At 63.7% G+C, this 112,697-nt stretch carries 104 protein-coding genes, 2 tRNA genes and 1 riboswitch (1 of these 107 running past the window's edge); of the genes, 68 read left to right on the top strand and 38 right to left on the bottom strand.

What is annotated here, in order from left to right; all coding sequences use genetic code 11:
- A protein-coding gene (locus tag ACFVSJ_RS05080; protein ID WP_387434931.1) for a TMEM175 family protein crosses the window boundary here: on the bottom strand, positions 1-285 show its 5' portion. 354 nt of this gene lie to the left of the window's left edge; the window shows 285 of its 639 coding nt (coding positions 1-285); the start codon lies at positions 283-285; its stop codon lies off the left edge, out of view.
- A gap of 28 nt (positions 286-313) precedes the next feature.
- Complete coding sequence (locus tag ACFVSJ_RS05075) at positions 314-1,543, bottom strand: MFS transporter (RefSeq protein WP_387434929.1); 1,230 nt, start codon at positions 1,541-1,543, stop codon at positions 314-316.
- A 92-nt stretch (positions 1,544-1,635) separates the two neighbouring features.
- Between ACFVSJ_RS05075 and ACFVSJ_RS05070 the strand changes: the two genes are divergently transcribed.
- Entirely contained in the window at positions 1,636-2,610 is a 975-nt protein-coding gene (locus ACFVSJ_RS05070) for a LysR substrate-binding domain-containing protein (RefSeq protein ID WP_387435211.1), read from the top strand.
- Here ACFVSJ_RS05070 and ACFVSJ_RS05065 read toward each other — a convergent pair.
- Positions 2,585-3,622 (bottom strand): nitronate monooxygenase, encoded by a 1,038-nt coding sequence (locus ACFVSJ_RS05065; protein ID WP_387434927.1) that lies wholly within the window; start codon positions 3,620-3,622, stop codon positions 2,585-2,587. The two genes, ACFVSJ_RS05070 and ACFVSJ_RS05065, sit on opposite strands and share 26 nt — an antisense overlap.
- Positions 3,623-3,661: 39 nt before the next feature.
- Between ACFVSJ_RS05065 and ACFVSJ_RS05060 the strand changes: the two genes are divergently transcribed.
- Positions 3,662-4,606: an N-acetylglucosamine kinase gene (locus tag ACFVSJ_RS05060; protein ID WP_387434926.1), complete on the top strand. Its 945-nt coding sequence runs from the start codon at positions 3,662-3,664 to the stop codon at positions 4,604-4,606.
- Between the two features lie 18 nt (positions 4,607-4,624).
- On the opposite strand, the gene ACFVSJ_RS05055 is transcribed toward ACFVSJ_RS05060, so the two are convergent.
- Positions 4,625-5,635, bottom strand: coding sequence for a pirin family protein (locus ACFVSJ_RS05055; RefSeq protein WP_387434925.1), 1,011 nt, complete (start codon positions 5,633-5,635; stop codon positions 4,625-4,627).
- A 49-nt stretch (positions 5,636-5,684) separates the two neighbouring features.
- On the opposite strand from ACFVSJ_RS05055, the gene ACFVSJ_RS05050 reads away from it, so the two are divergent.
- The 9 genes from ACFVSJ_RS05050 to ACFVSJ_RS05010 all read left to right on the top strand — a co-directional run bounded on the left by ACFVSJ_RS05050 (position 5,685) and on the right by ACFVSJ_RS05010 (position 15,274).
- Positions 5,685-7,481 carry a beta-galactosidase family protein gene (locus ACFVSJ_RS05050; RefSeq protein ID WP_387434924.1) on the top strand — a complete coding sequence of 599 codons (1,797 nt, stop codon included), beginning with the start codon at positions 5,685-5,687 and terminating at the stop codon, positions 7,479-7,481.
- 36 nt (positions 7,482-7,517) lie between these two features.
- Positions 7,518-7,982 (top strand): NUDIX hydrolase, encoded by a 465-nt coding sequence (locus tag ACFVSJ_RS05045; protein ID WP_387434922.1) that lies wholly within the window; start codon positions 7,518-7,520, stop codon positions 7,980-7,982.
- Between the two features lie 215 nt (positions 7,983-8,197).
- Positions 8,198-9,352 carry a ribosome small subunit-dependent GTPase A gene (gene rsgA / locus ACFVSJ_RS05040; protein ID WP_387435210.1) on the top strand — a complete coding sequence of 385 codons (1,155 nt, stop codon included), beginning with the start codon at positions 8,198-8,200 and terminating at the stop codon, positions 9,350-9,352.
- A gap of 158 nt (positions 9,353-9,510) precedes the next feature.
- Positions 9,511-10,605 carry an ABC transporter ATP-binding protein gene (locus ACFVSJ_RS05035; protein WP_387434921.1) on the top strand — a complete coding sequence of 365 codons (1,095 nt, stop codon included), beginning with the start codon at positions 9,511-9,513 and terminating at the stop codon, positions 10,603-10,605.
- Positions 10,605-11,339: an ABC transporter permease gene (locus ACFVSJ_RS05030; protein WP_387434920.1), complete on the top strand. Its 735-nt coding sequence runs from the start codon at positions 10,605-10,607 to the stop codon at positions 11,337-11,339. The genes ACFVSJ_RS05035 and ACFVSJ_RS05030 overlap by 1 nt, the downstream gene beginning before the upstream one ends.
- Positions 11,336-12,082 carry an ABC transporter permease gene (locus tag ACFVSJ_RS05025; RefSeq protein WP_387434918.1) on the top strand — a complete coding sequence of 249 codons (747 nt, stop codon included), beginning with the start codon at positions 11,336-11,338 and terminating at the stop codon, positions 12,080-12,082. Before ACFVSJ_RS05030 ends, ACFVSJ_RS05025 begins: the two co-directional genes overlap by 4 nt.
- Positions 12,079-13,032, top strand: coding sequence for an ABC transporter substrate-binding protein (locus tag ACFVSJ_RS05020; RefSeq protein WP_387434917.1), 954 nt, complete (start codon positions 12,079-12,081; stop codon positions 13,030-13,032). The genes ACFVSJ_RS05025 and ACFVSJ_RS05020 overlap by 4 nt, the downstream gene beginning before the upstream one ends.
- A gap of 119 nt (positions 13,033-13,151) precedes the next feature.
- The gene (locus tag ACFVSJ_RS05015; protein WP_387434915.1) at positions 13,152-14,372 is read left to right on the top strand and encodes a pyridoxal phosphate-dependent aminotransferase; all 1,221 of its coding nucleotides are present in this window, start codon (positions 13,152-13,154) and stop codon (positions 14,370-14,372) included.
- 50 nt (positions 14,373-14,422) lie between these two features.
- Positions 14,423-15,274 carry a polyphosphate kinase 2 family protein gene (locus ACFVSJ_RS05010; protein ID WP_387434914.1) on the top strand — a complete coding sequence of 284 codons (852 nt, stop codon included), beginning with the start codon at positions 14,423-14,425 and terminating at the stop codon, positions 15,272-15,274.
- A 78-nt stretch (positions 15,275-15,352) separates the two neighbouring features.
- On the opposite strand, the gene ACFVSJ_RS05005 is transcribed toward ACFVSJ_RS05010, so the two are convergent.
- Both ACFVSJ_RS05005 and xseA read right to left on the bottom strand, forming a co-directional pair.
- Positions 15,353-15,595, bottom strand: coding sequence for an exodeoxyribonuclease VII small subunit (locus tag ACFVSJ_RS05005; protein WP_387434913.1), 243 nt, complete (start codon positions 15,593-15,595; stop codon positions 15,353-15,355).
- 74 nt (positions 15,596-15,669) lie between these two features.
- A complete protein-coding gene (gene xseA / locus ACFVSJ_RS05000; protein ID WP_387434912.1) occupies positions 15,670-16,947 on the bottom strand; it encodes an exodeoxyribonuclease VII large subunit in 1,278 nt (425 codons plus the stop codon).
- A gap of 171 nt (positions 16,948-17,118) precedes the next feature.
- On the opposite strand from xseA, the gene ACFVSJ_RS04995 reads away from it, so the two are divergent.
- Together ACFVSJ_RS04995 and ACFVSJ_RS04990 are read left to right on the top strand one after the other, a co-directional pair.
- A complete protein-coding gene (locus tag ACFVSJ_RS04995) occupies positions 17,119-17,985 on the top strand; it encodes a hypothetical protein (RefSeq protein ID WP_387434911.1) in 867 nt (288 codons plus the stop codon).
- A 9-nt stretch (positions 17,986-17,994) separates the two neighbouring features.
- Positions 17,995-19,080: a 4-hydroxy-3-methylbut-2-enyl diphosphate reductase gene (locus ACFVSJ_RS04990; protein ID WP_387434910.1), complete on the top strand. Its 1,086-nt coding sequence runs from the start codon at positions 17,995-17,997 to the stop codon at positions 19,078-19,080.
- 131 nt (positions 19,081-19,211) lie between these two features.
- On the opposite strand, the gene ACFVSJ_RS04985 is transcribed toward ACFVSJ_RS04990, so the two are convergent.
- On the bottom strand, positions 19,212-20,480 hold the full coding sequence (locus tag ACFVSJ_RS04985; RefSeq protein WP_387434909.1) for a DNA recombination protein RmuC: 1,269 nt from the start codon (positions 20,478-20,480) through the stop codon (positions 19,212-19,214).
- Positions 20,481-20,592: 112 nt separating this feature from the next.
- Between ACFVSJ_RS04985 and ychF the strand changes: the two genes are divergently transcribed.
- The 8 genes from ychF to ACFVSJ_RS04945 all read left to right on the top strand — a co-directional run bounded on the left by ychF (position 20,593) and on the right by ACFVSJ_RS04945 (position 28,866).
- Entirely contained in the window at positions 20,593-21,678 is a 1,086-nt protein-coding gene (ychF, locus tag ACFVSJ_RS04980; protein WP_387434908.1) for a redox-regulated ATPase YchF, read from the top strand.
- 160 nt (positions 21,679-21,838) lie between these two features.
- Complete coding sequence (locus tag ACFVSJ_RS04975) at positions 21,839-22,351, top strand: hypothetical protein (RefSeq protein ID WP_387434907.1); 513 nt, start codon at positions 21,839-21,841, stop codon at positions 22,349-22,351.
- Between the two features lie 36 nt (positions 22,352-22,387).
- Positions 22,388-22,831, top strand: a complete 444-nt coding sequence (locus tag ACFVSJ_RS04970; protein ID WP_387434906.1) for a helix-turn-helix domain-containing protein — start codon at positions 22,388-22,390, stop codon at positions 22,829-22,831.
- Entirely contained in the window at positions 22,828-23,166 is a 339-nt protein-coding gene (locus ACFVSJ_RS04965) for a DUF86 domain-containing protein (RefSeq protein WP_387434904.1), read from the top strand. Before ACFVSJ_RS04970 ends, ACFVSJ_RS04965 begins: the two co-directional genes overlap by 4 nt.
- Before the next feature lie 307 nt (positions 23,167-23,473).
- On the top strand, positions 23,474-25,156 hold the full coding sequence (locus ACFVSJ_RS04960) for an ABC transporter substrate-binding protein (protein ID WP_387434903.1): 1,683 nt from the start codon (positions 23,474-23,476) through the stop codon (positions 25,154-25,156).
- A gap of 126 nt (positions 25,157-25,282) precedes the next feature.
- Positions 25,283-26,212, top strand: a complete 930-nt coding sequence (locus ACFVSJ_RS04955) for an ABC transporter permease (RefSeq protein ID WP_347107971.1) — start codon at positions 25,283-25,285, stop codon at positions 26,210-26,212.
- The gene (locus ACFVSJ_RS04950; protein ID WP_387434901.1) at positions 26,202-27,146 is read left to right on the top strand and encodes an ABC transporter permease; all 945 of its coding nucleotides are present in this window, start codon (positions 26,202-26,204) and stop codon (positions 27,144-27,146) included. Before ACFVSJ_RS04955 ends, ACFVSJ_RS04950 begins: the two co-directional genes overlap by 11 nt.
- A 10-nt stretch (positions 27,147-27,156) precedes the next feature.
- Positions 27,157-28,866, top strand: coding sequence for a dipeptide ABC transporter ATP-binding protein (locus ACFVSJ_RS04945; protein WP_387434900.1), 1,710 nt, complete (start codon positions 27,157-27,159; stop codon positions 28,864-28,866).
- 154 nt (positions 28,867-29,020) lie between these two features.
- On the opposite strand, the gene ACFVSJ_RS04940 is transcribed toward ACFVSJ_RS04945, so the two are convergent.
- Entirely contained in the window at positions 29,021-29,851 is an 831-nt protein-coding gene (locus tag ACFVSJ_RS04940; protein ID WP_387434899.1) for an SGNH/GDSL hydrolase family protein, read from the bottom strand.
- Between the two features lie 303 nt (positions 29,852-30,154).
- Between ACFVSJ_RS04940 and typA the strand changes: the two genes are divergently transcribed.
- Both typA and ACFVSJ_RS04930 read left to right on the top strand, forming a co-directional pair.
- The gene (typA, locus tag ACFVSJ_RS04935; RefSeq protein WP_387434898.1) at positions 30,155-32,071 is read left to right on the top strand and encodes a translational GTPase TypA; all 1,917 of its coding nucleotides are present in this window, start codon (positions 30,155-30,157) and stop codon (positions 32,069-32,071) included.
- Positions 32,072-32,095: 24 nt separating this feature from the next.
- Positions 32,096-32,491: a hypothetical protein gene (locus tag ACFVSJ_RS04930; RefSeq protein WP_387434897.1), complete on the top strand. Its 396-nt coding sequence runs from the start codon at positions 32,096-32,098 to the stop codon at positions 32,489-32,491.
- Here ACFVSJ_RS04930 and ACFVSJ_RS04925 read toward each other — a convergent pair.
- Positions 32,478-32,723, bottom strand: coding sequence for a hypothetical protein (locus tag ACFVSJ_RS04925; RefSeq protein WP_387434895.1), 246 nt, complete (start codon positions 32,721-32,723; stop codon positions 32,478-32,480). The genes ACFVSJ_RS04930 and ACFVSJ_RS04925 overlap by 14 nt on opposite strands.
- A 134-nt stretch (positions 32,724-32,857) precedes the next feature.
- Between ACFVSJ_RS04925 and fdxA the strand changes: the two genes are divergently transcribed.
- The 4 genes from fdxA (at position 32,858) to ACFVSJ_RS04905 (ending at position 37,383) form a co-directional block, all read left to right on the top strand.
- On the top strand, positions 32,858-33,184 hold the full coding sequence (fdxA, locus tag ACFVSJ_RS04920; protein WP_018776555.1) for a ferredoxin: 327 nt from the start codon (positions 32,858-32,860) through the stop codon (positions 33,182-33,184).
- 14 nt (positions 33,185-33,198) lie between these two features.
- Complete coding sequence (gene dapC / locus ACFVSJ_RS04915; RefSeq protein ID WP_387434893.1) at positions 33,199-34,347, top strand: succinyldiaminopimelate transaminase; 1,149 nt, start codon at positions 33,199-33,201, stop codon at positions 34,345-34,347.
- A gap of 232 nt (positions 34,348-34,579) precedes the next feature.
- The gene (locus ACFVSJ_RS04910) at positions 34,580-35,863 is read left to right on the top strand and encodes a citrate synthase (RefSeq protein WP_387434892.1); all 1,284 of its coding nucleotides are present in this window, start codon (positions 34,580-34,582) and stop codon (positions 35,861-35,863) included.
- 320 nt (positions 35,864-36,183) lie between these two features.
- Complete coding sequence (locus ACFVSJ_RS04905) at positions 36,184-37,383, top strand: IS30 family transposase (RefSeq protein ID WP_387435209.1); 1,200 nt, start codon at positions 36,184-36,186, stop codon at positions 37,381-37,383.
- Between the two features lie 149 nt (positions 37,384-37,532).
- On the opposite strand, the gene galE is transcribed toward ACFVSJ_RS04905, so the two are convergent.
- The gene (gene galE, locus ACFVSJ_RS04900; protein WP_387434891.1) at positions 37,533-38,549 is read right to left on the bottom strand and encodes a UDP-glucose 4-epimerase GalE; all 1,017 of its coding nucleotides are present in this window, start codon (positions 38,547-38,549) and stop codon (positions 37,533-37,535) included.
- A gap of 80 nt (positions 38,550-38,629) precedes the next feature.
- Here galE and ACFVSJ_RS04895 point away from each other — a divergent pair, with 80 nt between their 5' ends.
- Together ACFVSJ_RS04895 and ACFVSJ_RS04890 are read left to right on the top strand one after the other, a co-directional pair.
- Positions 38,630-39,256, top strand: coding sequence for a TetR/AcrR family transcriptional regulator (locus ACFVSJ_RS04895; protein ID WP_387434889.1), 627 nt, complete (start codon positions 38,630-38,632; stop codon positions 39,254-39,256).
- Between the two features lie 93 nt (positions 39,257-39,349).
- On the top strand, positions 39,350-39,961 hold the full coding sequence (locus ACFVSJ_RS04890) for a hypothetical protein (protein ID WP_387434888.1): 612 nt from the start codon (positions 39,350-39,352) through the stop codon (positions 39,959-39,961).
- Between the two features lie 7 nt (positions 39,962-39,968).
- Here the strand turns inward: ACFVSJ_RS04890 and ACFVSJ_RS04885 are convergent, their stop codons facing one another.
- Together ACFVSJ_RS04885 and dapD are read right to left on the bottom strand one after the other, a co-directional pair.
- Entirely contained in the window at positions 39,969-40,811 is an 843-nt protein-coding gene (locus ACFVSJ_RS04885) for a hypothetical protein (RefSeq protein ID WP_387434886.1), read from the bottom strand.
- A 13-nt stretch (positions 40,812-40,824) separates the two neighbouring features.
- A complete protein-coding gene (gene dapD, locus ACFVSJ_RS04880; RefSeq protein ID WP_387434884.1) occupies positions 40,825-41,850 on the bottom strand; it encodes a 2,3,4,5-tetrahydropyridine-2,6-dicarboxylate N-succinyltransferase in 1,026 nt (341 codons plus the stop codon).
- Positions 41,851-41,957: 107 nt separating this feature from the next.
- Between dapD and dapE the strand changes: the two genes are divergently transcribed.
- Positions 41,958-43,082 (top strand): succinyl-diaminopimelate desuccinylase, encoded by a 1,125-nt coding sequence (dapE, locus tag ACFVSJ_RS04875; protein ID WP_387434883.1) that lies wholly within the window; start codon positions 41,958-41,960, stop codon positions 43,080-43,082.
- A gap of 69 nt (positions 43,083-43,151) precedes the next feature.
- Here the strand turns inward: dapE and ACFVSJ_RS04870 are convergent, their stop codons facing one another.
- The 4 genes from ACFVSJ_RS04870 to ACFVSJ_RS04855 form a co-directional block, all read right to left on the bottom strand.
- Positions 43,152-44,000, bottom strand: coding sequence for an amino acid ABC transporter permease (locus ACFVSJ_RS04870; protein ID WP_387434881.1), 849 nt, complete (start codon positions 43,998-44,000; stop codon positions 43,152-43,154).
- On the bottom strand, positions 43,997-44,647 hold the full coding sequence (locus ACFVSJ_RS04865) for an amino acid ABC transporter permease (RefSeq protein WP_387434880.1): 651 nt from the start codon (positions 44,645-44,647) through the stop codon (positions 43,997-43,999). The genes ACFVSJ_RS04870 and ACFVSJ_RS04865 overlap by 4 nt, the downstream gene beginning before the upstream one ends.
- A 96-nt stretch (positions 44,648-44,743) precedes the next feature.
- Positions 44,744-45,622, bottom strand: a complete 879-nt coding sequence (locus ACFVSJ_RS04860) for a glutamate ABC transporter substrate-binding protein (protein ID WP_387434878.1) — start codon at positions 45,620-45,622, stop codon at positions 44,744-44,746.
- A 74-nt stretch (positions 45,623-45,696) separates the two neighbouring features.
- Positions 45,697-46,452, bottom strand: a complete 756-nt coding sequence (locus ACFVSJ_RS04855) for an amino acid ABC transporter ATP-binding protein (protein ID WP_387434876.1) — start codon at positions 46,450-46,452, stop codon at positions 45,697-45,699.
- A 163-nt stretch (positions 46,453-46,615) separates the two neighbouring features.
- Here ACFVSJ_RS04855 and ACFVSJ_RS04850 point away from each other — a divergent pair, with 163 nt between their 5' ends.
- The 4 genes from ACFVSJ_RS04850 (at position 46,616) to ACFVSJ_RS04835 (ending at position 49,419) form a co-directional block, all read left to right on the top strand.
- Positions 46,616-47,449, top strand: coding sequence for a TIGR00730 family Rossman fold protein (locus ACFVSJ_RS04850; RefSeq protein WP_387434874.1), 834 nt, complete (start codon positions 46,616-46,618; stop codon positions 47,447-47,449).
- An 18-nt stretch (positions 47,450-47,467) separates the two neighbouring features.
- Positions 47,468-47,809, top strand: a complete 342-nt coding sequence (locus ACFVSJ_RS04845) for a DivIVA domain-containing protein (protein WP_387434873.1) — start codon at positions 47,468-47,470, stop codon at positions 47,807-47,809.
- Between the two features lie 47 nt (positions 47,810-47,856).
- Positions 47,857-49,068: a hypothetical protein gene (locus ACFVSJ_RS04840; RefSeq protein WP_387435207.1), complete on the top strand. Its 1,212-nt coding sequence runs from the start codon at positions 47,857-47,859 to the stop codon at positions 49,066-49,068.
- Between the two features lie 183 nt (positions 49,069-49,251).
- Positions 49,252-49,419 carry a DUF3117 domain-containing protein gene (locus ACFVSJ_RS04835; protein ID WP_064721643.1) on the top strand — a complete coding sequence of 56 codons (168 nt, stop codon included), beginning with the start codon at positions 49,252-49,254 and terminating at the stop codon, positions 49,417-49,419.
- A 101-nt stretch (positions 49,420-49,520) separates the two neighbouring features.
- Here ACFVSJ_RS04835 and ACFVSJ_RS04830 read toward each other — a convergent pair whose 3' ends face one another.
- Positions 49,521-50,153 (bottom strand): O-methyltransferase, encoded by a 633-nt coding sequence (locus ACFVSJ_RS04830; RefSeq protein ID WP_387434872.1) that lies wholly within the window; start codon positions 50,151-50,153, stop codon positions 49,521-49,523.
- A gap of 249 nt (positions 50,154-50,402) precedes the next feature.
- On the opposite strand from ACFVSJ_RS04830, the gene sigE reads away from it, so the two are divergent.
- The 3 genes from sigE to ACFVSJ_RS04815 are packed head-to-tail and all read left to right on the top strand — an operon-like array spanning position 50,403 to position 52,369.
- Positions 50,403-51,026: an RNA polymerase sigma factor SigE gene (sigE, locus tag ACFVSJ_RS04825; protein ID WP_387434871.1), complete on the top strand. Its 624-nt coding sequence runs from the start codon at positions 50,403-50,405 to the stop codon at positions 51,024-51,026.
- 7 nt (positions 51,027-51,033) lie between these two features.
- Positions 51,034-51,939: a hypothetical protein gene (locus ACFVSJ_RS04820; protein ID WP_387434869.1), complete on the top strand. Its 906-nt coding sequence runs from the start codon at positions 51,034-51,036 to the stop codon at positions 51,937-51,939.
- 31 nt (positions 51,940-51,970) lie between these two features.
- Positions 51,971-52,369, top strand: coding sequence for a Sec-independent protein translocase TatB (locus tag ACFVSJ_RS04815; protein ID WP_387434867.1), 399 nt, complete (start codon positions 51,971-51,973; stop codon positions 52,367-52,369).
- A 12-nt stretch (positions 52,370-52,381) separates the two neighbouring features.
- Here ACFVSJ_RS04815 and ACFVSJ_RS04810 read toward each other — a convergent pair whose 3' ends face one another.
- From ACFVSJ_RS04810 to ACFVSJ_RS04800, 3 genes are read right to left on the bottom strand one after another with little or no spacing between them, the layout of a single operon-like run.
- Entirely contained in the window at positions 52,382-53,509 is a 1,128-nt protein-coding gene (locus tag ACFVSJ_RS04810) for an Mrp/NBP35 family ATP-binding protein (RefSeq protein WP_387434865.1), read from the bottom strand.
- Between the two features lie 4 nt (positions 53,510-53,513).
- Positions 53,514-54,242: a DUF1003 domain-containing protein gene (locus ACFVSJ_RS04805; RefSeq protein ID WP_387434863.1), complete on the bottom strand. Its 729-nt coding sequence runs from the start codon at positions 54,240-54,242 to the stop codon at positions 53,514-53,516.
- Positions 54,223-55,506, bottom strand: a complete 1,284-nt coding sequence (locus ACFVSJ_RS04800) for a magnesium transporter MgtE N-terminal domain-containing protein (RefSeq protein ID WP_026539974.1) — start codon at positions 55,504-55,506, stop codon at positions 54,223-54,225. The genes ACFVSJ_RS04805 and ACFVSJ_RS04800 overlap by 20 nt, the downstream gene beginning before the upstream one ends.
- A 76-nt stretch (positions 55,507-55,582) precedes the next feature.
- Here ACFVSJ_RS04800 and ACFVSJ_RS04795 point away from each other — a divergent pair, with 76 nt between their 5' ends.
- Positions 55,583-56,374 carry a general stress protein gene (locus tag ACFVSJ_RS04795; protein ID WP_387434861.1) on the top strand — a complete coding sequence of 264 codons (792 nt, stop codon included), beginning with the start codon at positions 55,583-55,585 and terminating at the stop codon, positions 56,372-56,374.
- 61 nt (positions 56,375-56,435) lie between these two features.
- Here ACFVSJ_RS04795 and ACFVSJ_RS04790 read toward each other — a convergent pair whose 3' ends face one another.
- Positions 56,436-58,010 (bottom strand): aminopeptidase P family protein, encoded by a 1,575-nt coding sequence (locus ACFVSJ_RS04790; RefSeq protein WP_387434859.1) that lies wholly within the window; start codon positions 58,008-58,010, stop codon positions 56,436-56,438.
- 80 nt (positions 58,011-58,090) lie between these two features.
- On the opposite strand from ACFVSJ_RS04790, the gene ACFVSJ_RS04785 reads away from it, so the two are divergent.
- Positions 58,091-58,936, top strand: coding sequence for a PHP domain-containing protein (locus tag ACFVSJ_RS04785; RefSeq protein WP_387434857.1), 846 nt, complete (start codon positions 58,091-58,093; stop codon positions 58,934-58,936).
- A complete protein-coding gene (locus ACFVSJ_RS04780; RefSeq protein ID WP_387434856.1) occupies positions 58,936-59,544 on the top strand; it encodes a MarC family protein in 609 nt (202 codons plus the stop codon). Before ACFVSJ_RS04785 ends, ACFVSJ_RS04780 begins: the two co-directional genes overlap by 1 nt.
- Here the strand turns inward: ACFVSJ_RS04780 and ACFVSJ_RS04775 are convergent.
- The 3 genes from ACFVSJ_RS04775 to ACFVSJ_RS04765 all read right to left on the bottom strand — a co-directional run bounded on the left by ACFVSJ_RS04775 (position 59,482) and on the right by ACFVSJ_RS04765 (position 63,838).
- A complete protein-coding gene (locus ACFVSJ_RS04775) occupies positions 59,482-60,405 on the bottom strand; it encodes a DNA-methyltransferase (protein ID WP_387434854.1) in 924 nt (307 codons plus the stop codon). The two genes, ACFVSJ_RS04780 and ACFVSJ_RS04775, sit on opposite strands and share 63 nt — an antisense overlap.
- A gap of 8 nt (positions 60,406-60,413) precedes the next feature.
- The gene (locus ACFVSJ_RS04770) at positions 60,414-62,105 is read right to left on the bottom strand and encodes a DEAD/DEAH box helicase (protein ID WP_387434853.1); all 1,692 of its coding nucleotides are present in this window, start codon (positions 62,103-62,105) and stop codon (positions 60,414-60,416) included.
- Between the two features lie 266 nt (positions 62,106-62,371).
- A complete protein-coding gene (locus tag ACFVSJ_RS04765; RefSeq protein WP_387434852.1) occupies positions 62,372-63,838 on the bottom strand; it encodes an RNB domain-containing ribonuclease in 1,467 nt (488 codons plus the stop codon).
- Between the two features lie 41 nt (positions 63,839-63,879).
- Here ACFVSJ_RS04765 and ACFVSJ_RS04760 point away from each other — a divergent pair, with 41 nt between their 5' ends.
- Positions 63,880-64,548, top strand: a complete 669-nt coding sequence (locus ACFVSJ_RS04760; RefSeq protein WP_387434851.1) for a ferritin-like fold-containing protein — start codon at positions 63,880-63,882, stop codon at positions 64,546-64,548.
- Here ACFVSJ_RS04760 and thiE read toward each other — a convergent pair.
- The gene (thiE, locus tag ACFVSJ_RS04755) at positions 64,545-65,210 is read right to left on the bottom strand and encodes a thiamine phosphate synthase (protein ID WP_387434849.1); all 666 of its coding nucleotides are present in this window, start codon (positions 65,208-65,210) and stop codon (positions 64,545-64,547) included. The two genes, ACFVSJ_RS04760 and thiE, sit on opposite strands and share 4 nt — an antisense overlap.
- 27 nt (positions 65,211-65,237) lie before the next feature.
- A riboswitch (TPP riboswitch) is annotated at positions 65,238-65,357 on the top strand.
- Here thiE and thiO point away from each other — a divergent pair.
- The 3 genes from thiO to ACFVSJ_RS04740 all read left to right on the top strand — a co-directional run bounded on the left by thiO (position 65,350) and on the right by ACFVSJ_RS04740 (position 67,640).
- On the top strand, positions 65,350-66,606 hold the full coding sequence (gene thiO, locus ACFVSJ_RS04750; RefSeq protein WP_387434848.1) for a glycine oxidase ThiO: 1,257 nt from the start codon (positions 65,350-65,352) through the stop codon (positions 66,604-66,606). Its footprint overlaps the riboswitch before it by 8 nt.
- Complete coding sequence (gene thiS, locus ACFVSJ_RS04745) at positions 66,603-66,839, top strand: sulfur carrier protein ThiS (RefSeq protein WP_387434846.1); 237 nt, start codon at positions 66,603-66,605, stop codon at positions 66,837-66,839. Before thiO ends, thiS begins: the two co-directional genes overlap by 4 nt.
- Before the next feature lie 3 nt (positions 66,840-66,842).
- On the top strand, positions 66,843-67,640 hold the full coding sequence (locus tag ACFVSJ_RS04740) for a thiazole synthase (protein ID WP_387434844.1): 798 nt from the start codon (positions 66,843-66,845) through the stop codon (positions 67,638-67,640).
- A 79-nt stretch (positions 67,641-67,719) separates the two neighbouring features.
- Here ACFVSJ_RS04740 and ACFVSJ_RS04735 read toward each other — a convergent pair whose 3' ends face one another.
- From ACFVSJ_RS04735 to ACFVSJ_RS04725, 3 genes are read right to left on the bottom strand one after another with little or no spacing between them, the layout of a single operon-like run.
- Positions 67,720-68,022 (bottom strand): hypothetical protein, encoded by a 303-nt coding sequence (locus ACFVSJ_RS04735; protein WP_387434843.1) that lies wholly within the window; start codon positions 68,020-68,022, stop codon positions 67,720-67,722.
- Positions 68,023-68,057: 35 nt separating this feature from the next.
- Positions 68,058-68,282, bottom strand: a complete 225-nt coding sequence (locus tag ACFVSJ_RS04730; protein WP_387434841.1) for a DUF3107 domain-containing protein — start codon at positions 68,280-68,282, stop codon at positions 68,058-68,060.
- 50 nt (positions 68,283-68,332) lie between these two features.
- A complete protein-coding gene (locus ACFVSJ_RS04725) occupies positions 68,333-68,989 on the bottom strand; it encodes a TetR/AcrR family transcriptional regulator (protein WP_387434839.1) in 657 nt (218 codons plus the stop codon).
- Between the two features lie 84 nt (positions 68,990-69,073).
- Between ACFVSJ_RS04725 and moeB the strand changes: the two genes are divergently transcribed.
- Together moeB and ACFVSJ_RS04715 are read left to right on the top strand one after the other, a co-directional pair.
- Entirely contained in the window at positions 69,074-70,273 is a 1,200-nt protein-coding gene (gene moeB, locus ACFVSJ_RS04720) for a molybdopterin-synthase adenylyltransferase MoeB (protein WP_387434837.1), read from the top strand.
- 38 nt (positions 70,274-70,311) lie between these two features.
- A complete protein-coding gene (locus ACFVSJ_RS04715; protein WP_387434836.1) occupies positions 70,312-71,298 on the top strand; it encodes an SDR family NAD(P)-dependent oxidoreductase in 987 nt (328 codons plus the stop codon).
- A 40-nt stretch (positions 71,299-71,338) separates the two neighbouring features.
- Here ACFVSJ_RS04715 and ACFVSJ_RS04710 read toward each other — a convergent pair whose 3' ends face one another.
- Positions 71,339-72,661, bottom strand: a complete 1,323-nt coding sequence (locus tag ACFVSJ_RS04710) for a glutamyl-tRNA reductase (protein WP_387434834.1) — start codon at positions 72,659-72,661, stop codon at positions 71,339-71,341.
- Positions 72,662-72,819: 158 nt separating this feature from the next.
- Here ACFVSJ_RS04710 and hemE point away from each other — a divergent pair, with 158 nt between their 5' ends.
- The 9 genes from hemE to hemL all read left to right on the top strand — a co-directional run bounded on the left by hemE (position 72,820) and on the right by hemL (position 82,701).
- A complete protein-coding gene (gene hemE, locus ACFVSJ_RS04705) occupies positions 72,820-73,935 on the top strand; it encodes a uroporphyrinogen decarboxylase (protein WP_387434833.1) in 1,116 nt (371 codons plus the stop codon).
- Between the two features lie 5 nt (positions 73,936-73,940).
- On the top strand, positions 73,941-75,395 hold the full coding sequence (gene hemG, locus ACFVSJ_RS04700) for a protoporphyrinogen oxidase (RefSeq protein WP_387434832.1): 1,455 nt from the start codon (positions 73,941-73,943) through the stop codon (positions 75,393-75,395).
- A gap of 72 nt (positions 75,396-75,467) precedes the next feature.
- Complete coding sequence (hemQ, locus tag ACFVSJ_RS04695; protein ID WP_387434830.1) at positions 75,468-76,169, top strand: hydrogen peroxide-dependent heme synthase; 702 nt, start codon at positions 75,468-75,470, stop codon at positions 76,167-76,169.
- Complete coding sequence (locus ACFVSJ_RS04690) at positions 76,166-77,389, top strand: ferrochelatase (protein WP_387434828.1); 1,224 nt, start codon at positions 76,166-76,168, stop codon at positions 77,387-77,389. Before hemQ ends, ACFVSJ_RS04690 begins: the two co-directional genes overlap by 4 nt.
- A complete protein-coding gene (hemC, locus tag ACFVSJ_RS04685; RefSeq protein WP_387434826.1) occupies positions 77,386-78,384 on the top strand; it encodes a hydroxymethylbilane synthase in 999 nt (332 codons plus the stop codon). The genes ACFVSJ_RS04690 and hemC overlap by 4 nt, the downstream gene beginning before the upstream one ends.
- 4 nt (positions 78,385-78,388) lie before the next feature.
- Complete coding sequence (locus ACFVSJ_RS04680) at positions 78,389-79,249, top strand: uroporphyrinogen-III synthase (protein WP_387434825.1); 861 nt, start codon at positions 78,389-78,391, stop codon at positions 79,247-79,249.
- Complete coding sequence (hemB, locus tag ACFVSJ_RS04675; RefSeq protein WP_387434822.1) at positions 79,246-80,226, top strand: porphobilinogen synthase; 981 nt, start codon at positions 79,246-79,248, stop codon at positions 80,224-80,226. Before ACFVSJ_RS04680 ends, hemB begins: the two co-directional genes overlap by 4 nt.
- The gene (locus ACFVSJ_RS04670) at positions 80,226-81,317 is read left to right on the top strand and encodes an LLM class flavin-dependent oxidoreductase (RefSeq protein ID WP_387434821.1); all 1,092 of its coding nucleotides are present in this window, start codon (positions 80,226-80,228) and stop codon (positions 81,315-81,317) included. The genes hemB and ACFVSJ_RS04670 overlap by 1 nt, the downstream gene beginning before the upstream one ends.
- A 64-nt stretch (positions 81,318-81,381) precedes the next feature.
- On the top strand, positions 81,382-82,701 hold the full coding sequence (gene hemL / locus ACFVSJ_RS04665; protein WP_387434819.1) for a glutamate-1-semialdehyde 2,1-aminomutase: 1,320 nt from the start codon (positions 81,382-81,384) through the stop codon (positions 82,699-82,701).
- 101 nt (positions 82,702-82,802) lie between these two features.
- Here hemL and ACFVSJ_RS04660 read toward each other — a convergent pair whose 3' ends face one another.
- Entirely contained in the window at positions 82,803-83,021 is a 219-nt protein-coding gene (locus tag ACFVSJ_RS04660) for a hypothetical protein (RefSeq protein WP_387434818.1), read from the bottom strand.
- 10 nt (positions 83,022-83,031) lie between these two features.
- Between ACFVSJ_RS04660 and ACFVSJ_RS04655 the strand changes: the two genes are divergently transcribed.
- Positions 83,032-84,093, top strand: coding sequence for a glycoside hydrolase family 3 N-terminal domain-containing protein (locus ACFVSJ_RS04655; protein WP_387434817.1), 1,062 nt, complete (start codon positions 83,032-83,034; stop codon positions 84,091-84,093).
- A 79-nt stretch (positions 84,094-84,172) separates the two neighbouring features.
- Here ACFVSJ_RS04655 and ACFVSJ_RS04650 read toward each other — a convergent pair whose 3' ends face one another.
- The 4 genes from ACFVSJ_RS04650 to ACFVSJ_RS04635 all read right to left on the bottom strand — a co-directional run bounded on the left by ACFVSJ_RS04650 (position 84,173) and on the right by ACFVSJ_RS04635 (position 87,673).
- The gene (locus ACFVSJ_RS04650) at positions 84,173-84,910 is read right to left on the bottom strand and encodes an amino acid ABC transporter ATP-binding protein (protein WP_387434816.1); all 738 of its coding nucleotides are present in this window, start codon (positions 84,908-84,910) and stop codon (positions 84,173-84,175) included.
- The gene (locus tag ACFVSJ_RS04645) at positions 84,907-85,671 is read right to left on the bottom strand and encodes an amino acid ABC transporter permease (protein ID WP_387434815.1); all 765 of its coding nucleotides are present in this window, start codon (positions 85,669-85,671) and stop codon (positions 84,907-84,909) included. The genes ACFVSJ_RS04650 and ACFVSJ_RS04645 overlap by 4 nt, the downstream gene beginning before the upstream one ends.
- 12 nt (positions 85,672-85,683) lie before the next feature.
- Positions 85,684-86,637 carry a substrate-binding periplasmic protein gene (locus ACFVSJ_RS04640; RefSeq protein WP_387435206.1) on the bottom strand — a complete coding sequence of 318 codons (954 nt, stop codon included), beginning with the start codon at positions 86,635-86,637 and terminating at the stop codon, positions 85,684-85,686.
- A 325-nt stretch (positions 86,638-86,962) separates the two neighbouring features.
- On the bottom strand, positions 86,963-87,673 hold the full coding sequence (locus ACFVSJ_RS04635) for a 3'-5' exonuclease (protein WP_387434814.1): 711 nt from the start codon (positions 87,671-87,673) through the stop codon (positions 86,963-86,965).
- Positions 87,674-87,738: 65 nt separating this feature from the next.
- Between ACFVSJ_RS04635 and ACFVSJ_RS04630 the strand changes: the two genes are divergently transcribed.
- From ACFVSJ_RS04630 to ACFVSJ_RS04620, 3 genes are read left to right on the top strand one after another with little or no spacing between them, the layout of a single operon-like run.
- Positions 87,739-88,155 (top strand): MGMT family protein, encoded by a 417-nt coding sequence (locus tag ACFVSJ_RS04630; RefSeq protein ID WP_387434813.1) that lies wholly within the window; start codon positions 87,739-87,741, stop codon positions 88,153-88,155.
- Positions 88,152-91,460 carry an ATP-dependent helicase gene (locus ACFVSJ_RS04625; protein ID WP_387434811.1) on the top strand — a complete coding sequence of 1,103 codons (3,309 nt, stop codon included), beginning with the start codon at positions 88,152-88,154 and terminating at the stop codon, positions 91,458-91,460. The genes ACFVSJ_RS04630 and ACFVSJ_RS04625 overlap by 4 nt, the downstream gene beginning before the upstream one ends.
- The gene (locus ACFVSJ_RS04620; RefSeq protein WP_387434810.1) at positions 91,457-94,963 is read left to right on the top strand and encodes an ATP-dependent helicase; all 3,507 of its coding nucleotides are present in this window, start codon (positions 91,457-91,459) and stop codon (positions 94,961-94,963) included. The genes ACFVSJ_RS04625 and ACFVSJ_RS04620 overlap by 4 nt, the downstream gene beginning before the upstream one ends.
- Positions 94,964-95,023: 60 nt before the next feature.
- Here ACFVSJ_RS04620 and ACFVSJ_RS04615 read toward each other — a convergent pair whose 3' ends face one another.
- The gene (locus ACFVSJ_RS04615) at positions 95,024-96,226 is read right to left on the bottom strand and encodes a macrolide 2'-phosphotransferase (protein ID WP_387434808.1); all 1,203 of its coding nucleotides are present in this window, start codon (positions 96,224-96,226) and stop codon (positions 95,024-95,026) included.
- A 168-nt stretch (positions 96,227-96,394) separates the two neighbouring features.
- Between ACFVSJ_RS04615 and nudC the strand changes: the two genes are divergently transcribed.
- The 3 genes from nudC to ACFVSJ_RS04600 are packed head-to-tail and all read left to right on the top strand — an operon-like array spanning position 96,395 to position 100,097.
- Positions 96,395-97,384, top strand: a complete 990-nt coding sequence (gene nudC, locus ACFVSJ_RS04610; RefSeq protein ID WP_387434807.1) for an NAD(+) diphosphatase — start codon at positions 96,395-96,397, stop codon at positions 97,382-97,384.
- 8 nt (positions 97,385-97,392) lie between these two features.
- Positions 97,393-99,513 carry an ATP-dependent DNA helicase UvrD2 gene (locus ACFVSJ_RS04605; RefSeq protein WP_387435204.1) on the top strand — a complete coding sequence of 707 codons (2,121 nt, stop codon included), beginning with the start codon at positions 97,393-97,395 and terminating at the stop codon, positions 99,511-99,513.
- Entirely contained in the window at positions 99,513-100,097 is a 585-nt protein-coding gene (locus tag ACFVSJ_RS04600) for a M48 family metallopeptidase (protein ID WP_387434805.1), read from the top strand. The genes ACFVSJ_RS04605 and ACFVSJ_RS04600 overlap by 1 nt, the downstream gene beginning before the upstream one ends.
- 51 nt (positions 100,098-100,148) lie before the next feature.
- Here ACFVSJ_RS04600 and ACFVSJ_RS04595 read toward each other — a convergent pair whose 3' ends face one another.
- Positions 100,149-101,576 (bottom strand): zinc-dependent metalloprotease, encoded by a 1,428-nt coding sequence (locus ACFVSJ_RS04595; RefSeq protein ID WP_387434804.1) that lies wholly within the window; start codon positions 101,574-101,576, stop codon positions 100,149-100,151.
- Between the two features lie 211 nt (positions 101,577-101,787).
- Between ACFVSJ_RS04595 and ACFVSJ_RS04590 the strand changes: the two genes are divergently transcribed.
- The 5 genes from ACFVSJ_RS04590 to ACFVSJ_RS04570 all read left to right on the top strand — a co-directional run bounded on the left by ACFVSJ_RS04590 (position 101,788) and on the right by ACFVSJ_RS04570 (position 107,415).
- Positions 101,788-102,924 carry a PDZ domain-containing protein gene (locus ACFVSJ_RS04590; protein WP_387434802.1) on the top strand — a complete coding sequence of 379 codons (1,137 nt, stop codon included), beginning with the start codon at positions 101,788-101,790 and terminating at the stop codon, positions 102,922-102,924.
- 131 nt (positions 102,925-103,055) lie between these two features.
- Positions 103,056-106,052, top strand: a complete 2,997-nt coding sequence (locus ACFVSJ_RS04585) for a UPF0182 family protein (protein WP_387434800.1) — start codon at positions 103,056-103,058, stop codon at positions 106,050-106,052.
- Between the two features lie 131 nt (positions 106,053-106,183).
- Positions 106,184-106,257 (top strand) — tRNA-Met (locus ACFVSJ_RS04580).
- A gap of 163 nt (positions 106,258-106,420) precedes the next feature.
- Positions 106,421-106,494: transfer RNA gene (locus ACFVSJ_RS04575), tRNA-Met, on the top strand.
- Positions 106,495-106,617: 123 nt separating this feature from the next.
- Positions 106,618-107,415, top strand: a complete 798-nt coding sequence (locus ACFVSJ_RS04570) for a GntR family transcriptional regulator (RefSeq protein WP_387434799.1) — start codon at positions 106,618-106,620, stop codon at positions 107,413-107,415.
- A gap of 92 nt (positions 107,416-107,507) precedes the next feature.
- On the opposite strand, the gene ACFVSJ_RS04565 is transcribed toward ACFVSJ_RS04570, so the two are convergent.
- Together ACFVSJ_RS04565 and ACFVSJ_RS04560 are read right to left on the bottom strand one after the other, a co-directional pair.
- Entirely contained in the window at positions 107,508-108,296 is a 789-nt protein-coding gene (locus tag ACFVSJ_RS04565; protein WP_387434798.1) for a PspA/IM30 family protein, read from the bottom strand.
- A 120-nt stretch (positions 108,297-108,416) separates the two neighbouring features.
- On the bottom strand, positions 108,417-110,468 hold the full coding sequence (locus ACFVSJ_RS04560) for a TPM domain-containing protein (protein WP_387434797.1): 2,052 nt from the start codon (positions 110,466-110,468) through the stop codon (positions 108,417-108,419).
- Between the two features lie 334 nt (positions 110,469-110,802).
- Here ACFVSJ_RS04560 and ACFVSJ_RS04555 point away from each other — a divergent pair, with 334 nt between their 5' ends.
- A complete protein-coding gene (locus ACFVSJ_RS04555) occupies positions 110,803-112,521 on the top strand; it encodes a trypsin-like peptidase domain-containing protein (RefSeq protein ID WP_387434796.1) in 1,719 nt (572 codons plus the stop codon).
- The last annotated feature ends 176 nt before the right edge of the window (positions 112,522-112,697 follow it).

Raw genomic sequence — 112,697 nt, 5'->3', positions numbered from 1 at the left:
TGTCCACCACAGCAAGCCGGAATCGATCCGGCGCACACTCCTGAATAGCCGGTGGTGGTGCACCCAGAACACGGCGATGAGGAGGAAGCTCAGTGCGAAACCGAGCAGCGAGTAGCGTTCATGCTCAAACCAAGCGGCCGTGGTGCCTTCCTCATCCGCAAGTTCTCCCACGCTTTCCATGAGCGGCAGGATCAAGAGCGTCAGGGCGATGGCCACCACGGCATCCGTGAACGCCTGGAGCCTTTCGGGCGAGGACAGTTCCCGGGGTCTTGTGACCTGTGCCATGCCTCTGATTGTAGGGGGTGTGCAGCTGTTATCGGCCCGTTGGGACAGGCCTGCCGTGGATCGCAGCGGTGACTGCCGCCGTCGTGATTCCCAGGGCGATGACTCCCAGCGCCAAAGCCGGCCAGCCGAGCGCCTGGAAGGCCAGCCCACCGGCCCAGCCGATCACGCTGGAACCCAAGTAGTAGGACAGGTTGTAGAGCGACGCCGCCTGTGCCCGTCCCGTGGTGGCGATGGCACCGGTCCATCCTGATCCGACGCTGTGGGCCGCGAAGAATCCGCCGGTAAACACCACCAGGCCCGCGAGCGTGGCTGCCAGGTTGTCCAGCAAGGTCAGGGCGAGGCCGGCCGACATGACGGCTATTCCTGAGAGGAGGACGTTCCGGCGTCCAAAGCGGGTGGTCAGCCCGGCTGCCCAGCGCGAACTCACCGTCCCGGACAGGTATGCGAGGAAGATCAGGCTCACCAAGGTGGCAGGGAGGCCGAACGGCTCTGCATGGAGCCTGAAGCCGAGGTAGTTGTATACGGCCACGAATCCGCCCATGAGGAGGAACGCCTGCAAGTAGAGGGCAAAGAGCAGGGGGTTCACGGCATGGCCGCGGAGAGTGCGCAAAGCGCCGCGGAAGCCTTGGACCGGGGCCGGCCTGAACCGTCGCTGTTTCGGGACGAGCACCAGGAACAGTACGGCGGATGCGGTTGCGAGTACGGAGACGGCCAGGGCCGCGGCCCGCCATCCCCATGCTTCGCCGACCGGCCCGGCCACGAGGCGCCCTGCCAGTCCGCCCAGCGTGGTGCCTGCCACGTAGCTGCCTGCAGCAAGCGCCGTGTGGATCTTGGTGACTTCCTCGTTGAGGTAGGCGATGGCAATGGCAGGTATCCCGCCAAGTGCCATGCCTTCAAGGGCCCGCAGGCCCAGCAGGACGGGAACCGTCGGAGCCAAGGGAACCAGCAGGCCCAAGGCCGTGGCGGCGCCAATCCCGAATGCCATGGCGCGGACCCGCCCGATCCGGTCTGCGACGAAAGACCACGGCAGCACGGTGACGGCGAGGCCGATGGTGGCAAGGGAGATGCTCAGGGCAGCCTCGGCGGCAGAGATGTGAAGGTCCGCCGCCATGAGGGGGAGGACGGCCTGGGTGGAGTAGAGCTGCGCGAAGGTGGCCACGCCGGCCAGGGCGAGGGCGGCCAGGACCCGGCGATAGCCGCTGGATCCTTTCGCGTGTCCGTTCCAAGTGTCTGGCAAAGCTGCCGCTGCATTAGTCACCCGGCCAGATTAGGCTTGGCCCAACTACGTATTCCAATGCATGATTTCTTGGTAACCCATGCATTGTTGCATCAATAGCCGTGAGGGAAACCATGGAGCCGGACCACCAGCAACTCATCCAACTGCTCCCGCTGTTGCCCGTGTTGGCAGAGTTGGGTCGCACGGAGCACATGACAGAGACTGCGGAACTCCTGGGCGTCCCGCAATCGACGGTGAGCAGGGCGGTGGCGCGGGCCAGTGCGATTGTCGGGATGGACCTGCTGGTCCGCGACGGCCGGGGAATCCGTCTGACGCCCGCCGCCAAAACGCTGCTTCCCTACATCGAAGCTGCCCTCGAGGATTTCCAGGCCGGTTTGGACCGGGTGCGGCATGAGTCCGACGTGGTGCGCGGCAAGATCGGGGTGTCGTTCCAGCACACCTTCGGGGAGGCCACCTTGCCGCTCCTCATCAGTGCATTCCGGGCGGAGCACCCGAACACGGTTTTTGAGTTGCGGCAGGGCCCGCGGGACGACTGCCTCCAGGAACTGGCCAGGGGTGATGCCGATTTTGCCCTCACAGCACCGATTGCGCCGGAGGGACGGGGCATCCGCTCCTTTGCCCTCTACCGCGAACCCTTGAGGGTGGTGCTCCATTACCGCCACCCCTTGGCAGGACGGGCGAGCCTCCACCTTTCCGAGCTTCGCCACGAGCCCTATGTCACCCTTCCCGAGGGCGTCGGCCTGCGGGCACTCGGCGAGGCCCTGGTGCGGGAGGCGGGTTACCGGCCCCGGATCGCCTTCGAAGTGCAGGAGTCCACCAGTGTCCGCGGGCTGGTTTCGGCGGGTTTGGGATACAGCATCCTGCCTCCCGCCGGACCGGGCTACGGTACGGGGCAGTTCCTGCCCAAGGCGGAATTGGGCCTTGTGGAGGTGCCCATCGAATCCGACCTGGCTTTCCGGCAAATCGGCTTGGCCTGGCGGGAACGGAGTTTCGAACCGGAGGCCGTGCGGCGATTCCGGGAACTGGTGGTCAACAGGGGCGGCGAGTTGTTGGCCGAACTGGTCAGAGCCCGCTCAGGAACTCCTTGACCACAGCGGCAGCCGATCCGGTGCGGGCTGACTGCCATCCGGTACCCGCCCACAGATTGATTCGGTGCGGATCGCCCGCGGCGGACGCAGCGGCCCGGATGGGGGACGTCAGGTGGTGGATGGCGGGGTAACCCTCGGGAGCATCCTGATGGTCACGGACAAAATCATTGACCAATGAGCGGGCCCACCGTCCCGTAAACGCCCTGGTCATGACCGTTTCGGTGAAGCCCGGATCACCCAGCGCGTCCTTGTGCACCTGCCTGGCCCCGCTTTCATCGGTGCGGACCAAGGCTGTGCCCACCTGCGCGGCGGCGGCTCCGGCCGCGATCACTTCACGCAGCGCAGCGCCGTCACTGATGGCGCCCGCCGCGATCAGCGGACGTCCGACGGCGGCACGCACCTGGGCGAGCAGGGCCGCCGTCGTGCTTTGCTCGCTGGCTCCTGCCGCCACCGGGCCACCGGGGAGGAACGCCGCCGTGTGTCCGCCTGCCGTGCGGTGCTGAACCGCGATTGCGTCCGGGCCTTCTTCCGCGGCCGCACGTGCCTCGTCAACGCTCGTGACGCTGGAAATTACCGCCGTCCCGGCTTTCTGCAGGGCCTTGACGACGGCCGTGCCGGGCAGTCCGAAGGCGAAGCTGACGAACTCCACGGGATCTGCCAGGAGGGCGTCCATCTTGTCCTGCCAGGCATCGTCGTCATCGAGGCGGAGGGGAGGCACGGACACGCCGTAGCGCACGGCGTCGGCCTCGAGCGCGGCCCGATAGTCCTCCAGTCGTGCCCTCGACCCAGGGCTTGGTGGGAGCTGGCCGGGATCCGGCACAAAGACGTTCATCCCGAAACGCAAGCCTGCACTGCGTGCGGCGGCAATTTCTGCCGTCATGGCCTCAACGCTCTTGTAACCCGCGGCAAGGAAGCCCAGGCCCCCGCCGTCCTGGACTGCCTGCACCAACGCCACTGTGGACGTTCCACCGGCCATCGGTGCAGCGATGAACGGGGTATCGAACAGGGACATGCGGTTTCTCCTCCGGACGCTCCAAGCTAGTCTTTCACGGTGAACAATCTTGACTCGGCCAAGCATTCCCCGTCTTCGCCCGAAGCTGCCGGACCCCTGGCCGGAACCGTGATCGGTCTTGACATCGGCGGCACCAAGACGCGCGGCGTGCGTTTCGAAGATGGTGTGCCTGTCCGTGACGGGAGCGCAGGCAGTTCCAATGTCCAGAACGTGACCCGTGAACAGGCCAAGGCCAATCTCGCAGAGCTCTTTGGCTTGATCGGTGGTGGCTCCATTGCCGAGGTCTACGCCGGCTCCGGCGGCATTGACACCGACGAAGACGCACAGGCGCTCGCAGACCTCATTGCCCCCCATGTACCGGGCGCCCGTATCACCGTGGTTCATGATTCCCGGCTGCTCCTTGCCGCAGGTGGCGCGAGCACCGGCGTCGCGGTCATTGCCGGCACCGGTTCGGCGGCCTGGGGCAGGAACCAGGCCGGCGAGGAAGCGCGTGCAGGTGGTTGGGGCTATCTCCTGGGCGACGAGGGCAGTGGTTACTGGCTGGGCCGCGAGGCCGTCCGCCACAGCCTCCGCCGCATGAACCAGGGCCTGGAACCGGACGCGCTCAGCAGTGCCTTGCTGGAATCGTGCGGAGTGGACGAACCCGGCAAGCTCATCGCCCTGTTCCATTCCCCGGAGACCGGCCGCCGTTTTTGGGCCCAGCAGGCACGCCTGGTGGTGGAGGCCGCGGATTCCGGAGATGAAACCTCTGTGGCCTTGGTGAACCAGGCCGGCCAAGACCTCGCTGACCTGGCGACCCAGGCCGTGCGGCAGCTGGGCATCGACGGGCCCGTGATCCTTGGCAGTGGGCTGGGAATGAACGTGGTCCGGCTCCAGGAAGCCTTCAAGGCGCGGCTTGCCGAGGCCGGGATTGCCGACGTGCGGATCCTGCAGCAGGACCCGGTTTTCGGTGTACCCCGGCTCGTGGCCGAACAGCGGGCCTGAACCTGTTCCCCGCGGTGCTCAGCCGCGGGTCCGCGGGCGCAGCTTGACCCCCGGCAGCGGCGGCGCAGGAATGCGGCCTGCCTCGGCACCTGCGTCGGGGCCGTGGCCCCGGACAAAGCCGAAGCGTGAGGCGGCGGCAGCGTCGTCGTCGAGCAGCCCCTCGGCTTCCCATTCCTCGCGCGCCCGCTCCACTTCCTCGTGCGTGCGCCCCACGAAGTTCCACCACATCAGCAGGTCCTCGCCGAAGGGTTCTCCGCCCAGGAGCATGAAGCGGGTCTCCGGGGCGGCTTCCACGGTCAGGGCGTGCCGGCCAGCGCCCAAGTAGGCCAGAGGGCCGGGTGCAACGTCTTCGCCGTCGATGGTGACGTGGCCGTCCAACACCAGGACTGCATGTTCAAAGTCGGGACGGAGGGGGAGTTCCAACGTTCCTGAACCCGTGATGTCGGCGCCGACGATCGGGCTGAACATGGTGGCGGGCGAGCGCTGGCCGCCAAATTCGCCCACCATCACAGTTGCCACGTAGCCCTCGCCGACGGCGACGGGAAGCTCGCGGTGCTGTTCAAACGATGGCTCGCGGTGCCGGTGTTCGTCGGGAAGCGCTACCCACAATTGGAGACCGCGTGACACGGGGATCTCCTCGGGCGAATCCGCGGCAAGTACCGAGAACTCCGAGTGCGAAATGCCATGACCGGCCGTCATGATGTTGAGTTCCCCGGGCTTCACCACCACGTCGCTGCCCACGCTGTCGCGGTGCCGGACAGCGCCTTCCAACGGCCAGGTGACGGTCTGCAGGCCGCAGTGCGGGTGGGGGAGGACGCTCATGGCCACCCGGTCAGGGCCAAAGCTGTCCAGGAAGCACCACGCGCCCACGGTCGGCAAGCCACGTTGGGGCAAGGTGCGGTAGACGTTCATGGCGCGAACGCCGCCCAAAGGTACCTCGCGCTCAGGCCATAACTGGACGCACGGCCCCTGGCCTTCAGGGGCGGCGGGGCAGACCTGCTCTGCGGGAGCAGTATCCAGATTGGTCATGTGTCATCACCTGTGCATAAATGTTGTAAATTGAGCTAATCTGTTCCGTGTGAACAACGCCCTTTTGAGCTACCACGACGCCGTCCTCTACCGTTCGGGTGAACCGTACCGCATCCTCGCCGGAGCCATCCACTACTTCCGTGTGCACCCGGATCTCTGGCGGGACCGGCTGCGTCGGCTCAAAGCGATGGGCGCCAACACGGTTGACACCTACGTGGCCTGGAACTTCCACCAGCCTACGCGCGGGAAGGCGCCGGACTTTACCGGCTGGCGCGACCTCGGCGGGTTCATTGACGTCGCCGCCGAGGAAGGACTGGATGTCATTGTTCGGCCGGGACCCTACATCTGTGCCGAGTGGGACAACGGCGGCTTCCCTGCCTGGCTGACGGGCATTCCCGGGATTGGCCTGCGCTGCCTGGACCCGGACTTCACCGCGGCAATCGACGAGTGGTTCGGCCACCTCATGCCGATCATCGCCTCGCGCCAGGCATCGGCGGGTGGGCCGGTAGTTGCCGTCCAGATCGAAAACGAATACGGCAGCTACGGCGATGACCACGAGTACATCCGCTGGAACCGCCGTGTGCTCGAAGAACACGGCATCACCGAGCTGCTCTTTACCGCCGACGGGGGCACCGACTACTTCCTCGACGGCGGCTCGGTGGAAGGAACGTGGGCTACGGCGACGCTCGGGAGCCGCGGCGACGAAGCCATCGAGACGTGGAAACGGCGCCGGCCGGACGAGCCGTTCTTCAACGTCGAGTTCTGGGGTGGCTGGTTCGACCACTGGGGCGAACACCACCACCGTCGCGATGCCGCGGATGCGGCGGCCGAGGCCCGGAAAATGCTCGACGCCGGTGGTTCCCTGTGCGTGTACATGGCCCACGGTGGCACCAACTTCGGTCTCGGATCAGGCAGCAACCATGACGGCACCATGCTCCAGCCAACGGTCACCAGCTACGACTCCGATGCCCCTATTGCGGAAAACGGCGAACTGACGCCCAAGTTCCACTCCATCCGCACGGAGTTCTACCGCGCCCAAGGGATTGATGAGCTGCCGGAACTTCCCACGGAACTGCTCACATCGGCTCCCGTCATCCCGGCCCAGTCCCTGCCTCTTGTGGCAGGTCGCGACGTGCTGGATATCGCCAGGGAACGGGGCGCTTCGGTGGCCAGCGTCAAGCCGCTCACCTTTGAGCAATTGGGGCTCGACGGCGGCATGGTCCTCTATGCGGCCGAGGCCATCCTCCCGGGACGCGCTGATGCTCCGGTCGAAAGCCGACTGAAGATCACGGGCCTCAATGACCGCGCCTACGTTTGGGTGGATGGAGCCTACGTGGGCGTCCTCGATGACCGGAATGCCGCCGAGGGCCTCGTCGTAACCGGTACGGGCATCCCGGCGAAGCTCGAGATCCTCGTGGAGAATCTGGGCCGCATCAACTACGGACCGCTGACGGGGCAGGGCAAGGGCATCCTGGGCGGCGTCCTCATCAACCAGCGGTACACCTTCCACTGGACCCAAACGCCTGTGGCCTTGGGTGACTGGACCGAATCCGATCTTGAGGGTCTTTCCGAAGCAACGTTCGAGGTCTCCGAACAGGCCGACACCTACATCGCACTGCCCGAATCCACCAAAGGCTTCCTTTGGCTCAACGGTTTCCTCCTGGGCAGGTACTGGAACAAGGGGCCGCAAGTCACCCTGTACGCTCCGGCGCCCCTGCTGAGGGAAGGCCCCAACAGCATCAAGGTGCTTGAGCTGCAGACGTCCGGTGCCGTCGTCGAACTTCGCGAAAAGCCGGACCTTGGGCCGGAAGAAGCAGGCCCCATTGTGGCGGCCGAACTGCCGTAACCCGGGCATGATCGGGCCGCGAACTATGCTGGCTGGATGAGCTTGGACTTCGACACCCGCCCTGCTGCGTACGCCGTCATCATTCAGGAAGGCAAGATCCTCCTGGCGTATTGGAAACAGGATGACAAGGAAGGATGGACCCTGCCCGGCGGAGGCCTGGACCTCGCGGAGCACCCCGTTGACGGGTGCCGCCGCGAGGTTTTCGAGGAAACGGGATATGACGCACGCATCGACCGCATGCTCGGCATCGACGTCGGTCACTGGCCGAGGGAATCCGGGCCGGAAGCCACCATCCGCGATTTCCAGGCGCTCCGGCTGGTCTACGAAGCCACCATCACTGGCGGGGAACTGACGCACGAGGTGGACGGCAGCACCACCCACGCCGCCTGGATCCCCCTTGAGGACGTGGGGAAGCTCAATCGTGTTTCGTTGGTTGATGTCGCGCTCCGCTTGCACCGCGAACGCCCCGAGGATGGAAAGCTTGCTCCAGGGAACCCGTGAAAAGGGTGGCCATATCGGGCAGGCCTGAGTACGCTGGAGGACGTTGCCGGTTGATTGGACACCGGTACTGATGCCAAGGAGGTGGATTTGATGACTGCCATAGTCTTGCGCGCCCCGCACACAGCAGCGGCGCACCATCACTCCACCATTCCTGTCCCGGCATCCGCCTGCGCCTAGCCAGGTGACCGGGCCTCAGCAGAGGCTACCCATTGAACATTTACGCGTCTTCACGCGACACCTTTTTTCCTGACACCAACCGGCTCCCCGTGGAGTACGGCTACACCGCCAAGACCGGGCAGCTCTTCGCCGACCATCCCTTTACGGGGCCCGGAGATCCTTCCCCGGGCCGCATTGTCCGTTTGGACAGAAACCGCGTCCTGGTTGCTTCGGGCGACGGGCTGCTGCATCTGCCCTATCCAAACCGTGGGCTGCTCCCGGCCACAGGCGACTGGGTCTGGCTGGGGCACAACGCCGCCGGCGAGCCGTCCGTCGTCGAGGTCTTGCCCCGGTATTCGGCGCTCAGCCGCAAGCGGGCCTTCGAAGCATCCTCCGAGGAGCAGGTCCTGGGAGCCAACATCGACATTGTGGCGGTGGTGGTGCCCATGGACCGGCCCCTTACCCATAACCGCCTGGAACGGACCCTGGTTGCCGCTTGGGATTCCGGTGCTACCCCACTGGTTGTCATCACGAAGGCCGACCTTGCGAACCTGGCGGACGATGTTGTGGGCGAGGTCATCCTCCAGGCGGCCGGCGTGCCCGTTGTCACCACATCGGCCGAGCACGGCGACGGTCTCGATGAACTCCTTCACCACATCCCATCCGGGGCGACCTTGGTTTTGCTCGGCCCCTCCGGTGCCGGGAAATCCACCCTCATCAACGCCTTGGTGGGGCGCGAACTCCAGGAAACCGGTGCTGTCCGGGCCGGTGACGGGAAGGGGCGGCACACCACCACTTCCCGGGAACTCGTGCCGTTGCCCGGCGGTGCCGTCCTGATGGACACGCCTGGCGTCCGGGGCTTTGGGCTCTTCGACGCCGACGACGGCATGGAGGAGATGTTCGGCGACCTCGAAGGGCTCTTTGCACAATGCCGCTTCGCGGACTGTTCGCATCAGGCCGAACCGGGGTGCGCCGTGTCTGAGGCGCTTGCCGACGGATCGCTGGACCAGCGCCGTTGGGCGAGCTACCTCAAGCTGCAGCGGGAAATCGCCGCCCTGAACCGAAAGCACGACGCGGCCGCTCGACGCGCCTACCAGCGTGAGTGGCACCAGAAGGTGGTTTCCGCGGAACGTGGACAACGCGCAGCCGAGCGATACCGCCATGATCTGGCCGAGGAAAGGCAGGGAAGGAAGGGCAAACGCCGGAAATGTTGAACATTGCCGATTCATTACGGAATTCGTGGCGTCGCTGACATCGCCATGCCCGCTGGCTACGCTGGGTGAAGATCGGCTTTACAGCCACAGTAAGCGTGCTTATGATCAATTGGCTCTACCGTCCGAGGATGTCGAATTACAGATAGGTAAGCCCAGGTATGGCCGAAGCCATGATTGAGTTCCAGAGCGTGACCAAGCAGTACCAGGGGGGACAACCGGCGGTTGACGCTCTGAGCATGTCCATCGACAAAGGCGCCATCACCGTCTTTGTCGGTCCTTCGGGCTGCGGCAAGACCACATCGTTGCGCATGATCAACCGGATGGTTGAGCCCAGTGCGGGCACCATCACCGTGGCCGGGGAAGACGTATCCAAGGTTCCCGCGGCCCAATTGCGCCGGTCCATGGGCTATGTGATGCAGTCAGCCGGTTTGCTCCCGCACCGTTCAGTCCTGGACAACATCGCTACGGTGCCGCGGCTCAACGGCGTGTCCAAGGCGGCGGCGCGGAAGCGCGCAGCGGAACTGCTCGACGTCGTAGGGCTGGCTTCCGGACTCGGCAAGCGTTACCCGTCGCAACTGTCCGGCGGCCAGCAACAGCGCGTTGGGGTGGCCCGGGCGCTCGCGGCCGATCCGCCGGTGCTGCTTATGGACGAACCCTTCAGTGCTGTGGATCCCGTGGTTCGCGACGAACTGCAGCAGGAACTCCTGCGCCTCCAGCGCGAGTTGGCCAAGACCATCGTCTTCGTGACCCACGATATTGATGAGGCCACGGTGCTGGGGGACAGGGTCGCGGTCTTTGCCGTGGGCGGCAAGCTTGCCCAGTATGCGGCCCCTGAGGAAATCCTGCGGGCGCCCGCCAATGACTTCGTCGCCTCGTTCGTGGGCCGCGACCGGGGGTTCCGGCATTTGGCCTTCAACGCTGCCGACTCGGTCCAGCTGCACCCCGTCACCATGGTCAGCGCGTCGGATGGCCACAGCGCCGGCCGTGATTCCGGCGAGTGGGCCCTTGTTGTCGATGAGGATTCGCGGCCATTGGGTTGGTCGTCGCCGAAGGACGGCGCCGGAATCATCCCCGGCGGCTCGCTCTTCCACAAAGGAGACACCTTGCGCCGCGCGCTTGATGCGGCCCTGTCCTCACCATCGGGCCTCGGCGTTGCCGTGGACGACGACGGCAGGGTCGCCGGGGTCCTGAAGGCGCCGGAAGTCCTTGCCCTGATCGAGGAAGTCCGGCGCCGCAGGGAGGATGCCACCTGATGGAGTGGTTCCTGGCGAACACCGGCATGGTGCTTGGTTTGGCGGGGCAGCACCTGTTCCTGGCAGTCATACCCATGGTGCTCGGACTGTTGATTTCGATTCCGCTGGCGCAGCTGGCTCGTCGGAACAGCACGCTGCGTTCGGTGGTGGCAACGGCCACGTCCTTGCTCTACACAATTCCGTCCCTGGCTTTGTTCATCATCCTCCCCACCATCCTGGGCACCCGGATCCTCGACCCGCTCAACGTCATTGTTGCCTTGACCATCTATGCCGTTGCCCTGCTGGTCCGCGCCGCCATGGATGCCTTCGACTCCGTGGACAACGATCTCAGGAATGCCGCGGTGGCCATGGGGTTCAAGCCCCTTGCCCGGTTCTTCCAAGTGGATCTCCCGCTGTCCCTCCCGGTGCTTTTCGCAGGTCTCCGCGTCGTCTCGGTCAGCAACATCTCCCTGGTCAGCGTCGCGGCGTTGCTGGGTGTCGGCAATCTTGGCATCCTCTTTACCGACGGCCTGCAGCGTACGTTCGTGACCGAGGTCGTCGTGGGCATCATCGCGATCCTGGTCCTGGCTTTGCTGATGGACGCGGTGCTGGTGGTACTGGAACGGATCCTCACCCCGTGGACCCGGGTAGTTGGCGGAAGTGGCCGGAGTGACGCCACTGTGGTCCTGACCGAGCCAAAATCCGGCCCTGCCCCTCACGCCGCTCCCCGCCCGGATCCGGGAGCGTCCGCATGAGCAACGTCTTCACGGATACGTTCGCCTGGTTGGCCGATCCCAAGCACTGGTCCGGCAGCGGAGGCATTGCCACGCGGTTGGTGGAGCATCTCCAGTACAGTGGGCTGGTGCTGCTGATCGCGGCCGCCATCGCCGTACCTTTGGGGCTTTTCATCGGCCATACAGGCCGGGGCAAAGTGGTGGCCGTTGCCTTGGCCGGCGCCCTTCGGGCCCTTCCCACCCTTGGCCTCTTGGTGTTGTTCGCGTTGCTGGCAGGCAGCGGCCTCATGCCGCCAGTCTGGGCACTCGTGATCCTCACTGTCCCGCCGCTCCTGGCAGGTACGTACGCGGGCATCTCAAGCGTCGAACCGACAGTCGTCGATGGCGCCCGTGCCATGGGCATGACCGAGTGGCAGATCCTGTTCCGCGTGGAGCTGCCTAACGGCCTGCAAGTCATGTTCGGCGGAATCCGGACTGCCGTGCTCCAGGTCATAGCCACCGTTTCGGTGGTTGCCTACCTTCCTCTGGGTGGGTTGGGCCGCTACCTTTTCGACGGACTGGTCCTCCAGGATTTCCCGCGCATGTTGGGCGGTTCCCTGTTGATCGCCGCCTTGGCGATCGCCGTCGACCTGATCCTCGCAGCCATCCAGCGCCTGGTGTTGTCGCCGGGCCTGGTCCTCGACTCCCGCGGGCGCCAAAAGGCGTCCGACGGTCACCAAGCCACAGCTCCCGCCGGGGCTGCCGTTCAAGGAGGTACACCATGAAAAACCCCGTCCCCATGACCCTGACGCGCCGTGGTCTCGGCGGCCTGGCAGCCGGCCTCGGTGTGGCCCTCGCGCTGAGCGCCTGCGGTGGCAGCCCCTTGGCTACGCCTTCCACGTCTGCGGCGAGCGGATCCGCAGGCGGATCGCTCGTTGTGGGATCGGCTGACTTCCCGGAAAGCCAGGTCATTGGCGAGATTTACGCCGGCGCCCTCAACGCCGCAGGGATCACGGCCACCACCAAGCCGAACATCGGTTCCCGCGAGATCTACTTCAAGGCTGTCCAGGACGGCTCCGTCGACCTCGTGCCGGACTACTCCGGCAACCTGCTGTCCTACCTCAACGCCGATGCCACGGAGGTCTCCGCCGACGACGTCTTCAAGGCGCTGCCAGGCAAGCTCCCGGATGGCCTGGGTGTTCTGGACGCAGCCAAGGCAGAGGACAAGGACGCCATGGTGGTCACCAAGGCCACGGCGGAGAAGTACCAGTTGAAGTCCATCGAGGACCTGGCCAAGGTGTGCAAGGACTTCACCATGGCCGCCCCGGCCACCTTCGAGACCCGCTCGTACGGTTTCCCGGGCCTGAAGAAGAATTACAACTGCGAGCTCAAGGGTTTGCAGCCCTTCAGCGATGGCGGTGGCAACCTGACCCTCCAGGCGCTGCTGGAGGACAAGGTCCAGGTAGCCGATATCTACACCACCACGCCTTCGATCGTTGACAACGACCTCGTGGTCCTCGAAGACCCCAAGAACAACTTCAAGGCCCAGCAGGTCCTGCCGCTCTACAACAAGTCCAAGATGACGGACAAGGCCAAGGACGCGCTTAACAACGTGTCCAAGATCCTCACCACCGAGGACCTCATCAACCTGAACCGTTCGGTGAGCGGCGACCAGAAGCAGAGCGCCAAGGACGCAGCTGCCGCTTGGCTCAAGGACAAGGGCATCGTCAAGTAATTCGCGACGAAACCGCGCACGACGGCGGTGACGGACCCATGCGGTTCCGTCACCGCCGTCGTCGTTTCTGTGAGGGACGTCTCAACGGAAGTACATGACCGCTATGGCATATTTGAGGAATGGCGAATTTCAAGCAGTCCACCAAGCTTCATAATGTCCTCTACGACATCCGTGGACCGATTCTTCAGGCCGCCCAGCAGATGGAGGCGGAGGGTCACCGGATCCTCAAACTGAACATCGGAAACCCGGCACCTTTTGGGTTTGAAGCGCCTGACGCCATTTTGGTGGACATGATCCGCCACCTGCCCAACGCCCAGGGATACAGCGACTCCCGCGGCATTTTCTCTGCCCGTACAGCCGTCTCCCAGTACTACCAGACGCGCGGCATCCAAAACATCCACGTTGACGACATCTACCTTGGCAACGGCGTCAGTGAGCTCATCACCATGTCTCTGATGGCCTTGCTCGAAGACGGCGACGAAGTCCTGATCCCCACGCCGGACTACCCCTTGTGGACGGCTTCGGTTGCCCTCGCCGGCGGGCGGCCCGTGCATTACCTCACCGATGAGGAATCCGGGTGGCAGCCCGACCTTGAAGACATGGAAGCCAAGATCACGCCCCGCACCAAGGGCATAGTGGTGATCAACCCGAACAACCCAACAGGTGCCGTATATCCGGAAGAGACGCTGAAGAAGATCGTGGCCCTGGCCGAGAAGCACGGCCTGGTGATTTTCGCGGACGAAATCTACGAGAAGATCCTGTACGAAGACGCCGTCCACGTGAACCTCGCCGGTCTGACGGGCGACGACGTGTTGTGTTTGACGTTCAGCGGCCTGTCCAAGGCCTACCGCGTCTGCGGCTACCGGGCCGGCTGGATGGCCATCTCCGGACCCAAGAAGGACGCCGCGGATTATCTCGAAGGCATCAACCTGCTGGCCAACATGCGTCTTTGCGCCAACGTGCCTGCACAACATGCCATCCAAACGGCACTCGGTGGATACCAGAGCATCAACGATCTCATCCTTCCCGGTGGGCGGCTCCTGGAGCAGCGAAACAAGGCCTACGACCTGCTGAACGCCATCCCCGGCGTCAGCACCCAACAGGCCCGCGGCGCGCTGTATCTCTTTCCTAAACTGGACCCGGAGATCTACCACATCAGGGACGACGAGAAGTTTGTCCTGGACCTCCTCCGAGAGCAGAAGATCCTCGTGTCCCATGGCCGTGCCTTCAACTGGGTGCGTCCGGACCACTTCCGCATGGTCACCTTGCCCAACGTCAAGGACATCGAAGAAGCGATCGGCCGCATGGCGGACTTCCTGTCGAGGTATCCCGGCAACTAGCCTGAGTTCCATGTTGCGCCACGCGGGCGCTGCCGGCAGAAAGGCAAGCCATGGCTGTAGTGGAGTTCGTCAAGAGTCCAGCTGAGGTGCTGCGGGTCGATTCGGGGTTCTCGTTGGAAAGCGTGGATCCCGAATCAACCCCGGGCTATAAGGGAAACAAGGCGGACGGAAAGGCGCTGCTGGCGGCGCAGGATGCCAAGTTGGAGGATCTCCAGGAGCAACTCTTCGCCTCGGGCAGGTTCGGCAGCGAAAAGAGACTGCTGCTGATCCTGCAGGCCATGGATACTGCCGGTAAGGGTGGCATTGTCAGCCACGTGGTCGGAGCCATGGATCCGCAGGGCGTGCACTTGACGGCCTTCAAGGCGCCCACGGAAGAGGAGAAGGCGCATGACTTCCTCTGGCGGATCGAGAAACAGGTTCCTGCTGCAGGCATGGTGGGGGTCTTTGACCGCTCGCACTACGAGGATGTCCTGATCCACCGGGTCCACGGCTGGGCGGATGCCGAAGAACTCGAAAGGCGCTACGCCGCCATCAACGACTTCGAGTCACGGTTGGCCGAACAGGGCACCACCATAGTCAAGGTCATGTTGAACATCAGCAAGGGCGAACAGCGCAAGCGCCTCCTGGCCAGGCTCGACGACCCCAGCAAGCACTGGAAGTACAACCGGGGAGACTTGGAGGAGCGGGCCTTCTGGGACCACTACATGGAGGCTTACGGCATTGCGTTCCAGAAGACGTCCACTGAGATTGCGCCTTGGCACGTGGTGCCGGCCAACAACAAGTGGTACGCCCGGATAGCCGTCCAGGAGTTGCTGCTGCAGGCCCTGGGCGGGATGTCGCTGGAATGGCCCAAGGCAGAGTTTGATGTCGCAGCCGAACGTGCGCTGGTGGTTGAGTCCTGACGTAGCCTTCGGTCTGGGCGCGGGTTGTGCCGACCCCTGCCGCCGCCGGCGGGCTGAAGGTGTCCAGCCAGTTACCTGTTACTGGTCCGGACCGGAACCGTTGCTTGCCTCGCGGGCCGAAGCCAGCCGCTTCCGTGCCCCTTCCAGCCAGTCCTCGCAGCGTTTGGCCAGGGCTTCGCCGCGTTCCCAGAGAGCCAGCGATTCCTCCAGGCTGGCGCCGCCCGCTTCCAGGCGGCCGACAACGGCCACGAGTTGTTCCCGCGCTTCCTCGTAACTGAGGGCATCCAAGGAGTCGGTTGCCTGGGGGTTGTTCTCTGTCATTGAGGTCCTTTGCAGTGTGTATTGGCCATTCCCATGACCCGGACTTTTTCCGGTAGAGATTGCCGATCCTTGAGTCAGCGTTCGATTAGTTGCCCACGGCCGGTGGACGTCGCCCGCAAACGTCCCTCTGCCACCCGGATGGCCAGTGGCGTCCCCTCGGGCGCCTGGTCAGGGCTGCTGACAACGGTGTGGCCGGCTTGGTCCTCGCCCACGACCTGCACCACGGCATAACCACGGTCCAGCGTCTTTTGCGGCGAAAGGGCACGTACTTGGGCGCGGAGGTGGTGCACCTGGTCCAGGGCCCTCACCACAGCCGTGTTCACTGCTGTGTGGGATCGTTGGCTAAGCCTGGCGACGTCGTCGGCACGAACATCCACCAACGTATCCGGATTCGCCAGGACGGGCCGTGACCTCAGGGCGTGCAATCGGTCCGTCTCCCGGTCCACCATCCGCCCGATACTGCGCCGCAGGTGGTCCCGGGCCTGGCGGACGGCCGCCAGCTCCTCGGAGACATCGGGAACGATCCTTTTGGCGGCGTCCGTGGGCGTCGACGCCCTGAGGTCGGCGACGTCATCCAGAATCGGCCGGTCCGCCTCATGCCCGATGGCACTGACCACCGGTGTGGTTGCGGCGGCCACGGCCCTGATCAGGTCTTCGTTACTGAAGGGCAGGAGGTCTTCAAGGGCGCCGCCGCCACGGGCCAGGACGATGACATCGACGTGTGGATCCGCGTCCAGCTTCCTGAGCGCCCCGATGATCTGGGAGACCGCCGTATTGCCTTGGACTGCTACCTCGCGGACGTCGAACTCGACGGCGGGCCACCGCAGCGCTGCGTTGCGCAGGACGTCCTTCTTGGCGTCCGAATCGCGTCCGGTGATCAGCCCGATGCGGTGGGGGAGCAGTGGCAGCTTGCGCTTCCTGGACTCGGCGAAGAGGCCTTCCGCCGCCAGGGCCTGGCGGAGCCGTTCGATCCTGGCGAGGAGGTCGCCAAGCCCCACGGGCCTGATGTCCTTGACCGACATGTTGAGGCGCCCCGTCTTCACCCAGAAGTCGGCCTTGACCAGGGCAACTACGCGTGAGCCGCGTTCCAAGGGAGTCCGTTGCCGGTCCAGGACGGTGGACCACACGGAAGCCGGCAGGGAGATCTCCGCGTCGACATCGCGTAGGGTCAGGAACGCGTTTCCGCCGCGGCGGTTCATTTCGATGACCTGGCCCTCGATCCACGCAGCTGGAGCCCGTTCGATGTGGGCTTTGAGCTTCCGCGACAGTAATTGCAGGGGCCATGGGTTGTCCGGACTGGTTTCGGCCGCGGTTGCAGGCAACGTCGATTCAGGGCTGGCTTCAGCTGACATGGATCATCCGTGCTTTTTCCTGCATGTGCCTGTCCTCGATAGCCTTGAGCCCGCCAGTTGCCGGGCCGTCTTCCAACTCTATCCATAGCAGTAGCCGCCCGGGCCCACATTTTTCCCCGTATGTGGACAGTCCTAGGATGGTGGGACAGCCCCCTAGCACCGAGGAAGACCTTGCGTACTTTTGTCTCAGCAGTGGGAGTGATCCTGGCTTTGCTCCTCACGGCCGTGGCCGTGCCCGCCGCATGGGTTGACGCGAACGTTGTCAAAGAAGATGGTTTCGTCCGCCTGGCCGGTGCTTTGGGTCAGGATCCCGACTTTCAGGATCGCCTGGCCGGTGCCGCCGTGAGCACGTTCCAATCCTCCGTGCAGTTGCCCGAGCCGGTCCGCAACCTCGCCGGCGACGCCCTCAAAGGCGCGGCGAATGGGATGCAATCGTGGAGCGACTATCCGCAGGCCTGGGAAGAAACGGTGAGGAACAGCCATCGCCTCAATTTCGGCGGCCAAGCCGAGGAATCCGGCGCCTCCACTGCTTTGCTCCTGGACATTGCGCCGCTAGTCCGACTCATCAGGGACCATTTCGCCTCGTCCACGGGCATCACTTTGGACGTTCCGGCTCAAAGTGTGGTGACCCTGGGCCAACCTGCCCAGCGGCAGATCGTCGAACGTGTATCCGCCTTCGCTCCGTTGTGGTGGGTGGCCGCTTTGGGCGCGGCGGTGTCTGTCCTGCTCGCGCTGACAGCGGCGCGCAGGCGCGCCCTGGTCTTGGTCTTCATGGGACTCGGCGGACTCGCCTTGGCTGCCTTGTGGAGCACGACGACGGACCTCGCCGTGAGTTCCGTGCAGAACCTTTCCAGCGGCAACAGTGTGGCGGAATTGTTCAAACAGGAGTTCCTGGGCTCAGCCCGATCAGGCTTTGGCCAGTGGATACTGGTGGACGCTTGGGTCTCGGCTGCCGTCCTGGCGCTGGGGCTCATCGGCTTGGTGCTGTCCGGGAGACGGCGGTCACCTTCTGCAAGCGGCCCCACCACTGCCCGGTAGCATGGAAGGATGACCAGCACAGCAGTCTCCATTCCGATGCCCACGGTTCCCCGCAGACGTCGATCCCCTGAAGAGGTACAGGCGGCTGCACCAGTGAACGGCACAAAAAAGGTCCTGCTTGCTGCACCCCGCGGATACTGTGCGGGCGTCGACCGAGCCGTCATCGCCGTGGAGAAGGCACTGGAACACTACGGACCTCCGGTATATGTCCGGAAGCAGATCGTCCACAACGTCCACGTGGTCTCCTCGCTGGAGGAAAAGGGCGCCATTTTCGTTGACGAGACCGACGAGGTACCCGAGGGCGCGCTGGTGATTTTCTCTGCCCACGGCGTCTCGCCGGCGGTGGTGCAATCTGCCGAGGACCGCGGACTGCGCACCATCGATGCCACGTGCCCCCTGGTGACCAAGGTTCACCGCGAGGCCGTGCGTTTCGCGAAGGAAGACTACGACATCCTCCTCATCGGCCACGATGGCCACGAGGAAGTGGAAGGTACGGCCGGGGAGGCGCCGGACCACATCCAGATCATCAACGGGCCGCATGAAGTTGGCAAGGTCACCGTGCGCAACCCCGAGAAGACCATCTGGCTTTCACAGACCACGCTGAGCGTAGACGAGACCATGGAGACCGTCCGCATGCTCAAGGAGCGGTTCCCCACCCTGCAGGATCCGCCCAGCGACGATATTTGCTATGCCACCACCAACCGCCAGGTAGCCATCAAGAAGATCGCTCCGCAGGCTGATTTGGTCATCGTGGTGGGTTCTGCGAATTCCTCGAACTCTGTGCGACTGGTCGAAGTGGCCCTCGAATACGGCGCCAAAACGTCCTACCGCGTGGACTTCGCCAATGAAGTGGACGAAACCTGGTTTGAAGGCGTGGCCACTGTGGGCGTTACGTCGGGCGCTTCTGTTCCCGAGGTCCTGGTACAGGAAGTGCTCCGGCTCCTTGCCGACTACGGTTACGACGAGGTCCAGGAAGTAGTGACGGCGGAGGAAGACCTTCTCTTCTCGCTGCCCAAAGAACTTCGTGCAACCCTGAAGCAGGCCGGCGACGTCAGCCGCGCGCTCGGTGGACGCGGAAACCGCCCCACGTCCTGATCGTTCAAAGAACAAGCCCCTGTGGCCGCACTTTACCGGTGCAGCCACAGGGGCTTTTTCTTGGGCATCCATGTGTCCAGCATGGAAGGCGTTGCCCGGATGCGCCCCCGCGTTGAACCGCGGCAGTTCCGTCAGGCGGCAGACTCCGTGCTGGCGTCCTGGACTCGCTCAGCGCGTTCCTTGTCGCTTCCGTCAATGGCCAGAAGCTCGGGTGCAGCCAACGCGCGGGGCACGGCTTCCACGGACGGGGGTACGGCCAGCCCCGCATCCTCCATGCTGTTGAGCTTGCGTGCAGTCGGGAGGACCCTCGCTTCCAGCGTCCCCACCAGGGCGTTGTAACGGTCAACGGACGTCTTGAGGGAGCTTCCCAGCTTCCCGACGTTTTCGCCCAGCGTGCCCATCCGCTCGTACAGCCGCTTGGCGAGTTCGAAGAGTTCGTGTGCACTGTCGGTGAGGACGTCTTGGCGCCAGGTGAACGCGACAGACTTCAGGACGGCCAGGAGGGTGCCAGGCGAGGCCAGAACGACGTTTCTGGAAAGGGCATGCTCCAACAAAGCGGGGTCCGTCTCAAGGGCCGAAGCCAGAATCGACTCAGCCGGGAGGAAACAGACGACGAGCTCGGGGGAGTTGCCGGGGATGTCCCAGTACTTCTTCGCTGCGAGGGCATCGATGTGTGCTTTGAGTGCCTTGGCGTGCTGGGCCAGGAGAGTCTTGGCGTCGTGGACTGTTCCTGCCGTGACTGATTCGCCGAGGGAACCCTCGCCGTGGAGTTGCTCCTGTGCAGCGAGGTAGGAAGCCAGGGGAACCTTCGCATCCACCACCAATTGCTTGCCGCCCGGAAGTTGAACCACCAGGTCGGGACGCAGGGTATTGTCGCTGCGTCCGGAGTGCACCTGCTCGTGGAAGTCCACGTGGCGCAACATGCCCGATGCCTCCACGACACGGCGCAACTGGACTTCGCCCCACTGGCCGCGGGCACTGTTGGAGCGAAGGGCGGATGCCAAAGCATGCGTCGACCTGAGGAGTTGCTCGTCGGAGAGCCTGGCGTCCTGGAGTTGCTGTGCCAATTGACCGTACTGCTCCACGCGATCGCGTTCCAGGAGCGAGACCTGCTGTTGCACTGCCGTCAGTTTCTCGGCGACCGGCGCAAGGGCACGCAGGACGCTGCCGTCCGAGTTCCTTGCCTCGCTCAGCTCCCGGTTCTGCGCGAACAGAAGGCGACGTTCGGCGTCGGCCGCCGCGAACTGGGCTGTCACCTCCGAAAGCCGCGACGAAACGGCGTCGAAGTCCGCCTCCAGTCCGGCACCCCGGCGCTGGAAGACGACATATCCGATTCCAAGTCCAACAGCCGCCCCGATCAACAGCATGAGCAGGGCCAGAACCAATCCAAATCCATCCATGCAGTAAACCCTGTCACAGGGGTACGACAGTTTTAGCGCGGCCCCGCCCGTGACGTTTCAGTCCCGGCTTCAACAAGAAACCCTGCGGCCATTCCGGGTAGAATCAATCCTCGTGGCTCTTACTATTGGCATCGTCGGACTGCCCAACGTCGGCAAATCAACCCTTTTCAACGCACTGACCCGCAACCAGGTGCTTGCTGCGAACTATCCCTTCGCAACCATTGAACCCAACGTCGGCGTCGTGAACCTGCCGGACCCCCGCCTGGCGAAGCTGGCTGAGATCTTCGGTTCGCAGCGTTTGCTGCCCGCTCCCGTGTCCTTCGTGGACATCGCAGGAATCGTGAAGGGTGCCTCCGAGGGCGAAGGCCTGGGCAACAAGTTCCTCGCCAACATCCGCGAAGCCGAGGCCATCGCCCAGGTTGTCCGTGTGTTTGACGACCCCGATGTTGTCCATGTGGACGGCAAGGTTGATCCGCGCTCGGACATGGAGACGATCAACACCGAACTGATCCTGGCAGACCTCCAAACCATCGAAAACGCAATCCCGCGTATCGAAAAAGAAGTCAAGATCAAGAAGCGTGAAGCAGCCGAGCTGGCCGCCATCAAAGCCGCCCAGGCTGTGCTTGAACGCGGCGACACCATCTTCTCGTCGATCAAGAGCGACAAGTTGGAGATGGGACACCTCAAGGAGCTCGGACTCCTGACCGCCAAGCCCTTCATCTACGTCTTCAATGCTGACGAAGGCATCCTCGGCGACCCCGCCAAACAGGATGAGTTGCGCAACCTTGTTGCTCCGGCAGACGCCGTGTTCCTCGACGCCAAGCTTGAGGCAGACCTCGTCGAATTGGACGAGGAAGAGGCACGCGAAATGCTGGAAATGAACGGGCAGAGCGAATCCGGCCTGGACCAGTTGGCGCGGGTTGGCTTCCACACCCTCGGCCTGCAGACTTACCTCACCGCTGGCCCGAAGGAAACCCGTGCGTGGACCATCCGCCAGGGTGACACTGCTCCCCAAGCTGCCGGCGTGATCCACTCCGACTTCCAGCGGGGCTTCATCAAGGCCGAAGTGGTGTCCTTTGACGACCTCGTTGATGCCGGCTCCATGGCCGAAGCCAAGTCGCGGGGCAAGGTCCGCATCGAAGGCAAGGAATACGTCATGGCCGACGGCGACGTGGTGGAGTTCCGCTTCAACGTCTAAGACCAAGAGCCAAAAGAGCCCGGTCCAGCTGAACACCTCAGCCTGGATCGGGCTTCTTTTTGCCCGAAAACAGTCCTGTCCTGCTGTATGGCCATGCGACTTATCCACATAGGGTTTGAGGCTGACCCCGGGCGGCCAGCCAGCTCGGGATACTTGGCGGATGGGAATCAGATACTACGCATATGCCTTCGACGCCGACGTCACCGACCACGTGCTTGCCGATCCGAGGGGTTTTCTCTCTGCAGATCCGCTGGCTGATGCTTGGGGCCTGGAATCCGTAGGTGATTTCACCGTCGCTACGTTCGAACAAGCCGTACCTGAACGTGAAATGCTCTACCTGGATAAGGTATGGCGGCAACTTCAGGCGTTCACTGCCCCGTCAAAGAATGGCGCGGAGCCGCGACCAGCCTTTCGTATGTTCGAAGGCCAGGTAACCATGCATCATGACGGCTGGGAACCGTGGGTTCGGGTCCTTCCTCCATCGGAGGTGGCTGCGATTGCCAAGGACTTGAGTGATCTCCCGGATGAAGAGTTGGGCCGGTGGTTGCAGAGTTCCATGCGTTTCGGGGGCGACCCTGCCATCGACTATGCCGTTGGCTACCTCCAAAAGGCACGGGTTTTCGTCAATGACCTGGCGGCCGCCGGCCGCGGTTTTGTCTATCTCATTGGTTGAATGAAACGACGGCATATCACGCGATATCATGGCTGCATGGGCAACGCAGTGAGGGAACTTCGTGAAGCCGCTGGCATCAGCCAGGGGGAGTTGGCCCGGCGTTCCGGCGTGGCCCAGCCGAACATCGCTGCCTACGAGGCGGGACGGCGCAAGGCATCCCCGGAAATGCTGGATCGTCTCCGTGCCGCTGCACGTCCGTTGCCTCACGTGGTCCTTGCCTTGCGGGCGCAGGAGCTACGCGAGTTGGCCGGCCGCTATGGGTTCAGCAACGTTCGCGTATTCGGGTCCGCGGCACGTGGATCCGATGGCCCCGGGAGTGATCTAGACATCTTGGTGACGCGACCGCCCGGAATCGGGTTGTTGACTGTATCTGCGTTCGCCGCGGCTGCAAGCGACCTGCTGGGAGTGGAGGTTGATGTGGTCACGGATGGGGGCCTCCGCGCAGATCACGAAATCCTGACAACTGCTGTCGCCGTATGAATCAACGGGACGCTGCTGCGCTCAAGGAGATACTTCGTCTCTGCAGCGTAGGCGCCGATCTGGTTGCCCGGGGGCATCGATGGTACATCACGGATCCAGACAACGTTCCAGGTCTCGCGGCGGAATCCCTGATCATCAAGATAGGGGAGAATGTCGCGCGGCTCAGCGCCGAAACCACGATAGCGCATCCTGAGGTGCCGTGGTCGCTCATCAAGCGCATGAGGGACCGACTGGCCCATCACTACGAAGGGACGGACTATGAGGCCGTCTGGGACACGCTTGCCTATGACCTGCCCTCGATCAGCAGATACCTGCAATCGCTTGACGGCGCCTAACATGTGAGCCCCGGTCCAGCTGAACACCTCAGCCTGGATCGGGCTTCTTTTTGCCCGAAAACAGTCCTGTCCTGCTGTCAGACAGCGAATATTACCACCCAGTAGCCTTTGACTTGAAATCGCCGCCAAATTAGGCAAGTGGAGGTTGCGGAACGGTTACAGTTTGGCTGGTTTGTTCCAACATTCGGACGCAATGTGGGTAGGCTTACACTCACATGTAGGCAACGTCACAGTAGGAATCTGTGCCTGAGCCTGGGGGAAATCACGAAACTTCCCCTGTTCAACTCCACGACTCATAGGAGGCGGAATGCGTTTCTCGCGCACTTCCAAAGCTCTAGGTGTAGCGGCGATCGTCGCCCTCGCAATGACCGGTTGCGGCGGCGGCTCCGGCAGTAACTCGAACAGCTCTGCCGCAGTTGATCCCAACAAGGTCATCACCGCATACAGCAATGAACCGCAGAACCCTCTGCTTCCGGCCAACACCAACGAGGTCTACGGTGGCCGGGTTGTCGAACTGCTGTTCGAAGGTCTGCGCGCATACGACGCCGACGGCAAACCGGTGAACGCTCTTGCCGAGTCCATTGACACCACGGACTCCCAGAACTGGACCATCAAGGTCAAGTCGGGCGCCAAGTTCACCAACGGCGAGGCCATCACGGCCAAGACCTTCGTTGACTCCTGGAACTTTGCGGCGCTGAGCACCAACCTCCAGAACAACGGCTTCTTCTTCGAATCCATCGAGGGCTACGCCGATGTCAGCGCTGTGACCGAGACGACGGGCGCTGATGGCAAGACCACGTCCACCCCGGCTCCGAAGGCACAGACGATGTCCGGCCTCGCCGCCAAGGACGACCAGACGATCACCGTCAAGCTGGCTCAGCCCGAGGCTGACTGGTCACTGCGTCTTGGCTACTCCGCGTTCTTCCCGCTTCCTTCCGAGGCAATCAAGGACCCGAAGAAGTTCGGCGAGAACCCTGTGGGCAACGGACCGTACAAGTTCGCTAAGGATGGTGCCTGGGTCCACGACCAGTCCATCTCCCTGGTCAAGAACACTGACTACAGCGGTCCCCGCGCGGCTAAGAACGGTGGCGTGACCTTCAAGTTCTACACCGATCCGGGCCCGGCCTACACGGATCTCCAGGGCGACAACCTTGACGTCACCGACGTCATTCCGTCCAACGCGCTGAAGACGTATGTCACCGACTTCCCGGACCGCAACTCCACCAAGCCGGTTGCCACCAACTCCACGCTGAACATTCCGGGCTACAACCCGAACTTCCAGGGTGAAGCCGGTACCCTCCGCCGCCAGGCACTGTCCTACGCCATCAACCGCGAAGAGATCGCCAAGGTCGTTTTCAACGGTACGCGTACGCCTTCCAAGGCGTTCGTCCCGCCGGTCATCGAAGGATTCAAGGATGGCCTGGCTGGCAGCGAAGTCCTGAAGTTCGATCCTGCCAAGGCAAAGGATCTCTGGACCCAGGCTGAGAAGATCAAGCCTTATGACGCTTCCAAGCCGCTGCAGATCGCTTCCAACACCGATGGTGGCAACAAGGAATGGATCGAAGCCGTAGCCAATGGCTTCAAGAACAACCTCGGCATCGAAGCTGAAATCCAGCCGTTCGCCAAGTTCGCCGAAGTCCTGAACCTGCGCAAGTCGCAGTCCCTCCCGGGCCTGACCCGTGCGGGCTGGCAGGGCGACTACCCGTCGCTCTACAACTTCCTGGGACCGGTTTGGGCCACGGGTGCTTCCTCCAACTACGAGAAGTACTCGGACCCTGAGTTCGACAAGCTCCTCAAGGAAGGTCTTGCCGCCAAGTCCACTGACGAGGCGAACGACAAGTTCAACAAGGCGCAGGAAGTCCTGTTCAAGGACCTCCCCGGTCTTCCCCTGTGGGACCAGGCTCGCGCGATCGTGTGGAGCAACAACGTTGTGAAGGCCGAGACCGGCTGGAACGGCGGAATCCTCTACTACAACATCGAGGCGAAGTAATCCGCAGGAACTGAGCTTGCCGTGAGGCATTGGGGGCCCGGCTTGGCGCCGGGCCCCCATTCGCCTGTCATGGCAGGAAGGCACACATGACTCTCCATCGCACAACCAGCGGAAAGAGGTGACCCTGTGGTTCGCTACATCCTTCGCCGACTCCTGCAGGTGATCCCAGTCTTTCTCGGGACCACACTCCTCGTTTACTACATGGTGTTCGCACTTCCCGGCGATCCGATCGCCGCATTGTTCGGCGACCGCCAGCCGCCGCAAAGTGTCATCGACGCCCTGCGGGCCCAATACCACCTGGACCAGCCGTTCTGGGTCCAGTACGGCATCTTCCTGAAGAACCTCGTGACTTTCGACCTCGGTGTCGATTTCACGCAGCAGCCGATCGCCGCGGCCCTTGGCCGGGCGTTCCCCGTGACCGCGATGCTGGCCATTGAGGCCATCATCATCCAGGCTGTGTTTGGTGTTGCCTTCGGCGTTTTCGCCGGGCTTCGCAAGGGCAAGCTGTTCGATTCCACGGTGCTGGTGACCTCGCTGATCGTGATCGCTGTTCCCACGTTCGTCCTGGGCTTCGTTTTCCAGCTCGTTTTCGGCGTCCAACTGGGATGGGCCAAACCAACGGTCGGTGGCAACGCTGACTGGGGCAACCTGATCCTTCCCGCAATCGTGCTCGGACTGGTCTCGTTCGCGTATGTCCTCCGCCTCACCCGGGCCTCGGTCATCGAAAACATGAATGCCGACTACGTCCGGACTGCCACCGCAAAGGGCCTTTCGCGTCCGCGGGTGGTCATGGCCCACATCCTGCGCAACTCGATGATCCCGGTGGTTACCTATCTGGGAGCCAACCTCGGTGGGCTTATGGGTGGCGCAATCGTTACCGAGGGCATCTTCAATGTTCCCGGCATCGGCAACAAGCTGTACCAGGCCGTTCTTCGTGGTGAAGGACCCACTGTCGTCGCGATCGTGAGTGTGCTTGTGCTCGTGTTTGTCGCGGCAAACCTGCTCGTTGACCTCTTGTACGCCTGGCTTGACCCGAGGATCCGTTATGACCAGTAACACCGAACACTTTGTGGCCCCCGTCGAGGAGACGCCCCTTCAGGCCACTGACTCCGTCAAGACGGACCAGGCTCCCTTGAGCCTCTGGGCCGACGCCTGGCGCAAGCTGCGCCGCCGGCCCATGTTCATCGTGTCATCCGTCTTGATCCTGCTCCTGACGTTCATTGCATTGTTCCCGGGAGTCTTCACGAGTGTCGCTCCCAACAACGACTGCCAGTTGTCCAACTCCGAGGCGGGTCCCACCGCCGGCCATCCGTTTGGCTTCACCTTGCAAGGCTGCGATGTCTACTCGCGTGTGATCCACGGGACGCAGGCCTCACTATCCGTCGGCGTGCTCTCCGTCTTGTGCGTTCTGGTGATCGGTGTGACCTTGGGAGCACTCGCCGGTTACTACGGTGGATGGCTCGACGCCGTCCTGGCCCGCCTCGGTGACATCTTCTTCGCCTTGCCCCTGATTCTGGGTGCGTTGGTCATCACCCAGCTTCCGCTGTTCCGCGAGAACCGGAGTGTCTGGACTGTTGTCCTGGTCATATCCCTGTTGGCCTGGCCGCAAATGGCCCGCATTACCCGCGGTGCCGTCATCGAAGTGCGCAACGCCGACTTCGTCACGGCCGCACGGTCACTGGGTGTTTCCCGGTTCGGGGCTTTGATGAGGCATGCGCTGCCGAACGCCCTGGCACCCGTGATTGTCTTGGCCACCCTTGAACTTGGCGTCTTCATCGTGGCCGAGGCCACACTGTCGTTCCTGGGCATTGGCCTTCCTGAAGGCATCATGTCCTGGGGCCATGACATCGCCGCCGCGCAGACGTCGATCCGGACCAACCCGTCGATTCTGCTGTATCCGGCAGCTGCCCTGTCCATTACCGTCCTGAGCTTCATCATGCTTGGCGACGCCGTTCGCGACGCTCTTGACCCCAAGAGCCGTCAGCGTTAGGGAGGCGAACATGACTTCAGCCAACGTCAGCATCGACGAAGCAACAGCACCAGTGCGGCCCATCCTTGAGATCAAGGACCTCGCTATCACCTTCAAGACGGGCGCGGGTGAAGTAAAGGCCGTCAAGAACGCCCACCTGAGCATCATGCCCGGCGAAACCGTCGCAATTGTGGGCGAGTCAGGTTCGGGCAAATCCACGACGGCGCTTGCCGCCATTGGTCTGTTGCCGACCAACGGCCGTGTGTCGGGTGGGCAAATCTTGCTCGACGGCGAGGACATCGCCGGTGCGCCGGAGAGCCGGATGATCGAGCTCCGCGGCAGCCACATCGGTATGGTGCCACAGGACCCGATGTCCAACCTCAACCCCGTCTGGAAGATTGGGTACCAGGTACGCGAAACGCTCAAGGCAAACGGCCGGCCCGATGGCCCGGACGACGTTGCCCGTGTCCTGGCGGAGGCCGGCCTTCCGGATGCCGCACGCCGGGCGAAGCAGTACCCGCACGAATTCTCCGGTGGTATGCGGCAACGGGCCCTGATTGCCATCGGCCTGAGTTGCCAGCCCAAGCTGCTTATTGCGGACGAGCCCACCTCGGCGCTCGATGTCACGGTGCAGCGGAAGATCCTGGACCACCTGGACAAAATGACCACCGAACTGGGCACCTCTGTGTTGCTTATTACCCACGACCTCGGCCTGGCCGCAGAACGTGCGGACAAGGTTGTGGTCATGTACCAAGGCAACGTGGTTGAGGCCGGTCCGTCCCTTGAGCTGTTGCGCAACCCGCAGCACCCTTACACCAGGCGACTTGTCGAATCGGCACCGTCCCTTGCCTCGCGCCGTATCCAGGTTGCCAAGGAACAGGGTGTCGAGGCCGAGGACCTGCTGGCTCCCACCGCGGCAGCGGAAAGCCGGGCCAAGGACGATGTCCTGCAGATCAAGAACCTGCGCAAGGTCTACAAACTGCGCCAGGGCCTGGGTCAGACTACGGACTTCGCAGCGGTTGACGGCGTCAGCTTCAACGTCAAGCGCGGCACCACCACTGCGATTGTGGGGGAGTCGGGTTCCGGCAAATCTACTGTGGCCAAAATGGTGCTCCAGCTGGAGAGCCCCACTGAGGGCCAGATTGTGTTCGACGGCGTTGACACGGCAGGCCTGAAGGGCAAGGAGCTGTTCAAATTCCGGCGCCGCGTGCAGCCTATCTTCCAGGATCCCTATGGCTCCCTGGACCCGATGTACAACATCTTCCGCACCATCGAGGAGCCGTTGCGGGTCCACAAGATCGGTAATGCAGCGAGCCGTGAAAAGAAGGTCCGGGAGCTGTTGGACCAAGTGGCGTTGCCGCAATCCACCATGCAGCGGTATCCGAATGAGCTCTCCGGTGGTCAGCGCCAACGCATTGCGATCGCCCGTGCGCTGGCCCTCGACCCGGAGGTCATTATCTGCGACGAGGCGGTCTCGGCCCTGGACGTTCTGGTCCAGGCGCAGGTGCTGAACCTCCTCGCCGAACTGCAGGACAACCTCGGCTTGACATACCTGTTCATCACCCACGACCTCGCTGTGGTCCGCCAGATTGCCGATCATGTCTGCGTCATGGAAAAGGGAAAGCTCGTGGAAACGGGCAGTACCGACGGCGTGTTCGAGAACCCCAAGGAGGCTTACACCCAGGCCTTGCTGGATGCCATCCCAGGCGGTTCTTTGCTGCTGCCCCCGGCGGTGGCGTAACCGCCGTCGTCCGATTCGGCAGCGGCGTTAACGCGAAGAGCCGGTGGTCCCCGAAAGGGAACCACCGGCTCTTGCCGTTAAGAGATGCGAGGCCCGCTGTACGCGCCTCTACGATGCCAAAGCGCGCAGAGCGGGCCCAGCAACGCAGGGGGTGCTACTGGCTTGGCGTCGAGGCGTCCGTTTCAGGCCGCGGCGACAAGCCCAGGGAGGCCAGCTGGCCGGCGAGGACCTTGCCCAGCTTTTCGTGGCCGGACGGCTTCATGTGCACACCGTCCTGCAGGTCCTTGACGGCGTCGTATCGGGTCAGCCAGTCTCCGGCACTGACGAACGGGACGTTGTTCTTGGCCGCAACCCGGCTTAGCAAGGCGTCTACTTCCGTGCGCCGGGCGCCGCCGTTATCGGCGCCCTTGGCAAGGGTGCCTATCATGGCCATGCGTGAGCCGGGGTAGCGCTTCTTGAGCACGGCCAGGAGACGCTCGGCATTGGCGGAGATCTGCGCGTCGGTGGCCTTCTGGGCAGCGTCGTTGCCACCGCCCTGGACCACGATCAGCGGGGGAGCGCCGTAAGGCAAAACCCAGTCACCGCGCTGGAGGGCGTCGATGTAATTTCCGGTCTTCGATGTGGAGGCCACAAAGCCCGTGCCACCCATTCCGGCAACGTAGAGCTTGTAACCCAGGGCTGCGATGCCGCGCTGGGGCCACGAATCCTTCGGCTGGGACTGGGAATCGCCAATGAGGACCGCCGTATGCCGGACGTCGGCGAGGATGATTTCGTTGCGGTCATTGGCCGGGTTCCGGTACAGCGAACCCACCGGAAGATCCGGCGACGGGGATGCCGAAGGAAGGCCCTGCGGTTTCTGGGCGGCAGCCGTCGCAGCCGCGACGGGCGCGGGCGAGCCTGATGAAATGGTGGGGGATGGCGTATTCGTCCCGCAGCCTACCGACAGAACGCCTACGGCGATCAACGGTGCGAACAAGCGGAACATGGCCGAAGCTTTTCGCATCGATGTTCTCCGAAGGGCACTGGTTCCTGCAGACATCATGGGGCATCGGCGCGGGAAAATCCAGCATCTTGATTGAACATTTAGCAAACACTGCGGAAGTGTGAGTGCTGCCACATTGGGGAGGTCCGGGCCTTGCTTTTTTGGGTCCACTAATGCTGGTGCGTTTAGAATAGCCATAGGTGCCCTGTGTCCCGGGGTCTTTTCGTTGTGTGTTCCGGTCCGGAAGATCAGGTATGCGCGCGGATGAAAACAGCTGACTTCACCACTGAAACGAGTCATAAACGCATGTCTGAAACTACCGTTAACACTGCGTCGCGGAGCGATCTGCGCAACGTCGCGATCGTTGCACACGTTGACCACGGCAAGACCACCCTGGTCGATGCCATGCTCAAGCAGACCAACTCCTTCGCCGCCCATGGCGAGGTTGAAGACCGCGTCATGGACTCCGGCGACCTGGAGCGCGAAAAGGGCATCACCATTCTCGCCAAGAACACGACGGTTGCCTACAACGGCCCGTCCTCCAACGGCGAGACCATCACCATCAACGTTATCGACACCCCCGGCCACGCCGACTTCGGTGGCGAGGTGGAGCGCGGCCTGTCCATGGTTGACGGCGTTGTGCTCCTGGTTGACTCCTCCGAGGGTCCGCTGCCCCAGACCCGCTTCGTCCTGCGCAAGGCCCTCGCCGCGCACCTGCCGGTGATCCTGCTGGTCAACAAGACCGACCGTCCCGACGCCCGCATCGACGAGGTTGTCCACGAGTCCATGGACCTCCTCCTGGGCCTGGCATCGGACCTTGCCGACGAGGTTCCGGACCTGGACCTGGACAAGGTCCTTGAGGTCCCCGTGGTCTACGCTGCCGCGAAGGTTGGCCGCGCCTCCCTGGAGCAGCCGGCCAACGGCTCCGCCCCGGAGAACGAAGACCTTGAGCCGCTGTTCAAGACCATCATTGAGCACATCCCTGCGCCGACCTACAACCCGGACGGTGTCCTGCAGGCCCACGTGACCAACCTTGACGCTTCGCCGTTCCTTGGCCGCCTCGCCCTGCTCCGTATCTACAACGGCACCCTCCGCAAGGGCCAGCAGGTCGCCTGGGCCCGCCAGAACGGTGAATTGAAGACCGTCAAGATCACCGAACTCCTTGCCACCAAGGCCCTGGAGCGCGTTCCCGCCGAGTCCGCAGGCCCCGGCGAGATCGTGGCCGTCGCCGGCATCGAGGACATCACCATTGGTGAAACCCTCACTGACGTGGAGAATCCCGAGCCGCTGCCGCTGATCACCGTGGATGATCCCGCTATCTCCATGACCATCGGTATCAACACCTCGCCGCTGGCCGGCAAGGTCAAGGGAGCCAAGGTCACGGCCCGCCAGGTGAAAGACCGCCTGGACAAGGAACTGATCGGTAACGTCTCCATCAAGGTCCTTCCCACCGAGCGTCCCGACGCCTGGGAAGTCCAGGGCCGTGGCGAGCTCGCGCTGGCCATCCTCGTGGAGCAGATGCGCCGCGAAGGCTTCGAACTGACCGTTGGCAAGCCCCAGGTTGTTACCCGGACCGTTGACGGCAAGCTGCACGAGCCGATGGAACACATGACCATCGACGTGCCGGAAGAGTACCTCGGCGCCGTCACCCAGCTCATGGCCGCCCGCAAGGGCCGTATGACCAACATGGCCAACCATGGTACCGGCTGGTGCCGCATGGAATTCATCGTTCCTGCCCGTGGCCTCATCGGCTTCCGCACCCGGTTCCTCACGGACACCCGTGGTGCCGGTATCGCTGCCTCCATTTCCGAAGGCTACGAGCCGTGGGCCGGCCCGATCGAATACCGCACCAACGGTTCCATGGTGGCCGACCGTGCCGGCGTGGTGACCCCGTTCGCCATGATCAACCTGCAGGAGCGCGGTTCCTTCTTCGTGAAGCCCACGTCCGAGGTCTACGAAGGCATGATCGTCGGCGAGAACTCCCGCGCCGATGACATGGATGTCAACATCACCAAGGAAAAGAAGCTCACCAACATGCGTGCCGCTTCCTCGGATTCCTTCGAGAACCTGACCCCGCCGCGTGAGCTCACGCTGGAGGAGTCCCTCGAGTTCGCGCGTGAAGACGAGTGCGTTGAGGTCACCCCCGAGGACATCCGTATCCGCAAGGTCATCCTGGACGCCAACGAGCGTGCCAAGGCCAACCGCGCCCGCGCCAAGGCCTGATCCCTGCCCGCACGGACCAACAGCATGAACAAGAGAGTCGCCAGCGCGGCCCGCGGTATCGCCGTGGCCGTGCTGGCGGCTCTTTTTGTTGCCTTCGCCGGGACGGTGCTGCACCGGCAGAGCGTGGTGATCACCGGCGTCGAGCTTTACTGGGGCGTCGGCGCGGCCTTGCTGCTGCTCGCTTCCGTCGAGCTGTGGCTGGTTGCGTGGTCGGGTTCGGTGATTCCGACGGCGGTGGCGGGCCTTGTTGCCTACGCCTCTGTTGGCGTGCTGTCCTCGGGAGGACCGGACAAGCGTTTGGTGCTCGGCGACCTCATAGGGAACATCTGGGTCTTCGGCATTGCCGGGGTGACTCTATTGATGCTCGTGATCGCTGCTTGGCTGCTGGCCAGATGGAAAGCGGCCGCTAAAGGCCGTTAGTGGCCGACCGCCGCGGTGGCGGTGGTGGAACCTGCTTGGCCGCGACCACCATCGCAAGCGGAATTTCGACGTCGGAGGTCCGCGTCCGTACGGTGCAGCTGGTTTCGTTGGTCTCTAGGAGGTATCCCAGCGCGTCCGTCAGGCCGCCCTCGATCCTGTACCGGACCACTACCCGGGTTCCGGCTTCCGCACTCAGGAGGAACTGTCTGGGCGGCATATGCGGGGGAGTCACCGATTCATACTATGACGCGGGCTAGGTTGGCGTCGTAGCCCTGTTGGATAATAGGTTGGAAGTTCAGTGCCCGGCATGTTGCCGGCCGTATTAACCCGGCCATCGCCGGGACAAACCGTTGAGAGGTCTGGGACGTGACGTACGTAATCGCGCAGCCGTGTGTGGATGTCAAGGACAAGGCATGTATTGAAGAGTGCCCTGTCGACTGCATTTACGAAGGTGAGCGTTCCCTCTACATCCACCCCGACGAATGCGTCGACTGCGGTGCCTGCGAGCCCGTATGCCCGGTGGAAGCCATCTACTACGAGGATGACACCCCGGAAGAGTGGGCGGACTACTACAAGGCCAATGTGGAATTCTTCGATGACCTTGGCTCGCCGGGTGGCGCGGCAAAGATCGGCAACACCGGCAAGGACCACCCGTTCATTGCCGCTTTGCCGCCGCAGAACCAAGACCACTAAGGGCGGTTGCATCCTTGATTTCCGCGGCACCTGCTTTCGGCCTTAACCTGCCTGACTACCCGTGGGAGGCCATGGCGCCCTATGCTGCCACGGCTGCGAAGCACTCGGGCGGAGCGGTGAACCTCTCCATCGGTACGCCCGTGGACCCGACTCCGGGCCTCATCCGTGACGCCCTCGCAGCTGCTTCCGACGCCCACGGCTATCCCACCGTCCACGGAACGGAGCCTTTGCGGCAAGCCGTGGCCGATTGGTTTGCGAGCCGACGCGGCGTGCCGGGGCTGGACCCGCGGGACATCATGCCGACGGTTGGCTCCAAGGAACTGGTGGCCTGGTTGCCGTTCCTGCTGGGTCTTGGCAGCGGCGACGTCGTGGTGCGGCCTACCGTTGCCTACCCGACGTACGACATCGGTGCCATGCTTGCCGGCGCCACCGCTGTTGCCGCGGACAACCTGGATGAACTCGACGCAGCCACCCGTGCCAGGGTCCGGCTGGTGTGGATCAACTCTCCGGGCAACCCGACGGGAAGCGTGCGGAGCGTTGAGTCGTTGCGGGAGATGGTAGGCCAGGCCCGTGAAGTCGGCGCCGTCGTGGCCTCCGATGAGTGCTACGCCGAACTCGGCTGGGGCGAATGGGACGCCCAACGCGGCGGCGAGGCCGTGCCGAGCGTCCTCGATCCAAGGGTGTCCGGAGGTTCCACCGATGGCCTGTTGAGTGTCTACTCCCTCAGCAAGCAGTCCAACCTCGCCGGGTACCGGGCCGCTTTCGTGGCCGGAGACTCCGCGATCATGGCCAACCTGGTGAACAGCCGTAAGCACGCCGGGATGATCGTGCCTTATCCGGTGCAGGAAGCCATGCGGGTGGCACTGGGGGACGCGGATCATGTGCTGGCGCAGAAGGACCTGTACCGGGGCAGGCGGGAACGGATCGTGCCTGCGCTGGAGAAGTTTGGCCTGCAGATCCACGAGTCGAAGGCCGGGCTTTACCTTTGGTCGACGGCCGGGGAAGCGACCTGGGATACGGTGGCCCGCTTCGCCGAACTGGGCATCGTTGTTGGCCCGGGCGTCTTCTACGGCGACGCAGGCAACGGCTTCATCCGGGTGGCACTGACCGGTACCGATGAACGCATTGATGCTGCTGTGGAGAGGTTAAACTCAGCCTCATAACAATGCTGTGACTTGCAGCACAAACAGCGTGTTTCCGCCAGTAATCGTCCGGCATGGATTAGTTCCGGACGGTTACTGGCGGTAGCTTTTTAACTGACTATCAATGGTGGCCTTCAATAAGAAAGCACTTCGGCCGTTGGAGCCCTGCAACAGTAGGGCCGAATGCGGCGTCACCAAGAGTTGGTTGGACAAGCGTTCTACAGAGGCCCAGAGGCCTCATGAAGGGGACTCCATGACTGAGACCACCAGCGCGACACTGCGCCATGCCGGCGGCGAACTCGAACTGCCGCGCATCAAGGTTGTAGAAGGAAACGAAGGCTATGACGTTTCCAAGCTGCTGAAGCAGACGGGCGCCGTTGCCTATGACCCCGGCTTCATGAACACAGCGGCCACCACTTCGGCCATCACCTACATCGACGGAGACGCGGGCATCCTGCGCTACCGCGGTTACCCCATCGAGCAGCTGGCCCAGCACTCGAGCTTCCTGGAAGTTTCCTACCTGCTGATCTACGGCAACCTCCCCACTCCCACCGAGCTGGAAGAGTTCGATCAGCGCATCCGCCGCCACACTCTCCTCCATGAGGAACTGAAGGGCTTCTTCGGCGGTTTCCCCCGCGACGCCCACCCGATGCCGGTTCTGTCTTCTGCCGTCTCGGCGCTGTCCACGTTCTACCAGGACTCGCTGGACCCGTTCAATGCCGAGCACGTGGAAGTCTCCACCATCCGCCTCATGGCCAAGCTCCCGGTGATCGCGGCCTACGCCCACAAGAAGTCCATCGGCCAGCCGATGCTGTACCCGGACAACTCCATGAACCTCGTGGAGAACTTCCTGCGCCTGAGCTTCGGCCTTCCGGCCGAGCAGTACGAGCTGGACCCGGTTGTGGTCAAGGCACTCGACCTGCTGCTCATCCTGCACGCGGACCACGAGCAGAACTGTTCCACGTCCACCGTGCGCCTGGTGGGTTCGTCCAACGCGAACCTCTTCGCCTCGGTGTCCGCAGGCATCAACGCACTCTTCGGCCCAGCCCACGGTGGCGCCAACGAGGCCGTGCTGAAGATGCTCCGCCAGATCCAGGCCGACGGCATCAAGCCCGAGGATTACATGGAGAAGGTCAAGAACAAGGAAGACGGCGTTCGCCTCATGGGCTTCGGACACCGCGTCTACAAGAACTACGACCCCCGGGCCAAGATCATCAAGGCAACGGCGCACGAGGTCCTCGGCAAGCTCGGCGGCAACGACGAACTGCTGGACATCGCCATGCGCCTCGAAGAGAAGGCCCTCGCGGACGACTACTTCATCCAGCGCAAGCTGTACCCGAACGTAGACTTCTACACCGGCCTGATCTACAAGGCGATGGGCTTCCCGGAGAAGATGTTTACCGTCCTCTTCGCCATCGGCCGCCTCCCGGGCTGGATTGCCCAGTGGCGCGAAATGATCAACGATCCCCAGACCAAGATCGGCCGTCCTCGGCAGCTCTACACGGGGGAGCCGGAGCGCAACTACCCGGCCAACTAATACCGGGAAAACCAACGACGGCGGCCGCCCACCTTGGGTTCTAGCGGTCGTTGCAACACCCGAGATTTTTGGGAGTTGCAACGACCGTGCCGCATTTAAGCGATGTTCCTGGGGAGTTTCGGAAGTTTGCGAGATCTACTGCCGAGCAGCGGGAAGCTTTCTTCAGAGCTTTTGATCGGCTAGCGAGTGTGACGGAGGCCGCCGCTGAGCTCGGGTTGAACCGGAACACCTGCTACCAGTGGGTTCGAAAGGCCGGACTGGCCAGGAATCGTGCCGAAGGTCCAACACGGGAGGGATTCCGCCGGTTGCGCGATCAGGGTTTGTCCCGTCGTGAGGCTGCCCATGAATTGGGTATCCACGAAACCACGGCCAAGGAATGGGACAGCGGTGTCCGCCGCACAAAAAACGGACGAATCTATCCGGATGGGCGGAGGATCGATTACACAAGTGGTGTGATGACCCTGACTCCGCCCGCAGCTGTGGCCGCTGCTTTCACGATTCCCCGGCTGGCGGCTTTGGAAAAGTCACTGAACCCGCGGTTCTTATCCCTGCAGGACAGGGAACGCATCGCCGACCTGCGCAGCGGAGGCGCCCCGGTCCGGAGCATCGCCCGGGAACTGGGCCGTTCTCCCTCCACGATCAGCAGGGAACTGGCCCGGAACAGTCTCGATGATGGGAAGTACTACGCTTACGCTGCCCAACGCGCCGCAACAACGCGCCGGCCCCGCCCCAAGGACAGCAAGTTGGTCTCCCATAAGCGGCTGCGGAAGTATGTGAAGAAGAAACTGCTTCGCCGGTGGTCACCGGAACAGATCAGTCACAAGCTGATCAAGAAGTTTCCCCACGATGCGGAGATGCGAGTGAGCCCAGAAACGATCTACCAGGCCCTCTATTTTCAGGCCCGCGGCGGGCTCAAACGTGAAGTCCAAGCAGCCCTGCGAACCGGCCGGACCCGCCGTAAGCCCCACAAGGATCCCCAGCAACGGCAGCCGCGTTTCGTCGATCCGATGGTGATGATCTCCGACCGGCCACCCGAAGTCGAAGACCGTGCCGTGCCTGGGCACTGGGAAGGGGACCTCATCACCGGGGCGAATAACCAATCCGCCATCGGCACCCTCGTCGAACGCACCACCCGGTACGTGATGCTCGTCCACCTGCCCGGAGACCACACCGCCGAGACAGTCCGTGACGCATTGATCACCACGATGTCCACACTGCCCGAGCACCTACGCGGTTCACTGACCTGGGACCAAGGTTCCGAAATGGCCGGCCATAAGGCCTTCACCATGGCCACCGACATGCAGGTCTACTTCTGCGACCCAGCCAGCCCCTGGCAACGCGGGTCCAACGAGAACACCAACGGGCTCCTGCGCCAATACTTCGAAAAAGGCACTGACCTTTCAGTGTACCGGCCCGAAGACCTCGAGCACGTCGCCCAGGAACTCAACGGCCGACCACGCAAAACGCTCGACTGGGATACCCCAGCCGAGCGCCTGCGTGATCTACTAATGACCACCTAACACCAACAGTGTTGCAACGACCGGTAGAAACTGCCCACCTCACGCGAGGTGGGCGGCCGCCGTCGTTAATCACCCAGGACAAGCAACGCAAGGTCACTTACGGCCGATGGGCGACCCCACCATGGGCCGTAAGTGACCCCGCGTTGGTTCTAGGAAGCGTTGTAGCCGTAGGGGTTGTTCTTCTGCCAGCGCCAGTGGTCCTCGCACATCTGGTCCACGGTCTTGGTGGTGGACCAGCCAAGGTCGGCCAGCGCAGAGGAAGCATCGGCCCAGAAAGCGGGGAGGTCGCCTGCGCGGCGGCCGGCGATTTCGTAAGGGATCGGCTGGCCGACTGCCTTCTCGAACGAGCGCAGCACTTCCAGTACGGAAGAGCCCTTGCCCGAACCGAGGTTCCAGCGGCGCACGCCGGCACGGGTGGCAATGTAGTTCAGCGCCGCCACATGCCCGTCCGCGAGGTCCACCACGTGGATGTAGTCGCGCTGGGCCGTGCCGTCCGGGGTGTCGTAGTCGCCGCCGAAGACCATGAGCTTCTCGCGCCGGCCCACTGCTACCTGCGCAATGAACGGGACGAGGTTGTTCGGGATGCCCTGGGGATCCTCGCCGATGCGGCCTGAAGGGTGTGCGCCCACGGGGTTGAAGTAGCGCAGCAGTGCTATGTGCCAGCGGTCGTCGGCGTTGCCAAGGTCGGAGAGGATGTCCTCGATCTGTTCCTTGGTACGGCCGTAGGGGTTGTTGGCACCGATCTCCATCTTTTCGATGTAGGGGATCGGGTTGTGCTCGCCGTATACGGTGGCGGACGAGCTGAAGACGATGGAGCGGACGTTGTGCTTGTCCATGGCGCGGAGCAAGTTCAGGGTGCCCACGATGTTGTTGTAATAGTAGGCGAGCGGTTCCTGGACGGATTCGCCGACGGCCTTGAGGCCGGCAAAGTGGATCACGGCGTCGATGCGGTGCTGGTCGAAGACGGCCTCGACGGCTGGTTCGTCCACCAGGTCCACCTCGTGGAAAGCGGCGGTCTTGCCGGTCAGCTCTGAAACGCGGCGGAGGGACTCTTCGCTGGAGTTCACGAGATTGTCGAGGACGACGACGTCGTGGCCGGCTTCCTGGAGGGACAGAACGGTGTGCGAACCGATGTAGCCGGTGCCACCCGTGACAAGAATTTTCATGGTGTCTACGCTATCCGAAAGTGGAGGCGCGCCGCTCAGTGTTGAGCGGTGTTGAAGCACGTTCGTGCTAGAAAATACTGGTGCCCAAAATTGTTGATGCCGAAGCCCGGCGCCAGGAAGTCGTCCAAGCAGTATTCCGCATCATAGCCAGCGACGGCTTGGAAAGGGCGTCCCTCCGGGAAGTGGCCGATGAGGCGGGCTTGGCCGTGGGTTCGGTGCGGCACTACTTTTCCAGCAGTGACGAACTCCTGGTGTTCTCTTTCGCAACCGTCATCGACCGCATAACGGCCCGCCTTGAAGCCGCACTGGCGGCGGTCCGGGATCAAGCCGCAGGCAGCCCGGAACGCCATGCCGCGGTACTCAACCTCCTCGGCCAATTCCTTCCCCTGGACGAGGAATCCGCAGTGGACGCGTGTGTGTGGATGGCTTTCCGCCACGCAGCCCGTATCAATCCCGTCTTTGCCGAAGAAGCGGAGAGGAGCCACCGTTCGGTCGCCGCAGTGGTGGGCCAACTCATTGTGCTGCTGAGCCCCGGGGAGGCTGGAGCACCGCAGAACCTGGTTACCGAGGCCGAACGGTTGCTCGCCACGCTGGACGGCCTGTGCATGCATGCGCTGTTGCAGCCCGAGTGGATGACGGCGGAGATGTGCAGCGACGTGCTGACCGCACACCTCGCGGTCTTTGAAGCAGTTCCCGCGGTTGGGTAGCCTGCGGAACCGGTTGCCCTTCGGCCGTTAACGTCGCGCCGCTTCGGGAATAGACTGGGACAAGTCGGGAACCTGCCCAAGGGAGGAATTCGGATGCATGAGTCAGGCGGCCCGGGATGGCGCATCACCATGGACACGTCCGGGCCGATGCTCATCGCCCTGTACTTGCGCGATGTAGCTGGACTCGACGGTGCCGGAAAGCCGATGCTTTCGCACGCCGCTCCGAAGGTCCGCCATGCCGACCATAGCCACCTTACGTCGGACGTTGGCGGCATCAGTGCACTGAAGACCGAGTGGGAGGCTTGGTGGGAGAAGCTCGTGAAGTCCTATCCCAAGCCGGCACTGGAGCTGGCGCCGCCGAGCTTCAAGGCCTTCGGAAACTCGCCGGCCCTCCAACGCGTCCTCCAGGCCCACTTCGGTGCAGCGCTGGGATGGGCCACCGACAGGATCGACGAGTACGCAGACATGGAGGCTGCCCGCGAAGCGAACGGAATCACCAGCGTCCTCAATGAGATGGTGGAGGACCGGCTGCTGGAAGTTGGCCGGAGTTCCCGCGATTTCGATCTCACCATCATCGAGTTGCCACTCAACGAGCCGCGTGCGTGGTATCTGGAACCCAGCACCATGATCATGAGCCACCGGCTGCTGTCCCAGCCGGACGTGTTCCGCAGCTACGTCCAGCCGGTGGTCGAACTGCTCGCCTGAACCGGGTTTACGTCGTTGGTGCGGAAACGGTGATGGTCACGCGGTCCGATGGCGCCGCCGCTTCCGTCCACCCGTTGCGCTTCTCCCGGTTCCACGTATGCCCCGCCACGTCCACCTGCGTGATGGACAGCTCCTTGGCGTTCGCCACGGCCCAGTGGCCGATTGCCCAGGCCTGGGTTCCCGTCACGTCCAGGTGCACCGAGCGTCCCTCGACGCTGGCCGCCTGGGTGCCGAACGCCGTCGTGAGTTCATTGACGACGGCGGCAGGGTCACCTGCCGCGTCGGGCATGCGGAGTTCGCATGTCAGTGCGGATTCAGAATGGCCGGTCAGGGCTGATGCAAAGGCGCGGCCCATGGCCTCGTGCTGTGCGTAGGCCCGGGGGAAAGCGGATCGCTGGACTGCCTGGGCGGCCTGGGTGACCTCCATGGTTTCGTAGCCCGGGATCTTGACCAGGCCGTCGTAGAAGGCATTGGAGGCGTAGACAGGGTCCATGACCTGTGCCTCGGTGCCCCAGCCCTGGGTGGGCCGCTGTTGGAAGAGGCCACGGGAGTCCGGGCCGGCTTCGTCGCCGTAATTGATGTTCCGCAACCGGGATTCCTGCATGGCCGTGGCCAGTGCGATGCTGGCGGCGCGGGGCGGCAGGCCGCGGCGGACGGAGATGGCCGTGATGAGGGATGCGTTGGCGGTTTGATCGGTGGCGAGTTCGTAGCTCCCGGTTCCGACCACAGCAACGCAGCGCTCCGAGACGAGGGTCTCGGAGCGCTGCAGCACTGCGACTATTGCGTAGACGGCGCCTGCCACGAGGGCCAAGGCCAACACCGCCACGATGGCGCGGCGCAAGCGGCGCATGGTGTCTCTCCTGCTAATTGGCGTGCAGCGCCTCGTTCAGTTCAACCGTCTGCCCTGCGCGCGGAAGCACTTCCACGCCACCGGTGGTGGAGTTGCGGCGGAACAGGAGGTTCGGAACGCCGGAGAGTTCCACGGCCTTGATGATCTTGCTGGTGTCTTCGCCGTTCTCGTCCTTGGGGCCCGGAACGCGGACACGCGTGCCGGCCGTGACGTAAAGGCCTGCTTCGACGACGGAATCGTCACCGATGCTGATGCCAACGCCGGAGTTGGCGCCGAGCAGCACGCGCTCGCCCAGGGCAATCTTTTCCTTGCCGCCGCCGGAGAGCGTGCCCATGATGGAGGCGCCGCCACCGACGTCGGTACCGTCGCCCGCCACGACGCCTGCGGAGATGCGGCCCTCGACCATGGAGGTGCCCAGGGTTCCGGCGTTGAAGTTCACGAAGCCTTCGTGCATCACGGTGGTGCCTTCGGCGAGGTGTGCACCCAGCCGGACGCGGTCGGCGTCGGCGATGCGCACGCCGGTGGGGACTACGTAGTCCACCATGCGCGGGAACTTGTCCACGCCGTAGACCACCACGTTGCCGCGCTTGCGCAGGCGGGCCCGGGTCAGTTCGAAGCCTTCAACGGCGGCCGGGCCGAAGTTGGTCCAAACTACATTCGGAAGTTTGCCGAAGACGCCGTCCAGGTTGATGCTGTTCGGCTTGACCAGGCGGTGGGAGAGCAAGTGCAGGCGGAGGTACGCGTCGGCCGTGTCTGCCGGGGCGGCATCGAGGTCGATCTGTGCGAACACCACCTTCTGCTCCGTGCCGCGGTCGGCATCCTTGCCTTCCTCGGCCAGGGCGGTGAGGGCGGGGTCGGCGTTTTCAACGTCGCGCAGGGTCTCGGCGGCAACGCCCAGGGACGGGGCGGGGTACCAGACGTCCAGCACGGTTGCTTCCCCGGAGGCCGAGGTTGCGATCGTGGCGAGGCCGAATCCGTAGGCCGAACGGTCGTTAACGGGCGCGTTTGCGGGCACAGCAGAGGAAGCAGTTTCAGTCATGGGGCCAAGTGTATCGAGCACGTGCAGCCCGGCCGAAACCCGTTCCACGGACTGGGAGGTCGCATTTCCCGTCGAAGCGGCCAACGCCGTGGCGTTAAGGTGGAAGGGTGACCCTGAACCCTGCCCCCGCCCTCCTTGACCTGCGCCAGGACGTCGCTTTGCTGACTGCGGCGCTCATCGACATCAACAGCGTCTCCGGGAACGAAACCGAACTCGCTGACGCCGTTGAGTCCGCTCTCCGTGCTATTCCGGAATACACGGTGGTGCGGGACGGCGACGCCATCATCGCCCGCACCGAACTGGGCCGTTCCGAGCGCGTCATCCTGGCGGGGCATTTGGACACTGTTCCGCTGCCCACCGTTGCCGGTTCCCTTGGTACTGTCCCTGCCACGTGGGAATCGGGAGTGTCCGGCGAGGGCCTCTTGTTCGGCCGCGGGACAACCGACATGAAGGGTGGCGTCGCCGTCCAGCTCGCCTTGGCGGCCACACTGTTCGACGGCGGCACGCGGCCTGACAGGGATGTCACCTTTGTGTTCTACGACCACGAGGAAGTGGAAGCGGTCAAGAGTGGCCTGGGGCGTTTGGTCCGGAACCACGGGGAACTGCTGACGGGCGACTTTGCCATCCTGCTGGAGCCTACGCACGGCACGGTTGAAGGTGGCTGCAACGGAACCAGCCGCTTCGAAGTCACCACGCTGGGGGAGACCGCCCACTCAGCCCGCGCGTGGATGGGCAGCAACGCGATCCACGCTGCCGCCCCCATCCTCGCCCGGCTCGCCGCCTACGAGCCCCGTACCATCAACGTGGACGGCCTGGACTACCGGGAGAGCCTCAACGCCGTGAAGATTAACGGCGGTACTGCGGGAAACGTCATCCCGGACCGTTGTGTGGTGGAGATCAATTACCGCTTCGCTCCGGACAAGACCCCGGATGACGCAGAGGCCCATGTCCGGGAACTTTTGGAGGGCTTCGACGTCGTGCGTACCGATGCGGCAGCCGGGGCGCGACCGGGACTCAACCACCCCGCCGCCGCGTCCTTCGTTGCCGCTGTGGGTGCCGAGCCGAAACCCAAATACGGATGGACCGACGTCGCGCGTTTCAGCGAGCTCGGAATCCCGGCGGTGAACTTCGGGCCCGGCGACCCCCTGCTGGCGCACAAGGACAACGAGCATGTCGACGCCGATGCCGTCCGTGAGTGCCTGCGGGCGCTGCGGACGTGGCTGGGGCAGTAGCCCCGCCCGGCAAAGAAAAGGGCGGGTACCGGTGTGAGCCGGTACCCGCCCTTATTCTTTTGTGTGGTCCTACTTGGCTGTCGGAACAGCTCCGGCGGCGGTGGCCTTGGCCGTGCCGCCTGCAGCCTTCCTGGACCCGCGGCGTTCAATCCAGATCGCAATCCGGGACACCGTGAGGTTAATCAGGATGTAGATCGCAGCGCCCACGAAGAATGCCGGGAACAGGAAGTCCGGACCCAGGAAGTCGGCCATGATCTGGATCTTCCGCAGCAGTTCCTCGTAGCCAACGATGTAACCAAGCGAGGTGTCCTTGAGGAGCACAACCAGCTGGGCCACAAGGGACGGAAGCATCCGTCGGGTGGCCTGCGGAAACTCGATGATCATCCGCGACTGGAAGCTGCGGAGGCCAATTGCCAAACCGGCCTCACGCTGTCCCTTCGGAAGGGACTGGATACCGGCCCGGAGGATTTCCGCGAAGATGGCCGCGTTGTACAGCACCAGGCCCGCCACGACGGCGACGAACTGGCCGGTGGCGAATACCAGAAGCACGAACAACATCATGAGCACCACGGGCATACCGCGGAGGAACTCCAGGACAACCTGGGTTGGCACCCGGATCCAACTGATGAGCGAGATCCGGAGCAGGCACAAGCCAATCCCCAATGGGAATGCGATGACGGCGGCCACAGCGGCAGCTACGAGAGTGGAGATAATGCCTTGGCCAATCAAGCTCCAAACGTCCGGAGCCATGGGACCGTAGAAGATCTCCCAGCGGTCGGCATCGAAGATTCCTTGCTGGGCCAGCGTCATGACGGCGATGGCGAGGACGCCGAGGATGATCAGGATGCCGGCGGCGGAACCGATGAGCGAGTAGAGGCGTGCCTTGGGGCCTGGCGTGTCGTAGAGGACGGAAGTCATCGGGCAATCGCCACCTTTCGTTCAACAAAGTGCGCCAAAAGGCCCAACGGAACCGTGATCAGCAGGTAGAAGAACGCGACACCCAGCAGGATCCACAGAACCTGGTCTCCGTAGTCGTTGGAGAGCTTGCGGCCGTAGCCGAAAAGTTCCAGGACGAAGAAGGCGCCCGCGACGGACGAGTTCTTCACCAGGGCGATGACGATATTGATCAGCGGCGGCACCACAGTCCTGAGGGCTTGCGGCAGGACAATGAAACCGAGGACCTGGGTAAAGGTCATCCCGATGCTTCGGGCGGCTTCCGCCTGACCCACGGGAACGCTGTTGACGCCGGAGCGGACGGCTTCGGCGACGAACGCTGCGGTGTAGGCACTGAGGGCAATGATCGCTGCAACTTCGAATTGGTCGAACTTGATCCCAAGCCGTGGCAGGACGATTGCGGAGAAAAAGAAAATGATGGTCAGCGGAGTATTTCGGGCAACTTCAACGTAGAACATGCTGAAGCCCCGCAAGGCAGCCACTGGCGAAACCCGCATTGCGGCGAGGATTGTGCCCACAACGAGGGCTATGACTCCGGAAATGACGGAGAGGTAAAGAGTGCGGAGAAATCCGTCCCAGTATTGGGGGAGGCTTGCTATGACGGCGTCCATGGCTTCCTTTGGCTGCAGCTAATCACGGAACAGGGTCCTGGGCTTCGACGACTGCCGCCGCCCCGTAAAAGGGCGGCGGCAGTCGTCGGACACCGACTAGTAGCGGTTGATGGCAGGAAGTTCAGGCGTGGTCTTGATGACCTTGCCCGCGGTTGCTTCCCAGGCCTTCTTGTAGGTGCCGTCCTTCTGGAAGGCTTCGAGCTGGTCGTTGATCCAGTTGCGGAAGGTAGTGTCGTCCTTCTTCAGGCCGATGCCGTACGGCTCCTTCGTGAAGGTCTGGTCGGAAGCCAGCTTGAAGGCGTCCGGTTCCTTGTCAACGTACCCGGCGAGGATCACGTTGTCCGTGGTCACGGCGACAACCTGCTTGTTGCGGAGGGGCTCCAGGCAAGCGGTGTAGGTAGCAGCCGGAACAACTTCGGCGCCATACTTTTCGGCAATCGTCTTGGCCGGTGTGGAGCCCGTGACGGAGCAGACCTTCTTGCCCTTGACGTCCTCGGGCTTGGTGATGGAGTTGTCGTCCTTGTTCACCAGCAGGGCCTGGCCGGCCTCGTAGTACGGGCCGGCGAAGGAGACCTTTTCCTTGCGGGCGTCGTTGATGGTGTACGTGGCGATGACAATATCGACGCGGGACTGCTCGATGAATGATTCGCGGTTCTGCGAGACCGTCTCAACCCATTCGATCTTGTCGGCGGGAATGCCCAGCTTGGCGGCGATGGCCTTGCCGATTTCAACGTCGAAACCGACCGGCTTGCCGTCCAGGCCCTTCTGTCCGAACAGCGGCTGGTCGAACTTGGTGCCGATGGTGATCTTCTGGGCCTTGTTCAACTTCTCCATGGTGGTGCCGGCTTCAAAGCTCGCCGAGGCAACCGGGGGAGTGGTGGAGCTGCCGCCACCGCCGCAGGCGCTCAGCGAGATGGCCAGCGCAGCTGATGCGGCAACCAGGAGGGACTTCCTCCGGGTGAACAGAGACTTCATGACGTTCCTTTCATTGGTAGGCCGCTATACGGCCGGGTGCGTTTCCTTGCCGCCGGGGTGCGGGCGGCCAAGAGCTAGTGGGTCAGGAGTTTGGACAGGAAGTCCTTGGCGCGGTTGCTCTGCGGATTCGTGAAGAATTCCTCAGGGGAGGCATCTTCCACGATCTGGCCGTCGGCCATGAACACCACACGGTCAGCCGCCTTGCGGGCGAAGCCCATCTCGTGGGTCACCACGATCATGGTCATGCCTTCCTTGGCCAACTGGATCATGACGTCGAGGACTTCATTGATCATTTCCGGGTCAAGAGCCGAGGTGGGCTCGTCGAAGAGCATCACCTTTGGCTTCATGGCCAACGCCCGGGCGATAGCCACGCGCTGCTGCTGGCCACCGGAGAGCTGGGCAGGAAGCTTGGGGGCCTGATGCCCTACGCCAACGCGCTCCAGGAGCGCCATGGCCTCGCGTTCCGCAGTCCCCTTGGCAACTCCCTTCACCTTGATGGGGCCCAAGGTGACGTTCTCGAGAATCGTCTTGTGGGCAAAAAGGTTAAAGGACTGAAAGACCATCCCGACGTCGGCGCGAAGGTGCGCGAGTTCCTTGCCTTCTTCGGGGAGTTTCTTTCCATCGATCGCGATGTCGCCGTCGTCGATCGTTTCCAAACGGTTGATGGCACGGCACAACGTGGACTTACCGGAGCCGGAAGGTCCGATGACCACTACAACCTCACCCTTCTTGACGTGAAGGTTGATGTCTTTGAGGACGTGCAATTGACCGTAGTGTTTGTTGACGCTGTTCAGGGAGACGAGCGCATCGCCGGACACTTGAGTAGTCATAGCTCGAATCTAGCGAACAACGAAGTAAATATGACCACGATCACGGCAAGTTCCTTGAGATCGTGACTGAACAGAAACCTGCTTTCCAGCGATATATCAGACTGCAATGCAAAGAAACGGGTCGCCGGGCAATGCACCCATGCATTAGCGCTAGCCTTGGGCAATGAGTATCAGCCAGCACCCAGTTCCCAGCCCCGACGCGAATGGCCGCGTGGGGAGCAGCGCACCGCTTCCTGCCCCGGTTGCGCCCGCCAAGCACAAAGGCCCCCTGGAACTGCGGCGTAAACAGGCCGATACCGGAATGTCCGATCAGCACTTGCTGGATACCAGTGGTGCCGGCCAGTTCATCCACACGGACCCTTGGCGCGTGCTGCGCATACAGAGCGAATTCGTTGAAGGATTTGGCGCGTTGGCTGACATTGGTCCCGCCGTGAGCGTCTTTGGTTCGGCCAGGACCCGACCAGGCACTGAGTACTACGAGATGGCCGTGGATGTGGGCCGAAAGTTGGCCGAGGCCGGGGTTGCCGTGATCACCGGTGGTGGCCCGGGCTCCATGGAGGCAGCCAACAAGGGCGCCGTCGAAGGCAACGGAGTATCGGTAGGCCTCGGCATCGAGCTGCCGTTCGAACAGGGCTTGAACCAATGGGTGGACCTTGGCATCAACTTCCGGTACTTCTTCGCCCGGAAAACGATGTTCGTGAAGTATGCGCAGGGCTTTGTGGTGCTGCCCGGCGGACTGGGGACCCTCGACGAGTTGTTCGAGGCCATGGTCCTGGTACAAACGCGCAAGGTCACTTCCTTCCCGATTGTCCTTTTGGGAGTCCGCTTCTGGGGCCCGATGATCGAATGGATCCGGGACACCCTGGTGGCGGAAGGCATGGTGTCGGAGAAGGATCTGGACTTGATCCAGCTCGTCGATGATCCCGCGGACGCCGTGCATCGGGTGCTCCACGGAACGCCTCTGCCAACGCCCACAGGGGAGCAACGCCCGGAGTAGGGATTCCTTTCTGGCACGATGGTCCCTGTGAGCTTTTTCCTCGTGTTTCTCGCAATTGTCCTCGTCGGGGCGGCGTTGTTCTTCGGCGCAGGGATTGTCCGTGGCCGTTCCGTAGGGGCCGGCCTCGACGACCCCACTCCCAACCTGCCGCCGGTCCTCCTTTCAAGGCAGGCCAACCCCGCGGACGTGGACAACGTGCGGTTCGCCTTGGGACTCCGGGGCTACCGCATGGACCAAGTGGACCAGGTCCTGGACGAGCTCCGTGACCAATTGCTCGCCAAGGACCGCGAGATCGATCGGCTTAAGGGTCTGCTGCCGCAGGAACCGGACGGCGACGGACCCCTGCAGGGAACGCCTTGAGCGCCCCTCTTCCGCCCGCAGCAACAGGGGCGGGTGCCACAGTCCGCATCGGTGCGGCGGTCTCGAAGGCCGGTGCCCGCGTTGCCGCCTTGCCTTGGTGGGTCCAGGTAGCGCTCGTCTACGTGGCCGCGCGGCTGGTCAGTGCCGCCATCTTCGTGGCCGCCGCCATCCATCAAGGGACCAATCCGTGGTTCCCGCCGGCGCCCGATTACTGGAATTTCATCACCATCTGGGACGGTCGCTGGTACCAGCGTGCCGCCGATCAAGGCTATCCCTCGGAACTGCCTGTGGACCAGAACGGTGTGGTCAAGGAAAACGCCTGGGCGTTCTATGGCCTGTTTCCGTTCCTGGCGCGCGGCCTCGGTGCCATCACCGGGCTGGGCACGCTCCAATCCCTCACGGTGATCGCCATGGTTGCGGGACTGTTCGCCGCACTGGTGATTTTCACGCTGTTCCGGGAGGTGGCCGGGCGTCGTGCGGCCATGTGGGGTGTCGTCTTTGTTTCCACGTTTCCCATCTCCCCGATACTCCAGGTCCCCTACGCAGAGTCGCTGAACTTGCTGTTGTTGGCCGCTTCGCTCCTTCTGGTGGTGCGGCGGCATTACGTTGCCGCCATCCCGGTAGTTGTCCTGATGTGCTTCTCGCGGCCTACAGGAGTTCCCTTCGCAGCGATGCTTGGCCTGCTCCTGGTGTGGCGGTTGTGGCAGCGCTTTGGACCAGCCCGGCAAGGCGGGGGGAACACGTCGAACTCTTCGCTGTGGTCCTTGGGTGCCCTCGTTGTGGTGACCGGCGCTGCTGCGCTCGCCTGGCCGGTGATCGCCTGGGCGGTGACCGGTGACCCTGCTGCCTACACCCGGACCGAGACCGCCTGGCGGGGTGACGAATTGGTGCCCTTCAAACCGTGGTTCGACACCGGGCGCATGCTTTTCGGCCCCGTCCTGGGAGTCTTTGCCCCGTTCGTCTTTGCCGGCCTCTTTGTGCTGGCAATGATTTCGAAGCCCGTGCGGGCGTTGGGGACCGAACTCCGGCTTTGGTGTGCGTCCTACATGGGCTACCTGTTGGTGTTTCTTCACCCGCAGACCAGTACGTTCCGGATGTTGCTTCCGCTGTTTCCGCTTGCCCTGGGCGCCGCGCTGCTCTCCAAATCAAAGGCGTACCGCAGCACCGTGGTGGTCATGTTCCTGCTTCTCCAAATCGTCTGGGTGGTGTGGCTTTGGGCCTGGGCCCAATTGCCCGGAGGCGGCGACTACCCGCCGTGAATTAGTCCATTGATTCGCTACGGGCGGGTAAGTACGGGATAATGGAAGACGAGCAAGGACAAAAGCACCGAAACGTGCCCGGCCAAGGCGGCCTCCCAAGCGTTGCCGCCGGCCGCAATTGCGACGCGGATCCAGCCCGGCCGGGTTGGGCGTGATTTGGGACAAATGGAGGGGATTTTCCTAATGGCGGCTATGAAACCACGTACTGGCGACGGCCCTATGGAAGTGACCAAAGAGGGACGCAGCCTGATTATGCGTGTGCCGCTCGAGGGCGGTGGGCGGCTTGTGGTTGAGCTCAATGCCGCCGAAGCGGAGAACCTCAAGGAATGCCTGGTAGGCGTTACCGAATAGATGCACCAAACAAGGCCCGGCGCGTGCCGGGCCTTGTTTTTGTTTAAGGTGTGTCAGTTTGTTTTTGCGGAGGGAAAATCAACACCGCAAAAGCCGAATTGCTATTTCTTGACGGCCACCAGGAGGCCGTCGCCGGTAGGGAGCATTGACGAGACCAGGCGGTCGTCGTCGCGAATGGTCTTTCCTACTTGGCGGAGGACTGCGGTGGTGGCCTCCCGTGCGGCAGGGTTGGAGACCCTGTCCTTATCCAAGGCATCGTTGATCACCAAAGTGCCCCTGGACTTGAGGAGCCGCACCGCCTGGTCCACGTAGCTTGGAAAATTCGGCTTGTCCGCGTCGATGAAGACCAGGTCATAGGCGTTATCCGTGAGGCGGGGGAGGACGTCGGCGGCCCGGCCGGAAATGGTGCGGATCCGGTTTGCCGGTGATCCGGATTCGAGGAAGGCTTCACGGGCGGCCTTGAGGTGTTCCACATCGACATCGATGGTGGTCAGCACTGCCTGGGGGCCCAATCCGCGCAGCAAACACACGCCGGAGACGCCGGCCCCCGAGCCAACTTCCACAACAGTCTGCGCTTTCGAGGCCGCAGCAAGGACTGTCAGGACGGCGCCGACACCCGGGCTGACCGGGCTGACGCCCAGTTCAAACGACCGTTCGCGGGCGCGCAACAAGACCTCGTCCTCAGCAGGCAGGTTTTCTGCATAGGACCAGCTGGTTGACTTGTCGGCGCTCATGAAGGGATCGCTTTCCGCGTGTAGGGGGTTTTCCCTTCCAGAGTACTGTGTTCCGGCCTGCAATCCCGGCGATCGCGGCCCGGCGGAGCCTGTGTCCGGGCTGTACGCCGGAGAGCGGATTTGCGCTGTGCGGGAAATGTGAAGCCCGGTCAGGAAATTCCCAGACAACCCTGACATGATATTGATCCGTTCATCCACGCGTTGGGCGGCACCGGACTCCGGTGAATCACAGTTTGAGGGGAGTGGACGATGCCGGCATCACATGCTGCGCCAGTCCAAACATCGGAAGGCCACGAGGCCACTGCAGACTGGGTCACGCCCAGCTGGGAGGAAGTGGTCGCCAACCACTCCGCCAAGGTCTATCGCCTGGCCTACCGCCTGACCGGCAACAAGTTCGACGCCGAAGACCTCACGCAGGAGGTCTTCGTCAGGGTGTTCCGCTCCCTGGAGAACTTCAAGCCCGGAACACTGGACGGTTGGTTGCACCGCATTACCACCAACCTGTTCCTCGACCAGGCCCGCCGCAAGAGCCGTATCCGCTTCGATGCCCTCGCCGAGGATGCCGAGTCCCGCCTTCCCGGCCGCGAACCTGGCCCCGAGCAGAGCTTTGAACACAACAACCTGGACCTTGACGTCCAGCGCGCACTGGAAGAACTGCCACCGGACTTCCGCGCCGCCGTCGTTCTTTGCGATCTTGAGGGTCTCTCCTATGACGAGGTCGCCGAGGCGCTGGGCGTGAAGCTTGGCACCGTCAGGTCCCGAATCCACCGCGGGCGCACCATGCTCCGCGAGAAGCTCGCCCACCGCGACCCCAGGTCGGCAACTGCGCGCAAGCCGCGCCTGAAGATGCCCCGCATCGCCGGCATCCTCTAGGTAGTCCATGCCGGAACGCCACACGGTGCCGGGGCCTCCGTCCCGGCGCAAAATCGCTGACCTTCGCCATTCCCGGAACCCCGGGCATTTGGAGCAGTGCGCGGACTGCCGCCTGTCCCTCAGGCGTGAGCAGCAGTACTTGGAGCGCCTGCGCGGGTCCGCAGTACCCCAAGCCAGTGATGACCTGACCCAGCGGCTGCTGGAGCAAACGCAGCGCTTGGCCGGCGAGGCCGATTCACCGTTCGATGGCCCGCGGCCGGCGGGCTCCGGCTGGCGGGGCCTGCGTATCGCAGGGGTTGCCGCCGGCACCCTGGCGGTGAGCGCCAGTGCGCTGGCCGTCTCGGCCTATTCAGTCGCAGGGGATCCCGTGCCGCAGGTCCGCAACGTGGCTGGCGGCAACGTCGCCTCCGTGGCCGGTGCAGTAACGGGTGGCCCGGCCGAACTCATGGTCGAGCCAGGCGTGAAAGCGGCCCAGGCCGTCAGTCTGGGCCCGGACCAGCTTGCCTCGCTTCGGGAACAAGGGTGGGCCTGTCCGGAGTTGTCCGCCATGGGCTTCCACGTCACGTCGGCTGAGGCGACACTCCACAACGGGCACCCGGCGGTGGAACTCACACTGGAGAGCAACGGACACCACGCCACCATCCTTGAAGAGCACTTGCCTGCGGCAGCCCAATCAACAACCGCGCAGCTCACCCTGACCCAGGGAAGTCCTTGGGGTGCTGTTTACCGGACCTCCGCGGGCATCCTCAGCTATTCGTCGGACCTGCCCGCGGACAAGGCAGACGACGCCGTGCCCGAGTTGGTCCGTGCCGCCGATGCCATGGCGTCCAGTCCGGAAGTGCCAGCCGCGGAAACGTGGTCCGACAGGCTGCTGCGCGGCCTCAGGACCCTCCTCCGCCCTGCTGGTTTATGAGCGGCTTCACAGACAAGGTAATCTTCGTAGCGTGTTTGGAATCAACGGCCCGGAGTTCATAGTCCTCCTCATAATCGGCGTACTCGTCATCGGTCCCAGCCGTTTGCCCGAATACACTCAGAAGCTCGCCAACCTGGTGAAGGAAGTCCGCCGGATGGCCTCCGGCGCGAGGGAGCAGATCAAGGAAGAAGTCGGCATCGACATCGATGAAGTCGACTGGAAGAAGTACGACCCCCGTCAGTATGATCCGCGCAGGATTATCAAGGACGCCTTGTTCGAGGACGATTCCAAGGCAGTGAGCGCAGGAGGTCCCGCAGCCACGGCGGCCGTCGCAGCGGCAACGGCGGAGACCACGCCCCATGCCCCGGCCCGCGTCATCGAGCGCCTGGCCGAGGGCGAGGCCGCCCCGTTCGACACCGAGGCAACCTGACCGCGACTCCCGTCAGCGGGGTTGGATCCCAAGGGGCATGCCTGCCAGGCCGCGTGGCCGGGCTGCGAGCTTCCCCGCGATGTCCTGCAATGCTTTGGCCGCGGACGTATGTCCTCCCGCCAGAACCACTGGCTTGCCCTCGTCTCCGCCTTCACGCAGCTGGATATCCAAGGGAATCTGGCCAAGCAATGGAACGTCCGCGCCGACGGCGGCACTCAACCGCTCAGCCAGTGCAGCGCCGCCGCCGCTTCCGAACAATTCCATGCGGCCGCCGTCGGGCATGTCCAAGTAGGACATGTTCTCGATGACGCCGGCCACCTTCTGTCCCGTTTGGGTGGCGATGGTACCGGCCCGTTCAGCGACGTCGGCTGCGGCCGCCTGCGGCGTGGTGACAACCAGGATTTCCGCGTTGGGCAGGAGCTGTGCCACGGAGATGGCGATGTCGCCGGTGCCCGGAGGCAGGTCCAGGAACAACGCGTCGAGGTCGCCAAAATACACATCCGTGAGGAACTGTTCCAGGGCTCGGTGCAGCATCGGACCCCGCCAGGCGACGGGCTGGTTTCCGGAAACGAACATGCCGATGGAGATGACCTTCACGCCATAGGCCACCGGTGGAAGGATCATGTCGTCAACCTGGGTGGGCTTCTGCGTGATTCCCATGAGTGCCGGAACGGAGAAGCCGTGAACGTCGGCATCGACGATGCCCACGCGCAGCCCCTGGGCAGCCAGCGCACTGGCCAGGTTGACGGTGACAGAGGATTTGCCCACGCCACCCTTGCCGCTTGCCACGGCGTAGACCCTGGTGAGGGACTCCGGCTTGGTGAACGGGATGCCGCGCTGCCCACCGGGACCGCGCAGCTGTTCCTTGAGGGCCTGACGCTGTTCGGGCGTCATGACCTTGAGCTCAACCTCGACGCCGGTTACGCCCTCCACGTTGGAGAGGGCCGCAGTGGCGTCTCCAGTGATCGTTTCGCGCAGCGGGCAACCTGCGATGGTCAGCAGGACCACCACGTGAACCCTGCCATCGTGGTCCGCGGACACCGACTCGACCATTCCCAGCTCCGCGATGGGGCGCCTGAGCTCGGGGTCGATGACAGTGGCCAGGGCAGCGTGAAGCGCCTCGGTTGATGCGTAGCTCATGGGGTCAGGCTCGGCTTTCAGGGTGTTCAGGTGCGGCTTTGCTGCCGGAATGCTGCGGTCCGGTCCGCTGGGGGCGGACCTTGGGGATTTGCTGGGTCCGGGGTCCGCGTGATTTGTCGCGCTTTTCCTTCAGCTTCTCTTTGACCCGTTCCCGCGGAGATTCGCCGTCGTCCGCGGTCCCTTCGCCTTCCCGCAGTTCGTCCTGGGCATCGATGATGTCCTCAAGGAGGCTGCGGAGTTCGGCGCGAACGTAGTCACGCGTGGCGACCTCGCGCAGGGCGATGCGCAGCGACGCAAGTTCGCGGGTGAGGTATTCGGTATCTGAAAGGTTCCGTTCCGCCCGCTGCCGGTCCTGCTGCAGCGAGACGCGGTCGCGGTCATCCTGGCGGTTCTGTGCCAGCAGCAACAGGGGAGCGGCGTAAGAGGCTTGCAAGGAGAGCATGAGAGTCAGCAGCGTGAAGCCCAACTCCATGCGGTCGAACTGCCAATCGGTGGGTGCGAACGTGTTCCAGGCCAGCCAAAACACACAGAAGATGGTCATGTAGACCAGGAACTGTGGCGTTCCCATGAACCGGGCGAAGCCCTCTGTCGCGTTGCCGAAAGCATCAGGGTTGGGAGAGAACTTCGGCAGGATGCGTTGGCGTCCGCTCAGGGGCGTGTCGAGGCTGCTTTCCGAACGTCCCGAGGCCTTGGGTGAACGGGTGGCGTTGTTATCAGCCAATGCGGCCTCCAAGTTTCCTTATAGGGGCGTCATCCTCGTGGGCGCGCCAGTCATCCGGCAACAGGTGATCCAGCACGTCATCAACAGTCACCGCCCCCACAAGGCGGCCGTCATCGTCGACGACGGGAAGCGAGTTGAGGTTGTACGTGGCCAGGGTCCGGGCTACTTCGCTGATGTGGGCCTGGTCCGAGAGCGGTTCCAGGTTCTTGTCCACCAGGTTCCCCAGCGGCTCCGGGGGCGGGAAGCGCAGGAGTTGCTGGATGTGTACGACGCCCAGGAACCGGCCGGTGGGCGTCTCCAGCGGGGGCCGGGCAATGAAGATGGAGGACGCCAGCGCGGGAGAGAGCTCCTCCCGGCGGACGTGCGCCAAGGCCTCGGCCACTGTGGCCTCAGGCGGCAGGATGACCGGTACCGGGGTCATGAGGCCACCGGCGGTGTCTTCGTCGTATTCCAGGAGACGGCGGACGTCCTCGGCTTCCTGGGGCTCCATGAGCTGCAGCAGTTCCTCGGCCTGGGCCGAGGGCAGTTCGGCCAGGAGGTCGGCGGCGTCGTCCGGGTCCATTTCTTCCAGGACGTCGGCGGCGCGTTCGACGTCCAGGGCGGAGAGGATCTCCACCTGGTCGTCTTCGGGGAGTTCCTGGAGGACGTCGGCGAGGCGTTCGTCCTGCAGTTCGCTGGCCACCTCGAAGCGGCGCTTGTCGCTCATTTCCTGCAAGGCTTCCGCGAAGTCGGCGGGCTTGAGGTCCTCGTGGGTGGCGACGAACTGCGTGGCTGCCTGTGGCTCGTTGTGGGCGCCGGTCTGGGCATCGGCCCAATCGATGATCAGTGTCTCGTTGCGGCGCAACCTGCTCAACGGTGACAGGGAGTGCCCGCGGCGGACGAAGAGCTTGCTGACGAACCAGTCCTTGGACCGGTGCTGGTCCATGGCGATGTCCTCGATGGTCGCGTCGCCGCTGCCATCGGCCAACGTCACGCGTCGGTCGAACATTTCGGCCACGACCAGGGTCTCGGCACCGCGTTGTTCGAATCGGCGAAGGTTGACCAGGCCCGTGCAGATGATCTGGGTCTGGTCGATCGAGGTGATGCGGGTCATGGGAACGAAGACGCGCTTCTTGCCCGGAACTTCGACGACGATGCCCACCACGTGCGGTGCTCCACGTGTTCCCCTCGAAAGCACAACCACGTCGCGCAATCGGCCAAGACGGTCGCCCAAGGGGTCGAAGACGTCCAAACCGAGCAGGCGCGCGACGAAGACGCGGGAGGGATGTGTGCTCATGTTTACAGGCTACCGAGTCTGCTCTCTTTTAGCTGAATTCCAGCCTCCGTACATGTCCATGCGACACAATGGGGCTATGTCTAACATTTTTGGTGGTCCAAAAGCCGTTGAGGAATCCCGGAGCGTCCCCCAAGGAGACACCGTGGGCTCATACACCTCCTATCTGGATGCCCAGAAGGCGGTGGACTACCTGGCGGACCAGCAGTTCCCTGTGCAGTTGGTGTCCATTGTTGGCAACGACCTCAAAATGGTGGAGCGGGTCACGGGTCGCCTGAGCTACCCCAGGGTTGCCCTCTCGGGCGCCTTGAGCGGCATGTGGTTCGGCCTGTTCGTCGGCGTCATGCTCTCTTTCTTCACGCCCGCGGGCGGTCCGTTCTCGATCATCACCTCGGTGCTGATGGGTGCGGCCTTCTTCATGCTTTTCGGCATCGTCACCTATGCCACGCAGCGCGGCAAGCGCGACTTCACCTCAACCAGCCAGGTAGTGGCCACCAACTATGACGTCATCGTCGCCTTCGAGGCGGCGCATGAAGCCCGGCGCCTCCTCCAGCAACTGCCCATGAACCCGTCCCAGGCGGCCACCGGGCAGGCCCGCAACTACAACCCGCAGAACACTCCGTTCCAGCAGCCGGGACAGGAACCGGAGCGTCCGTCCACCTGGAATGATCCCTATGGCCAACGCGCCCCGCAGCCGGGCGAACCCGAACCGCGTCCGGCCCAGCCCACGGAGAATCCCACGCCGTCGCCCATGCGCTACCCGGACCTTCCGGATGGCCGGCCCCAGTATGGCGTCCGCGTAACGGAGGGGCAGGAGGCCGCGGATCACGCCGGGCAGCAGAACGGCAACGACGGTCACGCAAAGCAGTAGCCGGCACACAAACAGGGAAGGCCACCGGATCCGGTGGCCTTCCCTGTTTGTGGCGAAGTTCCTAGCCTTCGGTCTCCTGGTAGATCCCGGCCATCCAGGACTCGACATCGCCGGCCTTGCGGGGCAGGGCTGCGCTCAGGTTCACGGGACCGTCAGCCGTCATGAGGATGTCGTCCTCGATCCGCACGCCGATGCCGCGGTACTCGGCGGGAATGGCGAGGTCTTCTTCCTTGAAGTACAGGCCCGGCTCAATGGTGAACACCATGCCTTCAGTCAGCACGCCGTCCAGGTAGAGCTCACGCTTGGCCTGCGCACAATCGTGGACGTCGAGCCCAAGGTGGTGGCTGGTGCCATGCGGCATCCAACGGCGGTGCTGCTGTCCTTCAGGGCTGACGGCCTCTTCGACGGACACGGGAAGCAGACCCCATTCGGCGAGCCGTTCGGCCAAAACCGTGGTGGCAGCTGTGTGGATCTCCCGGAACTTCACGCCCGGGCGGGCTGCTGCAAACCCGGCATCGGCAGCGTCGAGCACGGCTTCGTAGACTTTGCGCTGGATGTCCGTGAACGTGCCGTTGGCCGGCAAGGTCCGGGTGACATCGGCGGTGTACAGCGAGTCTGCCTCCACACCGGCGTCCAGCAAGAGGAGGTCCCCGGCGTTAACCTTTCCGGTGTTGCGGTTCCAGTGCAGCACTGTTGCGTTGTTGCCGGAAGCGGCGATGGTGTCGTAGCCCAATTCGTTGCCTTCTTCACGGGCACGGGCAAAGAAGGCGCCTTCAACAACACGCTCGCCGCGTTTGTGGGTGAGGGCGCGGGGGAGTGCACGGACCACGTCGGCGAAGCCTTCGACAGTAGCCGCCACAGCGATCCGCATCTGCTCGATTTCCCACTCGTCCTTGATCAGGCGGAGTTCGGAGAGCGCTTCACTGAGTTTCTCGTCCAAGGCGTCGAGTTCTCCGAGGTCAAGGTTCTCGGGGTCCTTGGCGGTGTTATAGCGGGCAGTGTCCACCAACGCGTCGATGTTCTCGTCCACCTTGCGGACCAGCCGGATGGAGATGCCGCCGATTTCCGGGGCACCGACGTTCTTGGTGATGGCCACCTCGAGTTCGGCAATATGCGCGGTGGCCAAGCCCAGGCGGGCCTCGAATTCAGCCAGGGTGGGGCGGGCGCCAATCCAGAATTCGCCTGCCCGGGAATCGGCGTAGAACTGTTCGGTATCCCGGCCGGCGAGCGGGCGGAAGTAGAGCGTGGCAGTGTGGTTCCCGCCGTCGTCACCCTTGCCTTCGGCCACCGGCTCGAGGATCAGGACGGCATCGGGCTCGTGGTCCAGGCCCAAACCGGTGAGGTGGGCAAATCCGGAGTGGGGGCGGAAGCGGTAGTCGCAGTCGTTGGAGCGGACCTTCAGCGGACCGGCAGGGACGACGAGCCGTTCGCCTTTGAACAGTTCGGAAATGGCACGACGGCGGCGTGCGGCGTGGTCTGCAACGGCGTCGCGCGCAGGGGTCACCTGCGGGGCGGGCGCCCAGTTGCTGGCCATGAACGCCTTGAAGGCATCGGAAGTGGGCCGCTGGGAGCGGTTGTTGACGCGCTCTTGCAGGGGCTGGGACACAGAGTTCTGGGTGTTTTCGGCATCGTTCACCGTTACATCGTCCCACCAGTTCGGTGAGGAGGCCAACGGCGCAACCGGCCAAGCAAGCGTGCATCCCATAGGCTGGGAAAGTGAGGATAGACCTGCATGCGCACTCGAATGTTTCAGATGGAACGGAGACCCCGGCCGGCGTCATTGCGTCGGCCGCAAGGGCCGGCCTGGACGTTGTGGCGTTGACTGACCACGACTCCACTGACGGCTGGGAACAGGCGGCGGTTGCAGCCCGGGACAACGGTGTGGCGTTTGTGCCCGGCATGGAGATCTCGTGCAGGACGGGGCAGGGGATCAGCGTCCATTTGCTCAGCTACCTGCACGATCCCGCCCATCCGGGACTCCTGGAGGAAATCAATAAGTCCCGCGACGCCCGGCTGACCCGTGCCGAACGAATGGTGACGCTGTTGTCCGAGGACTATCCGCTCACCTGGGACGACGTGATCCACCATGTTGCCCCGGGCGCCACGGTGGGCCGTCCGCATATTGCCGACGCCCTGGTCGCCGCCGGTGTGGTGGCCGACCGCTCGGAAGCGTTCTCCTCCATCCTCACCTCGCATTCACGCTACTTCGTGCAGCACTACGCACCCGACCCTGCTGTCGCCGTCGAACTTGTCCGGGCAGCTGGCGGGGTTCCGGTCTTTGCCCACCCCGTAGCTGCCGCGCGCGGCCGCATTGTGGGGGAGCAGACGTACCAGGAGATGATTGACGCAGGATTGCTGGGCCTCGAGATCGACCACCGGGACAACCCGGAAGAGGGACGGGCCTTCCTCCGCCGGCTGGCGGCAAAGAACCACCTGCTCATCACGGGTTCCTCCGATTACCACGGCACGGGCAAACCGAACCTGCTGGGAGAGAACTTGACGGACCCGGGCGTGCTGGAACGGATCGAGGGACTGGCCACCGGCTGCACGGTGGTCCGCTGATGGACCTTCAGCTCCTCGCGTCCGTGGTGGTCACCTTGTTCGTGATCATGGACCCGCCCGGTACCGTGCCAATCTTCATGTCGCTGACGGCGCAAATGACCGCGAAGGACCGGAACCGCTCGGCATTGCAGGCCTTGGTAGTGGCTACTGGCGTCATTGTGGTGTTCGCGATCTTCGGGCAGTCGATCCTGAACTACATGCATATCTCGCTGGCTGCCCTGCAGGGGGCCGGGGGCCTGCTCCTGGTGCTCATAGCGTTGCAGTTGCTGACCGGCAACACCAGCGGTGAGGAGAACGCGGCCAAGTACAAGAACGTCGCCTTTGTTCCGTTGGGGACCCCGCTCATGGCAGGGCCGGGCGCGATCGTGGCGGTAATGGTGTTCGTGCAGCAGTCCACGGAGTTGTCCGACTACCTCGCGGTCGGAGCAGGAATCGCTGCCGTGCTGGCCTCGCTCTACCTCGCGATGCGTTTCGCCGGTGTGGTTCAGCGCGTTCTGGGCGAGAACGGAGTCGAGCTGGTCACGCGGATCGCCGGCCTGTTGTTGTCAGCCATTGCCGTGCAAATGATCGCCGACGCTGTGCAGGCCTTCGTCAAGGGCGCTGCCTGACCCTGCCGGGAACACCGCCTTGCTGCCCAGGCGCTTGCGCATGACCTCGATGGCCTGTTCGTTCTGGTCAACGCACACGAACTTCCGGCCCATCTTGGCAGCCACGGCTCCCAGGGTTCCGGATCCCGCGAAGAAGTCCAGGCACCAGTCACCTTTACGGCTGGAAGCGGCTACGACGCGGCGCACCAGGCCCTCGGGCTTCTGCGTGGGATAGCCGGTCTTCTCGCGGCCTGTGGGGGAGACGATGGTGTGCCACCAGACGTCGGTAGGAAGCTTGCCGCGCTCGCGTTTGGCCGGTGTCACCAGACCGGGAGCCATGTAGGGTTCCCGGTCCACCTCTTCGTTGTCGAAGTGGTACTTCGTGGGGTTCTTGACGTAGACCAGGATGTTGTCGTGCTTGGTGGGCCAGCGGTTCTTGGCCCTCGCGCCGTAGTCGTAAGCCCAGATGATTTCGTTGAGGAAGCATTCGCGGCCGAAGATCGCGTCCAGCATGACCTTCGCGTAGTGCACTTCGCGGTAGTCCAGGTGCAGGTACAGTGTGCCGTCATCGGCAAGGAGCCGCCACGCCTCCACCAGCTTGGGTTCAAGGAAGGACCAGTAATCGCTGAAGGCGTCGTCATAGCTGTGCAGCGCGCCCTTGATGGTGTCGTAGGAGCGGCCTTTGAATCCCACCCGGTCTCCGTCGCCGTCGGCGTTGCGGACCATGCGGGTTTCCTGGCGGCGCTGGACCCTGCCCGTATTAAACGGAGGGTCAACGTAGATGAGTGTGAAGGCGCCGTCCGGCAGCGTAGGGAGGAAGTCCGCGTTGTCCGCGTGCACCACCAGGTTGCTGCCGTCCGGCGCCCAAACAGTTTCAGCCATGTGCCGTGTCAGGCCTCGGTGCTGGCTGGCGTGCTGCCGGAAGCGTCGCCGGAAACCACTTCGCCGTTGCGTCGGCGCGTGCGGGTGCGGCGCGTCCGTGCGGGCTTCTCGGCGTTGTCGGCGGTTCCCGTGCGGGTTTCCGACGCACCTGCCGCCGGAGCTGCTTCGCCCTCAGACGTACGACGACGGGTGCGGTTGCGGCCGCCGTCGCCCTTGCTTTCGCGCGAGTCGCCCGACTTGCTGGAGTCTCCGGACCTGCGGCCGCGGCCGCCGTCGCGCTTGCTGTCGCGGCCGGAACCGCCCGAACGTGCGTTCTTCTTGCCGGTCTCGCCCAGGTCCTCCAGGACCTCGGCGTCGACGCCGGCGAGGACGCGCTTGTTGCGGGGCAGGCGGCCCTTGGTGCCTTCGGGGATGTCCAGGTCCGTGTACAGGTGGGGCGAGGAGGAGTAGGTTTCCACCGGCTCGGGTACGTTGAGTCCCAAGGCCTTGTTGATCAGGGCCCAGCGAGGCACATCGTCCCAGTCCACGAAGGTTACGGCGGTGCCCTTGTTGCCGGCACGGCCTGTGCGTCCCACGCGGTGGAGGTAGATCTTCTCGTCTTCGACGCACTGGTAGTTGATCACGTGGGTGACATCTTCCACGTCGATGCCGCGGGCGGCGACGTCAGTTGCCACGAGCACGTCCACTTTGTTGTTGCGGAAGGCGCGGAGGGCTTGTTCGCGGGCGCCCTGTCCGAGGTCGCCGTGGATGGCAGCGGCTGCAAAGCCGCGGTCCACCAGTTCTTCGGCTACCTTGGCGGCGGTGCGCTTGGTCTTGGTGAAGATGACGGTACGGCCGCGGCCTTTGGCCTGGAGGATGCGCGCCACCACCTCGGTCTTGTCCATGCTGTGTGCACGGTAGATGAGCTGGCGGATATCGCGCTTGGTGAGGCCCTCATCATTGGGGTCGGCGGCGCGGATGTGCGTGGGCTGCGTCATGTAGCGGCGTGCCATGGCGATGACGGGGCCGGGCATGGTGGCGGAGAAAAGCATGGTCTGCCGGACTGCGGGGGTACCTGCTATGAGGGTTTCGACGTCAGGGAGGAAGCCGAGGTCCAGCATTTCGTCAGCCTCGTCGAGGATCACCATCTTGACGTTCTTCAAGCTCAAGTGACGCTGCTTGTACAGGTCGATGAGGCGGCCAGGGGTGCCGACCACGATTTCGACCCCCTTCTGCAGGGCATCGATCTGGGGCTCGTAGGCACGTCCACCATAGATGGTGGCGATTCGGGCGTTCCGCTTGCGGGAAGCGGTCTGGAGGTCGTTCGCCACCTGGACGGCAAGTTCACGGGTGGGAACAATCACCAAGGCCTGCGGAGCTCCCGGGACAGCGAGCTTGCCGTACCCGGCGTCGTCCCGGCCTTCGATCCGCTGCAGTGCAGGAATGCCGAAGCCAAGCGTCTTGCCGGTACCCGTCTTGGCCTGGCCGATGATGTCGTGGCCGCTGAGCGCAACGGGGAGGGTCATCGCCTGGATGGGGAAGGGGTGCGTGATGCCGGCGTCGGCAAGGGATTCGACAATGTCCGCGCGGACATTGAAGTCGGCGAACGATTTTTCTTCGATCTCGTGGGGCGTCTCGTCCGAGGTGATCGTTTCCTCGGGTTCGATGGATTCGGTTCCGGTGGAGTCCGTCAGGACTTCATGGGTGTGCAATTCACTCACAGGGAGTTTCCTTATTCATTTGGGCATTGGCGCTGCATGCTCAACGGCGGCGGCAAAGCCGTACCGGAGCACGAACGGGCGCGCAAGCAATTCCAGTGGAAGCCGATCGCGGGCTATCTAAGTACTGGCACTGGTGACCAGCGGGCACATCTCAAGATCGCGTAGGGGCGGGCTTGTTGAGTTCAAAAATTAACTGAATCAACGACCGGGCATCCATTACTACACGGCAAGTCTATCCTCTGGCGGCCATAAACCCCGGATCGGCGTCACGGGACGAGGGCGAAACGGATTTCCCGGCTGGCAATATCCGCCTTCACCAAGCTCACTCTGACCGTGGTCCCGGACTCGAGCTCGCCGTCACAGCGGGCGGTGATGGCCGGGTCGGCGATCTGGACGGTGCCGTAGGGGCCGCTGCCGTTACCGTTGCCATTGCCGTTGGATGGCTTGGATCCCGAGATGACCACAGCATCGAATTCTTCGCCGATATGGTTGGCCACGAGGGCGGCCTCTACCGTGTCCAGGGCCAGACGTTCCAGTTTCCCGGCCAATTGGTCCGAGGAAGCCATGATCTCAGGGAGTGTCGGCAGTGCTTCGCGGGCCCAATCCGGGATGTCATGACCATTGCTCAGCGCTTCACAGATCACCAGGACGAAGCGGTCAATAAGGCGGCGCAGTGGAGCGGTGGTGTGCGCATAGGGTGCCCCGATGGCCGATTGGATGACGTCCTGAGGAACCTCTCCGTCAAAGGGCGTGTACCCCGCGCCCCGGAACAGGGTGCCTGCCGAGTGCAGGATGGCCAGTTGTTTGGGATCGGAGGCATCCAAGGTCCGCAGGTACTCGCCGTAGGTGATGTCACCGTCCCATGGTTTGCCAAGGGCCTGGGTTTGCCGCTTGAAATGCAGCAGCGACCGCTCGTCCGGCGCAGGCATGGTCCGCAGGATGCCAACTTTCCCGTCAAGCATCAGTTGGGCTGCCGCCATGCCCGTCATCAGGGAGATCTGGGCGTTCCAGTCCTCCACGGGAAGTGAAGGGGCGGCAACAATCCGGTAGCCGCCTCCACCGGTTGCCTGGACGATCTCCTGCTCGGGCATGTTGAGGCTCGCGCCGCCACGTTTGCGTTCCAGCTCCACCCGCTTCAGCCCGACTTCTTTCAGCAGCTGGAGAACCGGCAGGGCCGAACCCGAATCGATCTGCTCCTGGGCACCCTTGTAGCTCAGCTTCGCGCGGCTCCTTACCGATGCGCGTGCGACGGAGACAGCCGCGATGTCCGCTTTGGCATCAAGATCGAAGTCCCAAACGAACGCGCCGCAGTCCTGGCCGGCCAGCAGGCTCCCTGCGTGCTCGCTGATGACCTCCGGGTGCAGGGGAATCCGGCCGTCGGGCGCGTAGTAGGTCTGGCCGCGCTGCCTGGTTTCCCCATCCAAGGCCCCACCAGGGACAACAAAAGAGGGGACATCCGCAATGGCGTAGAGAACCTTGTAGCCGTCGCCGGCCCGGTCGATGAAAAGGGCCTGGTCCAGGTCGGTGGAGGTGGCGGGATCGATCGTGACGAACGGAACGTCGAGCAAATCCCGGGCCGGGAGCTGGTGGTGTTCAACGGCCGCGCGTGCCTCGTCCAGAGCTCCGCCGGGGAAGTCGCCGGGCAGTTCCAGCTCGGTCCTCAGCGCGGCCAAGGACTCTGCGAGCTGGTCGGAAGAATCGTCGACGTTGGGCGCTATCCGATGATGTGACACGAAAGTCAGACTAGCCCGAAAACGGCGGATAGTCTTGGAACATGGGCACCTCCACAGGCCGCGACGATTCCCAGGGGCAGCTCGCCGCCGAGCTGCTGGGCGCCATGGCCTACGGGGAGTTGTCCGCCTTCGGAAGGTTGTCCTCCGACTCGCGACTGGCGCCCACGCTCCGCGAACGGGCCATGCTGGCCAAGATCGCCGTTGGTGCCTTCGGAAACTACGCCGTAATCAGCGGCCGGCTCGCGGAAATGGGAAACGACCCCGAGGACGCCATGCTCCCGTTCCAACGCTCGTTCGATCACTTCCACGAGCGGACGCCGCCCGGAGACTGGTTCGAATCGGTGGCCAAGGCCGACGTCATAGATACCGTCTCCGCGGATTTCTACCGGACCGTCGCCGGTTTCCTCGACTCCGGCACCCAGCATTTCGTCCAGCAGGTTGCCTCGGCCGACCAAGCAACCGAAGCCCTGCGGATCCTGCTGCGACGGGCCCTGCGGGATGACCCGCGGCTCGCGTCGCGGCTCTCACTTTGGGGGCGCAGGCTGGTCGGTGAGGCCCTGACACAGGCCCAGCGCGTCGGTTTGGAGCATCCGCATCTTGGGCCACTGCTGCGCGACGGCGGCGAATCCCGTGCCGCAGTGCATCAGCTGACCGCCGAGCTTGCGGAGCGGCACGGGCGCCGCATGACCGGCTTGGGGCTGACGGCCTAAGCCGCGTCGAGGGCCGCCAGCAGCGCCTGGGCGGCCGCCGTCGGGTTATCTGCCGCGGTGATGGCACGCACCACCACTATGCGGCTGGCTCCTGCGGCAACCACTTGTTCCACGTTGCTGAGGTCGATGCCGCCAATCGCGAACCAGGGCAGGTCAACGTCGGCTTGCTTTACGGCCTCCGCGGCATATGTGACCAAGTCCAGCCCCACTCCGGCCCGGCCCGGTTTGGTGGGCGTCGCCCAGAGCGGGCCGACGCAGAAGTAGTCCAGGCCACCGGCGTCCCGGGAGGCCGCAACTGCCGCGTCCACCTGCCCAGTGGAGTGGGTGGAAAGGCCGATGGTCTCCTCATCAGTGAGCAGGTCCCGGGCAGCCCCCAAGGGGATGTCCTTTTGGCCGATGTGGAACACGGGAGCCCCGGAAATACGGGCAACATCGGCGCGGTCATTGACGGCCCAGAGCCGCCCGTGGCGGCTGGCCACCTTGCTGAGGACCTCCAGCAGTTCCAGTTCTTCGCCGGCCTCGAGCGTCTTGTCGCGGAGCTGGATAATATCCACTCCGCCCTCGAAGGCGGCATCCACAAAATCTTCGAAATCGTCCTGCTGCCGGCGGGCGTCGGTGCACAAATAGAGGCGGGCAGTGGCGAGGAGGTCAGGCTGGGTCATGCAAACCAGAGTAGTTCCTCTAAACTGGGCACGTACTGCGGGAGCCGCGACGTTTGTCTTTATGACTGTCCGGCTGAGAGGGCTTCAGCGCCGACCGCTTGACCTGATCCGGCTAGTACCGGCGTAGGGAAGGAAATCCATGGCAGAAGCCATTTACGCAGATGTCGCCGTCATAGGCGGCGGCGTCATCGGACTCGGAATAGCGCACGAAGCACGGCGGCGCGGCCATTCGGTAGTCCTCATCGATCCGGCACCCGCCACCGGCGCCACTTATGCCGCGGCAGGCATGCTGGCCCCCGTCAGCGAACTCCACTACCAGGAGGAGGACCTCCTGGAACTCATGCTGGAATCGTCGCGGCGCTGGCCCGCGTTCGTGGACAGCCTCGCCGGTCCGCGGGAAACCACCGGTTACCGTACGACGGCGACGCTCGCCGTGGGTGCCGACGCCGCCGATCGCCGCGCGCTCGCAGACCTGCGCTCCGTGCAGGTGGCCGAGGGCCTCCAGGTGGAGCCGCTGCTGCTGCGGGACGCGCGCGAACGGGAACCCCTGTTGAGTCCGCAGATTTCCTGCGCGTTCCACATTCCAGCGGACCACCAAGTGGATCCGCGGAAGCTCGCGGCATCCCTGCTGGCGGGCTTGGCTGCGCACAGGCCCGCCGACGACAGCTGGGTAGAGGGGGCCGACGACGGCTTCCACGTTCGGCATGCGGCAGTCCGCTTGCTCTGGGACGAAGGCCGGGTGGCCGGCGCTGGGCTCAGCAATGGTGGGCAGGTCCTGGCCAAGGAAACAGTCCTTGCCAACGGCCTGGATGCGGCAACGATCAACGGACTTCCGGGGCAGCTCGAGCTCCCCTTGCGTCCGGTGTATGGGGACATCCTCAGGCTGCGCGTCCCGGAAACCTTGCAACCCCTGGTCACCTCAACCGTCCGGGGAATGGTGAGGGGTGTGCCGGTCTACATCGTTCCGAGGGAGGACGGGACCGTGGTAATCGGGGCCACCCAGAGGGAAGACGGACTGTCAACCGGGTCCAACGCTGTCTCAGCCGGTGGCATCTACCAGCTTCTGCGCGATGCCCAGGTCCTGGTTCCCGCGGTCGCGGAATTGGAACTCCTCGAAGCTACCGCCCGGGCCAGGCCTGGAACGCCGGACAACGCGCCGCTGTTGGGACGTGTGGCCAGCGCCGACGGGCAGGTTCCGGGCCTCATTATTGCCACCGGCTTCTTCCGGCATGGCGTTCTCCTGGCGCCGGCGGCCGCGGCGATCGTGGGCGACCTGATAACGGGCTCGGTGGATCCGCGCTGGTTGCGCTTCCGGCCGGACCGCTTTGCAACGCCTGGCCTGGCGCCACACCACACTTCTGCAGACACGGAATCTTTCAGCAAGGAAACAGCATGAACATCAAACTCAACGGAGCAGACCACGCAGTAGCGGATGGCGCCTCGGTCAGCACCCTCGTCACCTCCGTCACCGGCCGCGCACTGGACCACCGCGGACAGGCGGCCGACGGCGGCAAGTTGGGTGTCGCCGTCGCACGTAACTCCGAAGTAGTGCCGCGCAGCCAATGGGCTGCCACGGACCTCGCCGAAGGCGATGAGCTGGAACTCGTTACCGCAGTCCAAGGAGGCTGAACCATGACCACAACAAGCACCGAAACCCGGATCGACCCCTTGGTCATCGACGGGGTGGAATTGTCATCCCGGCTCATCATGGGGACCGGCGGAGCCCCCAGCCTGGAAGGCCTCGGCGCGGCACTTCTGGCCTCCGGGACGGAACTGACCACCGTGGCCATGCGGCGCTACTCTCCGGCAGAGGCGGGCTCGCTTTTCCAGCTGTTGGTGGACAACAACATCCGGGTGCTCCCGAATACCGCAGGCTGCTTCACAGCAAAGGACGCTGTGCTGACGGCGGAACTGGCCCGGGAAGCGTTGGAGACCGACTGGGTGAAGCTTGAGGTCATCGCAGACGAGCACACCTTGCTTCCGGACGCAGTCGAATTGGTGGATGCGACCGAGCAATTGGTCAACAGGGGCTTCAAGGTCTTCGCGTACACCAACGACGATCCCGTGCTGGCCCTGCGACTGGAGAACCTGGGTGCCACCGCCGTCATGCCGCTCGGTGCGCCGATCGGCACCGGCCTGGGTATCCTCAACCCGCACAACATCGAGGTCATCGTCTCCAGGGCTTCTGTTCCGGTGGTCCTGGACGCCGGCATCGGCACCGCTTCCGACGCCGCGCTTGCCATGGAATTGGGGTGTGACGCCGTGCTTCTCGCTACCGCCGTGACCCGGGCACAGAACCCTGCTCTGATGGGCGAAGCCTTCAAGCACGCTGTCCTGTCCGGCCGGTTCGCCCGGCAAGCGGGACGGATTCCGCGCCGGGAGCACGCCCTGGCGTCCTCGGCCATGGAAGGCCGCGCAGAGTTCCTCTAACGCTTAAACAGTTGTGGCCACTGCCCTTGAGGGCGGTGGCCACAACTGTTTAGGAACAGGGAACGTTCCCCGGACGCGCCTAGAGTCGCAGGGCTTCGGTAAGGGCCGTAGTATCCCGCGAGGTACGCGTGCGGCCCAGGAAGACCACGGCGCCGGCCGCGGCGGCCGTACCCAGCACGATGGGCAACACAAAGGGAATCCACGTCAGCCCGGGCTGATAGCCCAAGCCTGCCGCAATGAAAGCCACCCAAGCCAAGGCGCCAACGCCCAAAGAAACGCCGGCCGGCAGGGCAATGCCGTACTTGCCGTGCCGTTTGTCGTTTGCCCACACCAGGAAACCTGTGGCGACAGTCGCAAACGCAACAACGACGAGTGAAAGCATGGGGACTCCTTAGCGGCAGTTGTCAGGGCAAAGTGTCAGAGTGCGCCGAAGCCTACGCGACGGACTTCCTCGGCGCCGATTTCGACGTAGCCCAGGACGCTTCCCGGAACGATCACCTGGCGGCCCTTGTCGTCCGTCAGCCGCAACTCGGAACCCTTGGAGAGTGCGTCCGAAACAAGCTTGGCTACCGCGTCTGCATCCAAGGCGGATTCGAGCACAATTTCACGGCCAACGTTTTGAATGCCGATCTTTACTTCCACAGCAAGGCCTCCAAGCCAATCAAGAATTAGGTCAGTCCTTTATTTGTAGCCTAGGACTCTTTGGGGAATCGACTGATTCCGCGCCAAGCTAAACGATAGATCAGATCGCTGGCCACATCGAGGTCCAGGTTTCCGTCCGTTTCGAGCCAGTACCGCGCGCTGACCTGCGCCATTCCGGCCAGCCCACGGCCCAGGAGCTGCGCTTCGAGCGGGGGCAGCTTGGTGTCTTCCGCAATGACGTGGGCTACGGCATCCGCAAATGTCTTGTTGAACGTTTCCAAGCGGGAACTGACATCGGGATCGTTGATCAGGTCCGACTCGAAGACGAGCCGATGCGCCTGGTCGTCGTCCGCAATGAATTTGTAGTAGGCGCGCATGACGGCCTTGACGCGCTCTTTGTTGTCCGTGGTGGAGTTCAGTGCCGTGAGCATCAAATCGGTCAGGGCGGCCAGATGGCTGTCCAGGAGCGCCATGTACAACTCCCGCTTGGAAGGGAAGTGTTGGTAGAGCACCGGCTTGCTCACATGGGCGGTTTCGGCGATCTCATCCATTGCGGCTCCGTGGAAGCCGTTGGAAACGAACACTTCCAGGGCAGCGTTGAGCAATTGCGCACGGCGCTCGTCCCGCGGCAACCTTGCTGAGCGCGGTGAACCAGTCCGATCCTGTTTTGCTGGTGCCCCATCATTTGCCCGTGCGCCGTCAGCCACAGTCTGCCGCCTTTCCTTTGCAGTTATGACCACTGTACCGGTGGGTAATATGACCGGGCGGCATCGGCAGGCATACATTGGGGTATGGCCTCAATTCTTGCTGCCCACACTGCGCCCGCGGTCCTGCCGCCCCTCGTTGAACCTGCTGCCGGACTGACGCCGGCCGAGGTGGAACGGTACTCCCGGCATCTCATCATTCCGGAAATTGGTGCCGTGGGCCAACGCAGGCTTAAGAATGCGAAAGTTCTTGTCATAGGCGCCGGGGGGCTCGGCTCTCCGGCACTCCTTTATCTGGCCGCAGCCGGTGTGGGTACTTTGGGGATTATCGACGACGACGTTGTGGACCTCAGCAATCTGCAGCGCCAGGTGATCCATGGAGTAAAGGACGTCGGCATCCCCAAAATCGAGTCCGCACGCAATGCCATTGCCGAGCTCAACCCTTTGGTCAACGTTGTGCTGCACAATGACCGTCTGGATTCCTCGAATGCACTGGACCTCTTTGCGCAATACGACCTCATTTTGGATGGCGCGGACAATTTCGCCACCCGCTACCTCGTCAACGACGCCGCGGCAATCCTGGGCAAACCCTATGTGTGGGGTTCCATATTCCGGTTCGACGGGCAGGTAAGCGTCTTCTGGGGCGAACATGGCCCCACCTACCGTGACTTGTACCCTGAAGCGCCCCCGGCAGGGTCCGTACCGTCCTGCGGCGAGGGCGGTGTGTTCGGCATGCTGTGCGCGGCTGTCGGCTCTCTCATGGTGACTGAGGCCGTCAAGCTGATTACCGGCGTCGGGCGTTCCCTCCTGGGCCGCGTGGCGCTCTTCGACGCCCTCGGCGGCAGTTGGCGCGAAATCAAAGTGTCCAAGGACCCGGAAGCCGGGCCGATCACCGAACTGACCGATTACGAGGCTTTCTGCGGTGTTACCCCGGTGGCACCCACCGACCAGGCGCATACGGTCACGGCCAAGGAGTTGGCGCAGATGCTGGCCGAACGTGCGGCAGGTGAGCGGGACTTCGACCTCGTGGACGTCCGGGAATCCGGCGAATACAGCATCGTGAACATCGACGGCGCCGTGCTGATCCCGCAGGGCCGCATCCTGTCCGGCGAAGCGTGGGTTGACCTGCCGCAGAACCGTGACATCGTGTTCCACTGCAAGGCGGGAACACGCTCCGCTACGGTCCTGGAGGCCGCCCGGAAGGCCGGTTATGACCGGGTCAGCCATCTCGACGGCGGCATCCTCGCCTGGGTGCGGGACGTAGAGCCGGAAAAGCCTGTCTACTGACCGTTGCGGGGGCCCTCCCGGGTCTGGGAAGCTCAAGCATGAGCGAAGATGCGCCGCAGACACCACAACAGCACCTCGGCTCGGGTTTCGGGCATTATTCAACCGCGGCAGAGGTGATTTCCGGGATCGACCTTACGGGCAAAACGGCCATTGTCACGGGAGGCTATTCGGGCCTCGGACTCGAAACGGTACGTGCGTTGGTTTCTGCGGGGGCGCAGGTTACGGTACCCGCGCGCAGGCTTGACCATGCCCGGTCGGTGCTCGCCGAAGCAGGCCTGGACACTGTGGACGTGGCCCACCTCGATCTATCCGGGCAACAGAGCGTCAAGGACTTCGCCAAGCACTACCTGGCGGAACACCCCACCCTGGACATCCTGATCAACAACGCCGCGGTCATGGCGAGCCCTGAACAGCGGGTAGGTCCCGGCTGGGAGGCGCAGTTCGCTACGAACCATCTGGGGCACTACACCCTGGTGAACCTTTTGTGGCCCGCGCTGGCCGCTGCGGGATCAGCGCGGGTTGTTTCGTTGTCGTCGACGGGGCACAAGCTTTCACCCATCCGCTTCGAGGACATGGACTTCGCCGGCGGCTATGACAAATGGAAGGCCTACGGCCAAGCGAAGACCGCAAACTCACTCTTCGCCGTGGAGCTTGACCGTCTGGGCCAGGCTTCGGGAGTTCGGGCCTTCGCCGTGCATCCGGGCGGGATCATGACCGAACTCCAACGCCACCTGCCCAAGGAAGAAATGGTGGCAGCGGGCTGGATGGATGCCGAGGGGAATCTGCGCGAGGGATTCAAGACGCCGGAACAGGGCGCCGCCACGTCAGTCTGGGCGGCCACCTCACCTGCATTGGACGGGAAGGGCGGCGTGTACTGCGAGGATTGCGACATCGCTGAGCCCACCGACCACCAGTCGCCGCTTGCCCGCTACCAAGGTGTTGATGCGCATGCCGTGGACAGGGACGCTGCGCGGAAGCTGTGGGAACGTTCGGCCCAATTGACCGGAGTCAACGCCTTCGCCTGATCCTGGCGCAATGCCTGAGCGGGGGAGTTACAGGAGGACGTCAGGCGCTCTCGGAGCGCAGCTGCTGGTGATCCACTGGGCACTCTGCGGCGGTCGGCGCGGCCTGCGGTTTCTCCACCTGGATGCCATACAGTGCTTCCAATGCGGCGACGTAATCGTCCTGCTGGCCGTTTGCGGCGAGTTCGCGTGCCCGGACCGTGGGAACGTGGAGGAGCTGCTTGACCATCCGGCGAAGGGCGAACTCCACCTCTTCGGCAGCGGCGGTGCAACCGTGCCTGGCTCGGACTTTCTCCATTTCCGAGTCGAGCACATCCATGGTGTGGCGGCGCAGGGCAACAATGGCGGAGTCAATGGAACGCGATTCGCGTTCTGCTTCGAAGGCCTGGGCTGCGCCGGTGACGATCGCGCTGGCCTGGGACAACGACTCGGCCTGCTCCTGGGGTGCTGCAAGGCGGACCGACTCGAGCGTCAAGAGTTCCACGCCGTCGAGTTCGCCCACCGCGGGGTCGAAGTCGTGGGTGAGGGCGAGGTCGATCGCGATCAAGGTTTTTCCGGACGAGGCCCTGACCTTCGCGAGGTCGGCGGCCTCCACCCGGGTGTCCGAGCCGCTGCAGCCGATCATGACGTCCGCGGCGGCGACAGCGGCGGGGAGGGTGTCGGCGTCGAGCGCTGTTCCACCACGGGTGGCGACGAAGCCTTCGGCGCGGCCCGACGACGAGTAGACGGAAACGTCCGTGCAACCACGTTCGCGCAGCAAGGACATGGTGGCCCCGGCGTAGGCGCCGGTACCGAAGACCACCACCTTCTTGGCTGTCCAATCGTCGGTATCGGAAAGATCCGTTGCGAGGTCCAGGGCCACGGAGACGATGGACAGGCCGCGGGAACCGAGGGCAGTCTGGGCCCCGACGTCCTTGGCGGTCTTGGAAGCGGCCTGGAACAGCCGGACAAGGCCGGAACTGGCCGTTCCTTCTTGCTGGGCGGTGATCAGGGCGCGGCGGACCTGCCCGGCGATTTCGCGTTCGCCAACCACTGCCGAGTCCAGGCCCGCGCTCACCGCGAATAGGTGGCGCGTCACGTCCGGACCGGCATGGGTGCTGAACGAGCGGGAGACGAGTTGCTCGTTGAGTCCGCTGAGTTCGCTGATCTGTGAAACAAGGGCCGAGCGTGCGGCTTCGACGTCAGCTCCGTTGCTTGTTTCGCCGTAGATCTCGTAACGGTTGCAGGTAGCCAAGACTACGGCGCCGGAAACAACGGGGGATCCTGTGAGCGCAGCGGAGGCAAGGCCGGATGAACCGTTGCTCAACTGAGCGACGGTTTCAAGATCGATGTCGGCGTGTGTAGCCACCAATGAGAAAAGAACCACAGCAACCCAATCATAGCTTTTTCGTAGCCCGGTAGAACAATGTTCCGCCGTGGCGATCCCCACGAGCCGGGGTGACTCCCGCCACTGTGGGGCTGATCCGGTGGAACGTGACAGCCTGTCGTTATCTTTTGCCTTGGATTTTCGGCACAATCGAAGGCATGACTTCTAGCGCGGCAGCATCCAACAATACGGCCATCAACGCCCCTGCGGGCAAGCTCGGCCCCGGGCACCCGTTGAACGACGGCCGTACCTCCGACTCGCCGCTCATCACCGCCTACCGTGGTGGCACCCCGTCCCGCAGGCCTGTCTGGTTCATGCGACAGGCCGGTCGTTCGCTGCCTGAGTACCTGAAGGTCCGCGAGGGTGTGGCCATGCTCGACTCGTGCTTGCGGCCGGAGCTCGCCGCGGAAATCACGCTGCAGCCAGTGCGCCGCCATGACGTGGATGCAGGTATTTTCTTCTCGGACATAGTCATTCCCCTCAAGCTCGCCGGTGTAGGCGTGGACATCGTCCCCGGCGTCGGGCCGGTCCTCGACAAGCCCGTCCGGACCGCCCAGGACGTTGCCGCCCTTCCTGAACTGACGTGGGAAGCCCTGGAACCCATCCGCGAGGCTGTCCGCCTGACCGTTGCCGAACTGGGCAAGACCCCGCTCATCGGTTTCGCCGGGGCGCCGTTCACTCTGGCGGCGTACATGGTGGAGGGCCGTCCTTCACGCGACCACCTCGGACCGCGCACCATGATGCATGCCGATCCGGAAACCTGGCAGGCGCTGGCCAACTGGGCCGCCGATGCCTCAGGCCTGTTCCTGCAGGCGCAGCTGGAAGCCGGCGCCTCGGCCGGGCAGCTTTTCGATTCCTGGGCCGGTTCCCTTGGCCTGGCCGATTACTCCAAGTACGTCGCCCCCGCCTCGGCCCGGGCGCTTGAACACGTCCGCGGGCTGGGGGCCCCGCTGGTGCATTTCGGCACCGGCACTTCCGAACTCCTGGTGGCCATGAGGGATGTTGGCGTGGACGTGGTGGGCGTGGACTACCGGCTTCCGCTCGACGAAGCGAACCGCCGCCTGGGTGGCACGGTTCCCCTGCAGGGCAACATCGACCCCGCGCTGCTTTCTGCGCCGTGGGAGGTCCTGGAAGCCCATGTCCGCGAAGTCATCGAGGCCGGGTCCCAGGCTCCGGGCCACGTACTGAACCTGGGCCACGGCGTTCCACCGGAAACGGACCCGACCGTCCTGACACGGGTTGTGGAACTCATCCACTCCATCCCCGCAAAGTAGGGGCAATGCGCGGGGGACACGCAAAACCCCAGGGTCCTTCGGCCGTCGTCGTGGGCGGGGGGATCTCCGGCCTGGTTGCCGCGAGGGAACTCGCCATGGCCGGAACCACTGTCACGGTCCTGGAGGCACGCAGCTCATGGGGTGGATGCGTCGGAGGGCATACAGTGGCAGGTTTGTCGCTGGACAGCGGCGCCGAATCGTTCGCCACGCGCTCCACCGCCGTGGCAGACCTTGCGCGAGAACTGGGTCTGGGATCCAAGATAGTGGCGCCCCACCCCGGCGGAGCCTGGGTACAACTGCCCGAAGGTGCCCGGGAACTGCCGAAGACCGGTGTTCTGGGCATTCCGGCGAATCCGTGGGATCCGGAAGTCAGGCGCTCCCTGGGTTTCGCGGGAGCCCTGCGTGCGTCCTTTGACCGGTGGCTGCCTGCCTCCGTGGGAACGTCGTCGGATGTGACCAGTGTTTCGGAGCTGGTCCGCTCCCGCATGGGCAGGAGGGTGCTGGACCGGCTGGTCGCACCGGTAGTGGGCGGCGTGCACTCGGCCGACCCCGCGCTGTTGGATGTGGACATGGTGGCTCCGGGACTTCGCGCCGGACTTCGAAAACATGGTTCGCTGGCCGCGGCCGTGGCCAGCCAACGCCGGGCCTCTCGCGGCGCCGGTTCCGAACCCGCAAAGGCCGGTTCCGCCGTCGGAGGCCTGGCCGGTGGCATGCATACCTTGGTCACCGCCTTGGTCAAGGACCTTCGGGAACGTGGCGTGGGATTACTCGCGGACAAGCGGGTGGACGCCGTTCGCAAGACTGCCGATGGTTGGCAGATCACGGCGGGTGGGGCGACGTACGACGCCGGCCGCCTGGTGGTGGCGCTCGACGGACCGGCCGCCGTCGGCCTTCTTGAGCAATCATTGCCCGGCCTGTCGGCGCTGCGGCCCGGAGCTGGACCGCTGGTCAGCCTGGTGACGCTGGTGGTGGATCTCCCTGAATTGGATGGCCGGCCCAGGGGCACGGGCATCCTGGTGGCCCCGCAGACCCCGGGAATCCGTGCGAAGGCCCTGACGCACGCCACGGCGAAATGGGACTGGCTGGCCGGGGAAGCTGGCCCGGGAACCCACGTTGTGCGTCTGTCCTACGGCCGGCTTGAGGATTCCGATGCGTCGGATGTGGTGCTGGACGACCAAGCCCTGTTGTCGGCAGCACTTGAGGATGCCTCCACACTCCTTACCGTTCCCGTGTCCCGGACTGACATCCTCGATTGGGATGTGGTGCGCTGGGAAGGTGCCCTGCCATTTGCCGCCGTCGGTCATAAACAGCGCGTAGCGCAGGTGCGGAAAGTTGTTGGGTCCGCGGACGGGCTGACCGTGGTCGGGGGCTGGCTGGCGGGCAATGGCCTGGCTGCTGTGGTCTCGGATACGCGGGCACAAGTGGCGCCCCTCCGGGCGGAGGACCCCACTGTTACGTGATTTATGTCACTTCTACGCTCTGTAGAACAAATCCGTTTCGACTTAGCGGCCCGCGCGGGGCAAACTTGAACCATGAGCCACACTTCTGCCGAATCTGTCACTAAAACTTCTGAAAACGAAGAACAGTTCTTCACGCTCTGGACCGTTTTCAAGCGCTCAGCCGACGTTCTGCGCAGCGGCGATGCCGCGCAGGAATTCGAAGCACTGGTCGAAAAGCTCGCTGCGGACGGCGTGATCCTGCGAGGCAGCTACGACGTTTCCGCCATGCGATCGGATGCGGACATCATGGTGTGGCTCCACGGTGCCAAGCCGGAAGACCTCCAGGCAGCGGTCCGCTCCATCCGTCGCAGCAAGCTGTTCGCCGGTACGGACATTGTTTGGTCGGCCATGGGCGTGCACCGCGAGGCCGAATTCGCCAAGAGCCACGTTCCTGCCTACGCGCGTGGTGTTGAGCCCAGCACTTGGCTCTGCGTCTACCCGTTCGTCCGTTCGTACGAGTGGTACCTCCTGCCCGCGGACGAGCGTGGCAAGATGCTCCGCGACCACGGCCTTTTGGGCCGGGAATTCCCGCAGGTCATCTCCAACACGGTTTCGTCGTTCGCGCTGGGGGACTGGGAATGGATCCTGGGCCTGGAAGCGCCCGAACTCGTTGACCTGGTGGACTTGATGCGCCACCTGCGGGCCACCGATGCGCGCAACCACGTGCGCGAAGAGATTCCCTTCTACACCGGCCGCCGCGTGACCGCAGCCGAGATTGCCGAGGTCCTCGCATGAGCGGGCTGCCCGTGTCCACTGAACTGAACGAGGTCACCGAGCGCGGCCGACAGGAAGCCAAGCAGTACGACGCTGTCCTGCTGGCATCCTTTGGTGGCCCCGAAGGCCAGGAAGACGTCATCCCGTTCCTCCGCAACGTCACGCGCGGGCGTGGAATCCCCGACGAGCGGCTGGAAGAGGTTTCGCACCACTACCGCGCCTTTGGCGGCATCAGCCCCATCAACCAACAGAACCGCGAGCTGAAGGCAGCCATCGAGGCCGAACTCGCCAAGCGCGGCATCGAACTGCCCGTATTGTGGGGCAACCGGAACTGGGATCCGTACATCGCTCCGGTCCTGCAGGACGCCTACGACGCCGGCCACCGCCGGATCCTGATGCTCACCACCAGCATCTACTCCTGTTACTCCAGCTGCCGACAGTACCGCGAGGACATCGGCATCGCCCTGACGGAGACCGGCCTGGACGGCAAACTGGAAGTGGACAAGATCCGCCAGTACTTCGACCACCCCGGCGTGGTGCAGCCGTTCCTGGAGGGAACCGCAACCGGACTCGAAGAAATCCGGGGCAAGCTCGCAGCGGCAGGCGTGGCAGACCCCGATTCTAAGATCCGGGTCTTGTTCGCTACCCACTCGATTCCCACCCGTGATGCCGAGGCCGCAGGGCGTTCCGACGACGAGCCGCGTGCATTCGCTGAAGGTTCCGCCTACGCTGCCCAGCACCTGGCCAACGCTCAGGCGATCATGGACACCGTAGCGCCGGACGTGGCCTGGGACCTGGTGTACCAGTCGCGTTCCGGTGCCCCGCACATCCCGTGGCTGGAGCCGGACATCAACGATCACCTCGAGGAAATCGCCCCCGAGGGTGTCCGCGGTGTGGTCATTGTTCCGCTGGGCTTCGTCAGTGACCACATGGAAGTTGCCTGGGACCTGGACACCGAGGCCTTGGAAACCTGCAAGAACCTTGGCATCGAGGCCACCCGCGTTCCCACGCCTGGAACCCACGCGGCCTTTGTTTCCGGACTTGTGGACCTGATCTGCGAACGCACCGTGGAGAACAACATCGCCGACCGTCCGCATGTGACAGACCTTGGACCCTGGTACGACGTCTGCCGCCCCAACTGCTGCGAAAACTTCCGCGGGGCCAAGCCCGTCATCGCCGAAGTTGGCACCAGTATTGGCGTGGGACATGACCCCTACCCGGCTTCGGAGGCCGCCAAGTGAGCGTCCGCATTGGCACCAGGGCCAGCAAGCTGGCTCTGACGCAGACCCAGCAGACGGCTGATCGGCTGGCCGCTGTTGGTGGCTTCCCGGTGGAACTGGTCCACATCAAGACCGAAGGTGACGTCAGGACCGGATCCCTATCCCAGATGGGCGGCACCGGGGTCTTCGTGGCGGCCCTGCGCGACGCATTGCTCATCGAGAGCTGCGACGTGGCGGTGCATTCGCTGAAGGACCTTCCCACCGGAGCCGCAGTCGGACTGAGCATCGCCGCTACGCCCAAGCGCGTGGATGTGCGGGACGTTCTCTGCGCGCGCGACGGGTTGACGCTGGCCGAACTGCCAGGTGGTGCCAAGGTTGGAACAGGCTCACCGCGGCGCGCGGCCCAGCTGCGTGCAGCACGCCCGGACATTGAGGTACTGGATATCCGCGGAAACGTGGACACCCGCCTCAACCGCGTGCCGGGACTGCCCGGCAACGCCGTGGAGGAGGTCGTGGAGGGCAAGTCCAACGACCTCGACGCCGTAGTACTCGCCGCTGCGGGGCTGGAACGGATGGGCCGGCTGGACACGGTCACGGAATTCTTCGATACCTCGGTGATGCTGCCGGCCCCTGGCCAAGGTGCACTGGCCATCGAATGCCGCACCCCTGACGCGCCGCAGCGCGAGGGCTCGGGGGAGGGTGGCAACGTCGTGCTGGCCCAGGCTTTGGCGGCGTTGAACGACGACGACACCCGGCTTGCCGTCACAGCCGAACGTGCCGTCCTGGCCAGGCTCGAAGCTGGTTGTGCTGCCCCCGTGGGTGCCTACGCGTTCCGCAAGGGCAGCATGCTGCACCTGGAAGCCGTGGTCTGCGCCGTGGACGGGACCCGTACCGTCCGCGAAAAGAAGGCCACCGACGGCCTGACAGAGGTAGGAGCCACCCTGCTGGGCATCGAGGTTGCCGAGCAACTGCTTGCGGCCGGAGCCGCGGAGATCGCGGACCTTGCTGCGTCCTGAACATGTGGCTTCGACGGTTTTGCAGGGTCGGCGCGTCCTGATCACCAGGAGCGCCGACCGTGCCCGTCCGCTTGCCTCCCTTCTCCGGAGCAAGGGAGCTACCCCTTTTGTCCTTCCGCTGATTGATTTTGAGCGGGCCAGCGACCAAGCCTCCTTGGATTCTGCCTTGGACACGCTCGCTGCCGGCGGCTTCGAGTGGCTGGTGATCAGCAGTACCACCACGTTGCGCGTTCTGATCGAGAAAGCCGCCGAACGCGGGACCACGGCCTCGAAGCTGGTACCGCCTGGAACGAAGGTGGCGACCGTCGGGCCAGCCTCCAAACGGGCAATCGAAGCCGCCGGGTTCGGCGTTGACCTTTTTCCCACGGGCGAGCAGTCCGCCGAAGGCCTCATTGAGCTGTGGAGTCCTGCAGGAGGGCGGATCCTCCTGCTCCAAGCGGACATTGCTGCGCCCCGGCTCCGCGAGGGGCTGGCAGCCAAACGTGCGGACGTAGCCGCTGTTACTGCCTATCACACGGTCGATTACCCAGCCGATGACTCGCAGCGGCTGGCCGCGGAACTGCCCGCCGCCGTCGGACATCCCGCCGACGTCCTGCCGCCGGAACTGACGGTCGAAACCGTGAGGGCACAGCTCGACGCCGATTCGCTGGACGCGATCGTCGCCGCCTCGCCGAGCGCCGCACGCCGGATCGCCCAAACCCTGCTGCCATTGGGGAACTGCCGCCTGATTGCCATCGGACGCCCAACGGCTGCCGAGGCTACCCGACTCGGCCTGGCGGTAGCGGCAACAGCCGAACAACCCACCCCGGACGGCATCGCAACCGCTTTGGAAACCGTCTTTGCCAACGAAGGGAACACCCAATGAGTTTTCCGAACCACCGTCCCCGCCGCTTGCGCACCACCCCCGCCATGCGGCGCCTCACGGCCGAGAACCGCCTCGCGCCGGCGGACCTCATCCTGCCCGCCTTCATCCGGGAAGGCCTCACGGAGCCCAGCCCCATCACCTCGATGCCCGGCGTCGTGCAACACACCACGGATACCCTCAAGCGCGCGGCGGCGGAGGCCGTGGAACTGGGCGTGGGTGGCATCATGCTCTTCGGCGTGCCCGCGGTGCGGGACGCCCGCGGAACTGCTTCCTTGGATCCAGACGGTGTGCTGAACAAGGCCATCCGCGACGTCAAGGCCGAAGTGGGCGACGACCTGGTGGTCATGGGCGATGTGTGCCTCGACGAGTTCACCGATCACGGACACTGCGGAGTCCTGGACGCCAACGGTTATGTGGACAACGACGCCACGTTGGAGATCTATGGGCAGATGGCCGTAGCCCAGGCCGAGGCCGGCGCGCACGTGCTGGGCCCGTCAGGGATGATGGACGGCCAGATCGCAGTGATCCGGCAGGCCCTCGAGGAATCCGGTCACAAGAACACTGCCGTGCTGGCCTACGCCGCCAAGTACGCCTCCGCGTTCTATGGTCCCTTCCGGGAAGCCGTGGATTCCCAGCTGAAGGGCGATCGCCGGACCTACCAGATGGACGCCGCCAACCGCCGCGAAGCCATCCTCGAAGTCGAGTTGGACCTCGAAGAGGGTGCCGACATGGTCATGGTCAAGCCGGCCATGAGCTACCTCGACATTCTGGCCGACGTCGCAGCCATGAGTCCGGTACCCGTCTCGGCCTACCAAATCTCCGGCGAGTACGCCATGATCGAAGCGGCCGCCGCGAACGGCTGGATCGACCGGCGTGGAGCCATCACGGAGTCCGTGCTTGGCATCAAGCGGGCCGGTGCCGATACCGTGCTGACCTACTGGGCCTCCGAACTGGCAGGCTGGCTGAAGGAGTCCTGATGACCCTTGCACTGTCCGATCCCACGGCGCCGGTAGGTGCCGGACGCATCCTCCTGGGCCTGAACACGTTTGGCGACGCCGGCCTGGATGCCGAAGGAAATCCCAAGGAACACGCGCAAGTCCTGCGCGAGCTGCTTGAAGAAGCCAAGCTGGCTGACGCCGTCGGAATCCATGCCTTCGGGGTGGGGGAGCATCATCGCCGCGATTTTGCGGTGTCCGCGCCGGAAGTCTTCCTGGCGGCAGCCGCGGCAGTGACCTCGAGGATCCGTCTGGGAACAGCCGTGACTGTCCTGAGCTCGGACGATCCCATCCGCGTCTTCCAGCGCTTCGCAACCCTTGATGCCTTGTCCAACGGGCGCGCGGAGGTGATGCTCGGCAGGGGCTCGTTCATCGAGTCGTTCCCGTTGTTCGGCCTCGACCTGGCCGATTACGAGGTCCTGTTCGAGGAGAAGCTGGATCTGTTCCACAAAGTGCGCGCGCAAAAGCCCGTGCATTGGGAAGGCCGCACCCGCCCCAACGTCAACGGGCTCCAGGTCTATCCCCGGCTGCAGCACCACCTGTTGCCGGCATGGATCGGTGTGGGCGGAACGCCCGAATCCGTCCTGCGGTGCGCCGAATACGGCTATCCCATCATCTTTGCCATCATTGGCGGAGAACCGCGGCGTTTCGCGCCGCTGGTGAACCTTTACCGGGATGCCATGGCCAAATACGGCCACCCCATGCGGCAGATCGCAACGCATTCGCCCGGCTTTATCGCGGAGACGGATGAAGACGCCCGCGAGGAGCTGTTTCCGCACTGGCTGGAGCAGCGTAACCGGATCGGTGCCGAGCGCGGCTGGGGTCCGGGAAACAAAGGCGAGTTCGACGCCATGTGCGGTCCCGAAGGCGCCCTGTACGTGGGTTCCCCGGAAACCGTGGCCCGGAAGATCGCCCTCCTCAAGAGGAACCTCGGAGTGGACCGCTTCGACCTCAAATACAGCAATGGAACCCTGCCGCACCAATCCATGCTGCGCTGCATCGAGTTGTACGGCACGGAAGTCGCGCCCCGCGTGGCTGAACTGCTGGACGAAGCGGAAGCAGACGCGGGCTGAATCCAGGCAAGTCCTCGCGCACTTGCCGTCCGGGCAGCCCACCATCACTGAAAGAATAGGAACCATGACTTCAAACACCCCTGTGTCCGACCAGCTCTTCGACCGCGCCCGGTCGCTGATGCCCGGCGGCGTCAACTCGCCGGTCCGCGCTTTTGGTTCCGTGGGCGGAACGCCGAAGTTCATGGTCTCGGCCAAGGGCGCCTACCTCACCGATGCCGACGGCAAGGAATATGTGGACTTGGTCTGCTCGTGGGGCCCCGCCCTCCTGGGTCACGCGCACCCGGCAGTGCTCGAAGCAGTGCACACGGCTGTGGACCGCGGCCTCTCCTTCGGTGCTTCCACTCCTGATGAGGCCAATTTGGCAGCGCTCGTCAAGGAACGCGTCTCAGCCGTCGAGCGCCTCCGCATGGTCTCCACAGGGACAGAAGCCACCATGACGGCTGTCCGCTTGGCCCGCGGTTTCACCGGCCGCAACCTCATCATCAAGTTCGCCGGCTGCTACCACGGCCACCTGGACGGACTCCTGGCCTCGGCAGGCTCGGGTGTGGCAACGCTGGCATTGCCCGGCTCGGCTGGTGTTACTGCTGCTGCCGCCGCAGAGACGCTGGTCCTGCCGTACAACGATCTCGCCGCCGTCGAGGAAGCCTTCGCAGCCCACGGCAACCACATCGCCGCCGTCATCACCGAGGCAGCACCGGCCAACATGGGCGTTGTTACTCCTGGGGAGGGCTTCAACGCCGGCCTCTCCCGCATCACCAAGGAGCATGGTGCCCTCCTGATTCTTGACGAGGTCCTGACCGGCTTCCGCACCGGCTACGCCGGTTATTGGGGACTCACGGGACGCCAGGAAGGCTGGGCTCCGGACCTGCTGACCTTCGGCAAGGTGATTGGCGGCGGCATGCCGACGGCGGCCCTCGGTGGCCGGGCCGACGTCATGGATTACCTGGCTCCTTTGGGGCCCGTCTACCAGGCAGGAACACTGTCCGGGAACCCGGTTGCCATGGCGGCAGGCGTCGCAACGTTGACCCACGCAACACCCGAGGTCTATGCCCACGTTGATGCGCGTTCCCTGGAACTCTCCGCGGCTCTCTCCTCGGCGTTGGCTGACGCCGGCGTTGACCATTCCATCCAGCGAGCCGGCAACCTGTTCTCCGTCGCCTTCGGGACCTCGGCCAGTGGAGTCCACAACTACGCGGACGCACAGGCGCAGGAGGTCTTCCGCTATGCACCCTTCTTCCACTCCATGCTGGATTCGGGCGTGTACCTGCCGCCGTCGGTCTTTGAAGCCTGGTTCTTGTCCGCAGCGCATGAGGACGCCGCGATGAACCGGATTTTTGACGCCCTTCCTGCTGCAGCCCAGGCCGCTGCGGCCGCCCAACCCTAGGGCCCTGACTTTCGGTGCTTCCGGACTTGGTAGACGCCAGGTCCGGAAGCGCCGTTTGCTTTGGCGGGGTAGGCTCGTAGGGGAAACCCAACCCCAACGAATCAACGGTTTACCATGCGTACCACCAAGACAATTGCGTCGCTCAGCACCACCATTGCAACTGCAGGAGTCATCGCAGTAATGGTCTCGGCATGCACGGCCAGCGGCGGAAATCCCGCTACAGCTGAATCTTCCGAACCCTCGTCTACGCCTTCGGTTTCGCCCAGCAGTCCAGCCGCCCCAACGGCGTCGAAGCCGGCTTCGTCCCCGGCATCCACCACAACCGCTACCGTGCCACCGCCGGCAACCCAGGATGCTGCCGCGCAGCAGCTCTCCGCCTTGAGCCTCGAGCAGCGGGCAGGACAACTGTTCATGGTCGCGGCCAAAGCCACGGGACCCGATCCCGGAACCATGGAGGCCTTGGGCAAGTACCACGTGGGCAATGTCTACCTCAGCGGACGGAGCAAGGCCGGCGCGGCCGCGACGGCCGGCGTGGTGGCTTCGCTGAACGGCACTGTGTCGCCGGCAACCACGGGAAGCGTTCCCTTGTTCGTGGCGACGGACCAGGAAGGTGGCAACGTTCAGGTTCTCTCGGGGCCTGGGTTCTCCGTCATACCGCCGGCCTTGGCCCAGGCCGGACTTGGGCCGGATAAGCTGCGTTCAAGCGCGGCCTTGTGGGGGAGGGAACTGAGAAGCGCCGGTGTGAACGTGGACCTGGCGCCCGTCCTGGACACTGTGAAGAACGCTGATTTTGCGCCATCCAATGGACCCGTCGGGCGCTTCCAGCGCCAGTATGGTTATACGCCGGACCAAGTATCCTCGCTCGGAAACGCCTTCGCCCAAGGGCTCGACGATGCCGGGGTTGCACCCGTGGTGAAGCACTATCCGGGCCTGGGCCGGGTAGTGCCCAATACCGATGTCAGCAAGGACGTGCGGGACACTGAAACAACACGTTCGGACCCCGCCTTGGCGCCGTTCAATGCCGCCATCCAGGGCGGTGCCCAGTGGGTCATGCTGTCCAATGCCTACTACGACCGCATTGACCCCGCAAACATTGCGCCGTTTTCGCCGGTGGTCATGCAATCGATGCTCCGGGCGGATGCCGGTTTCAAGGGAATCATCCTCTCCGACGACATGTGCAGTGCCGCCCAACTGGAACCCTGGAGCAGCGCTGACCGGGCCACCAACTTCTTTGGGGCCGGTGGGACCATGATGATTTGCGCTGACCCGGCGCAGATCCCCGCGATGCACCAGGCCGTGGTCCGGAAGGCGCAGTCGGATCCGGCATTCCGGGCCAAGGTGGACGCCGCCGCTCTGACCGTGCTGCAGGTCAAGGCCACCCTCAAGCCTTAAACGGCAAATCCCCGGCTTCCGCTGATCCTGGAGGGGTCGTTGCGGAAGCCGGGGATTGCGCTGCCTGGGCCGGTGGCGTCTACAGCACGTCGGAGAGGAAGCCCTGCAGGCGTTCCGTCCGCGGAGAGTTGAAGAGTTGCTCCGGCGGGCCGGACTCAACCACAACACCGGCGTCCATGAACGTCACCACATCCGAGACGTTCCGGGAGAACCCCATCTCGTGGGTTACCACCACCATGGTCATGCCGCCCTTGGCCAGATCCGTCATCAGTGCCAGGACGCCCTTGACGAGCTCGGGGTCCAACGCCGACGTGGCCTCGTCGAAGAACATTACTTCGGGCTTCATGGCCAGGGCGCGGGCAATGGCTACACGCTGTTGCTGCCCACCGGAGAGGTTGGCCGGACGCGAGTCTGCCTTGTGCTTCAGGCCTACGAGGTCAAGCTGGCTCAGGGCCTCTTCGCGGGCTTGTTCCTTGGACATGCCGCGGAGCTTGCGCAGGGCCAGCGTGATGTTTTCGGCAACGGTCTTGTGCGGGAACAGATTGAACTGCTGGAACACCATGCCAATACGGCGGCGAAGTTCATCCGGATTGTCCTTGAGGACCGACTTCCCATCGAGCAGGATGTCTCCGTGGTCCGGTTCGATGAGCCGGTTCATGACGCGCAGCAAGGTGGACTTGCCCGAACCGGACGGACCAATAACGGACGCCGTGGTGCCCTTCTCGACGTGCAGGTCGATGCCACGCAGGACGTGGTTGCTGCCGAACGACAGGTGGATGTTCTTTGCAGTCAGTGACCCTGAGGCGAACTCGCTCATGCGTGGGCTCCCTTCCCGACGACTGCGGCAGCGTCGTCCGGTTCTTTCTTCTCCGGACGGCCCGAACGCAGGCGGGCATCAATCCAGTTCACGAGGTGCGTGAGCGGAATGGTCATGGCCAGGTAGAAGATGGCAGCGGCGACGTACGGTGACAGGTTGCCGCTGTTGGCTGCCAGGTCTTTGCCGATCTGGAAGATTTCCCGCTCGCTGGCCAACAGGCCAAGCATGAACACCAAGGAAGATTCCTTGATCAGCGCGATGAACTGGTTAACGAGTGCGGGGAGCACCCTCCGGATACCCTGGGGGACCACAACCAGGCGCATGGACGCGCCGTAGCCGAATCCAAGGGCCCGGGAGGCTTCCAGCTGTCCCTTGTCCACGCTTTGGATGCCGGAGCGGAAAATCTCGCCAATGTAGGCGCCGGACATCAGGGACAGTGCGGCGATGGCCATCGGGTACGGGCTGGTGGAACCCGTCAGTTGGCGGATGATGGGACCGAACCCGAACCCGATCACCAAGATGGTCAGCACCGGTGGGAGCCCGCGGAGGATGTCCGTGTAGATGCGGGCGACCCACCGGGCGGCTGCGTTCCGGGAAATCCCCATGAGGGCGAGCAGCATCCCGATTGCCGTCCCGATGATACCGGAAACGACAGCCAAAACGATCGTGTTGGGCAGGCCAACGGCGAACATCTTGGGGATGACTTCGCCCATCAACTGCCAGTTGAAGAAGGTGTCAGCTAATTGCTTGAGGATATCCATGGAACGACCGGTTTACTTGGCGGGGAGCTGGACGGCCTTGCTGCCCGGCTTCCAGCCCTGCGGAGTCTGCTCGGCAGACGTCGGACGGTCCTTGTACCACTCAGCTGTCAGCTTGGTCCAGGTGCCGTCGGCGATCACGGCGTCCAAGCCGGCGTTCAGCGCGTCGATCAGGGCCTTGTTGTCCTTGTTCACTGCGTAGGCGGTGAAGTTCTGCGTGTTGACAACCTTTTCGGCGATCTTGGTGTTGTCGCCTTCCTTGACCTGTCCGTCCGCCTGCTGCGAAGGAGCCACCCAAGCGTCGATCTGTCCGTTCTTCACGTTGCCGTAAACGGTATTGTAGTCGGGGAAACGGACCGGCTCGATCTTCAGGGTGTTCGTGACGTAGTCGTCCTGCACGGTGCCCTGGACGACGCCGATGCGCAGCCCTTCCTTGAGGTCGGCGAAGCCCGTGACCTTGGCATCGTTCTTGGTAACTACCGCCATGTAGCCGAAATCGTAACCATTGGTGAAGCCAACGGTCTTGCGGCGTGCGTCGGTGGTGGAGATCGAGGAGGACCCGACGTCGAACTGCTTGTTCGACACCTGCGAGAGCAGGGCGGAGAAGTCGGTGGAGGCGAACTCGACCTTGAGGCCCAGCTTGTCGCCGATGGCGCGCAGGAGCTCGTTGTCGTAGCCGGTGAACTTGCCGGACGGGTCGATGAAGATGTTCGGCGGGGCGTCGGAGAGCGTGCCTACGCGCAGGGTGCCGTCGGTGATGAGGCCAAGCTTGGACTTGTCGATCTTGTCGATCGGGGTGACATCCGCGGTGGTGTACTTGTCCAGCGTCTGCTGGTCGCTGCCCGCAAGGGCGTCCGTGGAAGTAGAGCTGCTGGGCTGGGAGGAACCTCCGCCGCAGGCTGCGAGGGAGATCACCAGTGCCGCTGCAACGGGGGCAACGGCAAGCCACTTGGGGGCTTTGAATTTCATGAAGAAATCACTTTCATCGATGGTCACGGAGACGGTACGCAGTGGGCGGGGAACGTGGCAGCGCCTGGATGATGGCTGCCTTAGCAGACTTCAACCCGCCAAACTTAATTATGTCACCACGCCGGTGCGCGGCTGTGAATCGAAGAAGTGATTGCAGGACGTCACTTTCGCCGAATAAATCTACTCCTCAAGCCTGCATGAGACTCTGGGTATTCATGAGTTTGACGGGCGCGGGGAATCGAAGCGGTTCACGGTGCCACTCTGGGAGTTCCCCTAATTCTTGTGACTTGCATCGCAAATCGTGGGGCCGGGTGCTTGTGGCGGCTTAGAACCCGCCGCGGCTGGCGTCCTCCGGTGGCAGGACAGGCCACTCGCCTTCGATCACCGCCGTGGGCTTGCTCCGCCGCAAGTACTGCTGGAAGTCCGCAGCCTGGGAGGCTGCCCAGTCCACCTGCAAATGGTGCAGCTTGGACGCGGGCATGTGCAACTTCGGGAACTTGCCCGCCATGGCGTCCAGGACCCTGAGCGTGGCCAAAGCATCCGCGGCGGAGGTGTGGGCGTTCTCCAGGTCCACGCCGTATTCCTCGCACAAAGCGGTCAGCGTCCGCTTTCCTTTCCGGAACCGGTCCACTTGCTTGTTCATGACGTAGGGGTCCAGTACCGGAAAGCGGCTCAACTGGGGGACGCCGTGGCGTGCCGACTCCGCCGCTAGCACGGTGAAGTCGTAGCTGGCATTGAACGCTATGACCGGAGTGCCGGCATCGAAAAGTTGCTGCAGGGTGGCAGCGACTTCCCGGGTGACCTCGGCTGCAGGCCGGCCCTCCGCGCGCGCTTTCGCTGTGGTGATCCCATGCACTTCACTGGCCTCCACCGGAATTTCCACGCCGGGATCGGCAAGCCATTCGTGTTCCTTGACCAGTTCGCCGTGCTCGTCCACAACGGTGATGGATGCTGTGACTATGCGGGCGGAGCGGGAATTCTTCCCTGTGGTTTCAAGATCGAAGGCTGCACGGGGAAGGGTATTCCAGGAACTCATGATTTCAAGCTACCGGCTGGCTGCGACACTATTGGGTACGACACTCCTGCAGCTAGGCTGATCACATGCGGATGGAGTATGTGACGGCGGTTCTTGCCGTTGTGGACCTCATTCCGCCGGGCACAGCCGTTTCCTATGGTGACGTCGCAGAGCTCCTTGGAGCAGGCGGTCCGCGGCAGGTTGGCGCCGTGATGAGCCACTACGGCAGCTCCGTTTCCTGGTGGCGCGTCCTGCGGGCCAGCGGTGATGCTCCGCCAGGGCATGAGTCTGAAGCACTGCGGCACTACATCATGGAGTCGACTCCGCTGCACGGCGCGCACCAGGAATTCCTGCGGACCGGGGAAGGCCGCTGGCGAGTGGACCTGGCCGCAGCGAGGTGGGCACCAACGGAGATGGATTTCGACCAACTTGATGTGATCTCCGACCAGTTGGAGCGTCAACTCCATATTTTGTCGGTGCCCGATGATGAAATGACTGTGTGACCGCAACTGCTGCCAAGATCCGACAGAACCCGGCCTCATTGCGCCTGCTACCCCCTCGCGAACTTCACTATTCGGCGCCGGCATTGTCAGCGGACCAGGAAGCCGTCGTGTCTTTGGGCCAGGGAAGCGGTCCGGTCCTGGTGCCAGGCGGGCCGGGCACCGGAAAGTCCACGGTCCTTGTCGAGTCGGCAGTCCGGCGTGTTTCACGGGATGGCCTCGATCCGGAAAACATTCTCATCCTCGCTCCGGGACGGCATGCCGCCGCGGCGCTGCGGGACACGTTCACGGGGCGGCTCGCCCGCAGCCTGAGTACGACGCCGGCACGCACCTGGGCGTCTTACGCTTTCGACGTCATCCGGCGCGCCAAGGCGGAGGGAATCCTGCCGCTGCCGCGGCAACCAAAGCTGCTGTCCGGTCCGGAGCAGGACCTCATTATCAAGGAGTTGCTGGAGGGCCACGTTCAGCCCGGCTTCGAGTTGCCTTGGCCCGAGGACTTGTCAGCGGCACTGCCCACCCGGGGCTTCCGGCATGAAATCCGCCAGTTGTTCGATCGCATCATCGAATCGGGACGGACAGCAGAGGACTTGGTGGCACTCGGCTACGAATGCGGGCGGCCGGACTGGATTGCCGCCGCGGAACTGTACCGTGAATACAGGGATGTGCTGGACCTGCGCATGCCTGAGGCCTTCGATCCTGCGGGAATCATCACCACGGCCCGCCAGATTTTCCAGGACTCGCCGGCCTTCCTCGCTGCCGAGCGTGATCGCCTCAAACTGATCCTGGTGGATGACGCCCAAGAGGCCAACCCGGCAGTGTTCGAACTTCTTGCCGACATCGGTGAGAACAAGGACATCGTGGTCACGTACTCGCCGGACACCGTCGTGCAGGGTTTCCGTGGGGCACGTCCGGACCTGGTGGCTGATCTTCCGTCCCTTGTGGGCGGACCACTCGAAAGTGTCTTGGTGCGCCCCTTGGAGATAACCCACCGGCATACCGTTCACGTCGCGGAAGCCTGGAAGCGGGTTGCCTCGCGGATTTCACAGCGCTCCGGCGGCCAGATGGCGCGCCGCCTCGACCAACCGCCCACGGACCGGGGCGTCGCGGGAAAGGCCGGTGCGGGCGGAGTGGAAGGCCATGTGCTCCCCTCGGCAGTCCACGAACTCCGGTATGTGGCCCAGCGAATCCTGGAAGCCCAATTGCGGGACGGCAGGGACTTCAGCCAGATCGCGGTGATAGTCCGCAACGGTGGACAGATCTCGCAGTTGCAGCGGTATTTGGTCAGTCAGGGGATACCCGTGCGTGTGCCGGTTGCAGATTCCGCTGTCCGTGACGAAGTTGCCGTACGCCCGCTACTGGAGGCGTACGCCGTGGCCCTCGATCCCGCCAAGCTCACCCCGGAAGCAGCAGTTTCCTTGCTGACGTCCCGGATCGGCGGCGCGTCTGCCATTGAGCTTCGGCGCTTGCGTCAGTCACTGCGACGGGAAGAGCTTCAAGGCGGCGGGGGGCGTGCCAGTGATGCCCTCTTGGTGGAAGCCTTGCTGCAACCGGGGTCGTTGGCCACGTTGGGGATCGAAGGCAGCGCCGCCCGTCGTCTGGCCCGCATGCTCGCGGCCGGAACTGCAGCCGTTGAGGAACCCGGTGCAAACGCTGAATCCGTCCTTTGGGCCCTGTGGCACGCAACGGGACTCGCATCGAGATGGTCCGAAGCCGCGTTGGAGGGAGGCAACGCCGGAGCCCGCGCAGACCGCGATCTGGACGCCATGATGGCGCTGTTCCACACGGCTGAGCGGTTCGTGGACCAGTTGCCCGGCTCAGGTCCGGAACAGTTCCTCGAGTACTTGCTGAACCAGGAACTTCCCATGGACACGCTGGCTGCCCGCGCCCAGTTGGAGGAATGCGTTGAGTTGTTGACGCCGGCCAGTGCTGCGGGGCGTGAATGGCCGGTGGTCATTGTCGCCGGGCTCCAGGAAGGCGTATGGCCCAACACCCGGCTCCGCGGCGAGCTGCTTGGGAGCACGCTTTATGCAGATGCCGTGGAGCACGGAGTGGAATACGCCCTTGGGCGGGGACCTTTGAGCCGGCTCCGGGATATCCGCTACGACGAACTCCGCTCCTTCTCCACTGCAGTATCCCGTGCCCGCGAAGTGCTGATCTGCACTGCTGTCTCGTCGGAAGACGAGCAGCCCTCGGCCTTCCTGGACCACGTGGCGCCTTTGCCGTCCGGCGAATTCCAGCGGGACTACACGCCTGTGGACCGGCCCATGACGCTTCGCGCGCTCGTGGCCGAACTGCGGCAGCATGCCCAGGCCGGGGAACCCGGGGCGGGCGAACCTCAGCTGGTCCAGGAAGCCGCGCGCGTCCTGGCTCGACTCGCCGCGGCCGAACCGCCCACTCCGGGGGCCCATCCCGATTCCTGGTGGGGACTCGCCCCCCTGAGTTCCACGGAGGCCATCGTTCCGGCCGGCGGGACTGTCAGCGTTTCCCCATCAAAGGTGGAAGCTGTCCACAAGTCGCCGCTTGACTGGTTTGTCCAGGCGGCAGGCGGGGAACCTACAACCGACTTTGCCCGCAGCCTCGGAACCCTGGTCCACGGCATCGCACAGGAGCTTCCAGAGGCATCGGGTGCCGAATACGTCGCTGAACTCGTGCGCCGTTGGCCAACTTTGGGCATGAAGGATAACTGGGAGGGAAAGCTCGACTTCCAGAGGGCTGAACTCATGGTTCGGAAGCTGGCGCAGTACGTGGTGGTCATGCGAAGCGAGGGCAGGTCCTTGGTGGCGGTGGAACATGACTTCGAAGTACGTCTTGCGGACGTCGTTCCTCCGGGCGAGGCACCAGATGGTTCGGGTTCCATTGGCCGCCAGGCAATCCTGCGTGGCCAGGTGGACCGCTTGGAGATTGACTCCGAGGGGCGGCTGGTGATTGTCGACTTGAAGACGGGCAAACGCCAGCCAGGCAAGGCAGAGGTCGCCCGGCATCCGCAGCTGGGGGCGTATCAGGCCGCGGTTCTGAAAGGGGCATTCGGGGACCGGGACGGCCTGGGCGCAGATGGGCCGCCTACGCCCGGCGGAGCCGTCCTTGCACAACTTGGAACAAAAACCAAGACGCCCGTCATCCAGCAACAGGATGCCTTGGACAGCAAGGACAACTGGGCTGAGCCAATGGTCAACGAGGCAGCGGAACTGATGGCGGGCGCTACGTTCGAGGCTCGCCACGACCCCGGCAAGAGCGGACACGGGGGAAATGGCTGCCGATTGCCCGACGTGTGCCCGCTGTGTGCCCGAGGAAAGCAGGTAACGGAATGACGATCGACGTCCTGGACGGAGTCGGAGCCAACAGGGCTGGGGATGTTCGTGGCCCCTCGGACGAGCTTCCGGTTCTCTTTTCACCGGACGAACTCGCCGGGATCCTCGGTGAGAAGAACCGGCCCACATCCGAGCAAGCAGGCATCATCGAGTCCCCTCTGGCTCCACGGCTCGTGATTGCCGGCGCGGGCTCCGGCAAGACAGCCACCATGGCCGACCGTGTGGTGTGGCTCGTGGCCAACGGTTGGGTTCGCCCCGAGGAAATTCTTGGCGTGACGTTCACCCGGAAGGCCGCGGGCGAATTGGCCAGCAGGATCCGTGCCAAGCTCGCTGCACTCCAGCGTATTGCCGCAGCCGACGATGGACGGATTGGTTTTCCCGAGGGCCTTGCCCAGGCGGACCACCTTGAACCGAAGGTATCCACGTATCACTCGTACGCCAGCGGCATCGTGTCGGACTACGGCCTCAGGCTCGGGATCGAACGCGACGTCGTACTTCTTGGCGGAGCCCAGTCATGGCAGTTGGCCAGCGAAGTGGTAGAGGCCTATGACGGCGAATTCGAGCACTTCACCGCGGCCAAGTCCACGCTGGTCAATGCCGTTATCCAACTGGCTGGCGAATGTGCCGAGCACCTGCAGGAGCCCAGTGCGGTTCGTGAGTGGATTCTGGACCGTGTGTCCGGCTATGAGCAGCTTCCGTACGTTGTCGGCGCGGCAAAGAATCCAACGCAGGGCGCCAAGGACCTCTCCGCCATGCTCCGAACCCGGGCAAGCGTGGCCGACATGGTGGTCCGCTACCAGCAAGCCAAACGGAAACGCGGCGTCCTGGACTTTGGTGACCTCGTTGCGCTGGCGGCGCGGATCGCCAGCGACATCCCACTGGCGGCCGCCACGGAGCGTGCCCGCTACAAGGTGGTACTGCTGGACGAATTCCAGGACACCTCGCACGCACAGCTCGTGTTGTTCTCGCGTCTCTTTGGCAACGGCCATGCCGTGACCGCCGTGGGAGACCCGAACCAGTCGATCTACGGTTTCCGTGGTGCGTCAGCCGGTCAGTTGTTCCACTTTGTGCAGGAATTCCCCGTGCGGAACACGGACCCCGTCACCGGTGCCGCTTCGTTTTCCGTCGCTCCTACCTCTTTCCTGACAACGGCGTGGCGCAATGGACGCACCATCCTGGAGGCAGCCAACGTTATAGCCGAGCCCTTGAACAGGGCTGCAGTTTCAGGAGGGCCGGCTGGCGAGCGGGAGAGTTCCGCCGTCGTCCGCGTTCCTTCGCTGGTTCCCAGCCCCGTGGCAGCCGAGGGCAGTGTGGTGATTGGCCGGTTTGGCACCGACGAGGACGAGGCCGCGATTATCGCAAGGGATATCCGACGCTACCAGCGGACCGTCTTCGAATCGGAGAAGGACGGTACCGCGGTCAAACCCACCATGGCAGTCCTGTGCCGGCGACGTGCGCAAATGGAATCGCTTCGCCGTGAGTTCGAGCTGCAAGGCATTGACTACCAGATTGTGGGACTGGGAGGCCTTCTCGATACCCCCGAGATTGTTGACCTTGTGGCCACACTACGTGTCCTTGCGGATCCGGGCCGCTCCGATGCGTTGATGCGCTTGCTGGCCGGCGCTCGCTGGCGCATTGGCCCGGCCGACCTCATGGCCTTGGGGGATTGGGCCAAGTACCTTGCCCGACGACGTTCCAGCCCGGAGGTCCAAACCGCTTATCCCGACGATGACGAAGACCCGAAATCCGTGGTGGTGGAGAGCGACATCACCGACGCCGCCAGCCTGGTGGAGGCCTTGGACTTCCTGCCGCGGCCAGGATGGACCTCGGGTCACGGCCGGTCGCTGACCGAAGAAGCCTTGAACCGCTTGCAGAACCTGTCCGGAGAGTTGCGGTCATTGCGCAGCTATATCGGTGACGACCTCACCACGCTCCTGGGCGAAGTGGAACGCGCGATGCTCCTGGACATCGAGGTCGCCGCGAAACCCGGAATAAGCATCCATCAGGCACGCCGCAACCTGGACGCTTTCCAGGATGCTGCGGCCGGTTTCCTGCAGACCTCGCAACGCATCGATCTTTTGGCCTTCCTCTCCTGGTTGGAGGCTGCTGCCTCCGAAGAGGGCGGCTTGGATATTGCTCCCGTCGAGGCCAACCGGGAGGCTGTCCAGCTGTTGACGGTCCATGCTTCAAAGGGGCTGGAATGGGACGTCGTGTTTGTTCCGGGCCTCAACGCAGGGGCCTTTCCCAGCAACAGGGACTCGCGGTGGAGCAGTGGGGCGGCGGCGCTGCCCTGGCCGCTTAGGGGGGACCACGCCGACCTTCCGCAGTGGGATCTTGACCAACCGGACCAAAAGGGTTGGTTGGATGCGGAGAAAGTCTTCAAATCGGATGTACAGCACCACGGCGAAGCCGAAGAACGCCGCCTGGCGTACGTGGCTTACACCCGTGCGAAGTTTGTTCTGTGGGTCTCAAGTGCCGCTTGGAACGGCTCCAGGGCCGGAATCGCGGAGATGTCGCCTTTCCTGTCTGAACTGGGGCCGCTGGCCGGGGACAACGGCCCTGTCACCATCCATACCGAGTCCGTGGCGGAAGAGGCACTTCCGGAGTCAAGCCCGCTGACAACCACGTTGGAGGTGGCACTTTATCCTTACGATCCCTTGGAAGGGCCATCAGATCCCCGCACCGGGAGCAGGTTGAGGTTGGTTCCGGGCCGGCGTGCCGGCATGGACTCGGCCGCCTCCGCTGTCCGCGCTTACATCAATCAGCCCGAAGCGGTTCTTGCCGCCCTGGACTCCAACGGCAGGGCCGCACGGTGGGCCCAGGAGGCGCAGCTGCTACTGGACAGGCAGCGGCGATCCACCTCCCATCGCGACGTTCATTTGCCAAGCCACATTTCAGCGTCGCTTTTTGTCGATCTCGGGGCAGACCCCACCGCTGTACTGGCCCAGCTCCGCAGACCGGTGCCCCGTGAACCAGGCATCTCCGCGCGGAAGGGGACCGCCTTCCACTCTTGGGTGGAGGACTACTTCGGCACGACGGGAATGCTCGACCTCGATGAGGCTCCGGGCTCGGATGCGCATATCGACGAAGCCTATGGACTTGACCACATGGTTGAGGCCTTCAAGAAGTCCGAGTGGGCCCACAGGGCGCCGGCGTTCGTGGAAGTTCCTGTCGAGACAAGGATCGGTGACGTCGTTGTCCGCGGCCGTATCGACGCTGTTTTCCGTGACGCCGACGGCCGCTGGCAACTCATCGACTGGAAAACCGGCCGTCGCCCCGCCGGCAAGCAATTGGCTACGCGGGCTGTGCAGTTGGCGGTGTACCGCTTGGCTTGGTCCCGGCTCAAAGGCGTCCCCCTGGAAGATGTCAGCGCGGCCTTCTACTATGTCGCGGAGGACGCCGTGGTCCGCCCGCATGACCTTGGACAGGCAGCTGACCTCGAAGGAATCATTGCCCGTGCCCTCAACCACCATGGCCGGGACAATGAGGCACGTGACGACTAGTCGGAAGTGGGGATCCTTGCCGTGGCCTTCAGCGGATCCGGTTGCCGATCGACAGCCGGGTCAGCTACGCAGCGGCGTCACGTTAACGACGCCGATCGCGGCAGTGGACGTGTCCTCCTGCCCCGGCGCGTCTTCGGGATCCTTCGTCGCCAGTTGACTGGACGCCTCGGGTGAAGACTCGGGTTTGGCCGGTTGGTCTTCATCCGGGATCGGGGCCACGGAAACTGGGACTGCGCCAGCGTCCGGAATTGTTGCGACGCTGACTGCCGGCAGCACTCCGTCGGGGGACCCAGTGGGAGCGGAGGCTTCGGCGGACGCCCGCTCGGCGCGGGCAGCTTCGTCCAGCCTTGCCTGTTCTTCGATGTCGTCCGCGAGGGACTGGAGCATGGACTCCGCCTCTGCGGTCATCTCCTCGTGCCCCGCGGCCATGGCCTTGACCAAGTATTGGGCCAGGGCAAACTCGGCAAGCAGTGCAGCCCGTCGCAGGAGGTGGCCGTCCGGCGTTTCGCGTCGGACCTGGGTGTAGCGTGCCAGGACTGCGTCGATGAACGACGCTTCGTTCGAGGCCACCAGCCACGCGAAGTCGTCGGCCGGGTCGCCAATACGCAGGTCCGTCCAGCCGGTGACCGCTGTCACGGCGTCGTGCTGAACCATCAGGTTGTCCTCGTGGAGATCTCCATGGACCACCGAGGTGTTGAAGCGCCACAGGGCCACGTCTTCAAGGGCGTGCTCCCAGCGCCGAAGCAGTGCCGCCGGGATCTTGCCGGTGGTTGCTGCCTGGTCCAACTCATTGAGTTTGCGCTGGCGGAACTCGTTTGCTGAGTAGCTGGGCAAATCGGCACTGGTGACCAGCGCCAAGGGAAGATCATGGATTGCGGCCAAAGCGGAACCGATGTCGCGCGCGAGGTCCGCGTTGCCGGCGGACAGTTCCTCTATGGAGAGCGTGGCACCTTGGAGATGGGCATAGACGAACGTCGTCAGTTCACCCTGCCGGACAGTCCCCGCGATGGTGGGCACGTGGAAGGGCAATTCAGCCCGGATGGCCGGCGCGAAGGCGCGCAGGATCAAGAATTCAGTTTCCAGCCGGGTGCTGGCTTCCGGATGCCGTGGAGATCGGACGCGCCATCGCTTGCCTTCCGCATCGAGCAACAGCGCCGAGTCGAAGTCGGCGTCGTCATCGGAAGAATGAGCCGTAGCCGTCGGTGCCAATCCAGGCACCGCCGCGGTTGCTACAGCGGCAAGTTCAAGCGGGGTTCTTCTCACGTCTTCAACGGTAGATTGAGCGGAGCCGATGGCCATGATGCAGCGCGGCGAGTCTTCAGATCCGTAGGAAAACAGGAGCCGAAGCGGTCCAGTCGCATGCGTCCACCCATATCCACAATACGGGCCTGCCAAATGTTCTTTGTCGGAATCAGTCAGTACGGTAGATACATGAGCTACACGGAGTCTCCAGCGCTGGCCAATCACCTCATGGACACTGTTCTTCCAGTGCGACCCGCCGTGGTGGACCGTGGCTCGGGCGCCCGCCTCAAGCCGGGCATGGTGGAGGACCTGATTGCCTCAGGAACCGCCAAAGCCATGGTCATCTCGCAGCGCAAGGCCCTGGTGACAGCGCAGGGTCTCTGGTTCGGCGATGCGCTCCGGCTGTGGGAGGTTCTGAACGCTGCTGGAGGCAGCTCTGTAACGGCCATCTATCTGGGTACCACATTGGGTCCGTCCTCCCTCCCGGAGGGCAGCGCCGTGCTGCTTTTCACGGTCGGTGAACCGCCCGTGCCCGGGACATCGCTCATCCCGGATGACGCTGAGTGGGCGGGATTCCGCGAAGTCGCCGCGAGGCTCGACGCCAGCGATACCGCGTTGTTCATCGAAGCCAGCGCCATCAGCAACTGGCATGCCACGCATACGCATTGCCCCCAATGCGGTACGCCTACGGATATTGAAGCCGGCGGGTGGGTGAGGCGTTGCCCCAAGGACAACTCCGAGCACTACCCTCGGACGGACCCCGCCATTATCGTCACGGTGGTGGGCCCTGATGGCCGGCTGCTGCTGGGCGGAGGCGGGCCCGCAGATGCCAAAAACTACTCAACCCTGGCCGGATTCGTTGAGCCCGGTGAGTCCCTGGAGCAGGCTGTGGTCCGGGAAATCGGCGAGGAAGTCGGCGTTCGCGTGACGGCCTGCCAGTACCTTGGCTCCCAGTCCTGGCCGTTCCCAGCATCGCTGATGTTGGGTTTTACGGCCACCACCAGCGATTCCATCGCCAAGCCCGACGGCGTTGAGGTCACCCGTGCGCGGTGGTTCAGCCGCGAGGAACTGCAGGCGGCCGTGTTGAGCGGCGAGATTACCATCTCCACGCGTTTGTCCATTGCGCGATCGCTGATTGAGCATTGGTACGGCGGCGTGATCGAAGACCTACAGCCGTGACCCACGGCATGGTTGACGCCGACAGTTCGCTCGAAGAACGAATCCTTGGCGGGCTGGACGAGGAACAGCGGGAAGTAGCAAGCACCCTGACTGGGCCTATGTGTGTCCTCGCCGGCGCCGGAACGGGCAAGACCCGGGCCATCACCCACCGGATCGCATACGGTGTGCATTCGGGGGTGTACTCACCGCAACGGCTTCTGGCTGTTACGTTTACGGCCCGGGCGGCGGCCGAGATGCGCAGCAGGCTCCGTGATCTCGGTGTTCCCAATGTCCAGGCACGGACGTTCCACGCGGCGGCGCTGAGGCAATTGCAGTTCTTCTGGCCGCAGGCCATCGGCGGAACCCTGCCCAACCTGTTGGACCACAAAGCCACCATGATCGCGGAGGCCTCGCGAAGGCTCCGGCTCAGCACGGACCGTGCTTCCATCCGTGATCTTGCCGCCGAGATCGAATGGGCCAAGGTGTCAATGTTGACTCCGGCGAATTACCTTGAGAACGCCAAGGGCAGGGGCGCCCCCGGGGGCTTCGACCTGACTGCGGTTTCCCGGGTGTTCCAGGCCTACGAAGATATCAAGACAGACCGCAACGTCATCGATTTTGAAGATGTGCTGCTGATCACCGTGGGCATCCTGCAGGAGGATCCCAAGGTGGCCGCTACGGTCCGGGAACAGTACCGCCATTTTGTGGTGGATGAATACCAGGACGTTTCTCCGCTCCAGCAGCGGCTCCTGGACCTTTGGTTGGGTGGCAGGGACGAACTGTGCGTCGTGGGGGATGCCAGCCAGACCATCTATTCGTTCACCGGCGCTTCCCCGAAGCATCTCCTGGGATTCAAAGCGCAGTACCCCAAAGCGACACTGGTTAAACTTGTCCGCGATTACCGGTCGACGCCGCAGGTAGTGAAGCTGGCCAACGACCTCCTTGGCTCCAGACGCAGCGGCGGCCCGGTGGCAGATGCGGCGTGGGCTCCACCGCTCAAGCTCGTGGCACAGCGGCCGTCCGGACCCGAACCCCGTTTCCTCGAATGTCCGGACGACGAAGCAGAGGCCGCCGTGGTCGCGGGCAAGATCCAGGAGTTGCTGGATGCCGGCGTCAAGGCAAGCGAGGTCGCTATCCTCTTCCGGACGAACGGCCAGTCGGAAGCCTATGAACAGGCCTTGGCGTCGGCCGGTATCGGATACCAGCTCAGGGGCGGTGAACGGTTCTTCGCGCGAAAGGAAGTCCGCGACGCCATCCTGCAGCTGAGGGCCGCTACGCGGGCCGTATCGGAGGGGGCCCAGGAACCCCTTGGGCAAGTTGTCAGGGACATCATTGCCTCCCTCGGTTACACGGACACGGCTCCGCACAGTGGTGGAGCCCTCCGGGAACGCTGGGAATCGTTGGCTGCCTTGGTGGCGTTGGCTGACGAACTTGCTGTCAGCAGGGGAGGGTCCTTTACTTTGGCGGAGTTTGTGAATGAGCTTCAGGAACGCTCCGTTGCCCAACACGCCCCCACCGTCCAGGGCGTCACGCTCGCTTCCTTGCACGCCGCGAAGGGCCTGGAATGGGATGCCGTTTTCCTGGTTGGGTTGAGCGAAGGACTGATGCCCATCTCCTTCGCCGACTCTCCGGAGGATGTGGACGAGGAACGCCGACTGCTGTACGTGGGAATAACCCGGGCAAGGGAACACCTGAACCTCTCGTGGTCTGCCGCCCGCACACCGGGTGGCCGGGCAAATCGCAAACCATCACGTTTCCTTGATGGCCTCCGCCCTGATTCTGTCGCGTCTGCGAATGCCAGGACTCGCGCGGGTGCGCCGCGGCGAAAAGCCGCTGCTCCGGCGTCGTGCCGGGTTTGCGGCAGCATGCTCGCAACGGGGGCCGAACGGAAGGTTGGGCGATGCAACCAATGTCCTCCCACCTACGAGGAACAAACGTTCGAGGCGTTGCGGCAGTGGCGCCGCGAGGAAGCCCAGTCGGCGGACGTGCCCGCGTACGTGGTGTTCACGGATGCCACGCTCACTGCCATAGCCGAAGCCAGGCCGGAGACCCTGGAGCAACTGGCGGGCCTGGCGGGCATTGGACCCTCGAAGCTTGAACGGTACGGGGAGGCCGTGTTGCAAGTACTCACGGAAAGCTCCGAGCTCTGATGGTCGACGAATTGCCGCTCCGTACCGACGACGGCGCTCCCGTCATCGTGCGTCGGTCTACCCGTCGTCGCAGGACTGTGGCGGCGTTCTGGGAGGACGGCAACGCCGTAGTGGCGATTCCGGCCAGCTTCACCAAGGCCCAGGAACGCGAATGGGTTCGTCGGATGTTGGCCAAACTCAAGGCCAAGGGAGAGCGCCGGGGGAGCGGCGAGGGGAGAAGGCGTCCGTCGTCGGATGCCGCATTGGCCCAGCACGCTGCGCTTTTGTCCCGCATATACCTTGGCGGCAGGGCGGTCCCGACGTCGGTCCGCTGGGTGACGAACCAGAACTCACGTTGGGGTTCGGCTACTCCGGCGGACGGCACCATCAGGCTTTCGCACAAACTCCGGCCGATGCCCCAATGGGTCATCGACTACGTCCTGCTGCATGAACTCGCCCACCTCTTGGTGGCCGGTCACAACGCTGCCTTCTGGCGCTTGCTGGACGCCTATCCGGAGACGGATCGGGCCAAGGCTTTCCTGGAGGGCGTGAGCTTTGCGACGTCGCGGGGACTGTCGGAAGGCCCGGGAACATCCAACGATTGATGTCGCATAAGCAACAGTGGCCGCCAGGTTTCCCTGGCGGCCACTGTTGTGTTACTTCGCGGGTGCTTCAGGCTCCCCTTCATCAGGTCCGGATTGGGCCGACGGATCGCCTTCCGGCGCTGCGTCGGCGGGAGAGTCGTATCCGCCGCTGAGCAGCTTTTGCAGGGCATCGTCCACTTCGCTGTCGCTGGCTTCAGCCAGGCGGCGGCGTTCCGAGAAGCCCTTGGGATCGTCAAGGTCCTCAGCCGTTGGCAAGAGATCCGGGTGGTGCCAGATGGCGTCGCGGCCGGCAATTCCGCGCTCTTCCTTGAGGGTGGCCCACAAGGTGGCGGCATCGCGGAGGCGCCGCGGCCTGAGTTCGAGTCCCACAAGGGATGAGAAGGCGTGTTCGGCAGGGCCACCGGTAGCCCGCCGGCGCCGGACGGTTTCCCGCAGGGCCGTGGCCGAGGGCAGGACCTTTTCCGTCGCTTCGGCGGTCAGCTCATCCACCCAGCCTTCAACCAGGGCCAGTGCGGTCTCAAGTTTTTCCAAGGCGGCTGTCTGCACCGGAGTCCGTTCGGGGGTGAAGACACCCTGCGACAACGCCTCCTGGATTCCTTCCGGGTTGCTCGGATCGAGGTCCCGGGCCAGGTCTTCGATCCGCGACATGTCGATGTGGATTCCGCGGGCATAGGCTTCGATGGCCCCCAGCAGGTGCCCACGGAGCCAGGGAACCTGGACAAACAAACGGGCGTGGGCGGCTTCGCGGACGGCCAGGAACAGCCGGACATCATTTTCGGGAAGGCTGAGTCCCTCGCCGAACTCGGCAACGTTGGCAGGCAGCAGGGCCATTTCCAAGTCGGCCAGCGGGACACCGATGTCGGTTGAGCTGACCACTTCCGCCGACAAGGCTCCGATGGCTTGGCCCAACTGCATGCCGAAGATCGCTCCACCCATGTTCTGCAGCATCGAGGAAGCGCCACCCATCATGGACTTCATTTCTTCGGGCAGTTGCTGGCTGAGGGCATTGGACAGGGCGTTGGCAATGCTGTTGGCTACGGGTTCGGTCAACCGCTTCCATGTGCCCAGGGTGGCTTCTACCCATTCCGCGCGGGACCACGCACGGCCGATCAGGCCGGTTGAAGGAAGATCCGTCACGGGATCGAGCCACAGTTCGGCCAAACGGAGGGCTTCGTCGATTTCGCGTTTTTGTGTGGTGTTTACCGAGGGGTCGCTGCCGGCGGCAGCGACGCGTCGGGCGTTCTCGTGGGCCAGCTGCCAGTTGACGGGTCCTTCGGACGTTGAACTCATCATGGCCTGGACCTGCGCAAACATTTGTTGCAGGAGTTGGGGATCGTTGGGCAGGCCGGCTGCCTTGGCCAGTTCGGCGGGATCGATGTTGCCCATTCCCTGGCCACCCATCAGGTTCTGCAGCATTTCGGCCAGCGGATCCTTGGGGGTTTCGTCGTCGTTTGACGGATTGTTGGGGGTGGAAGACATGGTGCCGCCGATCGTCGAACTGGCTGGTGATCACTTTCACCGTACCGCGCTGTGGAAAAGCTGTCTGCCTGTGGCCTGCGACGTTCGCTGTCGGCAAAGCAGTCCGGCAGCGCCCGGACCGCGTAGTGTGGATGCTTGGTATGTTCCCTGTGCCGCTGCCAGCGGCAGGAGCGAAAATGCCGTCACGCAGTGCCGGCTTAGAGAGGCCTCAATGCTTACTTCGCCCAGTCCCGAGGGCTCGGTTGACCCGCGTCAAACGCCCGACGCCGATCCCTCCTCAGCGCCGGTGTCACCGCCGGGCAGCAGCAGGTACATGATCATGATCGTGTCCGGCCTCCTTGCCTTGGGACTTGGGGTCGGCGCCGCTGCGCTGCCAGTTCCCTATGTGGTGGAATCCGCCGGACCTACGTTCAATACCTTGGGTCAGGATGGTGACAAGCAAGTCATCACCATCTCGGGACGGCAGTCCTTCCCGGCGAAGGGCAATCTCGACCTCACTACGGTGGTGATGAGCGGTGGACCGAAGAGCCCCGCCAGTATCTTCGATGTCTTCCGTGCATGGCTGGACAAATCCAAGGCCATCTACCCGGAGGAGCTGATCTATCCGAAGGGGACCACTGCGGAGGAAACCGTCCAACAGGGCGAGATCGCCATGGAGACGTCGCAGGAAAATGCTGTGGCTGCCGCTTTGCGCGAATTGGATATCCCGTTCGAGCAGCGTCTCACCGTTGCTGGCCTCTCAGATGCTTCGCCGTCCGCCGGCAAGATCCAGGATGGTGACCGGCTGATCTCCATCAACGGCAAGCCGATCACCGCCATGAGTGTTATCCAGGCGGAATTATCAGCGGGTGCCGGTGCCCCTGCAGCGGTTGTGGTCGAAAGGAACGGCTCGACTGTGACTGAGACCGTCACGCCAACCAAGAACTCCAACGACCGCTATGTGCTGGGTGTCCTCCTTTCCAGCGATTTCACCTTTCCTTTCGACGTGAAGATTTCGCTGGACAACGTTGGCGGACCGAGCGCCGGAATGATGTTCGCCCTGGGGATCGTGGACAGCCTCACACCGGGGGACATGACCGGAGGAAAGCACGTGGCCGGAACGGGCACCATCACAGCCGACGGAGCTGTGGGAGCCATCGGCGGGATCGCCCAGAAAATGATTGGTGCCCGGGACCACGGGGCCACAATGTTCCTTGCCCCTGCGGCGAATTGCGCCGACGTGGTTGGACACGTTCCGGACGGCCTCCAAGTGGTCAAGGTGGAAACCCTGGCAGATGCCACCGCTGCCGTGGAACGGCTTGGGGCGGGCAAGGACACGGCAAGCCTTCCCACCTGCACAAACAACTAGACTGGCGGTGGAACTTAGCTCCACCGCCACTCGTGGCATATATGACGGCTTCCGCCTGCACCCAGCGGTGGAAGCAGTTGAAACACACGCACACCGACTGTTAACTGACGACCACCAATGAGGTACAGAGTTTGTCCCGTCCCGCCAGCTCCAGCCCGCCCGGAAGATCGCCGCTGAGACGAGGTGCCCTGACTCCGACGCTGATTGTCGTTGCAGTGGCGGTCGTCGGTTTCATTTTCTTCGCCAACGTGTGGACAGATGTCCTGTGGTACCAGCAGTTGGGCTTCTTCGAGGTCTATATCCGCGAGAACCTTGCCCGTATCGTGACGTTCCTTGTCGGTTTCGGCATGATGTTCGCGGCCGTCTTCTTCGCCATCAGGATTGCATACCGCTCACGCCCGGTGTATGCACCGGATGCGGAGTCGCGCGACAATCTCAACCGGTACCAGGCGCAGCTGGAGCCCGTGCGGCGCGTGGTCATGATCGGCCTGCCGATCCTCTTCGGCCTCTTTGCCGGCAGCGCGGCAGCAAGCCAGTGGCAGAAGGCCCTCCTGTTTTTCAACCAGGAACCGTTTGGCCAGACAGACCCTTTGTTCAACCTGGACATTAGTTTCTACCTCATGTCCCTGCCCTTCCTGGGCTTCATCACCGGTTTCCTCATCAGCATCGCGGTGGTTGCCGGGATCGCGGGCATCCTGACCCACTACCTTTATGGCAGCATCCGTCTCATGGAGCGGGGGATCTTTACCAGCCGGGCTGCGCAGATCCACATTGCCGTGACGGGCGCATTCTTCCTGCTGCTGCTAGGTGTCAACTTCTGGCTGGACCGCTACACAACGGTTCAGAGTGCTTCGGGACGCTGGGCCGGTGCCCTCTACACGGACGTCAACGCGGTGGTCCCCACCAAGGCGATTCTCGCAGTCGCCGCGGGCCTCGTGGCGATCCTGTTCATCGTGGCTGCGGTGATCGGCCGTTGGCGCCTGCCGGTTATTGGAACGGCCATGCTGATCATCACGGCCATCCTTGCGGGAGGCGTCTATCCATGGGTTATCCAGCAGTTCCAGGTACGCCCTTCTGAAAACACGCTTGAACGGGAATTCATTGGCCGCAACATCAACATGACGCGGGCCGCCTACGGCTTGGACAAGATCGATGTGTCTGCCTACAACGCCACCACCACGGCCACGAGCGGCGCCCTGGCGAAGGACGCCCAGACTGCCGCCAACATTCGCCTCCTGGACCCGAACCTCATTTCGTCCGCGTTCTCACAGCTCGAGCAGTACCGTCCGTACTACCAGTTCCCGCAGACACTCAACGTTGACCGCTACATGGTGGACGGTAAAGTGCAGGACACCGTCATTGCGGTTCGCGAATTGAACCCGGATGGACTGAGCGCCAACCAGCAGACCTGGGTCAACCGGCACATTGTTTACACGCACGGTTACGGAGTGGTGGCTGCCAAGGGCAATAAGTTCACCGCAGATGGCAAGCCGGACTTCCTGCAGTCGGGCATCCCCTCCAGCGGGGTCCTGGGCAACGACACCAGTTACCAGCCGCGGATCTACTTCGGCGAAAACTCACCGGAGTACTCGATCGTAGGTGCGCCCGAGGGCGCACCCCATCGAGAACAGGACCGCCCGGCCGGCCGTGAGGGCAGCGGTGAAACCCAATACACCTTCACTGGCAACGGTGGGCCGAACGTCGGAAACTGGCTTAACAGGATCCTTTACTCCATCAAGTTCCAGTCGTCGGACCTGCTCCTCTCCGATGGTGTGAACGAGAAGTCCCAGATCCTGTACGACCGAAATCCCCGTGACCGCGTCGAGAAGCTGGCTCCCTACCTGACGGTGGACGGCAACGCCTACCCGGCGGTTGTGGACGGCCGCGTCAAGTGGATTGTGGACGGCTACACCACCAGCCAGTACTTCCCGTATTCGCAGCCTCAGCAGTTGCAGAATGCCACCGCCGACTCCCAGACGAGTGCAGGACGTACAGTGGCCCTGCCCAACAGTTCGGTCAACTACATCCGCAACTCCGTCAAGGCGACCGTGGATGCCTATGACGGCTCCGTGACGCTCTATGCCTGGGACGACCAGGATCCGATCCTGAAGGCTTGGCAGAAGGTGTTCCCGACGGCCCTCAAGCCGTACTCGGAGATGTCCGGCGACCTCATGAGCCACGTTCGGTACCCGGAGGATCTCTTCAAGGTCCAACGTGAACTCCTTGGTCGTTACCACGTGACCGATGCTGACAGCTTCTACCAGAACAACGATGCTTGGAGCGTTCCGAACGATCCCACGGTATCCGAGGCCGTCAAGCAGCCGCCGTTCTACATGTCGCTGCAGATGCCTGACCAGGACAAGCCGGCTTTCCAGCTGACATCCTCCTTCATTCCCCAGACTGTCAACGGCAACGCGAGGAACATCCTGTACGGGTTCCTGGCCGCTGATTCTGACGCCGGAAACGTCAAGGGCGTGAAGTCCGACAGCTACGGCAAACTCAGGCTGTTGCAGTTGCCTACCGACACCCAGGTGCCGGGACCGGGCCAGGCACAGAACAAGTTCAACTCTGATCCCACCGTCTCCCAGGCGCTCAACCTGCTGCGCCAGGGTGCATCGGACGTCTTGAACGGCAACCTGCTGACGCTGCCGGTGGGTGGCGGTTTGCTGTACGTGCAGCCCGTGTATTTGAAGTCGACGGGCGAGACCTCGTACCCGACGCTGCAACGGGTGCTGGTGGCCTTTGGTGACAAGATCGGTTTCGCGCCCACGCTGGATGCGGCCTTGGACCAACTGTTTGGCGGCAATTCCGGAGCTACCGCCGGTGACTCCGAGAATAACGGCCAAACGCCAACGAATCCGCCCGGCACCACGTCGCCTCCGGAAGGTCCCACGGACGCCAAGGCAGACCTCAAGGCGGCCTTGGACGAGGCCAACAAAGCTATCGTGGATGGCCAGGCAGCACTCGCCAAGGGCGACTTCGCCGGCTATGGACAGCAGCAAACCAAGCTGTCCGAGGCGCTGAAGAAGGCCCTCGATGCCGAAACCCGCTTGGGCGTGACTCCCGCCCCGACGGACTCGCCAACCGCCACACCCAGCGCGACGCCGTCTCCGTCTCCGAGTAACTAGCCCGGGTACCATCCGGTAAGTCCGATGCCCGCTCCATGACGGAGCGGGCATCGGTTTTTAAGGGGCGAGACGCACATCACGTCGTCAGGATTTGGCCTGACATTCACCGGACGGTAATGTTGTTCTTGCGACGCGGGGTGGAGCAGTTCGGTAGCTCGCTGGGCTCATAACCCAGAGGTCACAGGTTCAAATCCTGTCCCCGCAACTGGAGAAAAGTCCGGATCAGCATTTGCTGGTCCGGACTTTTTGTTTGCTTGAAGAGCGATCAGTGGATCTCGAAGGGTCGCGCAATGCCGGTGTGATCTGACGCACCTTGGCGCCAAATGGTCATGACCACCCCGCGCCATGGGGTAGAGTTGATCAAGCGACGCGGGGTGGAGCAGTTCGGTAGCTCGCTGGGCTCATAACCCAGAGGTCACAGGTTCAAATCCTGTCCCCGCAACTGGGAAAAGCCCGGATCAGTATTTACTGGTCCGGGCTTTTGTTTTATCCAGAACGCCATGGTGCCGGTGTCAGTATCAAATCCCCGCCAGCAGGGGTGCAAGGAAACGCCAGGAAGGTCTGCATGGTCGACGACGACTACGACGACGCGCATAAGCCGCGGGTTCTGCAGAGGGACAGCCCAGTAGCTGTTTACCAACAGGTCGCCGACGTCTTGACGGATCAAGTGAGTCGGCTGGAACCGGGTTCGCGCATTCCCACTGAAGAGTCATTGATGGACCAATACGGGATCAGCCGCACTACGGTTCGGAAGGCCATCGAAAAGCTGGTGACCAAGGGGCTGCTGGTTCGTCGCCAGGGCAAGGGAACTTTTGTTATGGCCCAGCGACCAGTCCGGATGTTGAACAGGCTGGCACCCTTCATGGAGACGTTTACTGCCGCCGGAATGAAGACGGTCAAGGGCCTGATCGAATACAAGTGGATGGAAAAGGACAAGACGGTTCCAGCCAAGCTTGTATCCGACGACAACCTGGTGCTGGTCATTCGCCGTTCGTACTCCAGTGCTGGATGGCCCTACGCGATTGCGGAGATCTTCATCCCCTCGCATATCGGCCGCCACATCAGCTTGGCCGATGCGGAGAAGAACTCCATTTACCAAGTAATCCAGGACAGGACCCTGAAGCCGCTCCAGCGGGCCGAAATCACCGTGACCATGCACGAGCCACCCGAGCACCTGGCCGACGCGCTGAACGTCCGCGGCTTTCCTCTGGTGCCCCGCTTGGAGCGCACTACACTGGGCCCGGACGGGGAAGTCCTTGAGTGCACCGTGACCTACTTCCATCCCAAGGGGTTTGAAATCCGGGCCGAAGTCGCCACGGAAGTAAGCCCCGCCCCGGGCATTGCGGGAGTCCCGGCGAACTAGCCGCGCTGGCCATGGCCGCAGAAACCCGCTCCCTAAACACGGAATGGCCGGGACCCATCGGGACCCGGCCATTCGTTGTGTGGGACTCGGATTTAGAGCTTGTCGAAGTCTGCCTCGTCGATGGTGGCGCCGGAGGAAGCGGGCGCCCCCGCGCCGAGGGCAGGCTTGCTGCCACCTGACTTGAGCGCTGCAAGACGGGCTTCGATTTCGGTCTGCTCGCCCAGGTCTTCGAGCTGGTTGAACTGTGCATCGAGGCTGGAAGCCGCGAGTTCCTGCTGGCCGAGGACCTTGGCTTCTTCGCGGCGGATCTTTTCCTCGAAGCGGCCTACCTCGCTGGTCGGGTCCATGATGTCAATGCTCTTGAGGGCGTCGTGGACCTGCGACTGGGCAGCGGCCGTCTTGGAGCGGGCAACGAGCTCATTGCGCTTGGCGGTGAGTTGGTTGAGCTTGTTCTTCATCTGGTCAAGACCGCTCTTGAGCTTGTCCACAACCTCGGTCTGCGAGGCGATGCTCGGCTCGGCTGCCTTCGCTTCGGACTCGGCCGTCATCTGGCGCTGGATGGCCACCTTGGCGAGGTTGTCGAACTTCTCGGCGTCCACGGAATCGCCGGAAGCGCGGTACTCGTCGGCCTTCCTTGACGCCGCCAGGGCCTTGTTGCCCCAATCCTGGGCGTTCTTGACGTCCTCGTTGTAATCGGCCTGCAGCATGCGCAGGTTGCCAATGGTCTGCGCTACGGCGGACTCGGCCTCGGCAATATTGTTCGTGTAGTCGCGGACCATCTGGTCCAGCATCTTCTGCGGGTCCTCGGCCTGGTCAAGCAAAGCGTTGATGTTTGCCTTGGCGAGTTGTGCGATCCGACCGAAAATGGACTGCTTAACCATGGTGTTGCCTTTCGTCCTGCTCAGTGGAACCCACTGAAATCAGTGATCAGTTGTTGTACCGCTTCTACATGGGGCAGGAACCCCACCTAGTTTGTGCTGGCCGGGACCAGTCGGTGATGCCTAGAAGCTCCCGGAATCGCCGCCGCCGAAATCTCCTCCACCACCGCCCCAGTCGCCTCCGCCTGAGTCGCCGCCGAAGAAGCCGCCACCCCCACCGCCGTCGCTGTGGCCGCCGCCCCAGCCGCCGTGGCCGCCATTGAGTATGGAGTTGATCAGGATGCCGCCCAGGATGGCGCCACCGAGGCCTCCGCCTCCGCCGCCCCCACCGAACATGCCGCCGCGGCCGTACCCTTGGTCCGCGTAGCCAAAGTGGTCAACATCGGCCTGCGCGAGCTGCGCGGCCTGCGCGGCGAGCGAGTGTGCCTGCTGCGCGTAGGTCAGTGCGGTCACGGGATCGTTGCGCGAGATCGACAAGGCATAATCCAGGTTTCGCTGGGCTTCTGCCAAGCGGGTCCTTGCTTCCGTTCCCACGCCGCCGCGGCGGGCCGTGATGTAATCCGACGTTGCACTGATCTGTGCTTGTGCGGCCATGATCGTCTGCTGCAGGGATGCCTGTGCTCGCCGGGCCTGTTCTTCCTGGTCGCGAATGCCGGACAGCGACTGGTCCAAAGCCTGGTGTGCTGTCTCCACGCGATTCAGCGTTGCGATGGGATCGATCCTGCCGCCTTGGATTTCGGTCTTGACCTGGGCCAGGGCTGCTTCGACGCCCGCTACAGGGCCGGCGAGTTCGGGGTGCTGGCCTGACTGGATCATGGCCCGGGCCTGTGCCAGGTCCTGGCTCGTTTCGGCGACGGCGCCCTCCAAGGAGGTACGGGCCTCCTCAAGGCTACCTGCGGTCTTGGAAATGGCGTCGATCAGCACGTTGGTCTGGTGCAGGCTCTCCTCGGCGGCGCGAACCGCCACCGCGGCGAGGCTGTTCTCCCCGGAGCCAAGCTTCTCCTGCGCCGTCGTGGCTGCATTATTAACGAAGGCCAGGCGTTCCTTGGCCTGCATGATGTTGTCGGAGACCTGGACGAGGGCAGAGTCGGCGTACTTGGCACGGAGCGTCTCCAGCGACTGTTCCGCGTTCGCTATTTTCGCGTCCGCGTCACGTGCGCCGGAGGTGACGGCAGCCAGAGCCTGCGGTGCGTTCTTCTCCAGTTCGCGCAGGGAATCGAAATCGGCCTTCTGGTCCCGCAGGGAAGCCAAGGCGGCTTCGGACCGGCGGATGATTTCGCCGAGCCAACTGCGCTGCTGTTCTTCGGTGTCCGGGATATGGTCATCGAGTTGCTGCTGAAGCTTGAATGACTCAGTCATGTGGCCCTTGGCTTCCTGCAGGGCCTTGGTGAAGTTGCCGATCGCCGCATCGCCGTACTGGGCTTGGGCGAAGCCAAGCTCCTGCTCGCTGGACTTGATGGCGTCGTCCGCTTCAATGAGCAGGGAGCCGCTCTTCTGCCGGAGTTCAGGGATGCTGAGACCGGCAAGGGGATCGAGCTGTTCCCCCTGTGGTCCGTAGCTGGCGCTCGAGGCCTGTCCTGACTTCTTGCGCCGGTTGCGCAGGTAAAGATAAGTTCCGACGCCGCCGGCCGCTACGACTCCGACACCCACCAGGACGCCGACGCCGGCGTTGCCGCTCGGCACGGTTCCGCTGCCACCGCCAGCCGCATCACCGATTGCTGCTGCGGTGTCGATGGCTGCCTGGGCATAGTCCTTCTTGCCTCCGGCGAGGTTCGCAACGATGGCGTTTTGGGTGATGTTGGTCCGCTTGGAGTAGATGGAACTCGTGGAGTTCGGGGCGAAGTAGTACTGGCCGGCGGTCGAGATCGCCAAGAGTACATCCGCTTTGCCCATCTTCTTGCTGGTAGCCACAGCCTGCCCCCACTGCGCAGGGTCCGACGGGTTCTCGAAGGAGTTCACCGTGACCACATAAAGGTTGTACTTGTGGTCCTTCAACGTCTTTTGGATGGCGTCCTGGACTTCGCCCTTCCGGTTGCCCAAGACGTTGGCATCATCGACGATGTTTTGGCCCGATGGTATGGTGACCGGATCAGCGGCCCACGCCGCCCCGGCCGGGAGGGCCAGCACTCCAGCCACGCCAATCACGGCGAGTACACGTTTCACTATTGACCGCATGTGCAACCCTTCAGCACGTCTGCGACTGGAACAAGGCGATCCAATCGTCACAGAATGCTCAGCGCCCCCACGCATGGTGTGTAAAGCCGCAGGTCGCTGTGGCAATTCCTCTTGATTCTATGGTGCACCTGATACCCCGTCCACCGGGGTGAATATGCCACCAGCGAAATGAAGGAGAAAGCCCGAGGGGCCGCGCGTTGAAGCCTGTTTCCGCGGTCCGGTGTCATCCAATGCACCAGCCATTCCGGCTTTCAGGAAGCTCCCAGCGAACGTCCGAAATTGTTCCAGTAAACAGGGCCATAGTTAGTTGGAGACGAGAACGAAAGGAAGACCCATGACGGAGAACCCAGCACAGGGCGCCGCTTCGGAAGACCGCGAGCCGAACGAGCCGCGCGAACCTGCAGCCAACACTTCGGATGCAACTCCCACCCAGCAGCAGCCCGCTTGGAACTCCGGTCAGGGAACGGGGTCCCAGGCCACAGCTCCAATGCCGGCCTTCCAGCCGCCGGCCGCTCCGCGGTCCGATGCTCCCGAACGGAACGCCAACCAGAATCAAAACGCGGCACCCGGGGAGCACACGGCACCCCAGCCCAATACGGGCGCGCACCAGAACCAGCAGCCCTATGCAGGCCAAATGTACCAAGGGACCGCCCAGCGTCCGAGTTATCCGCAGCACCATCCGTTCTACGGTTCCGGGCAAAACCCGGGAGTTCCGGGGCCGTCCCACGGTGGCCAGGCTTCCGGAACTCCGGGCCCAGCACACTTCAACAGCACCCCGGGTGGACAGTACGGCGCCCAACAGGGACCCGGTATGCAGCAGGCTCCCGGCCAGCACTCCGCAGTTGCCACCAAGCGCAAGCCCGTGTTCGGAGTTGGCACGCTGGTAGCCAGCATTCTCGCGGCAGGCCTGGTGGGCGGTGGCGTCGTGGCCGGCAGCAACTTGCTGTGGGACCACCCAACAACCACGTCCTCCAGCACTGGGCAGTCCAGCACGGTGATCGTCAACAACAAGGACGACGTCAACGCCATTACGGCCGCGGCGGCAAAGGCCTCACCCAGTGTCGTCACCATCAAGGCCACCAGCGGCAACGAAGGCGGCACGGGCTCGGGCATCATCATCGATGACCAAGGCCATATCCTGACCAACACGCACGTCGTAACGCTGGACGGTGCAACGTCCAACGCAGCAATCGAGGTCCGGACCAGCGATGGCAAGGTCCTCAAAGCGACCGTCGTGGGTACCGACCCGCTGTCCGACCTCGCCGTCATCAAGGTTTCGGATGCGTCCGGACTGGTTCCCGCCACCCTGGGGGACTCCTCGAAGGTCAACGTGGGGGACACCGCGGTGGCCATTGGCGCCCCGCTGGGCCTGACGGGAACGGTGACGGACGGCATCGTTTCCACTCTGAACAGGACCATCAGCGTGGCTTCTTCGGCTGCACCGAAGGACGGTTCGGACAACTCCCAGGGCGGTGACCAGGGCTTCCAGTTCGCCCCTCCCGGCGGCGGGCAGAGCCAGAGCACCAGCAATGAGGGTTCGATTTCCATCAACGTTATCCAGACTGACGCCGCCATCAACCCGGGCAACTCCGGTGGAGCGCTGGTGAACAGCAAGGGTGAGATCATCGGCGTCAACGTCGCCATTGCTTCGGCCGGCAGCAGCTCTGCCAGCTCGTCCAGCGGCAACATCGGTGTCGGTTTCAGCATTCCGATCAACCACGCCAAGCGGGTGGCCCAGGAAATCATCGACTCGGGCAAGGCGAGCCACGGCCAGTTCGGCGTCTCTGTCAGGGCCAAGTCGTCGACGGGCAGCGACTCTGGCTTCTCGGTTGGTGCCGAAGTTGCCGCCGTGACCAGCGGATCCGCGGCCGCGAAGGCGGGCATCAAGGTTGGGGACGTGGTCACGAAGTTTGGCGACTACACCATCAGCGATCCCAACCAGCTGACCGCTGCAGTCCGTGAGCAGTCCGCCGGGGCGAAGGTGAAGGTCACCATCGTCAGGAACGGACAGTCCCAGGATGTCGATGTCACCTTGGACGCAGCCCAGCAGTAACGGGCATACCCGCGGCAGCAGCCGCACCCAAAGATCCACCAACGACGGCGGGGCGCCCCAGGGAGGGGGGGGCCCCCCGGGGGGGGGCCCCCGCCAGTGTCCGCCGACAGGTAGTACAAAAACGCGGTTAAACCGCAATGGGTTTTTTGGGGGGGAATTGTTGTGGTGGGGGGGCG

Source organism: Paenarthrobacter sp. NPDC058040 (genome assembly GCF_042885775.1).
In the GTDB taxonomy this organism is placed as follows: domain Bacteria; phylum Actinomycetota; class Actinomycetes; order Actinomycetales; family Micrococcaceae; genus Arthrobacter.
Note: the sequence above shows the minus strand (reverse complement) of the source record. Positions and strands in the feature narration are given on the sequence as shown.

Coding starts and splice junctions, on each gene's coding strand:
- thiS (WP_387434846.1), top strand. CDS start 66,603: ATGAACATCAAACTCAACGGAGCAGACCACGCAGTAGCGGATGGCGCC.
- ACFVSJ_RS04970 (WP_387434906.1), top strand. CDS start 22,388: ATGGGCAACGCAGTGAGGGAACTTCGTGAAGCCGCTGGCATCAGCCAG.
- ACFVSJ_RS04645 (WP_387434815.1), bottom strand. CDS start 85,671: ATGGATATCCTCAAGCAATTAGCTGACACCTTCTTCAACTGGCAGTTG.
- ACFVSJ_RS04990 (WP_387434910.1), top strand. CDS start 17,995: ATGACCAGCACAGCAGTCTCCATTCCGATGCCCACGGTTCCCCGCAGA.
- ACFVSJ_RS04850 (WP_387434874.1), top strand. CDS start 46,616: ATGAGTATCAGCCAGCACCCAGTTCCCAGCCCCGACGCGAATGGCCGC.
- ACFVSJ_RS05015 (WP_387434915.1), top strand. CDS start 13,152: ATGGCGAATTTCAAGCAGTCCACCAAGCTTCATAATGTCCTCTACGAC.
- hemE (WP_387434833.1), top strand. CDS start 72,820: ATGACTTCTAGCGCGGCAGCATCCAACAATACGGCCATCAACGCCCCT.
- ACFVSJ_RS04870 (WP_387434881.1), bottom strand. CDS start 44,000: ATGACTTCCGTCCTCTACGACACGCCAGGCCCCAAGGCACGCCTCTAC.
- ACFVSJ_RS04985 (WP_387434909.1), bottom strand. CDS start 20,480: ATGGATGGATTTGGATTGGTTCTGGCCCTGCTCATGCTGTTGATCGGG.
- ACFVSJ_RS04865 (WP_387434880.1), bottom strand. CDS start 44,647: ATGGACGCCGTCATAGCAAGCCTCCCCCAATACTGGGACGGATTTCTC.
- ACFVSJ_RS04835 (WP_064721643.1), top strand. CDS start 49,252: ATGGCGGCTATGAAACCACGTACTGGCGACGGCCCTATGGAAGTGACC.
- ACFVSJ_RS05020 (WP_387434917.1), top strand. CDS start 12,079: ATGAAAAACCCCGTCCCCATGACCCTGACGCGCCGTGGTCTCGGCGGC.
- ACFVSJ_RS05025 (WP_387434918.1), top strand. CDS start 11,336: ATGAGCAACGTCTTCACGGATACGTTCGCCTGGTTGGCCGATCCCAAG.
- ACFVSJ_RS05070 (WP_387435211.1), top strand. CDS start 1,636: ATGGAGCCGGACCACCAGCAACTCATCCAACTGCTCCCGCTGTTGCCC.
- ACFVSJ_RS04860 (WP_387434878.1), bottom strand. CDS start 45,622: ATGAAGTCTCTGTTCACCCGGAGGAAGTCCCTCCTGGTTGCCGCATCA.
- ACFVSJ_RS04950 (WP_387434901.1), top strand. CDS start 26,202: ATGACCAGTAACACCGAACACTTTGTGGCCCCCGTCGAGGAGACGCCC.
- ACFVSJ_RS04735 (WP_387434843.1), bottom strand. CDS start 68,022: ATGCTTTCACTCGTCGTTGTTGCGTTTGCGACTGTCGCCACAGGTTTC.
- galE (WP_387434891.1), bottom strand. CDS start 38,549: ATGAAAATTCTTGTCACGGGTGGCACCGGCTACATCGGTTCGCACACC.
- ACFVSJ_RS05030 (WP_387434920.1), top strand. CDS start 10,605: ATGGAGTGGTTCCTGGCGAACACCGGCATGGTGCTTGGTTTGGCGGGG.
- ACFVSJ_RS04795 (WP_387434861.1), top strand. CDS start 55,583: ATGTCTAACATTTTTGGTGGTCCAAAAGCCGTTGAGGAATCCCGGAGC.
- ACFVSJ_RS04635 (WP_387434814.1), bottom strand. CDS start 87,673: ATGAGTTCCTGGAATACCCTTCCCCGTGCAGCCTTCGATCTTGAAACC.
- ACFVSJ_RS04555 (WP_387434796.1), top strand. CDS start 110,803: ATGACGGAGAACCCAGCACAGGGCGCCGCTTCGGAAGACCGCGAGCCG.
- ACFVSJ_RS04965 (WP_387434904.1), top strand. CDS start 22,828: ATGAATCAACGGGACGCTGCTGCGCTCAAGGAGATACTTCGTCTCTGC.
- nudC (WP_387434807.1), top strand. CDS start 96,395: ATGAGCTACACGGAGTCTCCAGCGCTGGCCAATCACCTCATGGACACT.
- ACFVSJ_RS04945 (WP_387434900.1), top strand. CDS start 27,157: ATGACTTCAGCCAACGTCAGCATCGACGAAGCAACAGCACCAGTGCGG.
- ACFVSJ_RS04830 (WP_387434872.1), bottom strand. CDS start 50,153: ATGAGCGCCGACAAGTCAACCAGCTGGTCCTATGCAGAAAACCTGCCT.
- typA (WP_387434898.1), top strand. CDS start 30,155: ATGTCTGAAACTACCGTTAACACTGCGTCGCGGAGCGATCTGCGCAAC.
- thiO (WP_387434848.1), top strand. CDS start 65,350: ATGGCAGAAGCCATTTACGCAGATGTCGCCGTCATAGGCGGCGGCGTC.
- thiE (WP_387434849.1), bottom strand. CDS start 65,210: ATGACCCAGCCTGACCTCCTCGCCACTGCCCGCCTCTATTTGTGCACC.
- ACFVSJ_RS04595 (WP_387434804.1), bottom strand. CDS start 101,576: ATGTCTTCCACCCCCAACAATCCGTCAAACGACGACGAAACCCCCAAG.
- ACFVSJ_RS05045 (WP_387434922.1), top strand. CDS start 7,518: ATGAGCTTGGACTTCGACACCCGCCCTGCTGCGTACGCCGTCATCATT.
- ACFVSJ_RS04910 (WP_387434892.1), top strand. CDS start 34,580: ATGACTGAGACCACCAGCGCGACACTGCGCCATGCCGGCGGCGAACTC.
- ACFVSJ_RS04820 (WP_387434869.1), top strand. CDS start 51,034: ATGCCGGAACGCCACACGGTGCCGGGGCCTCCGTCCCGGCGCAAAATC.
- ACFVSJ_RS04690 (WP_387434828.1), top strand. CDS start 76,166: ATGAGCGGGCTGCCCGTGTCCACTGAACTGAACGAGGTCACCGAGCGC.
- ACFVSJ_RS04600 (WP_387434805.1), top strand. CDS start 99,513: ATGGTCGACGAATTGCCGCTCCGTACCGACGACGGCGCTCCCGTCATC.
- sigE (WP_387434871.1), top strand. CDS start 50,403: ATGCCGGCATCACATGCTGCGCCAGTCCAAACATCGGAAGGCCACGAG.
- ACFVSJ_RS04845 (WP_387434873.1), top strand. CDS start 47,468: ATGGTCCCTGTGAGCTTTTTCCTCGTGTTTCTCGCAATTGTCCTCGTC.
- ACFVSJ_RS04640 (WP_387435206.1), bottom strand. CDS start 86,637: ATGAAATTCAAAGCCCCCAAGTGGCTTGCCGTTGCCCCCGTTGCAGCG.
- ACFVSJ_RS04960 (WP_387434903.1), top strand. CDS start 23,474: ATGCGTTTCTCGCGCACTTCCAAAGCTCTAGGTGTAGCGGCGATCGTC.
- ACFVSJ_RS05010 (WP_387434914.1), top strand. CDS start 14,423: ATGGCTGTAGTGGAGTTCGTCAAGAGTCCAGCTGAGGTGCTGCGGGTC.
- ACFVSJ_RS04890 (WP_387434888.1), top strand. CDS start 39,350: ATGCATGAGTCAGGCGGCCCGGGATGGCGCATCACCATGGACACGTCC.
- ACFVSJ_RS04740 (WP_387434844.1), top strand. CDS start 66,843: ATGACCACAACAAGCACCGAAACCCGGATCGACCCCTTGGTCATCGAC.
- ACFVSJ_RS04930 (WP_387434897.1), top strand. CDS start 32,096: ATGAACAAGAGAGTCGCCAGCGCGGCCCGCGGTATCGCCGTGGCCGTG.
- ACFVSJ_RS05035 (WP_387434921.1), top strand. CDS start 9,511: ATGGCCGAAGCCATGATTGAGTTCCAGAGCGTGACCAAGCAGTACCAG.
- ACFVSJ_RS04715 (WP_387434836.1), top strand. CDS start 70,312: ATGAGCGAAGATGCGCCGCAGACACCACAACAGCACCTCGGCTCGGGT.
- ACFVSJ_RS04670 (WP_387434821.1), top strand. CDS start 80,226: ATGACCCTTGCACTGTCCGATCCCACGGCGCCGGTAGGTGCCGGACGC.
- ACFVSJ_RS05055 (WP_387434925.1), bottom strand. CDS start 5,635: ATGACCAATCTGGATACTGCTCCCGCAGAGCAGGTCTGCCCCGCCGCC.
- ACFVSJ_RS04650 (WP_387434816.1), bottom strand. CDS start 84,910: ATGAGCGAGTTCGCCTCAGGGTCACTGACTGCAAAGAACATCCACCTG.
- hemG (WP_387434832.1), top strand. CDS start 73,941: ATGCGCGGGGGACACGCAAAACCCCAGGGTCCTTCGGCCGTCGTCGTG.
- ACFVSJ_RS05005 (WP_387434913.1), bottom strand. CDS start 15,595: ATGACAGAGAACAACCCCCAGGCAACCGACTCCTTGGATGCCCTCAGT.
- ACFVSJ_RS04940 (WP_387434899.1), bottom strand. CDS start 29,851: ATGTTCCGCTTGTTCGCACCGTTGATCGCCGTAGGCGTTCTGTCGGTA.
- ACFVSJ_RS04620 (WP_387434810.1), top strand. CDS start 91,457: ATGACGATCGACGTCCTGGACGGAGTCGGAGCCAACAGGGCTGGGGAT.
- moeB (WP_387434837.1), top strand. CDS start 69,074: ATGGCCTCAATTCTTGCTGCCCACACTGCGCCCGCGGTCCTGCCGCCC.
- ACFVSJ_RS04975 (WP_387434907.1), top strand. CDS start 21,839: ATGGGAATCAGATACTACGCATATGCCTTCGACGCCGACGTCACCGAC.
- ACFVSJ_RS04855 (WP_387434876.1), bottom strand. CDS start 46,452: ATGACTACTCAAGTGTCCGGCGATGCGCTCGTCTCCCTGAACAGCGTC.
- ACFVSJ_RS04810 (WP_387434865.1), bottom strand. CDS start 53,509: ATGAGCTACGCATCAACCGAGGCGCTTCACGCTGCCCTGGCCACTGTC.
- ACFVSJ_RS04760 (WP_387434851.1), top strand. CDS start 63,880: ATGGGCACCTCCACAGGCCGCGACGATTCCCAGGGGCAGCTCGCCGCC.
- ACFVSJ_RS04560 (WP_387434797.1), bottom strand. CDS start 110,468: ATGCGGTCAATAGTGAAACGTGTACTCGCCGTGATTGGCGTGGCTGGA.
- dapD (WP_387434884.1), bottom strand. CDS start 41,850: ATGACTGAAACTGCTTCCTCTGCTGTGCCCGCAAACGCGCCCGTTAAC.
- hemQ (WP_387434830.1), top strand. CDS start 75,468: ATGAGCCACACTTCTGCCGAATCTGTCACTAAAACTTCTGAAAACGAA.
- ACFVSJ_RS05065 (WP_387434927.1), bottom strand. CDS start 3,622: ATGTCCCTGTTCGATACCCCGTTCATCGCTGCACCGATGGCCGGTGGA.
- hemL (WP_387434819.1), top strand. CDS start 81,382: ATGACTTCAAACACCCCTGTGTCCGACCAGCTCTTCGACCGCGCCCGG.
- hemB (WP_387434822.1), top strand. CDS start 79,246: ATGAGTTTTCCGAACCACCGTCCCCGCCGCTTGCGCACCACCCCCGCC.
- ACFVSJ_RS04630 (WP_387434813.1), top strand. CDS start 87,739: ATGCGGATGGAGTATGTGACGGCGGTTCTTGCCGTTGTGGACCTCATT.
- ACFVSJ_RS04565 (WP_387434798.1), bottom strand. CDS start 108,296: ATGGTTAAGCAGTCCATTTTCGGTCGGATCGCACAACTCGCCAAGGCA.
- ACFVSJ_RS04570 (WP_387434799.1), top strand. CDS start 106,618: ATGGTCGACGACGACTACGACGACGCGCATAAGCCGCGGGTTCTGCAG.
- ACFVSJ_RS04775 (WP_387434854.1), bottom strand. CDS start 60,405: ATGGCTGAAACTGTTTGGGCGCCGGACGGCAGCAACCTGGTGGTGCAC.
- xseA (WP_387434912.1), bottom strand. CDS start 16,947: ATGTCAGCTGAAGCCAGCCCTGAATCGACGTTGCCTGCAACCGCGGCC.
- ACFVSJ_RS04605 (WP_387435204.1), top strand. CDS start 97,393: ATGGTTGACGCCGACAGTTCGCTCGAAGAACGAATCCTTGGCGGGCTG.
- ACFVSJ_RS04780 (WP_387434856.1), top strand. CDS start 58,936: ATGGACCTTCAGCTCCTCGCGTCCGTGGTGGTCACCTTGTTCGTGATC.
- ACFVSJ_RS04590 (WP_387434802.1), top strand. CDS start 101,788: ATGCTTACTTCGCCCAGTCCCGAGGGCTCGGTTGACCCGCGTCAAACG.
- ACFVSJ_RS04800 (WP_026539974.1), bottom strand. CDS start 55,506: ATGAGCACACATCCCTCCCGCGTCTTCGTCGCGCGCCTGCTCGGTTTG.
- ACFVSJ_RS04885 (WP_387434886.1), bottom strand. CDS start 40,811: ATGCGCCGCTTGCGCCGCGCCATCGTGGCGGTGTTGGCCTTGGCCCTC.